78 protein-coding genes and 1 tRNA gene are annotated in these 92,053 nt (G+C 37.8%); 29 read left to right on the top strand and 50 right to left on the bottom strand.

Annotated features, from left to right (window positions below):
- Nucleotides 1-851: 851 nt before the first annotated feature.
- Entirely contained in the window at nucleotides 852-1,487 is a 636-nt protein-coding gene (locus Q1K34_RS08690; protein ID WP_300437302.1) for an AraC family transcriptional regulator, read from the top strand.
- Complete coding sequence (locus Q1K34_RS08685) at nucleotides 1,468-2,502, top strand: AraC family transcriptional regulator (protein ID WP_300437299.1); 1,035 nt, start codon at nucleotides 1,468-1,470, stop codon at nucleotides 2,500-2,502. The genes Q1K34_RS08690 and Q1K34_RS08685 overlap by 20 nt, the downstream gene beginning before the upstream one ends.
- A 422-nt stretch (nucleotides 2,503-2,924) precedes the next feature.
- Here the strand turns inward: Q1K34_RS08685 and Q1K34_RS08680 are convergent, their stop codons facing one another.
- The gene (locus tag Q1K34_RS08680) at nucleotides 2,925-3,779 is read right to left on the bottom strand and encodes a universal stress protein (protein ID WP_300437297.1); all 855 of its coding nucleotides are present in this window, start codon (nucleotides 3,777-3,779) and stop codon (nucleotides 2,925-2,927) included.
- A gap of 624 nt (nucleotides 3,780-4,403) precedes the next feature.
- On the opposite strand from Q1K34_RS08680, the gene serA reads away from it, so the two are divergent.
- The gene (gene serA, locus Q1K34_RS08675) at nucleotides 4,404-6,296 is read left to right on the top strand and encodes a phosphoglycerate dehydrogenase (RefSeq protein ID WP_300437294.1); all 1,893 of its coding nucleotides are present in this window, start codon (nucleotides 4,404-4,406) and stop codon (nucleotides 6,294-6,296) included.
- A 775-nt stretch (nucleotides 6,297-7,071) separates the two neighbouring features.
- Here serA and Q1K34_RS08670 read toward each other — a convergent pair.
- Nucleotides 7,072-8,442, bottom strand: a complete 1,371-nt coding sequence (locus Q1K34_RS08670; protein WP_300437292.1) for a TIGR00366 family protein — start codon at nucleotides 8,440-8,442, stop codon at nucleotides 7,072-7,074.
- Nucleotides 8,443-8,791: 349 nt separating this feature from the next.
- On the opposite strand from Q1K34_RS08670, the gene Q1K34_RS08665 reads away from it, so the two are divergent.
- The 3 genes from Q1K34_RS08665 to Q1K34_RS08655 all read left to right on the top strand — a co-directional run bounded on the left by Q1K34_RS08665 (nucleotide 8,792) and on the right by Q1K34_RS08655 (nucleotide 11,577).
- Nucleotides 8,792-9,349, top strand: coding sequence for a hypothetical protein (locus tag Q1K34_RS08665; protein WP_300437290.1), 558 nt, complete (start codon nucleotides 8,792-8,794; stop codon nucleotides 9,347-9,349).
- A gap of 349 nt (nucleotides 9,350-9,698) precedes the next feature.
- Entirely contained in the window at nucleotides 9,699-10,463 is a 765-nt protein-coding gene (locus tag Q1K34_RS08660) for a LytTR family DNA-binding domain-containing protein (RefSeq protein ID WP_300437287.1), read from the top strand.
- Between the two features lies 1 nt (nucleotide 10,464).
- On the top strand, nucleotides 10,465-11,577 hold the full coding sequence (locus Q1K34_RS08655; RefSeq protein WP_300437285.1) for a sensor histidine kinase: 1,113 nt from the start codon (nucleotides 10,465-10,467) through the stop codon (nucleotides 11,575-11,577).
- 41 nt (nucleotides 11,578-11,618) lie between these two features.
- Here Q1K34_RS08655 and cphA read toward each other — a convergent pair whose 3' ends face one another.
- The gene (gene cphA / locus Q1K34_RS08650; RefSeq protein WP_300437283.1) at nucleotides 11,619-14,279 is read right to left on the bottom strand and encodes a cyanophycin synthetase; all 2,661 of its coding nucleotides are present in this window, start codon (nucleotides 14,277-14,279) and stop codon (nucleotides 11,619-11,621) included.
- A gap of 89 nt (nucleotides 14,280-14,368) precedes the next feature.
- On the opposite strand from cphA, the gene Q1K34_RS08645 reads away from it, so the two are divergent.
- Nucleotides 14,369-15,229, top strand: coding sequence for a cyanophycinase (locus tag Q1K34_RS08645; protein WP_300437282.1), 861 nt, complete (start codon nucleotides 14,369-14,371; stop codon nucleotides 15,227-15,229).
- Here the strand turns inward: Q1K34_RS08645 and Q1K34_RS08640 are convergent.
- Nucleotides 15,226-16,161, bottom strand: a complete 936-nt coding sequence (locus Q1K34_RS08640) for an isoaspartyl peptidase/L-asparaginase (RefSeq protein ID WP_300437279.1) — start codon at nucleotides 16,159-16,161, stop codon at nucleotides 15,226-15,228. The two genes, Q1K34_RS08645 and Q1K34_RS08640, sit on opposite strands and share 4 nt — an antisense overlap.
- Nucleotides 16,162-16,620: 459 nt before the next feature.
- Between Q1K34_RS08640 and Q1K34_RS08635 the strand changes: the two genes are divergently transcribed.
- Nucleotides 16,621-17,271 (top strand): hemolysin III family protein, encoded by a 651-nt coding sequence (locus tag Q1K34_RS08635; protein WP_300437276.1) that lies wholly within the window; start codon nucleotides 16,621-16,623, stop codon nucleotides 17,269-17,271.
- A 150-nt stretch (nucleotides 17,272-17,421) separates the two neighbouring features.
- Here the strand turns inward: Q1K34_RS08635 and Q1K34_RS08630 are convergent, their stop codons facing one another.
- Both Q1K34_RS08630 and Q1K34_RS08625 read right to left on the bottom strand, forming a co-directional pair.
- Entirely contained in the window at nucleotides 17,422-17,979 is a 558-nt protein-coding gene (locus tag Q1K34_RS08630) for a 2'-5' RNA ligase family protein (protein WP_300437273.1), read from the bottom strand.
- A gap of 290 nt (nucleotides 17,980-18,269) precedes the next feature.
- Entirely contained in the window at nucleotides 18,270-19,166 is an 897-nt protein-coding gene (locus tag Q1K34_RS08625) for a CHAD domain-containing protein (protein WP_300437270.1), read from the bottom strand.
- A gap of 573 nt (nucleotides 19,167-19,739) precedes the next feature.
- On the opposite strand from Q1K34_RS08625, the gene Q1K34_RS08620 reads away from it, so the two are divergent.
- Entirely contained in the window at nucleotides 19,740-22,286 is a 2,547-nt protein-coding gene (locus Q1K34_RS08620) for a M14 family zinc carboxypeptidase (RefSeq protein WP_300437267.1), read from the top strand.
- Nucleotides 22,287-22,315: 29 nt separating this feature from the next.
- Here Q1K34_RS08620 and lysA read toward each other — a convergent pair whose 3' ends face one another.
- Entirely contained in the window at nucleotides 22,316-23,548 is a 1,233-nt protein-coding gene (lysA, locus tag Q1K34_RS08615) for a diaminopimelate decarboxylase (protein WP_300437265.1), read from the bottom strand.
- A 110-nt stretch (nucleotides 23,549-23,658) separates the two neighbouring features.
- Complete coding sequence (locus Q1K34_RS08610; RefSeq protein ID WP_300437263.1) at nucleotides 23,659-24,834, bottom strand: MFS transporter; 1,176 nt, start codon at nucleotides 24,832-24,834, stop codon at nucleotides 23,659-23,661.
- Between the two features lie 225 nt (nucleotides 24,835-25,059).
- On the opposite strand from Q1K34_RS08610, the gene sucC reads away from it, so the two are divergent.
- Both sucC and Q1K34_RS08600 read left to right on the top strand, forming a co-directional pair.
- Nucleotides 25,060-26,253: an ADP-forming succinate--CoA ligase subunit beta gene (gene sucC, locus Q1K34_RS08605; protein ID WP_300437260.1), complete on the top strand. Its 1,194-nt coding sequence runs from the start codon at nucleotides 25,060-25,062 to the stop codon at nucleotides 26,251-26,253.
- Nucleotides 26,254-26,433: 180 nt separating this feature from the next.
- Nucleotides 26,434-26,658, top strand: coding sequence for a hypothetical protein (locus tag Q1K34_RS08600; protein ID WP_300437257.1), 225 nt, complete (start codon nucleotides 26,434-26,436; stop codon nucleotides 26,656-26,658).
- Nucleotides 26,659-26,966: 308 nt separating this feature from the next.
- On the opposite strand, the gene Q1K34_RS08595 is transcribed toward Q1K34_RS08600, so the two are convergent.
- Nucleotides 26,967-27,776, bottom strand: a complete 810-nt coding sequence (locus Q1K34_RS08595; RefSeq protein WP_300437254.1) for an MBL fold metallo-hydrolase — start codon at nucleotides 27,774-27,776, stop codon at nucleotides 26,967-26,969.
- Between the two features lie 63 nt (nucleotides 27,777-27,839).
- A complete protein-coding gene (locus tag Q1K34_RS08590; RefSeq protein WP_300437251.1) occupies nucleotides 27,840-28,298 on the bottom strand; it encodes a GNAT family N-acetyltransferase in 459 nt (152 codons plus the stop codon).
- Between the two features lie 100 nt (nucleotides 28,299-28,398).
- Here Q1K34_RS08590 and treF point away from each other — a divergent pair, with 100 nt between their 5' ends.
- Nucleotides 28,399-30,024, top strand: a complete 1,626-nt coding sequence (gene treF, locus Q1K34_RS08585) for an alpha,alpha-trehalase TreF (protein WP_300437248.1) — start codon at nucleotides 28,399-28,401, stop codon at nucleotides 30,022-30,024.
- A gap of 3 nt (nucleotides 30,025-30,027) precedes the next feature.
- Nucleotides 30,028-30,396, top strand: coding sequence for a DUF1622 domain-containing protein (locus Q1K34_RS08580; protein WP_300437246.1), 369 nt, complete (start codon nucleotides 30,028-30,030; stop codon nucleotides 30,394-30,396).
- 3 nt (nucleotides 30,397-30,399) lie between these two features.
- Here the strand turns inward: Q1K34_RS08580 and Q1K34_RS08575 are convergent, their stop codons facing one another.
- The 4 genes from Q1K34_RS08575 to Q1K34_RS08560 all read right to left on the bottom strand — a co-directional run bounded on the left by Q1K34_RS08575 (nucleotide 30,400) and on the right by Q1K34_RS08560 (nucleotide 34,222).
- On the bottom strand, nucleotides 30,400-31,392 hold the full coding sequence (locus Q1K34_RS08575) for a formimidoylglutamase (RefSeq protein WP_300437244.1): 993 nt from the start codon (nucleotides 31,390-31,392) through the stop codon (nucleotides 30,400-30,402).
- A gap of 1 nt (nucleotide 31,393) precedes the next feature.
- Entirely contained in the window at nucleotides 31,394-32,629 is a 1,236-nt protein-coding gene (hutI, locus tag Q1K34_RS08570; protein WP_300437242.1) for an imidazolonepropionase, read from the bottom strand.
- Between the two features lie 167 nt (nucleotides 32,630-32,796).
- A complete protein-coding gene (locus tag Q1K34_RS08565; RefSeq protein ID WP_300437240.1) occupies nucleotides 32,797-33,174 on the bottom strand; it encodes a PH domain-containing protein in 378 nt (125 codons plus the stop codon).
- A gap of 1 nt (nucleotide 33,175) precedes the next feature.
- A complete protein-coding gene (locus Q1K34_RS08560; RefSeq protein WP_300437237.1) occupies nucleotides 33,176-34,222 on the bottom strand; it encodes an NAD(P)-dependent alcohol dehydrogenase in 1,047 nt (348 codons plus the stop codon).
- A 178-nt stretch (nucleotides 34,223-34,400) separates the two neighbouring features.
- On the opposite strand from Q1K34_RS08560, the gene Q1K34_RS08555 reads away from it, so the two are divergent.
- The 4 genes from Q1K34_RS08555 to mazG all read left to right on the top strand — a co-directional run bounded on the left by Q1K34_RS08555 (nucleotide 34,401) and on the right by mazG (nucleotide 37,286).
- Complete coding sequence (locus tag Q1K34_RS08555) at nucleotides 34,401-35,552, top strand: PLP-dependent aspartate aminotransferase family protein (protein ID WP_300437236.1); 1,152 nt, start codon at nucleotides 34,401-34,403, stop codon at nucleotides 35,550-35,552.
- Nucleotides 35,553-35,564: 12 nt separating this feature from the next.
- Nucleotides 35,565-36,281: a bacillithiol biosynthesis deacetylase BshB1 gene (gene bshB1 / locus Q1K34_RS08550; RefSeq protein WP_300437233.1), complete on the top strand. Its 717-nt coding sequence runs from the start codon at nucleotides 35,565-35,567 to the stop codon at nucleotides 36,279-36,281.
- A gap of 60 nt (nucleotides 36,282-36,341) precedes the next feature.
- Nucleotides 36,342-36,417, top strand: a tRNA-His gene (locus Q1K34_RS08545).
- Nucleotides 36,418-36,512: 95 nt separating this feature from the next.
- Entirely contained in the window at nucleotides 36,513-37,286 is a 774-nt protein-coding gene (mazG, locus tag Q1K34_RS08540; RefSeq protein WP_300437229.1) for a nucleoside triphosphate pyrophosphohydrolase, read from the top strand.
- On the opposite strand, the gene Q1K34_RS08535 is transcribed toward mazG, so the two are convergent.
- From Q1K34_RS08535 to Q1K34_RS08500, 8 genes are all read right to left on the bottom strand, one after another.
- Nucleotides 37,287-37,913: a class I SAM-dependent methyltransferase gene (locus Q1K34_RS08535; RefSeq protein ID WP_300437226.1), complete on the bottom strand. Its 627-nt coding sequence runs from the start codon at nucleotides 37,911-37,913 to the stop codon at nucleotides 37,287-37,289.
- Between the two features lie 10 nt (nucleotides 37,914-37,923).
- Nucleotides 37,924-40,239 (bottom strand): DUF349 domain-containing protein, encoded by a 2,316-nt coding sequence (locus Q1K34_RS08530; RefSeq protein ID WP_300437223.1) that lies wholly within the window; start codon nucleotides 40,237-40,239, stop codon nucleotides 37,924-37,926.
- A gap of 119 nt (nucleotides 40,240-40,358) precedes the next feature.
- The gene (gene aroE / locus Q1K34_RS08525) at nucleotides 40,359-41,087 is read right to left on the bottom strand and encodes a shikimate dehydrogenase (protein WP_300437220.1); all 729 of its coding nucleotides are present in this window, start codon (nucleotides 41,085-41,087) and stop codon (nucleotides 40,359-40,361) included.
- A complete protein-coding gene (locus tag Q1K34_RS08520) occupies nucleotides 41,084-42,100 on the bottom strand; it encodes a DUF368 domain-containing protein (protein WP_300437218.1) in 1,017 nt (338 codons plus the stop codon). Before Q1K34_RS08520 ends, aroE begins: the two co-directional genes overlap by 4 nt.
- Nucleotides 42,087-43,025, bottom strand: a complete 939-nt coding sequence (locus tag Q1K34_RS08515; RefSeq protein WP_300437215.1) for a DUF368 domain-containing protein — start codon at nucleotides 43,023-43,025, stop codon at nucleotides 42,087-42,089. Before Q1K34_RS08515 ends, Q1K34_RS08520 begins: the two co-directional genes overlap by 14 nt.
- Nucleotides 43,026-43,064: 39 nt before the next feature.
- Nucleotides 43,065-44,462: a tetratricopeptide repeat protein gene (locus Q1K34_RS08510; RefSeq protein WP_300437212.1), complete on the bottom strand. Its 1,398-nt coding sequence runs from the start codon at nucleotides 44,460-44,462 to the stop codon at nucleotides 43,065-43,067.
- Nucleotides 44,463-44,570: 108 nt separating this feature from the next.
- On the bottom strand, nucleotides 44,571-45,752 hold the full coding sequence (locus tag Q1K34_RS08505; RefSeq protein ID WP_300437210.1) for an aspartate aminotransferase family protein: 1,182 nt from the start codon (nucleotides 45,750-45,752) through the stop codon (nucleotides 44,571-44,573).
- 1 nt (nucleotide 45,753) lies between these two features.
- Entirely contained in the window at nucleotides 45,754-47,550 is a 1,797-nt protein-coding gene (locus tag Q1K34_RS08500) for an OstA-like protein (protein WP_300437209.1), read from the bottom strand.
- A 223-nt stretch (nucleotides 47,551-47,773) separates the two neighbouring features.
- Here Q1K34_RS08500 and Q1K34_RS08495 point away from each other — a divergent pair, with 223 nt between their 5' ends.
- Nucleotides 47,774-48,592 (top strand): ferritin-like domain-containing protein, encoded by an 819-nt coding sequence (locus Q1K34_RS08495; RefSeq protein ID WP_300437207.1) that lies wholly within the window; start codon nucleotides 47,774-47,776, stop codon nucleotides 48,590-48,592.
- Nucleotides 48,593-48,619: 27 nt separating this feature from the next.
- The gene (locus tag Q1K34_RS08490) at nucleotides 48,620-49,474 is read left to right on the top strand and encodes a ferritin-like domain-containing protein (RefSeq protein ID WP_300437205.1); all 855 of its coding nucleotides are present in this window, start codon (nucleotides 48,620-48,622) and stop codon (nucleotides 49,472-49,474) included.
- A gap of 79 nt (nucleotides 49,475-49,553) precedes the next feature.
- Here the strand turns inward: Q1K34_RS08490 and Q1K34_RS08485 are convergent, their stop codons facing one another.
- The 8 genes from Q1K34_RS08485 to Q1K34_RS08450 all read right to left on the bottom strand — a co-directional run bounded on the left by Q1K34_RS08485 (nucleotide 49,554) and on the right by Q1K34_RS08450 (nucleotide 61,203).
- Complete coding sequence (locus Q1K34_RS08485) at nucleotides 49,554-50,828, bottom strand: adenylosuccinate synthase (protein WP_300437202.1); 1,275 nt, start codon at nucleotides 50,826-50,828, stop codon at nucleotides 49,554-49,556.
- A gap of 12 nt (nucleotides 50,829-50,840) precedes the next feature.
- Complete coding sequence (locus Q1K34_RS08480) at nucleotides 50,841-51,296, bottom strand: transcriptional repressor (RefSeq protein WP_300437198.1); 456 nt, start codon at nucleotides 51,294-51,296, stop codon at nucleotides 50,841-50,843.
- Nucleotides 51,297-51,320: 24 nt separating this feature from the next.
- Nucleotides 51,321-53,531: a bifunctional (p)ppGpp synthetase/guanosine-3',5'-bis(diphosphate) 3'-pyrophosphohydrolase gene (locus Q1K34_RS08475; RefSeq protein WP_300437196.1), complete on the bottom strand. Its 2,211-nt coding sequence runs from the start codon at nucleotides 53,529-53,531 to the stop codon at nucleotides 51,321-51,323.
- 35 nt (nucleotides 53,532-53,566) lie between these two features.
- Entirely contained in the window at nucleotides 53,567-54,805 is a 1,239-nt protein-coding gene (locus Q1K34_RS08470; RefSeq protein ID WP_300437194.1) for a M48 family metallopeptidase, read from the bottom strand.
- A 50-nt stretch (nucleotides 54,806-54,855) separates the two neighbouring features.
- Complete coding sequence (locus Q1K34_RS08465) at nucleotides 54,856-55,674, bottom strand: RNA methyltransferase (RefSeq protein ID WP_300437192.1); 819 nt, start codon at nucleotides 55,672-55,674, stop codon at nucleotides 54,856-54,858.
- A 75-nt stretch (nucleotides 55,675-55,749) separates the two neighbouring features.
- On the bottom strand, nucleotides 55,750-57,063 hold the full coding sequence (locus Q1K34_RS08460; protein WP_300437190.1) for an amidohydrolase family protein: 1,314 nt from the start codon (nucleotides 57,061-57,063) through the stop codon (nucleotides 55,750-55,752).
- 12 nt (nucleotides 57,064-57,075) lie between these two features.
- Complete coding sequence (locus tag Q1K34_RS08455; RefSeq protein WP_300437187.1) at nucleotides 57,076-60,045, bottom strand: amidohydrolase family protein; 2,970 nt, start codon at nucleotides 60,043-60,045, stop codon at nucleotides 57,076-57,078.
- Nucleotides 60,046-60,129: 84 nt separating this feature from the next.
- Nucleotides 60,130-61,203: a DUF3810 domain-containing protein gene (locus tag Q1K34_RS08450; RefSeq protein ID WP_300437184.1), complete on the bottom strand. Its 1,074-nt coding sequence runs from the start codon at nucleotides 61,201-61,203 to the stop codon at nucleotides 60,130-60,132.
- 88 nt (nucleotides 61,204-61,291) lie between these two features.
- Here Q1K34_RS08450 and Q1K34_RS08445 point away from each other — a divergent pair, with 88 nt between their 5' ends.
- On the top strand, nucleotides 61,292-62,752 hold the full coding sequence (locus Q1K34_RS08445) for an aminoacyl-histidine dipeptidase (protein ID WP_300437181.1): 1,461 nt from the start codon (nucleotides 61,292-61,294) through the stop codon (nucleotides 62,750-62,752).
- Nucleotides 62,753-62,820: 68 nt separating this feature from the next.
- Here Q1K34_RS08445 and Q1K34_RS08440 read toward each other — a convergent pair whose 3' ends face one another.
- The 3 genes from Q1K34_RS08440 to Q1K34_RS08430 all read right to left on the bottom strand — a co-directional run bounded on the left by Q1K34_RS08440 (nucleotide 62,821) and on the right by Q1K34_RS08430 (nucleotide 65,619).
- Nucleotides 62,821-63,957 carry a peptidylprolyl isomerase gene (locus Q1K34_RS08440; protein ID WP_300437178.1) on the bottom strand — a complete coding sequence of 379 codons (1,137 nt, stop codon included), beginning with the start codon at nucleotides 63,955-63,957 and terminating at the stop codon, nucleotides 62,821-62,823.
- A gap of 88 nt (nucleotides 63,958-64,045) precedes the next feature.
- Nucleotides 64,046-64,606, bottom strand: a complete 561-nt coding sequence (gldI, locus tag Q1K34_RS08435; RefSeq protein ID WP_300437176.1) for a gliding motility-associated peptidyl-prolyl isomerase GldI — start codon at nucleotides 64,604-64,606, stop codon at nucleotides 64,046-64,048.
- A complete protein-coding gene (locus Q1K34_RS08430) occupies nucleotides 64,603-65,619 on the bottom strand; it encodes a bifunctional oligoribonuclease/PAP phosphatase NrnA (protein WP_300437174.1) in 1,017 nt (338 codons plus the stop codon). The genes gldI and Q1K34_RS08430 overlap by 4 nt, the downstream gene beginning before the upstream one ends.
- 77 nt (nucleotides 65,620-65,696) lie before the next feature.
- On the opposite strand from Q1K34_RS08430, the gene Q1K34_RS08425 reads away from it, so the two are divergent.
- Both Q1K34_RS08425 and Q1K34_RS08420 read left to right on the top strand, forming a co-directional pair.
- Nucleotides 65,697-66,710, top strand: coding sequence for an alkaline phosphatase D family protein (locus tag Q1K34_RS08425; RefSeq protein WP_300437171.1), 1,014 nt, complete (start codon nucleotides 65,697-65,699; stop codon nucleotides 66,708-66,710).
- Between the two features lie 78 nt (nucleotides 66,711-66,788).
- A complete protein-coding gene (locus Q1K34_RS08420) occupies nucleotides 66,789-67,208 on the top strand; it encodes a nucleoside-diphosphate kinase (protein WP_300437168.1) in 420 nt (139 codons plus the stop codon).
- A gap of 600 nt (nucleotides 67,209-67,808) precedes the next feature.
- On the opposite strand, the gene Q1K34_RS08415 is transcribed toward Q1K34_RS08420, so the two are convergent.
- From Q1K34_RS08415 to Q1K34_RS08405, 3 genes are read right to left on the bottom strand one after another with little or no spacing between them, the layout of a single operon-like run.
- Nucleotides 67,809-68,111, bottom strand: a complete 303-nt coding sequence (locus Q1K34_RS08415) for a DUF721 domain-containing protein (protein WP_300437165.1) — start codon at nucleotides 68,109-68,111, stop codon at nucleotides 67,809-67,811.
- Nucleotides 68,089-68,529 carry a lipocalin family protein gene (locus tag Q1K34_RS08410; RefSeq protein WP_300437163.1) on the bottom strand — a complete coding sequence of 147 codons (441 nt, stop codon included), beginning with the start codon at nucleotides 68,527-68,529 and terminating at the stop codon, nucleotides 68,089-68,091. The genes Q1K34_RS08415 and Q1K34_RS08410 overlap by 23 nt, the downstream gene beginning before the upstream one ends.
- Nucleotides 68,526-69,605, bottom strand: coding sequence for a DNA replication/repair protein RecF (locus Q1K34_RS08405; protein WP_300437162.1), 1,080 nt, complete (start codon nucleotides 69,603-69,605; stop codon nucleotides 68,526-68,528). The genes Q1K34_RS08410 and Q1K34_RS08405 overlap by 4 nt, the downstream gene beginning before the upstream one ends.
- A gap of 147 nt (nucleotides 69,606-69,752) precedes the next feature.
- On the opposite strand from Q1K34_RS08405, the gene Q1K34_RS08400 reads away from it, so the two are divergent.
- The 7 genes from Q1K34_RS08400 to Q1K34_RS08370 all read left to right on the top strand — a co-directional run bounded on the left by Q1K34_RS08400 (nucleotide 69,753) and on the right by Q1K34_RS08370 (nucleotide 75,990).
- Nucleotides 69,753-70,526, top strand: a complete 774-nt coding sequence (locus Q1K34_RS08400) for a tetratricopeptide repeat protein (protein WP_300437159.1) — start codon at nucleotides 69,753-69,755, stop codon at nucleotides 70,524-70,526.
- Nucleotides 70,527-70,529: 3 nt separating this feature from the next.
- Nucleotides 70,530-71,036: a 6,7-dimethyl-8-ribityllumazine synthase gene (ribH, locus tag Q1K34_RS08395; RefSeq protein ID WP_300437156.1), complete on the top strand. Its 507-nt coding sequence runs from the start codon at nucleotides 70,530-70,532 to the stop codon at nucleotides 71,034-71,036.
- A gap of 117 nt (nucleotides 71,037-71,153) precedes the next feature.
- Nucleotides 71,154-71,447: a hypothetical protein gene (locus Q1K34_RS08390; RefSeq protein ID WP_300437153.1), complete on the top strand. Its 294-nt coding sequence runs from the start codon at nucleotides 71,154-71,156 to the stop codon at nucleotides 71,445-71,447.
- The gene (mutL, locus tag Q1K34_RS08385; protein ID WP_300437150.1) at nucleotides 71,448-73,301 is read left to right on the top strand and encodes a DNA mismatch repair endonuclease MutL; all 1,854 of its coding nucleotides are present in this window, start codon (nucleotides 71,448-71,450) and stop codon (nucleotides 73,299-73,301) included.
- Nucleotides 73,301-74,050 (top strand): rhomboid family intramembrane serine protease, encoded by a 750-nt coding sequence (locus Q1K34_RS08380; protein WP_300437148.1) that lies wholly within the window; start codon nucleotides 73,301-73,303, stop codon nucleotides 74,048-74,050. The genes mutL and Q1K34_RS08380 overlap by 1 nt, the downstream gene beginning before the upstream one ends.
- Nucleotides 74,050-74,955 (top strand): rhomboid family intramembrane serine protease, encoded by a 906-nt coding sequence (locus Q1K34_RS08375; protein ID WP_300437146.1) that lies wholly within the window; start codon nucleotides 74,050-74,052, stop codon nucleotides 74,953-74,955. The genes Q1K34_RS08380 and Q1K34_RS08375 overlap by 1 nt, the downstream gene beginning before the upstream one ends.
- Nucleotides 74,956-75,990 carry an endonuclease/exonuclease/phosphatase family protein gene (locus Q1K34_RS08370; RefSeq protein ID WP_300437144.1) on the top strand — a complete coding sequence of 345 codons (1,035 nt, stop codon included), beginning with the start codon at nucleotides 74,956-74,958 and terminating at the stop codon, nucleotides 75,988-75,990.
- Here Q1K34_RS08370 and Q1K34_RS08365 read toward each other — a convergent pair.
- The 14 genes from Q1K34_RS08365 to Q1K34_RS08300 form a co-directional block, all read right to left on the bottom strand.
- A complete protein-coding gene (locus Q1K34_RS08365) occupies nucleotides 75,970-76,620 on the bottom strand; it encodes a WbqC family protein (RefSeq protein ID WP_300437141.1) in 651 nt (216 codons plus the stop codon). The two genes, Q1K34_RS08370 and Q1K34_RS08365, sit on opposite strands and share 21 nt — an antisense overlap.
- A gap of 5 nt (nucleotides 76,621-76,625) precedes the next feature.
- Nucleotides 76,626-78,191 carry a signal peptidase I gene (lepB, locus tag Q1K34_RS08360; RefSeq protein WP_300437138.1) on the bottom strand — a complete coding sequence of 522 codons (1,566 nt, stop codon included), beginning with the start codon at nucleotides 78,189-78,191 and terminating at the stop codon, nucleotides 76,626-76,628.
- Nucleotides 78,192-78,242: 51 nt separating this feature from the next.
- The gene (gene dapB / locus Q1K34_RS08355; RefSeq protein ID WP_300437135.1) at nucleotides 78,243-78,962 is read right to left on the bottom strand and encodes a 4-hydroxy-tetrahydrodipicolinate reductase; all 720 of its coding nucleotides are present in this window, start codon (nucleotides 78,960-78,962) and stop codon (nucleotides 78,243-78,245) included.
- Between the two features lies 1 nt (nucleotide 78,963).
- Nucleotides 78,964-79,542 carry a DUF5683 domain-containing protein gene (locus Q1K34_RS08350; RefSeq protein WP_300437133.1) on the bottom strand — a complete coding sequence of 193 codons (579 nt, stop codon included), beginning with the start codon at nucleotides 79,540-79,542 and terminating at the stop codon, nucleotides 78,964-78,966.
- Complete coding sequence (locus Q1K34_RS08345; protein ID WP_300437130.1) at nucleotides 79,532-80,434, bottom strand: ParB/RepB/Spo0J family partition protein; 903 nt, start codon at nucleotides 80,432-80,434, stop codon at nucleotides 79,532-79,534. The genes Q1K34_RS08350 and Q1K34_RS08345 overlap by 11 nt, the downstream gene beginning before the upstream one ends.
- A 5-nt stretch (nucleotides 80,435-80,439) precedes the next feature.
- Entirely contained in the window at nucleotides 80,440-81,201 is a 762-nt protein-coding gene (locus Q1K34_RS08340; protein ID WP_300437127.1) for an AAA family ATPase, read from the bottom strand.
- Nucleotides 81,202-81,354: 153 nt separating this feature from the next.
- Nucleotides 81,355-84,180, bottom strand: a complete 2,826-nt coding sequence (locus Q1K34_RS08335) for an insulinase family protein (RefSeq protein ID WP_300437123.1) — start codon at nucleotides 84,178-84,180, stop codon at nucleotides 81,355-81,357.
- Nucleotides 84,181-84,355: 175 nt separating this feature from the next.
- A complete protein-coding gene (locus Q1K34_RS08330) occupies nucleotides 84,356-85,237 on the bottom strand; it encodes an SDR family oxidoreductase (RefSeq protein WP_300437120.1) in 882 nt (293 codons plus the stop codon).
- 173 nt (nucleotides 85,238-85,410) lie between these two features.
- Nucleotides 85,411-87,546: a methylmalonyl-CoA mutase gene (gene scpA / locus Q1K34_RS08325; protein ID WP_300437117.1), complete on the bottom strand. Its 2,136-nt coding sequence runs from the start codon at nucleotides 87,544-87,546 to the stop codon at nucleotides 85,411-85,413.
- 11 nt (nucleotides 87,547-87,557) lie between these two features.
- Entirely contained in the window at nucleotides 87,558-88,961 is a 1,404-nt protein-coding gene (locus Q1K34_RS08320) for a methylmalonyl-CoA mutase subunit beta (protein WP_300437115.1), read from the bottom strand.
- A gap of 37 nt (nucleotides 88,962-88,998) precedes the next feature.
- Complete coding sequence (locus tag Q1K34_RS08315) at nucleotides 88,999-89,313, bottom strand: septum formation initiator family protein (protein WP_300437112.1); 315 nt, start codon at nucleotides 89,311-89,313, stop codon at nucleotides 88,999-89,001.
- 19 nt (nucleotides 89,314-89,332) lie between these two features.
- Nucleotides 89,333-89,941: a uridine kinase gene (gene udk / locus Q1K34_RS08310; protein WP_300437109.1), complete on the bottom strand. Its 609-nt coding sequence runs from the start codon at nucleotides 89,939-89,941 to the stop codon at nucleotides 89,333-89,335.
- A 193-nt stretch (nucleotides 89,942-90,134) separates the two neighbouring features.
- Nucleotides 90,135-90,602 carry a cytochrome c gene (locus Q1K34_RS08305; RefSeq protein WP_300437107.1) on the bottom strand — a complete coding sequence of 156 codons (468 nt, stop codon included), beginning with the start codon at nucleotides 90,600-90,602 and terminating at the stop codon, nucleotides 90,135-90,137.
- A 2-nt stretch (nucleotides 90,603-90,604) separates the two neighbouring features.
- A complete protein-coding gene (locus tag Q1K34_RS08300) occupies nucleotides 90,605-91,798 on the bottom strand; it encodes a PQQ-dependent sugar dehydrogenase (RefSeq protein ID WP_300437104.1) in 1,194 nt (397 codons plus the stop codon).
- Between the last annotated feature and the right edge of the window lie 255 nt (nucleotides 91,799-92,053).

The following is a 92,053-nucleotide window of genomic DNA, read 5'->3' as shown; positions in this document are numbered from 1 at the left end:
TTTAGCTCAAACAGCCTAAAATTTCACGGTGCTGACACTTCAAATTTTACGATAAATTTCCGATAGGCCGGGAAAATGGAGGCTCTTAAAATTATGTATTTAAATTTATGATTACTAATTTCAGGAATATGTCATTGGTAACTTGTTCCAGCATCTGATGAGGTATACTAAAAAACTGCAATTTCCTATGTCAGGTAATTTTTTTATCACTGTTATGAGGCTGGGGAAAGGATTTTCAGAATAGAAAACAAAAAAAGATATAGATTAAAAATAATGTCGTTTTATAACTATTAATAATAGACAAAATAGAAACTTCCCCTTTATTTTGGTTAAATTAATTAAAAACAATATTTATTTTAAAATTAATATAATCGCCACTTATGCTGGCATAGTAAGGACCAAAAAAAAAAATTATATGGGGGGGGAGAAATGACGATTCAATTGTTAAAGAAAACGTTAGGAGTGCCAGGGAAATCAATATCCAGGTTACAAATTTAGATGAATTAAACCAGGAATTAGCTAAAATATTTGGCAGTTCCAACCTTAAAAAAACCTTTTATATTATTCATATAGATTCAGGAATAGTAAAGGGTGAACTTCAAATAGCAGTTTTACAGGATGAGATAAATTTTTTAAAATTCAACTGGTTTGCCTTTAAAAAATTTAATTTTTCACCTAATATTTTTCCATTTGGCTTATTTCATTTTTTCTTTAGTTGCAAGGGTGATTTAAAAATCAGGGATGTAAAATCTAATCTTTTAATACCTCAATTACGATTGGGGGTATTACGGTCTTTTCAATCAGGTAAAACAGACCTGGAATTTAAATCTGGGAGAAAATATGAGTTCACGATGATCAATTTTCTCAGGAGGGCGAATAAGAAATCTCCTGGAAATTTTTCAGATACTTATTACCAGCTCTATGAGGAACTTACAGATGGAGGAGGTTTTTTCACCCATTTAAGTAATTACAATTTAAAATTAAATGATCTGCATAAAGAACTTGGAAATGTACCTAACCAGCCAGGTTTACGTATGCTTTATTTAAAGGCAAAATGCAATGAACTGGTGGTGGCCTATATTTCGCAACTGGAAAAAGACAGGGAGAAACCCTATAGCTCTGGCTTAACCAAAAACCAAATGGATGCTGTTTGGCAGGCAATAGACGTTATTAAGGACAATTTAACCGAAAATTATACAGTTCCTGAAATTGCCAAAATGGTATTTATGAGTCCATCCCAATTGCAATATTGTTTTAAAGCAATGTTTAACCAAACGGTTAATGAATATATCCTGAATACCCGCCTGGAACTTTCTAAGCAATTATTAGAAGACCCGGCATATTATATTTCTGATGTGGTGTATAAGATAGGCCTGACCAGCAAAAGTTATTTTTCAAAAATATTCAAGAACAAATATCATATTTCGCCATCCCATTACAGGCGCCAACATTTAAAACCTATCCAACATGAAAGTATTGAATATTAAATCGATTCCCATAGATAAAGTAATGCTGGAATTGGCAGATTTGTTAGAAGCGGAAATAATAGAGGATTGTAAGGAGTTTACCTTAAGTATCCCCAAACGTCTCGGTTCCGGTTACATAAGGGGTGTTGCTTTTGGAAACGGACTGGGATTTATAAATTATGCCTGTACCTTTAACGAGGATGTGGAAATTAATTTTATTAGGAATAGGGTGCATCCCCTGAAATTTATTTACACCCTGGACGGGATCTTAGTCCATCAGTTTGAAGAAACGGAAAAAGAACAGGATTTGGAGAAATTTCAGTATTGTGTACTTGCCAGCCAATCCAGTTTTGGTCATGTGATAAAATTCTCGAAGGACGAAACCTTGATGTTCAATAGTTTAGAGATAGACCGCCGAATATATTATTCACTGATGTCCTGTTCCATAGAAAAAATGGATGAGCAATTAAAGGATCTTTTTAAGGATGTTTTGGCTAAGGAGGCTTTTTATCATAAAGGCTATTATAGCCTCGAGATTGCAGATATATTTCAACAAATTGAAGATTTTGAAGGTAAGGAAGCATTCAGAAAAATCTTTTTGGAAAGTATAGTTCAACAAATGCTACTGCAGGAAGTCACTCAATTTGATATTGAGGTAAGCGGGGAAAATGCAAAGGTTCTGCTTAAAAAACACGAGATAAAGGCGATAGAAGAGGCTAACTTAATTATTATGAATGAGATTGCTAATTTGCCTACCATCAAAGAAATTTCTTATCGTGTGGGCTTAAATTCAAATAAGCTTCAGGACGGTTTTAGAAGAATGTATCAAACTACGGTAAACGGGCATGTAAAAGATAAAAGACTGGAAATGTCCAAAAAGCTTTTGAGCACGAGTAATCTTACTATAGCTGAAATTAGTGATCAGATTGGGATTACCAGTAAAAGCTATTTTTCCAAAATATTCAAGGAGACTTACAAGATGTCGCCAAATGAATTTAGGAAGAAGAATTCACATACAACCGATTGCAATAGATAACTAATATTCTCTGTATAAACAAGTATTATAAAACCGACTATACACAAGGCAAGCCTTTATTTTTTAAAGAACGAAGCTGAGATCCAGTATTTTACTAGTTCAAAATTTTTATTACCATCTATACCCTGGATTTATCAATTTTTGAATTGTGGTTCAAAAAACACAGTTTCAAACTTAGGTTGTTTATAGGAGTAACTTCTTAAATCTAAAAGCGAAGCGGTCTGGTTTTTTAACCGGACCTAAGCGTTTTAAAGAATATCTGTTTTATGTCCTAAGAATTTTTTATTACCCTGAATTTATGGGTCTTCGGAGAATCTTTCCGGGTCTCTATATGGCTTTATTTACTATTATAGGAGCTTCTGAAAGAAATTGCCAGAATGAGGTTATTTTTCAGTTTAGTATACTTTATAAATAAACCAATTTTATTTATTTGGAGTTTCTTTTAATATTAATACAGGCAGTTTAGGATCAAAAGCAATTTCACTTATCACCGATTTGGAGAATAACCGGGTGAAAAAGCCTTGCTTTCTCTGGTATAAAGCCAGAAAGTTGCTATCCCTGCTTTCTATAAATAAATGTACTCCTGTAGCAGGTGTGGTTTGGGTTAAGGTATGGAAACTGTGGTTTACATTTTTAAAAATTTGTTCCAGTTCTTCCTTATTTTTTAATTGCTCCTCGTTGAGTTTTCTGTTTTCGCTATTGATATATAAGACGCGAATAGAAGCCTCCATACTTTTCGAAAAATCAATAAGGGCGAGAAGTTCTTTTTCTTTAAAAGGAGTTCTAAGATTGGTAGGAAATACGATTTCTGCATTTATCTGCTCTTTCCAGGTATATAACTCTGGCACCACCAGGATAGGGCGTTGTTCAATATCTTCGGCGATTTTTGCAATATCTTCAGAGCTATTTATGTGAACCGAATCACCCTGAGCACCTAACATAATAAGATCTACTCTAAACTTATCTGCATTTTCCTGAATACCGTCTACTAAACTTCCCTGGAAAGAAATAGTTTCAAAGGAATGATTGGAATTTTCTTTTCTAAAACTAAGCCCCTGCATGATTCTTTCCAAGCCTTTTTCTGAAGCTTCTTTTGCGCTGGGCTGATTGTCCTCATTTTTAGACAAAGGAATAGCCTCGCTTAAAAATCTTTGGGAATGATAGACATTTATCAAATAGAAAGTACAGGAATATTTTTTATAAAGGTTCATCGCAAAGATGAGCGCATTCCAGGAATGCTTGGAGAAGTTGGTAGGGATCAGGATCTTTTTTTCCATAGGAAGATAATTGATGTTATAAATATACTAAGTCTGGCCGGTAACCAACTGCTTCTGCTAAAAACAATTTTGGGTTTCAATAAAAGTTTAAAGATTTAATAAATACATGAATCAAGTTAATGATTTAACCTATAGTGCTCTTTTTCACAAAACTCCGGATTATATTTTGACGTATATTTTAATGAATTTAAAAAAAAGGAGGTATGGATGAAGAAGTAAATGTTTTTAAAAAGATTTGTTCAATTATTAATTTTTAATCATTGAATTAGCCACAACAAGAGGCTGTCTAAAAAGTTGAGAAAACGTCATCCTGTCCCGAAAGCTTTCGTGACAGCTTGACGAAATAAATACTTTATAGACAGCCTCTTATTTATATCCATTTTTTTGCCACCAAAAGCAAGCTGAACTTCCTAAGAAAGATTCAGTAGAAAATTGAATTTATTTTACTTTCTGAGTTTTATTCAAAAAAAGGCCCTGGAATTCTCTATAATTCCCGAATTAAAAGTTTTAAAGGCTTTTATTGATGAATGCATAATTCTAATATTTTAGCCTCCATATAATCTTTTATTATGAAACAAAAAGCTTTAGTTTTACTTCTTTATTTTTAGAATATTCCAAAGCGATATGAGCAACCAAAAACATTTTGTGATTGATTTCGATAGTACCTTTACCCAGGTAGAGGCGCTGGATGTGCTTGGGGAAATCTCTCTGGCAAGTAATGCAAAGAAGGAAGAAAAACTCCAGGAATTAAAAGACCTTACAGATTTGGCTATGGGTGGCAAACTGGCTTTCCGGGAATCATTGGAAAAAAGGCTGGAGATTCTGGAAGCGAATAAAAGTGCGATCCCGGAACTGGTGGAAAATCTAAAGAAAAAAGTGTCTGTTTCCTTTGTGAGGAACGAAGAATTCTTCAAGGAACACCAGGATAGTATTTATATTATTTCAAACGGATTTAAAGAGATCATTGTTCCCATTGTAAAAGAACTGGGTGTTAAGGAAGAAAATGTCTATGCCAATACTTTTGTCTATGATGAAAGCGGAAATATTACCGGGTTTGATCAGGATAATGTTCTTTCTTCGAACAATGGAAAAGTAGAACTTCTGAAAAAAATGGGCCTTAAGGGTGATGTGTATGTTATTGGGGATGGTTATAATGATTATGAAATAAAAGCCGCTGGCCTGGCCAATAAATTTTATGCTTTTACTGAAAATATAGAACGTGATGATATTTTAGATAAAGCAGACCATATTACTCCCAGTCTTGATGAATTCCTATACCTTCATAAAATGAACAAAGCAATTTCTTACCCTAAGAACAGGATAAAAGTTTTATTACTGGAAAATGTACATGCAGATGCCGTGGCCATCATGAAAAATGAAGGTTATAATGTTTCCACAATTTCAGGAGCTTTAGATGAAGATGAATTAGCAGAAAAAATTAAGGATGTTTCTGTACTGGGAATCAGGTCTAAAACGAACCTTACTGCGAAAGTGCTGGAGAATGCCAACAGGCTCATCGCTGTGGGCGCTTTTTGTATTGGCACCAATCAAATAGATCTGGAAGCCTGCCTTAAAAAGGGAGTGGCTGTTTTTAATGCACCCTTCAGTAATACCAGAAGTGTGGTAGAACTTGCTATTGGTGAAATCATCTTATTAATGCGGAACCTCCCAGACCGAATCGCCGAAATGCACAAGGGGGAATGGAATAAATCTGCCAAAGGAAGCTATGAAATAAGAGGTAAAAAACTTGGAATTGTTGGTTACGGTAATATAGGCGCACAACTTTCGGTAGTTGCTGAAGCTATTGGCTTTGATGTATATTATTACGATCTGGTAGAAAAACTAGCTCTTGGAAATGCTACAAAATGTCACAGCCTTCAGGAATTATTTGAAAAGGCAGACATCGTAACCTTACATGTAGACGGAAGGAAGGAGAATAAAAATATGATTGGCGATAAGGAATTCAGTTGGATGAAGGAAGGATCTATTTTTCTGAATCTCGCCAGGGGGCAGGTGGTAGATGTCGATGCATTAAGAAAGCATATGGAAGCCGGAAGGATTAGAGGCGCTGGTGTAGACGTTTTTCCGAAGGAGCCAAAAACAAATAATGATGAGTTTCAATCTACTTTAAGGGGTTTGCCAAACCTAATCCTTACTCCGCATATTGGAGGAAGTACAGAAGAAGCCCAGGAGAATATTGGGAATTTTGTTCCCGGAAAGATCATCAACTATATCAATACCGGCGGAACCACAAATTCTGTGAATTTCCCAAACCTGCAATTGCCAATTTTAGAAAATGCACACAGGCTTATACATATTCACCATAATAAACCGGGGATCATTGCTCATATCAATAAGATCTTAGCCGCACATGATATTAACATTGTGGGGCAGTACCTTAAAACAAATGAAACGGTGGGATATGTGATTACAGATATAGATAAGGCCTATGATGCTGAGGTGATCAAAGAATTAAAGGGAATTCAGGGAACCATTAGATTCAGGGTATTGTATTAGGATCAATTTTAACCTTAAATTCCCGACGGCTCTGCTTCGGGGTTTCTGCCTCACCTTTTCCCTGGGAGAGATCGGTTCTGCTTTTTCGCAGTTCGCGGTGAGTTTTTGGTCGGGTGGCTGAAATAAAACCTGAGAAATACCAGGAAATTTGTTGTCCTACCCTAAATATGCATGTTTAGCAGTTGAAATGCATTTTGGAGCTCAATTAGATTAATAGCCAGAAAAGAATTAAAGGCTTCATTCTGAAATGAAATCACAGCCTCTATTTTTTTTATCAGCAATTTTCACTTTTTATTAACTATAAAAATGGATTTCTATGCTTAAATTTATAGAGTAATTATTGGTTAAACAATAGTTGCGAGGGCTAACTGGAAAATGGTTTAAATATTCTAGTTAGCCTTTTTTTATGCTTCCCTTTGAATAAACAAAGTATTCACAAATAATCTAATCGACCTTACCTAAAATAATTTCAGATGTCTCAAAAAGTCAATAGATTGATTTTCAATTCATTATAGGTACTGAAACAAGTGAGGAGATCCTAATTTCAGTTATAGATCAAGTTTGGAGATCCATTTAAATTCAGTGGCAGATAAAAAATTTAAAGAACGAACCTGAACCCATTATTTTCAATAGTTCGAAGCATTTTACTATTATCTATACCCAGCTTTTAAAAATTTTTGAATTATAGTATTATGTGAAAAACAGAATTTCCAACTTCTTTTGTTTATCAGTTCGTTAAATTCAAGTCTAACTTCTTTAACCGCACATGAATAATTTAAATTATTAAAAGCCCCGTAATATAGACCAACATCCCTACAAGCATTAGAATTAAAGTATATGGGAGGATTTCCCGTGCTTTTAATTTTGTAATCGCCAGTAAGGGCAACGCCCAAAATGGTTGTAGCATGTTTGTGATCTGATCTCCGTACGCAAAAGCCATAATAGCTTTATTGAGAGGTACCCCCAATTTTAAAGCGCTTTCTAATACAATGGGCCCCTGTACAGCCCACTGGCCACCTCCGCTAGGCACGAAAATATTTACCAGGCCGGCACTAAAGAACGTATAGATGGGTAAACTAACCTCGGTTGCTATAGAAGAAAAGAAACCGGCTATATCGCCCACTATTCCTGTTTCCCGCATAATCCCCATAATTCCAAAGTATAATGGGAACTGTATTAAGATGGCCGCGGCGCCAGGAATTGCTTCATCCAGGGCATTTAAGAAAGACACAAAGGAGCCATGGAGCAGGATACAAAGTGCCAGCATACCAAAATTTAGCATATTGGGAGTTAGGTTAGCATTTAATAGATTAGCACCATAACTTGCTAAAAAAGCAGCCATCAGTAAGATCCCAAATACCAGGCTGAGGTATTTTGAATGGTCGAGTTTCTCAGCTCCTTCAGGAAGTAAGCTTTTTTTCCTGGTTTTTGTAGGTGGAAGTTCAACATTGGAAACACTGGTTTTTTTGCTAATAACCCAGAGCACCAGGGGAACGAGAAGAAGTAAAATTCCGAAGAGGATAAGATTCCAGTCTGCAAAAATAGTAGTTGCGGTAGGGATATTATCGGGTAAACTGCTTAGGATATTTTGACTGGCTTTTCCCGCAAAAAGATCAGCTATATGTCCATTTTCAGCAGCTTTTAAGGGGGCGCTGCCGCTAATTCCTCCATGCCATACCATAAGGCCCACATAACCAGAAGCCCCTACTAAAGGATAATTGATTTTAAAATCTCTGTCCCTGGCTGCTTCTCCAACTTTTCTGGCCATAATTGCACCGAAAATCAATCCCAGGCCCCAGTTAAAAAAGGCTACGAGCATGGTGGAAACCGAAACCATGATCACCGCACTGGCATTATCTTTAACCAGGCCGGTTAATTTTTGCGTCAGCCAGGATACCGGTTTACTTAGCACAAGTACATGCCCCAGTACCAGGATCAACATCATTTGAACCGCAAAAACAAGCAAAGCCGGATCCCACATTCCTTCCTGCCAGTACCTTAGTATCTGAACCATGGATTTAGCATCTGAACTGCCAGTAAATAAAAAAGCGATCGCGATGGTAAATAAACTTAAAAGCACCGCTAATGTGAAGGGGGCAGGGATCAATCTTTTAAAAGCTGATTCTATAAATTGTGTGGTACTCATCCAGGTTTCGGGAAAATGTGTTAAGAATTCAAAATTCTATGGGAAGATAAAAAAACCTTTCAAAATGCTTGCGGTAAATTAGAATTGCAAGCTGATTGCTATAGATCGTTGATTTTAAGCGGTGAAGTACTATTAGAAGTTGGCGAATGTCCAGCGCCGGCAAAAACATGCTTTTTAGCCCCCTGATCTTTATTTAACGCTCTTATTATATACCTCGATACTATTGTTGAGCCATCTGGATCATTTTACAATAATGAAGGGAGATCTCCTGTAATTTAGTGCTATAATTATTTCATTAATCAATTGATTGACAGGTAAAAAATCATTATTCATTTAAAACACATTCATCATGAAAACATTAATTTTTTCTTTATTGCTAATTGCAGTAGGTATTGTAGGACAGGCACAGGAACAAAAAATTACCCTGGAAGAAGCTAAAGTAGGCTTTGCGCCGCTCGATGTTAAAATCACACAAATTGGAGACAGTTTCTCCTACACCGTAGAGGAGGAATACACTGGAGAATTTTCCAGCAATCCTATCGCGTTTATGAAGGCTAATTTCAATATACATAATTTCATTGCCGAAATTGGGGAGGGAGCACACAATTCTTATCTCTTAACTTTTACAAGTGGTAAAGGATATTTATCAGCCGACTTTAATCATAAAGGTGAACTGGTTGGAACATATCAAAAGTTTAAAGACATTGTTTTACCCCTTGATGTGAGAAGGGAATTGTATATGGCTAATAAAGGCTGGACAATGACTTCAAATAAATATATCGCTTCGGGAAGGGGAGATTTGATTGAAAAAGAAGTTTATAAAATAAAACTTGACAACGGCAATCAAAAACGTTCAGTTAAGATCGATCCAAGATCGGTTGCAGGAAGTTCGGTAGCAGTAAATTAGTTAGTTTGAATTATCAATTTAGTTGTTGAGTTTTATACAGGGCTATCAAAATATCAATTTTGATAGCCTTTTATTGGTAAGAAAAAACTATCGAGTTGGTGAAATTTTTAATTATATACGTTCTGTATGCTGAAAAATATTTGATTACCCTGAATTTAGCTGACTCCGCCGAATCATGATCTTAATAGGAATTTGATTTATATTAAAATGAGTTTCTGAAACAAGATTAGAATAACGATTTTTTCAGTTTAGGATATTCTATAGATAAACAGAAGATGATGAAAAATATAAAATTTTAAGAATAATGTTCAAATAGTTTTAAATTAGGTGTTAAATACATGTCATAAATATGAAGGCGCTTATAATTGACGATGAGGAACTGGCCCGGAAGAGGGTTTTAAATCTGCTGGAAGAAGTAGAGGCAATTGAAGTGATAGGGGAGTGTTCCAACGGGCGTACCGCAATTGAAAGAATAAATACCGATAAGCCAGATCTCATCTTCCTCGATATCAATATGAAAGATATGAATGGTTTTGAAGTGCTGAAGCATATCGAAATTTCACCCAAACCTATTGTGATTTTTGTGACTGCCTATGATAATTATGCCTTAAAGGCCTTTGATGTGGAGGCGGTAGATTTTTTATTAAAACCTTTTAAAGATCAGCGATTTTTTAAAACCATTGGCAAAGTGTTAGAAACTACAAAAACAGAAGCTAATATTAATTTTGAGAAACGTCTGATTGAATTTTTTCATGAATATTCCAGGGGTGCGCTTCGGCTTAACTCTGTAGCCAAAATACCGGTAAAGCAGGGCAATAAGACGGCCCTGGTAGATCCTAAACATATTTTATATATACAGGCTTCCGGATATTATGCCGAGATTTATGTAGACTCGAAAAAATACGTACTCAGGGAGTCTTTAAACAATCTTGCTGAAATTCTGGACAGTAATATTTTTGTAAGAATACACAGGTCAACCATTGCGAACCTCAATTATGTAAAAGAGATTATACATTCAGATTATTCTGAAATTGATGCTAAAATGACTGATGGGAAATTATTACATATCAGTAAAACCCACAAAAAGGAATTTCTGGAAAAAATAGGTATTTAAGATGAGCCTTTCAAGCCTTAAAAAAAAATATATAGATTTTAAGCTGGTATTATTACTGGCTGGTTTTTATTTGTTATTTGACCTTGTACTGATTGTAAAGGTGGCTTATATGCGAACCTATATGCAGGTAAATGAACGAGTTGAAAATTTTAGCTGGTCGGAGTTTTTAGTACACAATCTTCTTTTTGATTACGTGATTGTGGTAAGTTATATGACGCTTATAGCTATTAGCACCAAGCGATTTCTAAATAAAAACTATCCCTGGGTTAAGATCATTTCTATTCATACACTTTTTTCAATCTTAATCGGGCTTATTATCCGTTTAATTTTTGATTTCTATTCTATTGTAGCAGGGAGAATTGATATAGCAGATTTCAATCTTCGAAAGAGTATCAACGCTTTTATATATGTTATAGATCTTAATTTCCTCATCTATTTTGCGATGATCTTTATTATTTATACCTATTATTATCTCAAACAGATAAAAGAGGCCGAGAAGCGACACTCAAAGCTGGAATCACAATTAGTGAATACAAGGATGAAAATGCTTTCTTCCCAATTACAACCGCATTTTCTCTTTAATACGCTTAATTCTATTGCGGTTTTAACCGATATGGATGCTAATAAGGCTAAGGACACCATTGCAGATCTAAGCGATTTTTTAAGGGAGATCTTATACAATAGTGATCGTAACAGGATTAGCCTTGATGAAGAACTGAGAATACTGGAATATTATCTAAATATAGTAAATGTCCGTTTCTCAGATCATCTTAGAATTAATAAACATATAGATGAATCTTTACTGCTGAAAAAAGTACCTGCAATGCTCCTCCAGCCTATTATAGAGAATTCTATAAAACATGGGTATTCATACGATCATACAAATCTCAAAATTGATGTTTCTGTTTATCAGGAAGATAATATGCTGGCGATAAAGGTTGAAAATAATGGAACGGCAGTATCGCAGACCCATACGCAATTGATGCAAAAAGGAGTGGGCCTAAAAAATATCAATGACCGCTTACATAATCTTTATAAAAATAAATATTTCTTTGAGATACGAAATAAAAAAGATGGCAAGGGCGTTGAGACTATTATTAAAATTCCTGAATAAAATTTTAGAATCTTTTTGCCCTTGTCATTTTACATGCTACTTTAATTGATGCCTAATTTTATGAAGTTGTTATAATGCAACTCTCCTTTTTCTTCTTTCCGTTTAAGCTCTTTCAAAATTTTTACTGAATCTGTCACAGAATCACTACACAACACCACTAGTGAATTTTCTTTCGCATTTTGCACGGCATATCTTATTGCCTGGGTTTCTGAAGGGACAAGGGTGATCAGCTTTTTGGGATCTTTCTTGTTGATTCCATTTCGAAGCAGATTTGTGAGATCTTCAGAAGATTTCCCTCTTAGATCCCGATCATTGCGAATAATAATTTCATCAAACATTTCAGCGGCGATCATTCCAATATCTTCTGTATCTTTTTCCAGACGATCTCCTATCCCGGCAATAATTCCTACTTTGTAACTGAAATCCAGCGAATCTGTAAAATTTTGCAGTGCTCTCATTCCGGCAGGATTATGGGCATAATCCAGTAAAAAACTGAACTTTTTAAAATCAAAGAAATTTAATCTACCTGGAGTTTGTATATCTGAAGGAACAAAACTTTCCAGGGCAGCTTTTATATTCTCTTTACTAAATCCACTAATGTGTGCACTAAGAACTGCCGGCAGGACGTTTTGAATCATGAATCGCGCCTTCCCTCCAAAAGTAAGAGGAATATTTTCCACTGTTGCCACTCTCATCTTCCAGATTCCGGAAGTAATTGTCACATAAGCATTTTCTAAAATGGCAGTAAGACCGCCTTCTTCCTGAAAACGCTTGATTCGCGGATTATTTTCATCGAGGGAAAACAGGGCGATTTTACAATCTAAGTTGGATCGCATATCGTAAACCAGATCGTCATCAGCATTTAATATCGCATAGCCATCGTTTTTTACCGTTTCCGGAATCACCGATTTTACCCGCGCCAGCTGGTCAAGGTTATTAATTCCGTTTAACCCCAGGTGATCACCTTTAACATTGGTAACAATCCCAATATCGCAGGTCTGGAAAGCAAGCCCCGCTCGAAGCAGTCCGCCCCGGGCACATTCAAGTACTGCAAAATTTACGGTGGGATCCCTTAAAACCAATTCTGTACTTACCGGGCCCGTACAATCCCCTTTCTGAATCATATTATTCTGAATATACACCCCATCAGAAGTGGTATATCCTACCATTTTCCCGCTTAACTTTGCGATATGGGCAATGAGCCTGGTAGTGGTAGTTTTCCCATTGGTGCCGGTCACGGCTATTATTGGGATTTTTCCTGTATTTTTTTTATCCGGAAAAAGGGAATCCAACACGGGCGCTGCTACATTTCTAGGCAGTCCCTCGGTAGGCGAGAGGTGCATTCTAAAACCAGGCCCTGCATTTACTTCAATAACGCAACCGCCGGTTTCTTCTATAGGTTTACTTATGTCGTGGGCGATAATATCAATTCCGCAGATATCAAGATCTATGAGCCTAGCGATCCTTTCCGCCATAAATATATTAGAGGGATGTACAATATCGGTAACATCTGTTGCAGTTCCACCGGTACTGAGATTTGCGGTGTCTTTTAGGATCAGCTTTTCATTTTCAGGAAGAATGGTTTGTAAATTGTAACCTCTCTTTTCCATAAGCTGAAGGCTTATCTTATCTACTTCAATTTTTGTAAGTACATTTTCATGGCCATAACCCCGTCTTGGATCCTGGTTTTCTTTTTGGATCAATTCTTCAATGTTAGATTTTCCATCCCCGGTAATCTTTGCAGGGGAACGTTTTGCAGCCGCGATAAATTTGTAATTCACTACGAGCATACGGTAATCGGCTCCCGAAATATGGTTTTCCACAATTACTTTATGGGAAATTTCTTTAGCATGGTTAAATGCTTCCCGGGCCTGTTCGATATTTTTTATTGCAGAAGTAATTCCCCGCCCGTGGTTTCCGTCGATGGGTTTAATCGCCACAGGATATCCAATAAAATCGCAGGCTTGTTCTAATTCAGCAACATCGGTAATTATTTCACCATCCGGAACCTTTACGGCAGCCTTGCGGAGAAGGAATTTTGTTTCTGCTTTGTCACAGGCAATATCAACACCAATCATGCTTGTATTGCTGGTCACCGTCGCCTGAATTCTGCGTTGGTTTGCTCCATGACCTAATTGGCATAACGAGCTATCGTTGAGACGCATCCAGGGTATTCCCCGTGCTTCTGCTTCAGTAATAATAGATTCTGTACTGGGGCCTAATCGGTTGTCATTTCTTAATTTTCGGAGAATATTGATGTCATTTTCAATATCATAGTTATCATTTCCGGCAATAAGAGTTTCACATATTTTCACTGCTGCTTTTGCGGCATATCGTCCCGCAGTTTCCTCTACATAAGAGAAAACAACATGGTAAACTCCTTTCTCACCGTACCCACGGGTTCGGCCGAAGCCAACATCCATGCCCGCTAAAGTTTGAATTTCAAGTGCAATGTGTTCAATGACGTGTCCCATCCAGGTGCCTTCATCAAGGCGCATTAAAAAACCCCCAGGCCTGCCTTTAGAACAATAATGTTCTTCCAGACCGGGAAGCAGATTCTTTAAACGCTGATTAAAACCGGTAATTTTATTGGAGGGGAAATACTCCATTTTTTCCAGGTCCAGGACCATAACGATAAGCTTATGTCGTTTTATAGACCAGTAATTTGGTCCACGCATGGTGGTGATTTCTTTGATTTTCATCCGTAATGGTTAATTGATTTAGAATGGTTTAAATAAAATTAGCCTTTTTGAATGAACAACTGTATTTTAGTATTCTAAAAATTGCGTTAATGAATTCTAAAGGAATTTTAATTCCCATCGGCGGAAATGAAAAAAAAGGTTTAAGAACCGGTGAAAAATTTAATACAGAAGATATTGATGCCAGTATTCTTTCCCGTGTAGTGGTGGAAAGTGGTGGAGTAGAGGCGAGGATTGTGGTAATCCCAACTGCTTCCAGTATTCCCGATACCGTAAGTGAAAATTATATTCAGGCTTTTTCTAAGCTGGGGTGTGAAAATATAGAAGTTGCAGATATAAGGAAAAGAGAAGATTGCGAGAATCCCCAATATATAAAGCTTATAAAGGAGGCAGATTGTGTTATGTTTTCAGGAGGAAATCAGTCTGAGATTATTAATAAGATTAAAGACTCCATTATTCATAAAATATTAATAGATCGTTATCAGAACAGTTCACTGGTGATTGCAGGGACCAGTGCGGGTGCCATGTGCATGTCTGAAGAAATGATTACCGGGGGGCGGCATAAAGAAAATTTTGTGAAGGGTGCGGTAGGTATGAGTAAAGGTATGGGCTTTCTTCCAAACGTCGTGATAGATTCTCATTTTATAAGACGTGGACGTTTTGGTAGATTGGCCGAAGCTGTCGCCCGCTTTCCCCATTTAATTGGGATTGGATTGGCAGAGGATACAGGCCTGGTGATCAAGGAATGTAACAGGGTTGAAATTGTTGGTTCTGCGATGGTAATTATTTTTGATCCCGGGGAACTCGAATTCAATACCGAGGCTAATGTGAAAAACGGGGAGCGCATGTCCCTTACCAATTTAAAAACCCATATCCTGGCGGAAGGCGATTCCTTTAATATTGAAAAGCACCAGGTAAGGATACTTCGGGTAGCTCCTCTTGAAAAGAACTAATCTTCATAAATAGCCACTCTGTTTTCTCCTTCTGAGTTCCGAATGCCGCGATACATGCCTTCGGTATTAAATGGCATGCTTATATTGCCTTTAGCATCCACGGCAATCAGGCCGCCGTCACCATTTATTTTAGGTAACCTGGAATGGATTACCTCATTCGCTGCTTCTTCAAGACTGAAATTTTTATATTCCATCAGGCAGGAAACATCATAGGCAACCACGCCACGAATAAAATATTCCCCACTGCCGGTGCAACTAACCGCACAGGTTTTATTATTGGCATAGATCCCGGCACCAATTAAAGGGGTATCACCAATTCTTCCCCAGTTTTTATTGGTCATTCCCCCGGTTGAGGTCGCTGCGGCAACATTCCCCTCCTGGTCACAGGCTACTGCTCCCACGGTGCCGAATTTAGACTTTTTATATTCACTGTGATCCAGTTGAAAAAGATCGGTATCTTTTATTTCCTGCCACTGCTGGTAACGAAATTCATCATAGAAATATTCCTCTTTTTTGAGCTTAAAATCCTGGGTTTTTGCAAATTCCATGGCACCGGACCCGGCAAGAAAAACATGCGGACTTTTTTCCATCACGGTTCTTGAAAGTGAGATAGGATTTTTGATTCCGCTAACAAGACTAACGGCACCGGCATCCATTTGTTTTCCACACATGATAGCGGCGTCCATCTCGTGATCACCTTTGGCCGTAAAAACACTACCTTTCCCAGCGTTGAATAAGGGAGAATTCTCCAGTACAATTACTGCCTGCTCCACCGCATCCAGAGCGCTACCTTTCTTTTCGAGTATTAAATAAGCTTTATCCATTGCTTCCTTTAAGGTAGCCCGATATGCTTTTTCCTTTTCTTCGGTCATCTGTCCTTTTATCAAGGTACCGGCGCCGCCGTGAATTGCTATGGAAAACCTGGAAGACATGTTCAGATAAATTTTAAAATTTCAGATTTGTTCTGGAAAACTATTGAAAAGATACTAAGAAATTGAATGCGTTAACTTTTTGCTTTTCATAAGAGCAGGTTAATTTTTTCATTCCGAAAACTAAATCATAATGAATATCCCTGGTTTTATTATGATACTTCAGAAATATTATAAACTTTAGCCATAGGGAAATATTTATAATCCTTACTTGCAAAATCTTCCAGGCCAGTTGGAAATTGCTGCGTTTAAATCCCCAATAGCATTTTTAACGAAATAACACTTTTATTAATTTTCGAATTGATCCAGTTCATTTTGAAACATTTCTGCTCTCGCTCTTTTCCGATTAAAATTCCGAAGATTTTTAAATCGTATTCATCTTCCTAATTAGCTTGAAATTATATATTGTTCTATTGTATTTAATATTATTTTCAATTAGATTAAATTTTCTTTTAATTGGTTATGGGTAAGTTCAGGAAACCTAAATATTATTCGTCCCGGGAGGAGAAACTTAATATACTATCACATGGAATAGGATTCGTTTTAAGCCTGGTGGCGCTGTTACTGTTAATCCTTAAAGCCAATGAATTAGGGGAAGCCAAACATCTGGTGAGCTTTGTAATTTTTGGAGCCAGTATGGTGTTGGTGTATGCCGCTTCCACATTTTACCACAGTGCCAAAACGCACAGGTTAAGAATAAGATTGAACATTCTGGATCATGCGGCCATTTATATTCTTATTGCCGGTACTTATACACCTTTTGCCCTGGTTACCCTGGAAGGAATAACAGGATGGACGATTTTATGGATCGTTTGGAGTATGGCCCTTGTAGGGGTGATTCTCAAACTGTTCTATGCAGGCCGGTACCAGTTAATCTCCACCATTATGTATGTAGCTATGGGATGGCTTATTATTTTTGCTATAAATCCGCTTATTGAAAATTTATCAACCGGAGGGCTATGGTGGTTATTTGCGGGTGGTATTTCTTATACACTCGGCGCCATACTTTTTATGCAGAATAAAATACCTTATAATCATGCTATTTTTCACATTTTCGTCTTACTTGGTACTGTCTCTCACTTTGTGAGTATTTATTTCTATATACTTTCTTGAGCTCGTATTTGCTACGGCTAATTTTTCCAAAAAGATTAGAATGATTAGGGTCGGAATTTATATGTTCTGGTAGTTTTTATATATAATTGGATGGGTAGTTTTTTGAAAATTGCCTATTTAAGAAGTATAATTTCAAATGTGAAGAAGTCATTATTGTTGTATGCTGAATTTATTTATAGAATCCCAGGTTTTGCCATTATGTTTAAACAATACCAACTGATCAAAAATAAAAGAATTTTTATATTCCCTTATCTCAAAATCTTCCCATACCGGTTGGAAATTGCTGCGCTTTAAGTCCCGAACAGCAATAGTAACATGCGGATGTATCTTAGAAGAAATTTCGTGACTTTTTAGCGGAATAAACGATCGTATCATTTCTGTTAATTTCGAATGAAGCTTTATCACCGGATCGTGATTTTTTATTTTGATGAAAATGACACTTTTATCGAATTTCCCAAATCCATCCAGGTTGATTGGAAAGGGATGTGTAACATTCGAAAAAATATGAAGTTTGCTTATTAATTCCTGCTCTTGTTCTTTAGAAATTCTAAAAGGAATTTGAATGGTAATATGGGCAGGCAGTTTTAAAGCATGTTTTATATCATGATCTTCCCTTATCTTTTCTTTAAAACCTTCTATTTCTTTTCTAATGCCCAGGGGAGGTAAAATGGCAATAAAATATAAAGGATGTTGTTTGCTTAAATTCAAAATGCTTATTTCTATAATAGAATCAGTGGTATCGGATAAAAAATTTTAATGAAAGAACCTGAACCCAGTATTTTCAATAGCTACAAACTTTTTACTATTATCCAGACCCTGATTTTACAAATTTTTGAATTGTGCCATTCTTTGAAAAAACAATTTTAAACTTACTTTGTTTATGAGTTAGTTATGTCCAGGTCTAACTTCTAATATCTAAAAGCGAAGCGGTCCAGGTTCTTAGCCGGACATGAGTGTAATAGAATATCAAAATTTTAGGATTGATAGAAATTTAGATTTCAATTCCAGTTAATCTCGGTGTATTTTCCTATCCTTTTCTTAAAATCTTTGGGGGACTCAGCATATATCAATTGTCCTTTAGTTTTGGCATTTTCCCTTAAATACTCGCTATATTCATGTATCATTGCCAGCATAAGCTCTTCCTTATTTTTATCTTTTACGCTGAAATCGTCCATGGCTATTTTATCCTTTAAAACCATCAGGTCATGATCGTCTCCCAGATAATCTGCCAGTTGATGAATTTCTGCTTCAAGTGTATCAAAAAAATCCGGCCAGATTTCCTGAAGTAACAAAGTTTGATACCAAAGATATTTCACCCTTTTCCGCCACTCGTGAAAATTTTCTGGGGTTGGATTTTTATAAGCCTCCTTAAGTGCTTTTACACCTCGCTTATATACTCTTTTTATGCTGGGGAGAATAATATCTATTTTATTCGATTCCACCGGCCAATGGATTAATTCTTCCTGCGCCTTTTTAAGTTTTTCCACCAGATGATCTGAAAAGAAGTTCCGGGATTTTAATGTTTCTTCCATCTCGTTTCTTTCAGCTTCTATTTGCTTTTCGAAAGTTTTGAAAAAGTTTACATATATGTATTTTCCATAACGCTGATTTAATAATTCTATGGTTTCAAGATGTGCCGTAAGGTCTCTAAATTCTGAAATTTCCCTGCCAAGATCACGGAAGTAAATATTGATCGATTTGTAATTTTCTTCACCAAGCTCATCCCGTACAAGCCTGGAGAGCGCCCTAAGCTTTTTTAGCCGCTTACGGATATCATGTATTGCTTCGTGGATATTTAAAGTTTCTAAGGAAGTGAGACAGGCTACTACTTCTTCATTGGCAATCCGGGAAATATTACTCACTATATTTTTATCCTTATCGAGTTTATATACCATACTTTTATTTTCCAATTAAGATACCTAATTGGAAGAACAGAAAAGGTTAGAGTTTTATTAAAAAATCCCTGTTCAATTTAGCACAGGGATCTGGAATTTATTTGATCTCCTTTTAAGCTGAATTTTCTTTATAAAAGTAATATTTAATGAATTTTAGAAGACATATTCAGGATTAAAATACTCTGACTTTTGGCTTATTCACCTACAAGATCTTTAACCTGCTAATTTTAACTATTATTCTGTAATAATTTTATGGCTATAAATTTTTAAATCAGTGGTGTCCGATAAAAATTTTAAAGAACAAACCTGAACCCAGTATTTTCAATGGCTCAAAACTTTTTACTATTATCCAGACCCTGCTTTTACAAATTTTTGAATTGGGGCATTCTTTGAAAAAAACAATTTTAAACTTACTTTGTTTATCAGTTAGTTAAGTCCAAGTCTAATATCTAAAAGCGAAGCGGTCTAGGTTCTTTAACCAGACATGGGTGATTTTATATCTTATTAGTAGGTTGCTTTAGGACTATGCCTTCCAAATAATTTTTATCTTTAACATCTACCAAATAAAATTACATGAGAATAAGATTTTTACTTTTCAGTATATTTTTCATTGCTTTAACCAATAACATCTTTTCCCAAACTGATTATTATTTTCCAGACGATCTTGAATTTGATGAAAATATTCCCAGTCCCTCTGAATTTATGGGTTACGAGATTGGAGAATGGCATACCCGCCACGCACGCCTGGTAAATTATATGGAAAAATTGGCGGAATTATCACCTAAGGCTCAAATACAAACTATTGGGTATACTCATGAAAAAAGACCCCAGATAATATTAACAATTACGTCTGAAGAGAATCTGGATAACCTCGAAAATATTCGCAAAAAACATCTCAAAAATGCAGATCCTCAGAATGAGCGGGGAAATATAAATGAGATGCCGGTCATTGTGCATCTGGGCTATAACGTTCACGGGAATGAGCCTTCCAGCAGTGAGGTTTCCATGTTGGTGGCTTATTATTTGGTAGCCGCTAAAAACCCTGAAGTAAATGAATATCTTAAAAATGGAATTTTTCATATAGAACCCACACTGAATCCAGATGGTCGCGACCGCCATACTACCTGGGTAAATAGTAACAAGGGAAACCCTCCCGTAGCCGATCCATGGGATAGGGAGCATAACGAATCCTGGCCGTCTGGAAGGACCAACCATTACTGGTTTGATCTAAACCGTGACTGGTTACCTCTCACCCAGATAGAAAGCAGGAACAGGGTGAATTTTTATCACAAGTGGTTACCAAATATGGTTACAGATTACCACGAAATGGGATCTGCCAGCACCTATTTTTTTGAACCTACTAAACAATTCGGATCTGAAAATCCAATCGTTCCAAGGTTTAATTATGATACCTTGAATGCGATTTTTGCCAAATATCATCAGGAATCACTGGATGAGATAGGCTCATTATATTTTACGGGGGAGCGATTCGATAATTCCTATCCTGGTTATGGTTCTACCTATCCAGACCTTCATGGCGGGCTGGGTATTGTGTTTGAGCAGGCCAGTTCTAGAGGACATGTACAATCAACTGGAAGTGAAAACATCACCTTCCCTTTTTCTATAAGAAACCATCTTAGAACCAGTCTGGCAACTATTAAAGCTAGCGTGGAAAATAAGGAGTTGCTTTTGAACTGGCAACGCAAATTCTTTAAAGATGTTAGTGCTGAAGGTAGCCGGCAACAAAAAGTGCATGTATATGGTGATAAGGATAAACCTGGTCTAACCCGAAAGTTCACCAAATTATTACTCGATCACCAAATTAAGATATACGAATTGAATAATGAAGTAACTGCAGATGGGAATAAGTTTGAACCTGGATCTTCATATCTGGTACCTGAAGCTCAGGCTCAGAACTTAATGGTGAAATCTATATTTGATAAGGTTAGCAAATTCGCCGATAGTGTTTTTTACGATACTTCGGCCTGGTCTATGGCGCTGGCATATGGAATGCCACATGGGACAGTTTCCTCTAGAAAAATTAATCTGAATAAGGAGGTCTCCGAGGAAAATTTGGAAAATTCCATCAAAGCACCTGAAAGATCTAAATATGCTTACCTGATCGACTGGGCACAACTTAAAGCTCCGGCAATGCTCTATAAACTTTTGAAAAATGATGTAAATGTGAAGGTAGCCTTTAGTCCTTTTTCAATTCAGACTGCAGAGGGGTCTCAGGAGTTTGGATATGGAAGTTTAATGGTGTCAGCTGTAGATCAGCCATTGAAACAGGAACGATTATATGAATTGCTGAGCAGGTTTTCTGAAAAAACAGGTGTAAAGGTAAACTCAGTGGTTTCAGGAAGGAGCGCCCGGGGAATTGATTTGGGAAGTCCCAATTTTAAGAATGTCGAGCTGCCAAATGTAATGATGCTTACAGGAGATGGAATTAGTGGATACGAAGCTGGGGAGATCTGGTTTACACTGGATACTTATGTAGATATGCCAGTCACCAAAGTAGATAAGCGCTATTTTGATAGGATTGATCTGAATGATTATGATGTATTAATAATGGTTTCCGGTAATTATTCTGAAATTGATAAGGAAAGTATTGCCAATTGGGTGAAGAATGGAGGTGTTTTGATCACTCAACGAACCGCAAGTGAATGGATTATTAAGAATGATCTGGTAAAATCTGAATTGAAAGCTGGCGAAAAGAAAGAAGATAGTACCGCAAGGATGAACTATGCCCGTTCAGATGACTATTATGGCTCCCGGGCGGTTGGAGGATCTTTCTATGAAGCTGATTTGGATATTACCCATCCTTTAGGATTTGGCTATTCCAGTAGAACCCTGCCAGTTTATAAAAATAGTGCCGTTTTTCTTAAGCCGGGTACAAACCCCTTCAATAAGGTTATGGTTTTTAAGAACGAACCATACCTGAGCGGTTATATACATCCTGAAAATCTTGAACTCATAAAAAATTCAGCTGCTTTATTAGCTGAAAAGAAAGGTAAGGGTGCCGTAATTATGTTTAGTGATGATCCAAATTTTAGAGCAATGATGTTTGGTACTCATAAACTCTTTATGAATGCATTATTTTTCGGTTCAATGATTTTTTAAAGGATTCCAGGTATATAACCAGGATTTCATTATTCACCTACAAGCTCTTTAGGGGAAGTGTGAAAAGTCAATTCTACCTGGTGGCGGGTAAGATCTTCAAAAGTTTCCCGTTCCCTTATTAAATGAGCTTTACCATTGTACCACAGCACTTCTGCCGGCCTATATCTGGAATTAAAGTTACTGGCCATAGAGAAACAGTAAGCCCCTGCATTACTGAAACATAAAATATCACCTTCCCTGATTTCAGAAATTCTACGATTATTTCCGAAGGTGTCGGTTTCACAGATATAACCTACTACGCTATAAAACCTGGGTTTGGCATTAGGATTAGAAATATTGGAAATTTCATGATGTGAACCATAGAACATAGGCCTTATTAAATGATTAAAACCGGTATCTATTCCTGCGAAAACGGTAGAAGTGGTTTGCTTTATCACATTCACTTTAGCCAAAAATTTTCCTGCTTCACTCACAAGATATTTCCCCGGTTCAAAAACGAGGGCTAACTCCCTTCCGTACTCTTTACAGAATTTTTCGAATTTTTTGGTCAGTTGGGCACCAAGGTCTTCAATATCTGTTTCTATATCTCCTTCGCGATAAGGCACCTTGAATCCGCTTCCGAAGTCTATAAATTCTAATTCCTTAAAATTTCTGGCAGCTTCAAAAAGTATTTCAGAAGCATGGAGAAAAACACCAATGTCAAGAATATCACTTCCGGTATGCATGTGGATGCCGTTAATATGCATGCCGGTATTTTCAACAATTCTTAATAAATGTGGCATTTGATGAATGCTTATTCCGAATTTAGAATCTATATGACCAACAGAGATCTTAGAATTCCCTCCCGCCATCACATGCGGATTAATTCTAATACAAACAGGGATTTCCGGATGCTTACTACCAAATTGTTCCAGCACCGAAAGGTTATCGATGTTGATCTGGGCACCCAATTTTACAACTTCTTCAATCTCTTCTAAAGAAACTCCATTTGGTGTATAAATTATTTTGGAGGGATCTACCCCTGCTTTTAATCCTAATTTAACTTCCTGAATAGATACGGTATCCAGTCCACATCCCAGGGAATTCAGAAGTTTCAGAATAGAAATATTAGATAATGCTTTTACGGCATAATGAATTCGAAGTTCATTTACTTTAAAGGCATCGGTCAATCTTTGATATTGCGAAATTATCTTATCGGCATCATAAACATACACCGGACTATCGAATTCTTCAGTAATGGAAAGCAGATCTTTCTGGGTCATTTTTTCTAAAATATTTTGAGCAAAAATAAATTACTTCCCTAAGTATGAAGAAGCATTATATCAAATATAACGGATTTATAAATTTTGTTATTTCCTTTAGATGAATATCTCTAGGAACTGCTAACTTCAAATTGTGCAGCCTGCTGCCTTCTAACCATTATAACTCCTAATCCAATGAAAATACCTATTGCGGCCATCGCTGCCCCAACATATTGCGCAGAAACAATACCGTAGCCATAAGCAATAGGAAGTCCGGCGAGATATGCCCCGCTGGCATTTCCCATATTAAAAGCACTCTGATTTAATGAGGAACCAAGCATTTCTGAACCTTTCGCTGAATTGATCACCGCCATTTGTATGGGTGTGGCGATGCAAAAGGCTATTAGCGGGAGAATGAAGCTCATTACCAGCACCCCAATTTGATCATAGGCCAGAAAAGTATTAGAAAGGAGTGCGATTACCATGAGCACCAGCGCAATGATCACTGCATTAATTGGGCTAAACATTTCCGCAAGTTTCGCTCCTATAAAATTTCCGGCAACCATTCCAAGTCCGGCAAGGATCATGGCGTAACTAACAATTTCTTCATTATGCCCTGCCACATCTGTAATTAATGGAGCTATATAACTATACCAGGCGAAAAAACCTCCGGTTCCTATGGTTGTTAACAGTATTACCATCCATAATTCTGGTTTTTTGAGTGCTTGCAAGTCTTTTTTCAGTCCATTTGAGGCTTCAGCCGGTAACTCCGGCATCCAGAACTTTACACTTAGCACGGCGAATACTCCTACGACTCCAACAGCAAGAAAGGCAACTCCCCATTCAAAGTTTTGACCTAGCCATGTTCCCAGGGGAACTCCTATTACATTTGCTACGGTGAGACCGGTGAACATCATGGCAATAGCCTGCGCATCTTTTCCTGGCTTTGCAAGTTTTCCTGCAACCACGGCTCCAATTCCAAAGAAAGCGCCGTGTGGCAATCCTGAAAGAAATCTGGAGATCAATAATAGCGTATAGGAGCTGGAAAATGCAGATAAGGTATTGAAAACGGTGAACCATACCATTAAACCCAGTAAAACTTTTTGTGGTGGTAATTTATTTCCGAAGATAGTCAGCAAAGGGGCTCCAACAACCACACCGAGGGCATAAGCTGAAATAAAATGACCAGCCTCCGGAATAGTGATATTTAAAGCTTCTGCTACCTCCGGCAGGATACCCATGATCACGAATTCTGTCATTCCAATGCCAAAGCCTCCAATTGCCAATGCTAATAATGCCTTTCTCATTATTCGAAATTAAGCGTACAATTTACGAGAGCTGATTCTATTAGGACAGTATTTAAGTAATTTTAACCGATAACCTTTTCGTAACAGGGACTCAATTTTAAAAACCCGGCTGGTTGCTGTGATTCCCAATTTCAGCAAGCGTTAAGAAGCTCAAAAAAGATTGGTACAATAGTATGTATTTGTTACTTTTGCCTTCCATAATTAATACAGAAGAAATAGCTGATTATGAATATACACGAATATCAAGGTAAAGAAATTTTAAACAGCTTCGGAGTCCGCATTCAACGTGGCACTGTGGCAAGAAACGCCAAAGAAGCAGTTGAAGCTGCGAAAGAGCTAACTGAGAAAACCGGGACTGGCTGGCACGTGATCAAAGCTCAGGTACATGCCGGAGGCCGTGGTAAAGGTGGCGGTGTGAAACTTGCCAAAAACCTTAAAGAGGTTGAAGAAATTGCTGGGAATATCATCGGTATGAACCTGGTAACTCCTCAAACTTCTGCTGAAGGGAAAAAAGTTCATCAGGTACTTGTAGCCGAAGATGTTTATTATCCGGGAGATAATGAGCCGGAAGAATATTACATGTCTGTTTTGCTTAACCGTGCTACAGGTCGTAATATGATCATGTATTCTACTGAAGGTGGAATGGATATTGAAACTGTGGCCGAAGAAACTCCAGACCTTATATTCACTGAAGAAATAGATCCTGCAACTGGCTTACTGGGATTCCAGGCTCGTCGTATCGCTTTTAACCTTGGACTTAGCGGAAAAGGTTTTAAGGAAATGACAAAATTCGTAATGTCCCTTTATGAGGCTTTTGAAAAGTCTGATTCTTCTCTTTTCGAGATCAATCCAGTGTTGAAAACCAGTGATGATCTTATCATGGCGGTAGATGCGAAGGTTACTTTAGATGATAATGCCCTTTTCCGTCATAAGGATTATGCTGAAATGCGTGATGTTCGTGAAGAAAACCCAACTGAGGTTGAAGCCAGGGAAGTAGGCCTTAACTATGTAGACCTTGATGGAAACGTTGGATGTATGGTAAATGGTGCCGGACTTGCGATGGCTACTATGGACCTTATTAAACAAGCCGGAGGAGAACCTGCAAACTTTCTTGATGTTGGAGGTACTGCAGATGCAAAGAGAGTAGAGGAAGCATTCAGGCTAATTCTTAAAGATGATAAAGTAGAAGCTATTTTAGTAAACATCTTTGGAGGAATTGTTCGTTGTGACCGTGTAGCTCAGGGAATTGTAGATGCATCGAAGAATATGGGTGACGCTATGAATGTGCCAATTATTGTTCGTTTACAGGGAACTAATGCAGATATCGCTAAAGAACTTATAGATAATAGCGGATTGAAGGTGTACAGTGCGGTACAATTTCAGGAAGCTGCAGATAAAGTACAGGAAGTACTTTCCTAGTATTTTACATTATATAATTAGAGAAGCCTGGCAGAAATGTCAGGTTTTTTTATACAATTAAACCAGATGTTTTTCGTTTTATTTGGCACTGTTCACAAGATCAAAATGTTAAACAGTTAAGATTAGTGTAACGATTTAATTTTAAAGTCGTCTTTTATATAGAACCACTAACGAATAATTATGAAAAGAATTCATTTTTTCCTTTTTGCCATCATATTAATTAGCATTGCAGCTAAAGTTAGTTTTATTCCGGTAAGGGAGGTAAAATATGCAGCGCTATCTACAGAAATTAAAGCAGATCACGTGAATGAATTTTTTAAATATAAGGTGAACTCATTGCGATTCAATAAAAATGAAATTTTAAAGGATTGTTCAATAAAAGCCAAAGTTTGCTGTCACGCATAGGATTTAATATTAAAAACCAAACCGATCATAAGAGCAATAAAAGCTTTAGAGAATAATTTGCATTACAGTTATTTAATCTGCAAAGTGATTAAAATAAATCAGTGGTTTCCAAAAAAATTCTATACCCAGCTTTTACAAATATTTGGATTTTGTATTCTTTAAAAACCAAAATTTCAGACTACTTTTTTATGTTCAGATCTGACTTCTTATACCCTAAATGCGAAAAGGTCTAGTTTTTTCTACCAGGAATAAGAAAAATTAAAATCTTCAATTATATTGCTATTAACTGAGCTGGTATTTCCTAAAGTTTAGGATTTGTCATTCTCAGGATACCAGTCCATTAATTCAACCTGAATATTCTTATTACCCTCATTTACCAAAGACTTAAATTTTTCCACATCAGCAAAGCCATCTTTACCCCGGTAATGGTATGGAATCACTTTTTTAGGACTAAAAGCTAGAACACCTTCGGCCGCCTGATCTACAGGCATGGTGTATGGAAGGTTCATAGAAACCAAAGCCACATCAATATTTTTTAGGTTTCGCATTTCTGGAATATCTTCAGTGTCTCCGGAAATATATAGGCGTTCATCATCTTTTTCAATTACATATCCATTTCCGCGTCCTTTTACGTGCATGGCATCTTTGGATTGTGGAAGGTTGTACATAGGTATTGCCATAATATTAAAACCCATAAAGTTTTTAGAATCCCCGTTATTCATTACCACCAGATTGGTTTGTAAATCTTCAGGTAGTTTTTCTTTAACAGCAGAAGGAACTATTATCTTTGTGTCCCCAATTTCTAAAGCTTTTAATGTCTCTGCGTTCATATGGTCACCATGAATATCGGTGATCAAAAGAAAGTCTGGTTTGGCCATGCCTTTAAAAGCTTCTGCCCCGCCAACCGGATCTGTATAAAATACATTATCTCCCCATTTAAAGACTGCGGTCGCATGCGAAACGGGAGTGATATCAATTTCTATAGAATCAGTCTCCATTTTAGTTGAAGAATTATTGGAGGCTACTTTTGTTTCGGCCTTATCTTCATTAGATTCCTTTTCGTTTTTACAACCTATCAGCAAGAGGCAAATAGCCATAAGTGTGATAATATTCTTCATAGGGATATAATTTATCTAAATGTATAAAAGGCCTGGGGGAGTAGTTGTCTTATTAGTAAACATTTAAGACAGGTTTAATTTCATTTTAATATCGCCGCGGGAATAAGGGTTGTTTTCTTCGATGGGAATTTCTACAAATCCATATTTCCTGTAGAGATGAATGGCATTTTCCAATTTGCGGTTACTATATATAATAAGTTGGTCCCAATCCTTTTTTCTGGCAAATTCAAGGGTATAATTCATTAATTGCTGACCTATTTTTTTGCCACGATATTCAGGTTTAACCGCCATTTTTGTGAGTTCAAAAATGTCATCCTTTATTTTCATCAGGGCAACACAGCCGATGATTTCTTCACTTTCCTTAACGAAAAAAATCTTCCCGCCAGGTTCTATGATATATTTTTCAGGATTTCCAAGTACATTCTCATCATGTGGTTCTACCCAGAAAAATTCTTTCAACCAATAAAGATTCATATCTTTAAAATCTTCGGAATATTTCGGTTCCCAGGAAACTATTTGCATTTCATTTTATTTTGAGATCAAAATTATTAAATACTTTCCAGAATTAACCACACAAGAGAAATCCTATATTCTCTTATATTTATCATATCAAATTGAATTTATGAAACATCGTATTCCTTTCTTTCTGAATTATCTATTAATAATCTCTTTATTTTTTTCCTGTAAAATTGGTCCCGATCCAGAACAGGAATTGGAAATAATTGAAGATGAAGTCGAAATACTTCCGCCGGGAGAACTATATGGCGAGCTTTTCTACGATGTACAAACAAAAGAGATTTTTAAAGACAGTAAAACTTTTGTAGATGTGGTTCCAGAATATAATGTGGGCCTGATAAGGCAACGCTATAATATGCTAAAGGATACCACCACAGAGGGTATCACAGATTTTGTGGAACAGCATTTTAGTATTCCCGGAAATGATTTTGAATTTGAAACCGATTCTTCTTCCATTAATTCTCATATAAAAAATCTTTGGCAGGTGCTTAAGCGTCCGGCAGATGAGAGAATTTCCGGAACTTTACTTCCTTTGCCAAATCCATATATCGTTCCGGGAGGCAGATTTCGGGAAATTTATTATTGGGATAGTTACTTTACGATGCTGGGATTACAGGAAGATGGAGAAATAGAAACTATTCAGAATATGGTAGATAATTTTGCTTACCTGATCAACGAATACGGCTTTATTCCAAATGGAAACAGGACTTATTATCTAGGAAGATCACAGCCGCCCTTTTTTGCTATGATGGTGCAGGTTCTTGCAACATCTAAAGGAGAACAGGTTTATGCAAAATATCTACCGGAGTTGGAGAGGGAATATAATTTCTGGATGGACGGAGCTTCACAGCTCAATCAGGAAAAAACGCATAGACGAGTGGTTAAAATGCAGGATGGCGAAATTTTAAACAGATATTGGGATGATAAGGCTACCCCAAGACCGGAGAGTTACCGGGAAGATGTAGCAACCGCAGAAAGTGCAATAGCAGATAATCCTGAACTAACCAAAGAAGAAGTATATAGAAATCTTAGAGCCGGAGCAGAATCTGGCTGGGATTTTTCCAGTAGATGGTTAAATAAGAATGAAGCAGGTGAATTTGATCTTTCAAGTATTCATACGACCCATATTGTACCTGTAGATCTCAATTCTCTAATGTACAATCTGGAAAATATTATTGCAAAAGCTGCCGAAATTAGCGGAGATTCTGAAAAATCAGAAAAGTTTAATCAGAAAGCCCAAAGCAGAAAAAATGCAATCTTAAAATATCATTGGAATAATGAAAAAGGATATTTTATGGACTATAACTTTAAAAAGGGCGAGCAAACCGAGCGTTTATCCCTGGCAGGCGTCTATCCCCTTTTCTTCGAGATCGCCAGTGCGCAACAGGCCGATTTAGTTTCAGAAAAAATTGAAGAAGTTTTCCTAAAACCTGGCGGAGTTGTAACCACACCTTATAATACGGGACAGCAATGGGATGCTCCCAATGGCTGGGCACCTTTACAGTGGCTTACTATCAAGGGACTTCAAAGCTATAATAAGAATAAACTAGCTGAAAAAATAAGTTCAGGTTGGCTGAAACTAAATAAGGATGTTTACGGTAGAACATATAAGATGCTGGAAAAATATAATGTAGAAGATCTTACCAAAGAAAGTGGAGGAGGAGAGTACCCCACTCAGGATGGCTTTGGATGGACCAATGGGGTCTATCAAAAATTGTCTTCGGAAGAATAGAATATGGAAAATATAAAATTATATATCGAGTACATTGCCCGGCTAATTGAAGTTGGGGGCGTGCTTATTATTTTAGTGGGAACTATCTTAGCGCTGGGTAAATTCCTTTTATCTGTGCAAAAAGGAAAACAGCGTTCGTATAAATTACTGCGTCAGGAATTGGGAAAAGGCATTCTTTTAGGCCTGGAAATTCTTGTGGCTGCAGATATTATTGCAACAGTAGTAACAGAACCAACCATGGATAAAGTGCTAACGCTGGGAGTTATCGTATTGATAAGAACATTCTTAAGTTTGTCTATAGAGCTAGAAATAGAAGGGAAGTTTCCGTGGCAGCGCCAGGCTTCAGAAAATAAGCTGGATAAAAATCCTTAGAAGTTACCTGATAAAATCTGAGATAAAATAAGCGAGGGCTTTGCCTACCTGTGTTTCGTTCCCGTCTTTAGGCGCAGCTTCACAAATATGGAAATAACAGCAGTTTTTTCTCTTTCCGGCCTGGCTAACAAGTTTCCTTACCTGATCCACAGAAAAACCTGAAGGAGATTGGGCACTGCTTGGAAAATTTGCCATTGCATCGCAATCCAGTTCAAACCCGAATTTCGAACTTTCAAATTCTTCCAGACATTTTTGAAAACCGCTTGTAAGCTCATCTGAGTAAGGCAATTGATCTTCAGTTAAATGATATTTTACATTTTCCGTAGAATCCATTTGGGTGAAAATATATTCCGGAGTATAATTGCTATGAAGTCCAAAAACACAGTATTTTCTTAAAAACTGTCCTTCTATGGCATAACTGAAACCATTCCCACTATGCCTGTGCTCTAACTGCCGTAGATCTGTATGTGCATCTATGTTTATAACATTTATGGGATCTTTCAGGGCTTTGGCTGCGCCTTTAATATTTCCATAGGCGTTGTTGTGGCCTCCTCCAATAATAATAGGGACTTTTCCCTTTGAAATAAGGAACTGGATAAGATCTGAAACAAGTTGATCAATCTCTTTTACAAAATCTCCCAGTTTGGAGTGATAGTTAGGGTCAGATTCATCAATAAGCGAAGCCTTGTTCATGAACTCTCCACAATCCAATTCTCCCAGTAAAATTACATTTTCAGGATTATTAAACCTGTTTACCTGAATATTGACCAGGGATTTTAAAGCCGCTTTCCAGGCTTTTGAAGTTCCCGCTTTCCCAAAGTTTGCCCTCACGCCTATATCTTCTGGGATACCCAGTAAGACATATTCGGCAGGATGAATCTCAAGTTCTTCAAACTTGGAAATAAATTGAAGGTTTTCGCCGAATTTTACTTCTCCTTTTCTGGTTGAAATCAATCTTTCAACATCTGACTTCCTGTAGAGCTTTAAACCTTTCATTTTAGATTATTTTTCCGTTAATGTATACAGATTCTATGGAATTTGTTCCGAAGGCATAAGGTAGAAAAGTATAAGAAGGAATCTCTTTGGTAATAATAAAATTTGCCATTTTTCCTCTAGTAATGCTACCGTGAGTATCACTCAACTCCATAGCATAGGCCCCGTTAATGGTAGCAGCATTTATAGCTTCCTCTGGAGTCATTTTCATTTTTATACAGGCAAGTGAAACTACCAGGTTCATGTTCCCGCTTGGAGTACTTCCAGGATTAAAATCGGTGGCTAGTGCCAGAGGCAATTCCGCATCTAAAATTTTTCTCGCTGGAGTGTAGGGAATACTTAAGAATAAAGAGCAGGAGGGAAGTGCCACCGGCATTGTTTTACTGCCTTTTAGAACCTCAATATCCTCATCTGTAATCACTTCTAAATGATCTACACTAAGCGCGTCATGTTCCACTGCGGCTTTTACGCCTCCAATAGCATTGAACTGATTTACATGAATTTTTGGTTTAAGGCCATACTTTTTTGCAGCAGTTAGGAGCATATCAGCGTCTTCTACGCTGAAATATCCTTTTTCACAAAATATATCTATATATTCGGCCAGTTTTTGTTCAGCAACTTTTGGTAAGATCTCGTTTATTACCAGCTTCATATATACTTCAGGCTTGCTTTTGTATTCTTTAGGAATGGCATGAGCGCCTAAAAAAGTTGATTTAATAGGCAAACTGTAATTTTCCCGTAGTTTTTTGATCACCCGAAGCATTTTTAGTTCGGCCTCTTCAGTTAAACCATATCCTGATTTAATCTCGACGGCACCAGTCCCGAGCTTCATTATTTCTTCCAGTCTTTCGGCCGACTGCAAGTAAACTTCATCTTCCGGAGTCTCCTGCAGCGTTTTTGCACTATTTAAAATGCCACCGCCACGGTTGGCAATTTCCTCATAGCTTAGCCCATTAATCCTGTCGGCAAATTCCTGTTCACGATTTCCGGCATACACGATATGAGTATGCGAATCACACCAGGTGGGCATTACAATTTTCCCGCTAGTATCTATCGTTTCATCAGCATTGATATCAGGTAATTCGTCCATCGATCCATAATCTGCAATTTTCTCATTTTTAATAAGTAGCCAGGCGTTTTTAATGGTAGGAAGCTTTTTCATTTCACTTCCGGAAACTTTCAGAAAATTAGGTTCTCTAACTTGTAGTAGTTCCTTTATATTGGTTAAAAGTATGCTCATATATTTTTTCCTTGGTTGTTCAACAAATGCTAAAAACAAAGATAGGAACTCAGCTAAGAAAACTTGTGATCCTAATATCTTTAAAGAAAAAGCCACTTATCCTTTGATTGGGAAGTGGCTTAGATGATCATTGTACATCACAATGATTCTAAAATTATTGCAAATATTTACAAGGTAAATTCTGCCAATAACTTCTGAACTTCATAAATATCTACTTTCTTATTGAAACGCTTGGAAATAGAAGGAGTTTGCTCTCCTGAGATCCATATTTTTAGCTCAGCATCCAGGTCAAAACTTCCGGCAGTCTCCACACTAAACCTGGTAATACTTTTATATAAAACTGAAAAATATTCAATCTTACTGCCCGTTAATCCCTGAACATCCACGAGAATTAGCCTCTTATTAGTAAATATAAAGGTGTCCCTTATGATCTTAAAACCAGCTTCGATTTCTTCAGAAGGGATTAATAATTTGCCATATTTCTCCTGAAGCTTTTCTTTTTCGATAGCACCGGCGTTGCCTAATAATGAAGAAAGGATACTCATATTAATTTTTTAAAGATTTCATGTCTATTACAAATCTATATTTCACATCAGAGTTTACAACACGATCGTAAGCTTCATTGATATTTTGAATATCGATCATTTCGATATCTGAAACGATATCATGCTCTCCACAAAAATCCAGCATCTCCTGGGTTTCTTTAATTCCCCCAATTAAGGAACCGGCAAGTCTTTTTCTGCCCATGATAAGTCCGCCACCGTGTATATCTATTTCATCAATAGCGCCCACCAATGCCATGGTTGCGTCCCTTTTTAATAATCCGATATAAGGGTTGGTATCATGACCAACAGGAACCGTATTCAGTATAAAATCAAAAGTGCCCTGGTGCTTTTTCATTTCGTCTTCGTCCTTGGAAATAAGAACTTCATCTGCTCCCAGTTTTTTAGCATCTTCAGCTTTTCCGGGAGAAGTAGTGATCATTACCGTATGAGCACCCAGGGCGCTGGCAAATTTCACACCCATATGTCCCAGACCACCAAGACCTACAACACCAACCTTATTACCTTTCTTTACATTCCACTGGCGCAAGGGTGACCAGGTGGTGATACCTGCGCAAAGTAAGGGTGCCACAGCTTTTGTATCCAGATTTTCAGGAACTTTAAGTACAAATTTTTCTTTAACCACGATCATTTCAGAATAGCCACCAAAGGTATGGCCTCCAAGATGTTTATCTTTTCCGTTGTAAGTAGCGGTCATTCCATTTTCACAATACTGCTCCAGGTCATCTTTACAGGACTGGCATTCCTGGCAGGAATCTACCATACAACCAACACCTACCAAATCTCCTTTTTTATAATTCTTTACATCTTTTCCCACTTCTGTAACCCGACCGATTATCTCATGTCCTGGCACAACAGGATATTTGCTATTTCCCCAGTCATTTCTTACCTGGTGAATATCGCTATGGCAAACTCCGCAATAATCGATTTCAATTTTTACATCATCTGCTAAAATTTCTCTTCTTTCAATATCAAATGGTTCTAGCTCTGCGTCATTCGATTTCGCTGCGTAAGCGTTTATATTTTTCATTAAGTCAATTTTTTATTCAATTGTCAAGATACCAAAAAAGAAAGGCATCAGCAGAGGCAGGGCTCAAGGTTTAACTTTAATTAACGTCTGTTTTTATGCATTGTCCAGAACTACAGAGAAGAACTGATTTTAATAGAATTCTTAGTACATTAGGGCTCAATTTTCTAAAAAAAACTTTATGAGTAATTCTAAAGGTATCAATACCATTTGCACCCACGTTGGGGAATTAGAAGATAAAGAATTTAAGGGCGCAGTTTCTCCTTTATATATGTCTACTTCTTATGCATTCGAAGATGTTGAAACCAAACGTTATCCACGATATTTTAACACGCCAAATCAGGTGGCGCTTGCAAAAAAGATGGCAGCGCTGGAACATGGTGAAGCATCCCTGATCTTTGGGAGTGGAATGGCCGCAGTGAGTACTTCCCTTATGGCATTTCTGAGCTCTGGAGATCATGTGGTATTCCAGGATTCTTTATATGGTGGTACCAGTAATCTGGCAGTAGAGGAGTTTAATAAATTCGGAATTGAATACAGCTTTGCAAATGATGCCAGTGCCGAATCTTTAAAAGCTGAAATTAAAGATAATACCAGGGTGATCTATATTGAAACTCCTTCCAATCCTTTACTGAAACTTACAGATATGGAAGCGGTGGCTAAATTGGCCAGGGAACATGGCCTGGTGAGTATGATAGATAATACGTTTGCCTCACCGGTAAATCAAAATCCAATAGATTTTGGCATTGATATCGTGCTGCATTCGGCAACAAAATATATGGGTGGTCACAGTGATATTCTTGCTGGAACGGTCATTTCTTCGGAAGAAAATATTGAAAGGATCTTTCAGATGGCTAAAAATTTTGGAGGAAGTCTTAGTGATTATACGGTATGGCTGTTGGAACGTAGTATCAAGACCATGGGAATTAGAGTAAAAGCCCAGAATGAAAACGCGATGAAATTGGCAGAATTTTTAGATGAACATTCAGATGTTTCCAGTGTTTATTATCCCGGCCTGAAGTCTCATCCAGATCATGCATTGGCAAAAAAACAAATGCACGGTTTTGGCGGAATGTTATCTTTTGAACTGAATGAAAAGATCAATGCTTCCGCATTTATGAAGGCTTTAAAACTTATTAAACCTTCCATGAGCCTTGCAGGAGTAGAAAGTACCATTTTACTTCCTTCTCAAACCTCTCATGGTTTGTTAACCGAAGAGGAAAGAAACAATCAGGGGATAAAGGATAATTTACTCCGGTTTTCTGTGGGAATTGAAGAAAATGAAGATCTTATAGAGGATCTTAAGCAGGCGATTAAAAAAGCTAAGAATTAGAATGAATTTTATATGAAATTAGATATACTGGCAGTAGGTGCACACCCCGATGATGTGGAGTTAAGCTGCTCAGGAACTATAGCAAAAGAGGTAGATCGCGGTAAGAAAGTTGGAATCCTGGATCTTACCAGGGGAGAACTTGGAACACGGGGATCTGCGGAGATAAGGGATAAAGAAGCCCAGGCCGCAGCTGCAATTCTCGGTGTTAAAATGCGGCATAATCTTGAATTCAGTGATGCCTTTTTTGAAAATAATACGGCTCATAAACTGGAAGTGATCAAGATCATAAGAAAATATAAACCTGAGATCGTTCTTTGCAATGCTGTTGAAGACCGGCATATAGATCACGGTAAAGCTGCGCAATTAGTAGGTGACGCCTGTTTTTTAAGCGGACTCAGGAAAATAGAAACGATCATGGATGGCAATAAACAAGCTGCCTGGAGACCAAAACATGTGTTTCATTATATACAGTGGAAGAATCTTCAACCTGACTTTGTAGTGGATATTACGGGATATTTAGATAAAAAACTAGAGTCGGTTTTAGCATACAAATCCCAGTTTTACGATGAAAAAAATAGCGAGCCGGCAACACCTATTTCTAGCAGTAACTTTCTGGATAGCATTACCTACCGTGCCCAGGACATGGGAAGATTAATCAATACAGAGCATGCTGAAGGATTTAACGTTGAAAGAAATGTAGCGGTAGATTCGATCTTTGACCTTATTTAATTGAATTTTTTTCTTTGCGAAATTGTTGAAATAACTTACATTTGCAACCGCTAATCACATGGTGGTTGTAGCTCAGCTGGTTAGAGCGCCGGATTGTGGTTCCGGAGGTCGCCGGTTCGAAACCGGTCTTCCACCCAAAAGCAGAGTCCTTCAGAAATGAAGGACTTTTTTTGTGTTTTAAATTCAAGTTTCAGGACTCTAAATCTTATTTTTACCAAAATCAATTTCCGCATGAATTCCAGAGAAGATCAGCTTAAAGCATTCGATAGATTATTAACTATTATGGATGAGCTCCGGGAGCAGTGTCCCTGGGATAGAAAGCAAACCATGGAATCCCTTAGACATCTTACCATAGAGGAAACTTACGAACTTGGAGACGCGATCCTGGATAAGGATATGGAGGAAATTAAAAAAGAACTTGGCGATGTGTTACTGCATCTGGTTTTTTATTCCAAAATTGGAAGCGAAACCAATGATTTTGATATTGCCGATGTAGCTAATAGTATTTGTGATAAGTTAATCGATAGGCATCCCCATATCTATGGTGATGTGAAAGTTGAAGATGAAGAGGACGTAAAGAGGAACTGGGAAAATCTTAAATTAAAGGAAGGTAAGCAAAGTGTTTTGGAGGGTGTGCCCCGATCTTTACCCGCGATCGTTAAGGCAAACAGGATACAGGATAAGGTTGCCGGAGTTGGTTTCGACTGGGAAGAACCGCAACAGGTGTTTGAAAAGCTTAAGGAAGAACTGGAAGAACTTCAGCACGAAGTCAATGAAAATAACCTGGATGAAATAGAAGCTGAATTTGGGGATGTGCTTTTTTCTATGGTCAATTATGCCCGATTTCTTAATGTAAACCCGGAAAATGCGCTGGAACGGACCAATAAAAAATTCATAAAAAGATTTCAGTATCTAGAAAGAAAAGCAAAGGAGAATAATAAAGCCCTGAAAGATATGACGCTGACCGAAATGGATGTTTTCTGGAATGAAGCCAAAAAACAGTGATCAGGCGCTAAAAACAATAAGATCATCACATATATTCAAGGCTGAGAAATTCAAACTTGTCTTAAGCCATTCCAAGGTCTCTTTACTATAAAAAATCACATGGGTTAGATCATTTTTATAGTGCCAGCCCTGAAAATCTATCTTCTTATTCCAGACCCCGGTTTTACAATATAGTTTCCCCCTATCTTTCAGCAAAGAGCGAAGAAGCTTAAATTCCTGCAATGGATTTTGAAAATGTTCCATGACTTCACAGCAGATAATAAAATCGTAGGTATTTTTCAGAACTTTATTATTCGGTTGAAAATAGGGATCATAAAGTGTTAAATTAAATCCTGATTTTTCCAATTCTGAAGTGATCACGGGACCCGTACCACATCCAAAATCCAGACCTTTTGAATCATTGTCAAAATCAGATTTGATCTGGTTAATAATCGGACTCGCAAAATGAATATATCCGGGGTCATCTACATCATTATTGTGCAGAATGTACCTGTATTTTTCTGCCTGCGGACTTAAATAATATTCAGGGGAGAGAAAAATTGCCCTGCAACCTGTACACTGCACATATTCCCGTTCCTGAACACTCTCAAAAAACCGGGTGGTGCAATTGCATAAGCTGCAAGGCATGGAATTTTAATTAATAAAGCGATTTGATCTTTTCCAGTTTTTCTTTCCAAACTTCAAGATCGGCTTTATGGTTAGCAATATTCTTATGTACTTCCTTTACCAAAGGATTATCATCATCAACGTTAGAGAAGAATTGAAGATTATTCTCTAACTGTCTTATTTCAGCTTTGGTTTCTTCAATCTTTTTAGTCAGAAAATAATGTTCATTCCTTATTCTTTTATCATCATCAGCATTATCCAGCGCCTGTACCTTATTTTCATACTTCATCATTTCAGCCTTGGTATTATCAATATCCATTTTCTTGAATAGTTGATCCAAAGCTTTATTGAACTTCCCTTCTATAAAACGTTTGTTATAAGGTACTTTTCCAATCTCTTTCCAGGCATTGATCTGTTCTTTGATCTTGGCAAGGTCTTCTTTTTTGGTTCCGGAAAGTTCAATGGCCTTCACTTTGTCAAGGATATTTTTCTTCTTTTCAAAAGCTTCTACCTCTTCCTTGTTGTCTTCGTTCTTTTGAGCATGCAGCCTGTCAAAGTAATGGTTACAGGCTTTTTTAAACTGTTTCCAAACTTTATCACTGTCTTTTCTGGGAACATGCCCCACTTTTTTCCAGTCAGTCTGAATTTTTTTCATCAAAGGGGTAACGGTCTTAAAATCGTCACTATCCTTATTATCTTCAGCTATCTTAATAAGTTCTTTCTTTTTTTCAAGGTTCTCATATTGTTGCTTTTTCAGGTTCTTGTAAAAAGCATTTTTCTTCCGGTTAAACCGACGAACATTTTCTTTAAATGCATTCCAGGTTTCCTGGTTTTTGTTGCGTGGAACTTTGCCGGCATTAAAGAATTCTTCACGCAAAGACTCGATTTCCTTTATCTTTTGCTGCCATTTATTGTGGCTGTCAAAATCCTGATCGGCGATTTCTTTAATTTTTTCTATAATCTCCTGCTTACGCTCCCAGTTTTTTTCATACTGTTCATCCAGGCTGTTAAAATATTCCTGTCTTTTATCATGAATTCTTTTGGTGGCAGTGCTAAATCTTTCCCATATATCTTCGCGATACTCCCGCGCAACCGGACCAAGTTCTTCCTTCCACATTTTATGCAGCATCTGAAGTTCCCGAAAGGCACGGTTTACATCTTTTTCCTGAAGAAGCTCTTCAGCACGATCTATCACCTTTAGTTTTTGTTCCAGGTTATGTTTAAAATCCATATCCCTGAATTCCCTGTTGAGGTGAAGGAAATCATAGAAATTTTCTACATGGTGATGGTAGGTGTTCCATACATTATTGTAGCGATCTCTGGGAATAGGACCGGCCGTACGCCACTTTTCCTGAATTTCTTTAAAATGGTTATACGTGGTATTGATATTTTCTTCAACATCAATAAGGCCTTTTAGTTCTTCAATAAGTTCCAGTCGCCTTTGAAGATTTTCATTAAGATCCTTTTTCAGGCGTTTATAATAATTATTTCTTTGCTCCTTGTAATCAAAATAAATTGAGTTGAACCTTTTCTTCAGCGGAGTAGAATAATGGAAGTCAATAATATTTCCGCCATCGGCAAGAAAATCTTCTTTTTTCTCTTCCATCTCTTCATCGAACTTTGCATTGAATTCTGCCCGAATTTCAGCTACATGTTCTTTAATCGCCTGGATTTTCTCGTTCTTCAGAAGTTTCTCTAGCTCATCTGCCAGGGCTTCCTTGCTCATAGAATGATAGTCCTTTTTCTCAATATTATGGCGCTCGGTGGCACTTTCATCCTCACTATCTTCAGCTACGGCACTGTTAATATCTTCCTCGTGGTTTCCTGAAGATTTCTTACTTTCACCTACCACGGCATCACCGATATCGCTCTCTGTTTCTTCTTCTGAATCTTCACTTTTTTGAATTTTAGATTCAGATTCTGAAATAATGGCATCCTCATGATCTGTAGAATCTGATAATTTTTCTTTAGGCTTTTCCTTTTTTTCAGTCTGATCCCCTTTAAATTCAGGCTCTTTAAAAAATGGGTTCTCTACATCCTCCGTTTCTTCCATATGTGTATAGGGATCTTCATCCGGATTTTTCTTTTCTCTGAAAATTTTATCTGAAGTGGCTTTCCCGGTAGCCGATTCATGAAGCATCGCATCTTCATGATCTGTTGATTCCTCAGCCTTTTCTTCGGAAGAAACTTCCTTTGAGTCTTCCTTTTTTACTTCATCCACAGGCTTATCCGTCATTTCCGCTGTGCTTTCCTCTGAAGTCTTTTCCTCTGAAGTCTTCTTATTTTCTTTCTTCTCTAAATCTTCGGGGGAAAGGTTCTTCTTGTTCTCATTTTCTTGCTGTGACATATCTTTCAATGTTAAGGTTCCTCATATTCTATTAATTCTGAAAGATAACAACTCCCCTAAAATTGGACAAGGGATTGGTTTTATTTATGAAGCAGCAATACGCAATTTATATTGCAGAATCAGGAATTCCAGATGTTCCAGGATTTTTCTGCCTGAAGCTTTAACATCTCAGAACCATTCACAGTTTTGGCGCCCTGTTCCGCTGCAAGTTGCATGAACTGTGTTTCCGCAGGATTATAAATAAGGTCGTAGATGAGGTGTTTTTCTGAAATAAATTCAAAAGGAATTTCCGGATGTTTTTCAGTATCGGGGAAGGTGCCCAAAGGAGAGCAATTAATAATAAGAGTATGGGAATCGATGATTTTTTCATCCAGATTTGCATAGGAGAATTGCCCTTTTTCCGGGTTTCGCGATATAAATTTAAAATCTATTTCCAGTAATTTAAGTGCATAGGCAATAGCTTTGGAAGCTCCGCCTGTTCCCAGGATAATTGCTTTGGAATGAGGAGATTCAAGGTGTGGTTTTAGGGATTCCAGAAATCCCCAGTAATCTGTATTGTAACCGCAGATGCTACCATCTTTTTCAAATTTTATGGTGTTAACGGCCTGAATTTTTTCAGCATGTGAATCGAGATGATCCAGGTAAGGGATAATAACTTCTTTGTACGGGATCGTCACATTAAAACCAGACACCACATTTTCTTTCAGGATTTCAGGAAACATTTCTATATGAGAGAGATCAAAATTGCGATATTCAGCGTTGATGTTTTCGCTTTGGAATTTCTCTGCAAAATATTTTCTGGAAAAAGAGTAATCAATATTTCTTCCAATTAATCCGAAAGTCCTCATAGATTAGATTTTCTGTTTTCATACCAGGCCAATCCTAAAACGATAAATATTCCAACTATTATGAATACAATAGCCAGCCAGGTTTCTAATGTTTCAAAAGAGGGCCAGTACCTGTCATAGTTATCAATAATTTTATTTCCTTCCCTGTCTATTAAAGTATCTCCCGCAGCGTTGATCTTGAATATCTTTTCTTTCCATGGCCATACCACACCAAGGGAGCCTGTGATAAAACCAATAATGACGGCAAAGGTTTCTTTTTTTCTTTTTTTGAGCACATAACCTAAAAGGTGTGATAAAGAAACAAGGCCTGCGAGGGAACCTACTGCAAATACTATTAACACCTGAAGCATTCGCAGTCTTTCAGGCTCTCCGGTAAAACTGAAATCCAGCATGATAATTTCAGCAATGGTATCATATAAAGCGTTTACAGAATCTACCAGTAGAAGTACATAATTACCGAGCAGGATAAGGATAAAACTACCGGAAAGGCCGGGCAAGGTCATTCCCGAAACACTTATCATTCCGCAAACAAATACAAACCATAAATTATCATTCTCTCTGGCTGGTTCCAGGAAACTTATGGCGATTCCTGCAACAATACCGAAAATTGCAAAAAGAATGGAGTTTTTATCCCATTCATCAAAATCCTTACTTATATAATAAATAGAACCTATGATCATTCCGAAGAAAGCAGACCAAACATATAATTCGTAATGCACGATGAGATAGTCCAGTGCTTTGGAAACACTGAAATAACTAATGAGCATTCCCAGGATCAAAAGACTTAAAAACTTCCCGTTAATGTATTGATAGAAACTTTTAAATCTTCCTGAAATAAGAAGTTTAAAAGCTTTGATATTCACCTTTTGCAGGGAATAAATAAATTCTTCATAAAAACCGGCAACGAACGCAACCACACCACCAGAAACCCCCGGAACTTTGTTTGCGGCGCCCATGGCCAGCCCTTTAAGAACAAGGAGGACCTTATCTGTAAGCGTTCTAGTTTGCTGCATCGGCAGGATCAGGTTTTTTAGTGGCCACCAATTCTAAAATAATAATAAGGAAAAATCCGGCAAATATTAATAAGATAGCCCATAAGGTTTGTGGATCACCACTGAAATTCCAGGGCAGGACAGAAGCTTCCTTTAAAACTACTTCTTTATCTCCGTAAATAGCGGTTTCCAGCGTTTCTTTCCACGGCCATATTTTATTTAAGGAGCCAGCAATAAAACCGGTTAATACAGCCAAAGTGATACTACTATAATGCACAAAGAGCCATTTTAAGATCCTTGAAAAAGTTAATAATCCGAATATTGCTCCACCTCCAACAATGGCAAGAGTTTTAAGATCGAAATCATGGGCGGCCTCAGTTATCGATTTATAAGCACCTAATAATACTAATATAAAAGCCCCCGAAATTCCTGGTAAGATCATGGCGCAAACTGCTATGGCCCCGGCAAAAAATAGAAAAAGAGAACTTGAACTAGCTGAAAGAGGCGGCAGGCTCACAATATAAGAAGCTACCGCAGCGCCAATAATAAGCGCAAGAATTATCTTATAATTCCATTTGGGGATTTGTTTAGCTACAAACCAGATACTGGCGAGTACCAGGCCGAAGAAAAAAGACCAGATTAAAACGGGGTGGGTTTCCAATAGATAATTGGCCAAACGCATTAAGCTGAAAAGACTGATTAAAATTCCGCAGAAGAGGGCAAGGATAAAATTGCCGTTCATCTCTTTCCACATGGCTTTAAAACCATCCTGTTTCCAGGTAGATAATAGGGAGGGTTTAATTCCGCTAATGGTAGAAATCAATTCTTCGTAAATGCCGGAAATAAATGCGATGGTACCGCCAGAAACCCCGGGAACTACGTCTGCGGCGCCCATCGCCATTCCTTTTAAGGTCACCTTAAGGTAATCCGAAAAACTTCGCTGCATCTTCTTTTTTTATGAATTCGCCCAAAGGTAGCAAAATTACTAAGAGAGCTTAACGAAGGAATTTATAATTTGTTTGACGCTCTTTCGATCAAAGATATTAGGGAAAAGCTCCTCGATGATGATATAATATTCTGAATCTATTTTAAGGGCATTATTAAGATGAAAATAACCTTTTTCTCCTTTATTCGTGCAGAAAAATAAACCGGCGAGTCGATATTCAATTTCTGCTGAACCAGCATAGAATTCCATTGCCTGTAACATGCTGGTGATCGCTGTTTCGTATTCACCAAGCCCTATAAGAATATCACAACGTCTAATCCAGGTTTCCAATTCATAATTGCCCAATTCCAGACTTTTTTTATAGCCCTGTTCGGCTTCTTCGAAGAAATTGAGTCGGCTATTTATTTTGGCATATCGCTTCCAGTAAAGAACATTTTCTTCATCGATATTTATCGCCTTGTTTATGTAATAAAGAGCTTTCTGAAAATTCAGTTTTTTGATGTAAAAATCAGTAATGGCTATCCAACCTTTATCCAATAAAGGATCTTCATGTACTGTTTGCTTATAGTTTTTAAGAGCCAGATCTTCACAACCTATTTTTTCAAAACATTTTCCGATACGCAGATATGCGAAAGAAGTAGGATCTTCCAGTTCAAGGGTGATATTATAATTTTCAATGGCTTCATTATAGCGCTTCAGTTTTTCCAGTACTTTACCTTTTTCAAGATATGCACCCACGAACCTGTCATCACTAATAATGGCAAAATCGAATGCTGCTAAAGCTTTATTATATTCCTTTAGATCAAAATACTGTTTCCCAACCTGGTGCCAGGCCACTTCACAATAAGGATGCTTATTAAGGTATAGGTTTAAATAATCTATCGCTTCGGTTTTCTGATCAAGAAAATCAAAACAATACATAATATTATATAATGCCGAATAGTCTTCCTCATCTGCTTCGAGGCATTTCATAAAGCTATATTTCGCATTTTCAAAATCTTCCAGGAATAGGTATTCCATTCCCATCAGCGAAAATATTTCAGCATCTTCGAGGGTGATTTCAAGAGCAGCCTGAAGCATTTTTATAGCTTCTGTGTGCATATCCCTTTTAGAATAAATCTGTGCTTTTTGAATATAAATTTCCTCATTAGAAGATTCCAACTCCTTCAATTCGTTTAAAATTCCATCTGCCAGATCCAGTTTATCTTCAAAAACCAGGATCTCAACCTTAAAAAGTTTTAGGTTTACTGAAGTAGGATGTTGCGCCAGACTCATCTTAACTGCCTTTTTGGCAAGGGAAATCTTACCATTTTCAAGATAATGATGAATAATATTTTCAAACTCGTTAGAATCGAAGAACAAAACATCGTTTGTTTTCAGCATAGATTCGAAACGAGCAAGTGAGAAATTATCTTCTTCGTTATGGCTTAGCTGCATAAGAGAGTGATTAAGGGATTTCTTCTGTACTAAAGTTATAAATGATTAAAGGCGATTTTGGGTAATTCGTTACATTGTTGTTAACAAATTAATTAACACCCGGTAGCCTCAATGTTCAATTTCATTGAGTATGTCAACAATAATGCCACATCCTTTCATGATTTCTTCATTGGAAATTGTTAGGGGCGGAGTAAGCCGTACCGCGCGTTTCTCAAATAATAACCAGAAAAGTATCAATTCTTTTTCTTTTGCTTTCAGGATAAGTGCATCGGCAATTTCGGCAGATTCCATAATAAGCCCAAGCATTAATCCTTTCCCTCTAATTTCATTTATTAGTGGATGCTGTAGGTGTTTTCTGAATAAAATTTCCTTTTCCAGGCTTTTCTGAATAAGGTCGGTCTCCGTTATTTCCTTTAAAGTTGCCAACGCAGCGGCTGCAATGAGCGGATTTCCACCAAAAGTGGTAATATGTCCCAGCTTAGGATTGTCCATTAAAAGGTTCATTAATCTATCTGAAGATGAAAAGGCGCCAATGGGAAGACCGCCTCCCATTCCTTTTCCCAGTGCAACAATGTCTGGTACCATTCCAAAATTTTCAAATCCGAAGAGTTTCCCTGTTCGGCCAAAGCCAGGCTGAATTTCATCTAATATCAGAAGTGCTCCTACTTCTTCACAACGAGCCTTTACTTTTTTTAGATAGTCATTTTCGGGCAGAATAAAGCCTGCGCCACCCTGAATGGTTTCCAACACCACACCTGCCGTTCTGGAGGTGATTTTTGAGAGTTGGGATTCATTATTAAATTCAATAAAAGAAATGTCAGCCAAGAGAGGTCTAAAAGGTTTTACCCTTTCTTCAAAATCCATTAGACTCAACGAGCCCATGGTATTTCCATGATAGGCATTCCTGGCCGCAATAATTTCGGTTCTTCCAGTGGCTCTTCGGGCGAGTTTCATCGCTCCTTCAATAGCTTCGGTGCCTGAATTTACCAGGTAGGTTTTATTAATTGGATCAGGCAAATGACTGGCTAGTAATCTGGAAAGCTCTACTGCCGGTTTTTGGGCATATTCCCCATAAACCATCACGTGTAAATATTTTTCTGCCTGCTCCCGGATAGCTGCTACAATCTTAGGGTGTGAATGTCCAAGGCTACAGGCTGAAACTCCGGCAACGAAATCCAGATGTTTTTTTCCGTCTGTAGTGATTATATAGCTTCCCTTCGCATGAGAAACCTCCAGGGCTAAGGGGTGCGGAGTTGTTTGTGCCTGATATTTTAGGAAATCTTCTTTCAATTTAATTCTCCTTTTCGTTCTGCGGGGTTTTTAATGAATCTGCTTTCACAGGAGTTTCAAGCCTCAAAGAATCGATAAGTTTTTCAGATTTGAACTTTAGGGAATCTTTTTTTCTGTTCTTCAAAACTTCAGGATTCAGCCTTGAATTTTTATCTAGCAATAAATCGTCTTCTTCTCTTTCATCAAAAAACTCTTCGGGTTCATCGGGCAAGGGAATTCCTTTAATTTTGGTTAATTCAGGTTCTTCCTGACCTTCAAACAAACCTTCTTTTGAAAGTATCCTTTCTTCGCCTCGCCAGTTAAAACCCTGTAATTTTCTGGCATTCGGTGGAAAATCAGCTTCAGGAGTTAATTTTCCGTCTACCTGATTCAGGTAATCTATATAATTGATTTGCTGATCTTCAAAATATATTTTAATGGAGCTTGCCAGGGTTTTATTGATGCCTATCAATTCATTTTCATCATTGCGCATATAATTTAAGGTCTCGGTATTTTTATCTATAACAACTTCATAAAGTTCATTTTGACGGAAATAACCTGTAAGAATTTTTCCTTTTAACTGGTTGTATCCTTCAATACTATCTTTTTGAATAAGAAATGCATTGTTAAAAACGAGTAGTGAGTCTAATTGTTCTGTTTCGGGATTGCTGTGGAGGTGGATGCTATCACCGGTCATTTGATTGGCCCCGGACCATAAAACCGGATTTCCATTATTTTTACTACTTAGATTTATAAGTTTGGTGAGACCCGATTGCTGATCTGAATAAATGGAATCGCTACGGCCGCTCATAGCGTTTTCCCCAGTTTGGTCTTCTTTCAACATCCTAACATCATAGAATCCCCTTAAAATTCGTCTTTCAGGTTTTCCCGTGATCATGATTGTATCGCTATGTATAAAAAGCGTATCCCGCTCCTGAAGACTTGCCGCAAGGGCTTTTTTAGTAATGAAGACCGAATCCTTATCCCTGTAGACTTCCGCATAATGACCACTAACCCTACTATTATTAATGGTATCAATGACCATAATATTATTGGTGGCAGAAGCAAAACTGTTTTTTCTATTGAAATATAAGCTGTCTCCTTTAAGTATCCTATTATCATAATTTATCTGGGAGTTTTTTACAAAATACCCATTATCTGCCCGTGTATCATAGAATCCGCGTTCGCAATAAACGGTACTTGTTTCACTAACAATGGTAGAAGGACCATATAGATAGGCATGTCCATTTTCAGAATAGAAATCTAATTGTTCAGAGTTGATCTTATATTCAGGATTGGTAACCACCACTTCATTTACGAAGCTATATTTATCTTCCTCCATAAAATACCTGCCAATGGTACTGGTAAGTACACTGGCTGTATCGGTTACTTTTCCGCCGCTTCTATAATATGCCTGTTGTTTTACCCGGTCAAAAAAAAGACTGTCGGTTTCAAGCGTTGTTTGCGGTCTTTTCATTTTCACTTTACCACTGGCAAAAGCAAACTCGGTATCTCCATTATATTCAGCGTAATTGCTGGTCATACTCACACTGTCCCCTTGTTGCATACGAATATTTCCATAAGCCTTGAAGAAATTGGCTTCTTTGTAGAAAACAGCATTATCGCACCATACTTCAATCCCATCATGGTCAAAATATACCTGATTATCTACTTTACTTAAAATAAGAGCTCCTGGATATCTTTGCTCATTTTTTAAAGTCCTATCGGAATCATAATTTATTTCCTGATTATTCTGTGCATGGCTAAATGCTGAAATAAACAGGATAATAAAACTTAAAATTGATAACAAATTTTTCAATCTGAATTTTTTTCAAAAGTAATTAAAATACATGGAAAAGGTTTTGTTCTAAGCGGCTTTGAAATATTCCAGTCCTAAAAATAAACTTAAAGAGAACTCATTTATTCTCTGCAAATCCTAAACCTTTCTAAAAATTTGACGTTTTAAGATAAACTTAACTCTCCAATCCAAACCTGAAGAGGTTTTCCTTCGTAAGTTTCGGTAGAAAACTAAAATTTTAATTATGAAAAAACCCGTAGTCAAGGTAGATGTAGTAAATGCATCTTCCAAAGATTCAAAAAATTCGCGTAGGAAATTCATTAAATTGAGTGGTCTTGGAATAGCAGGATCAAGTTTCCTATTGTACGGATGTAGCGAAGACGATATGTTTGATCCGAATGCACCTGTCGCTGGTCCAGACCCACAGCCGGAACCAGAGCCAGAACCAGAACCAGAACCAGAAGCGTTTGACTTAGGATCTGGAAATTTAGGTATCCTTAATTATGCTTATGCTTTAGAACAATTAGAAGCTGAGTTTTATACCAGAATGACTGAAGGTGCTTATTATACAGGCTTAGCAGATGATTCTGAAGAAAAGCAAATTCTTGAAGATACCTGGTATCATGAAGTAATTCACAGGGAATTTTTTAAAACTGCAATTAGTGCAGTAGCTCCTGATGATATCTTACCTGATCTTGAATTTGATTTTAGCTCAGTAAATTTTGATGACAGGCAATCTGTTCTTGATACAGCACTTCTTCTTGAAGACACAGGGGTTTCTGCTTATAATGGAGCAGGAAAGTTAATTGACGTGGACGCAGAAATGGGCGGTACGTATTTATTACTCGCAGGAAAAATCGTTTCTGTTGAGGCCAGACATGCCTCTGCATTTGCAGATCTTGCGCTAGGTACACCAACAGCATTTGCAAGGGATGAAGTATTAGTATCTATTAGTGGTGTTGGTCCTGCTTTTGATAAAGCAACGCCTCCTGCAGATGTTCTTGCAGCAGCCGGTGGATTTATCACTACTGAGTTTACAGCAAACCAATTGCCCACTGAGTAATTAACTAACTTTAAAAAAACGAAGAAAATGAGTTTTATAAAAATATTAGATAAAATGTCTGATAATGCTTCTTTCGATGCAAAAGCATCGCGAAGGGACGTTTTTAAACAATTTAAATCTTTTGGTAAAGGAGCTGCTATGGCTTCCATCCCATTTGGATTAGCAGGAATGAGTAAATCTACAAAAGCTGCGAATGCTGCTTTTACTACAAATGCAATGCAGGCTTCACCAACAGATGTGTTGAACTTTGCCTTAACACTGGAATATCTTGAAAAAGAATTTTACCAGATTGGTTTAGATACTGATGGTTTGATCCCTGAAGAAGATAGAGATGTTTTTGGATTAATTTCCAAGCATGAGGACGATCATGTTGCTTTCTTATTGGCTGCACTGGGAGATGATGCAGTTGAGAAACCAACCTTCGATTTCACAGGAGGTCCGGGAGGTCTTAACTTAGACACTTTTGAAAACTATGCGACTTTTATGGCATTATCACAGGGATTTGAAGATACTGGTGTACGTGCTTATAAAGGACAGGCAGGAGCATTAGCTAATGATAATACCTTATTAGAATACGCTTTACAGATCCATTCCGTAGAAGCCAGACATGCTTCTAAAGTAAGAAGAATGAGAGGTCAAAAAGGATGGGTTACCGGTGGTGATGCAGCGAGCAATGGTCTTCCAGGAGTGTTCGATCCAATTTATGCTGGAGAAACACCAGAATCTAATCTTGTTCAGGGAGGCGTAGATCTTTCCGGAATGTTTGATGATTTTGGAGGAAATCAAGCCATTCAGGAAGCATTTGATGAGCCATTAACTATGGAGGAAGTGCTTGCTATTGGAGGATTCTTTATCGTTTCTGACGATGGTAGCGATGGATAGGTTCCAATGCAAACCATTATAAATATTAAAAGGCTGCCATTTGGCAGCCTTTTTTTATTCAATAGAAATAATTTTACTATTATTTTCTATGAATCGTTTGTTTTCTATCCGGGCCTACAGAAACAATTGAAATAGGTGTTTCCAATTCCTTTTCTAGAAAATTTACATAATCATTAAATTCTTTTGGTAGTGAAGAAGCGTCGGTCATTTTGGTAAGATCTTCTTTCCATCCCTCAACTTCTGTATAAACAGGTTCAAGGTTTTCAGCTTCAATATTATAAGGGAGGTGCTTAATTTCTTCCCCTTTATATTTATAAGAAGTGCAAACTTTTAAAGTCTCAAATCCGCTAAGCACATCGCCTTTCATCATAATAAGTTGCGTAATCCCATTTACCTGAACAGCATATTTTAACGCGACAAGATCCAGCCACCCACAACGTCTTTTTCTTCCGGTGGTAGCTCCAAATTCATTTCCAACTTTTCCCATTCTTTCTCCAATTTCATCAAAAAGCTCGGTAGGAAAGGGGCCGCTACCAACCCTTGTGGTATAAGCTTTAAATATTCCAAAAGCTTCCCCAATTTCTCTCGGAGCAACACCTAAACCGGTACAGGCTCCGGCAGCAGTAGTGTTGGAAGAAGTTACGAATGGATATGTCCCAAAATCTATATCAAGTAAGGATCCCTGAGCTCCTTCAGCCAAAATACTCTTACCAGATTTCATGGCTTGGTGAAGATATTCTTCGCTGTCTATAAATTTTAATTCTTTTAATGTTTCTACTGCGAAGCAGAATTCTTTTTCCAGTTCTTTTAGGTCATATTGAATATCCACATCGTAGAATGCGATCATTTTCTCATGCTTATCAGCAAGAGCCCGGTATCTATCTTTCCAGTCTTCAAGTTCCAGATCACCTACACGTAAACCGTTTCTTCCGGTTTTGTCCATATAAGTAGGACCAATTCCTTTTAAGGTAGAACCAATCTTAGCCTTTCCTTTGGAAGCTTCTGAAGCTGCATCCAGTAAACGATGCGTTGGCAGGATTAAATGCGCCTTTCTTGAAATTATCAGCTTAGATTTATAATCTATATCATGTTTTGATAGGTTATCCAGTTCTTTTTTAAAGATAACGGGATCTATAACCACACCATTTCCTACGAGGTTAATGCTGTTATTATGAAATATTCCTGAAGGGATCGTATGTAAAACGTGCTTTTGGCCATCGAATTCCAAAGTATGGCCGGCATTTGGCCCCCCTTGAAAACGGGCAATAATATCGTATTTGGAGGTGAGAACGTCAACTATTTTTCCTTTCCCTTCGTCACCCCATTGAAGACCTAGTAGTAAATCTACTGCCATGAATTTCTAAACTTAATTGGTTGATTTTTTATTTCCGTAGAAATATAAAGAATGTTTGCTAATCTCAATATCAAAGACTTCTTCTATGGTTTGTTTGATACTTTGTATTCGTGGATCACAGAATTCTATTACCTCTCCGGTATCTGTAAGTATGATATGATCGTGCTGACGGTCAAAATATGATTTTTCATATTGCGCCTGGTTTTGACCAAACTGATGTTTTCTAACCAAACCACACTCTAACAATAATTCAATAGTATTGTACAAAGTAGCTCGACTTACCCGATATTTCTTGTTCTTCATTTTTATATAAAGAGACTCAATATCAAAATGATCGTCTGAATTATAGATCTCCTGAAGTATGGCAAAACGCTCCGGAGTCTTCCGGTGCCCTTTATCTTCCAGATACTTGGTGAAAACATTTTTAACGACCGCCTGATCGTTTTTATTTACAATTTTCTTACTCATAATTTGCTTAGCAAAGGTAAAAGTTTATTCACGGCTAACCTTGTCTATCCCGTTAATTTTTTTCAACCTCTGGATGATGGTGTTCAGGATATTATTATTCTTTACAACGAGAGTGATACGACCACTGAAAACACCATCTGAACTGTCAAAATTCAGGTTTTTCATATTCACATGCATATTGCTGGAAATCTCCTTGGTAATTTCACTTACCAATCCAAGATTGTCTATTCCCTGAAGCCTGATTACGGCCTTAAAGTCCTGTTGGGAACTGTCTATCCATTTTGCCTGAATAATTCTATAGGCATAATTACTTTGAAGCTGTAAGGCATTAGGGCAATCTTTTTTATGAACTTTTATACCGTCGTTCACAGAGATAAAACCGAAGACATTATCACCGGGAATGGGATTACAGCAATTAGATAATTTATATTCCAGTTTTTCTTCTTCCTTCCCAAAAACCAATTGATCATATTTTGCGGTGATCTCATCCTTATTGAGATCTGATGCTACCTGTGGTTTTTTGATCTTACTTTTAAAATAACTTACCAGGGAATTACTTCGCGAGGAGGCAAAATCCTTCAGCATTTGATTGTCTATCTTGCCAACGCCAACACGATAAAAAAGGTCCAGACTGGTTTTAAGATTGAAAAATACAACCAGCTCATTTATAGACTTTTCATTGAACTGAATTTTTTGAGCCTTTAGCTTCCTCGCCAGAACTGCTTTTCCTTCTTCGGCAATTTCCTTTTTCTCATCTTTTAGCGAAGATTTTATCTTGGCTCTGGCTCTTGCCGTATTTGCATAATCCAGCCAGTTAATATTGGGTTTAGCATTATCTGAAGTAATAATTTCAACCTGATCGCCACTTTTCAACTCATGACTTAGAGGCACCAGCTTGTTGTTAACTCTGGACCCCCTGGTGTGCAGGCCAATCTCTGTATGAATACTAAAGGCAAAATCCAGCGGAGTAGAACCTTTTGGTAAAGATTTTAGATCACCCTGTGGAGTAAAAACAAAGATTTCTTTCGAATAAAGGTTTAATTTAAATTGCTCTACAAAATCTACCGCGCTTACATCTGAACTTTCTAAAGCTTCCTGCAAACGGGTTACCCATTCTTCAAAGCCTCTTTCTTCTTTATTGTCATTCCCCTGCTTATACTTATAATGAGCAGCATAACCTTTTTCAGCAATTTCGTTCATTCGCTCACTCCGTATCTGTACCTCCACCCATCGTCCTTTAGGGCCCATTACCGTAATATGCAAGGCTTCATATCCTGTAGATTTTGGAGAAGATATCCAGTCTCTTAATCTTGTAGGATTGGGCCTGAAGTGATCTGTCACTATAGAATAAATTTTCCACGCAAGGAATTTTTCCTGGGATGGCTCACTTTCGTAAATGATACGAATTGCGAATTTATCATAGATCTCATCAAAACTAATATTTTGAGTCTTGATCTTTTTATTAATGGAATAAATGGATTTAGGCCTTCCTTTTATCTCATATTCCAGGTTCTCCTTATCCAGCGAATCCTGAATTATTTTGCTGAACTCTTTTATATACAGATCCTGCTCTTCCTTACTTTCCTTGATTTTGGTGAGAATCTCCTGGTAAACATCCGGTTCGGTATATTTTAAGCCCAGGTCTTCTAATTCTGTTTTTATATTATAGAGGCCTATTCTATGGGCAAGAGGCGCATAAATATAGAGGGTTTCAGAAGCGATCTTTACCTGTTTATCCGGTCGCATCGCATCCATCGTTTGCATATTGTGCAACCTGTCTGCGATCTTGATAATGATAACTCTAACGTCATCATTTAAGGTGAGGAGCATTTTTCTGAAATTCTCAGCCTGAAGTGATACGTCCTTATCCTTTTTAAGGCTTGAGATCTTTGTGAGACCGTCTACAATCTTAGCTACCGTATCTCCAAACGTCTCCTCGACATATTTTAGGCTGTAGCTGGTATCTTCTACCACATCATGAAGTAAGGCAGCAGCGATGGAAGTAGCATCCAAACCTATTTCTGAAGCTACGATCTTGGCTACGGCAATGGGATGAAAAATATAAGCTTCCCCGGATTTTCTACGCTGATCTTTATGCGCGTCTACAGCAGTATCAAAAGCTTTTCGAATCAGTTTTTTATCATCTTCGGTAAGGGTTTGATAACTTATACGAAGCAGTTCTTTATACTGCCTGGCAATCTGCTTGTTTTCTTTTTCTATAGCCGCCTCTGTCATAGGTTAAAAATACAATTAAGATTAAAAGCAAACAACTAAATTCCAGTCTTCAAATTCCGATATCGCTGTAGCAGACTGGGATGAGAGTAATGTACAAAAATATAGGCTTTGTGCGGAGTTAAATTACTCAAGGTATTTTTTGATAATTTTTTCAGACTGGATATAAGAAATTTACCAGCGTATGTTGTCCTGGCGAAATTATCTGCCTGATATTCGAATTTTCTGGAAATATAATTCATAATAAGACCAGTAATTTCTGAAATAGGACTATATAGAATTCCAAAGGCTACAAGGCCAATATGAAAACTTGGGTTCTCCACTCCAAGTGCCTCAGATAATACCGGATTTCCTACGAAAAGGGACAGCAGCCATAGGGTAAAACCCGTGGTTAAAACAGAAGCAGCCATATTCACAATAGTATGATTCTTTTTATAATGACCTACTTCATGGGCCAAAACCGCCACAATCTCTTCTTCCTCCAGGTCATTGATCAGCGTGTCATATAAGGTGATCCTTTTTTCGCTTCCAAAGCCTGAAAAATAGGCATTGGCCTTGGTGCTTCTTTTGGAACCATCAATAACAAAGATATTGTCCAGTTTAAAACCTACACTTTTTGCATATTCCTCTATTTTAGTTCTTAAAGAGCCTTCTTTCAGCGGAGTTTGCTTATTGAACAGCGGGACAATGAGCTTAGCATAGAACATATTCATGAATACTGAAAATATGGAAATGAGGATCCACGCATACCACCAAAAATCATCTCCGGCAAATTGGTAGAACCATACGATAAGCGCCAGGATTCCACCACCAATGATGGCACCCATCGCCAGACCTTTAAGTTTGTCCAGAAAGAAAGTGCCTTTTGTGGTTTTGTTAAAACCATATTTTTCCTCGATCACAAAGGTGCTGTACCATGAAAATGGAGTCATCAGTATATCACTTCCCAACATGATTATTCCGAAGAAAATTAATGCAATAATGATTGAATTATCACTGATACTTCTGGCGATCTCATCTACAAATTCAAATCCGTCAAATATGATAAACCCCAGCGTTAAGAGAACCGAAAAAGTGGAAGTGATCATTCCGAATTTAAACCGTTCTTTTTTATAGGCCTGAGATTTTTCGTATTCCTCCGCATCATAAACATCATCGAGTTCCGTAGGAATAGGATCATCAAAATGCCCGGCATTAAGTGCATCTAGGATCTTATCTATTACAAAATCTATTATGATAATTCCAATGATGATATAAAATAGGTTTTCTGAATTCAAGATTGTTTATTGTTTGGTGTTTATAATTTTAACTCTTCACTTTTCACGCTTCACGCTTCACTCTTTATGCTGCGCTGACGTTTAGCCTCAAAAATAAGAATTCCTGCGGCTACAGAAACATTCATGGAATCTATTTCGCCATGCATGGGAATGATGATATTTTGAGTAGAATTTTCCAGCCATTCATCACTAAGTCCCGTTGCCTCAGTTCCCATAATAATTGCTGAACTTTCTCTAAAGTTTATGTCATAATAAGGTTTTGAAGCCTGAAGAGCCGCAGAATAGATTTGAATATGTTCTCTTTTCAAAAATTCAATAATTTCTGAAGTGCTTCCGATGGCGATTTGATTGGTAAAAATACCGCCAACGCTACTTCTTATAATATTAGGATTGTACAGATCTGTTTGAGGATTGGCAATGATCACGGCATCTACCGCCGCAGCATCGGCTGTTCTTAAAATAGCACCAATGTTTCCTGGTTTTTCAGGAGATTCTGCTACAAGGATCAATGGATTAGTATTTTTAAAATTAAGATTTTCCAGCTTATGTTCTTTAGAGCGAAAAACAACTATGATCCCTTCAGTGCTGCCGCGATAAGCGATTTTATTATAAACCTCCTGACTAATCTCTGTTATTTCAGCTGCTTTTTCGTTGTTGGTTTTAGCAATTTCAACAACATCCTGAAAACTGATCAATTCAGGAACAAAATAGAGGTGAAGTGGGATATATCCGCCTTTGATGGCCAGGCCTACTTCCCGTTTGCCTTCCACAATAAAAGCATTCTCTTTTCTGCGGTTACGGGATTTTTCCTGCAACTGAAGCAGCCATTTTATTTCCTTGTTTTGAGGGCTGGTGATCTGTTTAAACATGCGCGTAAAAGTACGGAGATATTGGCCATAAAAAAAGCCCCTGAAATTTCAGGGGCTTTTAAATTTTAAGCGATATTATTCGCTCTCCTGATTTTTATATTTATTGGAATATCTTTTCCAAAGTTCTGTTTGATGAGTTTCCAGGCTCACTTCCCTTCCGTCTATAAAGGCGTGGGAAAGTATGTTGGTTCTCATATCCAGTGCATCACCTTCAGAAATAAATAAGGTAGCCGATTTTCCTTTTTCAAGGCTTCCGTAGGTATTATCAATCCCCAGGATTTTTGCCGTGTTGGAGGTAATTAGTTTGAGGGCATCTTCTTTATCCATACCAAAACCGGCAACCGTACCAGCGTAGAAAGGTAAATTTCTTGAATTCATCCTTTCCATCTGTCCGCTACCTTCGATTGCGACTAAAACACCTTCGTCCTGCAATAATTTTGCTAATTTATAAGGATAATCATAATCTTCATAAGACTTGTTTGGAGTACTATGCGGACGGTTTACCAGCACAGGGATTTCTTCAGACTTTAACTCTTTTGCAACTCCAAGCGCATTATAACCACCTACAATTACCAGATTTTTGAGCCCCTGATCTTTCTTGAATTCGATCACGTCCAGTATTTCTTTTTCGCCATTTACGTGAACAAATACTTTCTTATCACCTTTGAATACGGTTTCCATTGCCAGGTAAGGAAGATTCTTATAATCCCTGTTTCCGGCAAGATATGCTTTGGAGGAAGCAAAGAAATCTGCCAATTTTTGAACATCTTCCTGATATTCTTTATTTGATTTCAAGCCGGGATCTTCATCTCTCCACCAACGACCTCTTCTAAATGCGTCTGGCCAGTTAATGTGTAAACCATCATTTTCTTTTACCACAGCATCTTCCCAGTTCCAGGCATCAAATTGCACAATAGAGGAAGTACCTGAGATGAGTCCGCCTCTTGGGACGATTTGCCCTATCAGAACTCCATTGGGTCTCATAGATTCCACGATCTTACTTTCAGCATTATATGCGATTAAACTTCGTACATTTGGAAGCATTTCTCCCATTTCATCTTCATCTTCCGTAGCTTTTACAGCAGCGATCTCAACAAGTCCAAGTGTTGAATTTGGCGCGATAAATCCGGGATAAACATGCTTGCCTTCCGCATTTATGATTTTTCCGGGATATTGCTGTTTGGTAAGATTTGCCGCAATCACCTCGGTTATAGTTCCATTTTCAAAAATGATTAGGCTGTTTTCTATAACCCCCCCATTTCCTAAATGTGCCGTTGCACCCACAATGCTAACTGGTTCCGACTGTTTTTCGGCAGGGGTTTGCTGTGCAAAACTGCTTGCGGAAACTATTATTAAAACTATTAAACTGTATATATTGATTTTTTTCATATTCCTTTAAATTTATTGAACCTCTTCTAAAAGATCACAATGTACACGTTGCTCTTCCTTTTTCGTTACAGGCTGGGTTTTGACCCCGCTGTTTTTTTCTTTCAACATTTGACCGATAAGCTCATTCCTTTCTTTTTTAATTTCGTTTCTCATTTTTTCATCACGATCTATATCAAAATAGATCACGCCTTCAATCATTGTTTTCTCTGGCTTAGCATAAATAGAAAGAGGATGATTATTCCATAGCACAAGATCTGCCTGCTTACCTGTTTTTATACTTCCTACAAGATCATCTACGTGTAAAAGCTTGGCAGGGTTAATAGTGACCATTTTCCAGGCGTCTTCTTCGCTCATTCCACCATACTTCACACTTTTCGCAGCTTCCTGGTTTAGTCTTCGGCTCATTTCACCGTCATCACTATTAATGGCCACGGTAATTCCTACATCATTCATAATAGAGGCATTATAAGGAATGGCATCATTCACTTCGTATTTGTAGGCCCACCAGTCAGAAAATGTGGAAGCTCCAACTCCGTGTTCTTTCATTTTATCGGCTACTTTATAGCCTTCAAGGATATGGGTAAAGGTATTAATGTTAAAATCAAATTGCTCTGCGACTTTCATCAACATATTTATTTCACTCTGTATGTACGAGTGAGAGCTAACAAAGCGTTCGCCATTTAAAATTTCAACAATGGTTTCCATTTCAAGATCTTTTCTGAAATCTCCACCTTGTTTCTTTTCAGATTCGTAAGCTTTTGCCTGGCTGAAATAATCTATAAAAACCTGCTCTACGCCCATACGGGTCTGCGGAAAACGATTTCCGCTCCAGTTTGCCTGTTTTACATTTTCACCAAGCGCAAATTTTATGAAGGGCGGCGCCTGTTCAAATATTAAATCTTCAGCAGATTCTCCCCATTTCAATTTCAGGATTGCAGAACGCCCTCCAATAGGATTTGCTGAACCATGTAAAAGCTGAATGGTGGTAACCCCACCGGCAAGATCTCTATAAATCCCAATATCTGTTGGGTCTATCACATCTTCCATGCTTACCTCGGCAGAAGAGTTATGTCCGGCTTCATTAATATCTGAAGCGGCAAGGTGGGAATGTTCATCAATAATACCGGCCGTTAAATGTTTGCCAGTAGCATCAATAACCTTTGCTCCTCCGGCATTTATACCTTCACCAATACGAACGATCTCACCATTTTTTACAAGTACATCTGTGTTCTCCAATACACCCTCCTCCTCGCTCGTCCAAACTGTAGCATTCTTAAAAAGTACATTTTCCTGTTTTGGTTTTTCTTTAAAACCGTAGGCGATATTTGGATAGGTAACCGGCATTATATTAGGTAATTTATCCTCTTTTTTATCCTTCTCTTTTTTATCTTTTTCTGAACCGGTCTTTTTAGTGGCCTGAAAAGAGGTTTCATTTCCATTTGGAAGAATAGCTTTTCCTGAAATGGTCTTATTTGGCTCAGGTACATTAGCTACGAGCCTGATGAATTCAGTTTTAGTGGTATCTGGAGAAGATAGGAGGAGGTTCATCCAGTTCTCCTGAAAATTCAGTTTAGAACCAATCTTTGTTTCTCCCATTTTCACTTCAACTTTAGGCTTGGAAGCTTCTCCGGTGATATCAAGTTCATACTGTTTGCCATCAATATTCAAATCATATTTACCAGTGATATCTGTTACGTCCATGCTTTCAAGCACTTTTTTCTCTCCCTGGATCCAGTTTTCATACAAGGTAGTTTCCTTATCAAAATAATCACCTGAGGTAATGATAAAGTTTGCCCAGGCACCTTCTTTAAGTACACCCAATTTTTCAGACAGACCTATAGTTTTTGCAGGCACTGTTGTTAGCGCCGCCAGGGCAGCTTCTTTAGGTAAACCATATTCTACGGCTTTCAATAAATTTGATTTGAAATCTTTTTCGGCATCTATAGAGTGAGTGGTAATAGTAAACGGAACATTTTTCTCCGCAAGCATTTTTAGGTTAGCAGGAGCCTGGTTCCATTCCCTCATTTCTTCCAGGCTCAAATAACCTGTTAGATAAGGATCTTCTACATCGTAAGCTTCAGGGAAATTTAGCGGTACAATATAAGTCGCATTGGAAGCTTTTATTTTATCGAGACGTTGATATTCATTTCCGCTACCAACAATTACATATTGGATCCCGAATTCATCACCTACCTTATCAGCCCTTAACTCATTAAGAAGATTATCTGTGGTAAAGATTTGTACCAGATCCTTATTCTTGTTTAAGGCTTCAAGTGCCAGATCTTTATTATCTGCATTTCCTTTGGAATACCAGTCGGCATCTAAATAGGCCTGGCGAATAAGTGCCATGGTTCCCATGATAGAAGTAGGGTAGGATTGCCTGGATTGCACACTTTTATCGAAAGACAAATATTGCGAAGACCTGTCGCTAAGAATACGATCGCCTTCGCTCACTTCAGGGGTAAGGGCTACGAGCATTCCGGTTCCTCGAATTATACCGTCTGGAACATGGGTGTTTACTACACCAAAGCCAGCTTTGTGATATTTTTCCGCTTCTTTAGCATCAAAACTAAAATGGGCCACAGCATCGGTTTCTGGCCTAATATGGTCATTCCAGTAAAAACCTTCACGGGCAGCATCATATTGGGGCCCATTACCGCCTTCAGCTCTTTTAGGCTTCTGGATTCCGAATTCACTGTAAAGATCGATAAAAGAAGGATAGACTTCCTTTCCTTTTAAATCTATTACAATACTGTTCTTCGGGATATTAATGGATTTACCCACCGCAGTAATTTTTCCCTCTTTAATGGCAAACATCCCGTTATTGATCAGCGTTTGTGGATCCACATGGATTTTTGCATTTTTAAAGACAGTGTAATTGGTGTTTCGCATTTGAACACCATCATTCTTGGGAAAATATTCCTGGGATTGCATCGAAAAGACACCGAGGAATACTCCCAAAATCAATAATTTTAATTTCATAAAAAACGGATTGTTTTAAGTAAATAAGATTGCTCAAAATTTTAAGAGGCTTAAAGTACTAAATTTTGATTAATTCAATGGTAATTATAGGACGTTTCGGGTATCGTCAAAATAATTCACCAGTAATGCCACCACATAACTGTAGCTTTTCATCCCTTCAGATTGATTGTTAACTATTAAATATCGGTTATAAGTAGCTTTAAACAGGGGCTCGAAAGGATTGGTATGCTGCCTCCAGAATTCATCAACTTCCCTGTAATTTGCCAGGATTCCAGGCTTTATTGTTTTTATCAATTCTTCGGCTTTGGCTTGATCACGCCTGTAGAGTTCACTCAAACAATAACTTAACGCGAAAGTATATCCTGAATATCTGAATTTTTTATTTGGATGGTTCATGGTGACAAGACATGCTATAAAATTGGCTTCGTTCTCCTTGGCAAATCCCAGCTGATGGCCTACTTCATGGCTTGCTGTTGTCGGTATTTTGTAGGGAACAATAAGAGTGTTAACCTGCGCTTCGTTCGTCAGCGGATTCAGATAACCGTTGAATCCCATATAAGTGAGCGGTAAGCTATAGAGGGATCTTTTTAAAGCGTTACCATTAAACGCAAGTTCAGGAAAATCTTTTTCAATATGGTCATAACCCTCCAGAGTGATTTCAAATAGCTCATTTTTAGTGTATTCGTATTCAATCTTAGTAGAGTCGTTTGATGCCAGTTCTGAATGAATCTTATTGGACCTCTCGATTAAGGTTTCACTTAATTTAATAAGTTTCTCCGTGGTATAGTCGCTTTCAATCTCCAGGCTTTTATGCAGTGGAAGCCGGTAATAATTAAAGCCCCAGAAAAGATGAAAACAAAAATAAATAACGGAAAGGCTCGCCAGTGCATCTGGAATCCAAAGCTTCGGATTTCTAAATCGCTGCTTAATTCTTCTAACAAGCCACCAGATTAAAAGAATAACCAGGGCAGCATATAGAAAATCTCCAAGGGAAAAAGGAATCCAGCCGAGGCTATAGCGCATTATTTTAGAAATAACCGGATATAAGCCAAGGGAATAATATTTTTCAACAAAATTAGAGTGGCCGGCAAGTATATTAATACCCAGGATTTGTACCGGTAAAAGAATGGTCAGCAGTAGTACAGATTTTCTCTTCACGGTTTAAAAATACAAATATTCGGCCGACCTCAAATTTTAGAGTTCGGTAAAATCGAATACCTTTGTGAAGACACCAAAAAATAAACCAATGAATGAAGAAATAAGGGGTTTGGAACCCAAAGTTTTATGGAATAAATTCGCCGATTTGAATGCGGTGCCGAGACCATCTAAAAAGGAAGAACGGGTTATAAAATTCATTAAAGATTTCGGAAATAATCTTCATCTTAAGACTACGGTGGATCAGGTTGGAAATGTAGTGATCTACAAACCTGCGACTAAAGGAATGGAAAACCGAAAAAAGATCGTTTTGCAGGCTCACCTGGATATGGTGCATCAAAAAAACAATGATACAGATTTTGATTTTGATTCACAGGCAATAGATATGTATGTAGATGGCGATTGGGTTAGAGCTAAAGGAACTACACTTGGTGCTGATAATGGTCTTGGCGTGGCCACGATGATGGCGATTTTGGAAAGTAATGATATAGAGCACCCTGCGATCGAAGCTTTATTTACTATAGATGAGGAAACCGGAATGACCGGAGCCAAAGGTTTAAGCCCGGATTTACTGCAAGGCGATATTTTACTTAATCTAGATACTGAAGAAGATGATGAGATAGGAATTGGTTGTGCCGGGGGAGTAGATATTACTGCTACTAAAAATTATGCAGAAGAAAAAATGCCTGAGGCCTATAGAACCTATAATTTAAAAGTAAAAGGTTTGATGGGGGGACATTCAGGAATGGATATCATTAAAGGGCTTGGAAATGCTAATAAATTAATGAACCGTTTGCTCATTAATACTTCGGAAGAATTAAAATTAAGAGTATCTGAAATAAACGGTGGTGGTCTTAGAAATGCCATTCCAAGAGAAAGTGAAGCGATTATTGCACTACCAGAAACTGAAGAAGAAAGTTTTAAAAAGGAATTGGAAGCGCGTATAAAAGATATTAAAACTGAATACGCATCTTTGGAGCCAAATCTTTCTATAGAGCTTCAAAGGTCTGTTTCACAGAAATCTTTAATGGACCTTAAATCTCAGCGGGAGGTACTTCTGGCACTTGCTGCGGCACATAATGGAGTTTACAGGATGAGCCCGGAGATTGAGGGTCTTGTGGAAACTTCAAATAATGTGGCAAATGTAAGGCTCAAAGAAGGGGAGGTGCATATTAAATGCCTTACCAGAAGTTCAGTTGAATCGTCAAAAAATGATCTTGCTAATTCCCTGACAGCTGCTTTTGAACTGGCAGGTTTCGAGGTGAAATTTTCAGGTGAATATCCAGGATGGGCGCCAAATAGTGATTCGGCTATTCTAAAAACTTTAGATGAGATCTACCAGAAGATGCATGGGGAAAAAGCCGATATTGCAGCCTGTCATGCCGGACTTGAATGCGGGATCATCGGAAGCCATTATCCCGATATGGATATGATCTCTTTTGGGCCTACTATTAGAGGGGCGCATTCTCCAGATGAAAGGGCTAGCATAAAATCTGCTCAAAAATACTGGAAATTTCTACTGGAAGTTCTAAAAAATATTCCTGAGAATTAATTTCTGAACTGTTAAAAATAAAAAAGCCCCGCGTTTTTCACGGGGCTTTTTTTATATATGCTTCAGAATTACTGCTGAGATGGAGTATCTGCCATTCCTACCAATTCAATTCTGAAGATTAGATCGGTATTTGGCGGGATTGCTCTTCCATAACCTCTTTCTCCATAACCTAGATGGCTGGGGATAAAGACTACTACTTCATCACCGATTTTCATTTGTTGCACAGCTTCTTTAAAGCCTGGAATCATTGGTGCTTCCGGTCCATAAACCACATCCATAGGTTCGTATCCATTCATGGATTCCCTGCGGTGATCGTAAACGCCACTCTCTTTCGCCAGTTCCATTTTATTGGTGTCAAAGATAGATCCATCGGTAAAATAACCTTCATAATTCACTTTTACAGTCTGTCCAATTTTAGGTTTCTCACCTTCACCTTCTGTTTCGTAGTAAATTTTCAGACCACTTTCCAGGGAATCAGCTTTCTCTTTTATAGATTCAAATTCTTCCACACGCTGATCTCTGATTTCCTGGATTTTCTTTGCTTCGGCTTCTTTTTCAGCATCGATTTCGGCTAAAGTATTTTCGAAGACTTTTGGAGCGTCAAAATTCTTTGCGGCACTTCCTTTTCGAATAATATTTACTTCATTCATTACAACATCCTTGGTTGGACGATCACGAGGGCCTGTTTCTACTTTACCAATAGAGTCTACCACGTCCTGACCTTTAACCACTTTTCCAAAGACGGTATGTTTTCCATCCAGTTGTTGAACCGGACCTAAAGTGATAAAAAATTGACTACCATTTGTTCCCGGGCCAGCGTTGGCCATAGAAAGGATTCCTTTTGAATCGTGGCTTAAAGAATCTACAAATTCATCTGGATATTTATAACCCGGGCCGCCACTTCCCGTGCCGGTAGGATCACCACCCTGGATCACAAAACCATCAATTACTCTATGAAAAATAAGGCCGTCATAATATTTTTTATCCTTATAAGTACTATCTGCCATTTTACTGGTTCCTTCTGCAAGGGAAACAAAGCTTGCCACAGTCATGGGTGTTTCTTCAAAATATAGTTCGGCAACAACCGGACCCAAAGAAGTATTGAACTCGGCATACATGCCATCTTCTAATTCAGGGTATTCCTCATTGCATGAGAACAGGCCTATGGCCATTGTAAGTAATAAAAAAAAGCTTTTTGTTTTCATCTGTAATTGTTGATTATTTGTTTGTCAGACGCAATTTGCCAAAGCTCATTTCAGTATATACCGAAACTGCTCCTGGCTCATTTCATTCTTAATTGTTGGGTTCGTTATTAGATTCTTCTTTTATATTATGCAAAGTGACCTTTGCTTTAATTGGAACATTACTTCCAATTTTTTCTTTATCGCCGTAATATCCGAAAGCTTTATGAGAAGGAAATAGAAAAGTGACTGTTTCTCCTTCTTTCATTAATTTTAGGCCCTGTCTTAATCCGGTGAATAATTTTTCTTTATCGATGGCATATTCGCGGGTGGGTTTTTCACCTTCGGCATATATGGATTCTCCTTCTATACTGGAAATGGAATAATCAAAAACCACCACATCGCCAAATTCAGGCATCTCAGTGTTCAAACTGTCTGTTGATTTCTCATTATAATAGTACCAGAACCCATCAGCTGAAGCAAGAAATTCGGTTTCTGGCTCCTGACCCATCACCTGTTTGATATAATCTTCTTCTTTAGAGATCATTTCCTTATTTCTTTCCACAGATTCGTCTATATAAGAACCGGAATTCTGAGAAACAGGACGTCGTGCTTCCGGGGATTTACAGGAAGTAACAAATAAAATCAACATTAACAGGCCTAAAATTCTCATCTTTTTAGTTGTTCAGAATATTGTGGTAGAATTTCATTGAACTTTACAATCGTATCATTCAGGGAAATATTACTTTTTCCTCCGGCAGCGTTAATATGACCGCCACCCTCAAAATGAGCGCGGGCAAATTTATTAACATCAAAATCTCCTTTAGATCTGAAAGAAATTTTAACCAGATCTTCATTCTCTTTTTCAATGAAAATTACCGCGAAAATTATACCATCCAGGGAAAGACCATAATTCACAAAACCTTCTGTATCTCCTTTTTTGAAATTATGACGGTCCAGTTCTTCCTGGGATAAACTTATATATGCGGTTCTTAATTCTTTATTGACCTTTAAATTCTGAAGAGCGGTACCTAATAGTTGAAGTTTATTTTCAGAATTAGTATCAAAAATACTGTTATGGATCAGTGCGTTTTCTGCTCCTTTATCAATAAGGTTTGCAATCACCCTATGGGTTTCACTGGATGTGGAGCTAAACCGAAAAGAACCGGTGTCGGTCATAATTCCTGTATAAAGACAGGTAGCAATTTCCGGAGTGATCTTTTTACTTGCCCTTAGTTTATCAATGAACTTATACACCATTTCACAGGTAGAACTCATCGTTGCGTCGCTATAGGTATAGTGAGCATAGTCTGATGGTTCCTGGTGATGGTCTATCATTACAAATACCGCATCTGAAGCCAGGAGCGAATCCTGCATGGAACCACACCTGGAAAGGTTGTTAAAGTCCAGCGTAAAAACGATCTGTGCTTCCGAGATTAATTGATCTGCCTTTTCCTTATCATTTTCATAAATGATCACTTCTTCGCTCCCCGGTAACCACTTTAAAAAATGCGGATAATCATTTGGGGCGATTACCTGGGCATGGTGCCCTTTGTCCGTGAGAAAATGTAGAAGTCCCAGGCTGGAACCCATGGCATCCCCATCTGGACCTTTATGTGGAACAATGACGATATTGTCAGCTTTGGCAAGTTCAGCCGTTATTTCAAGTATTCTTGTATCTATCATAATCAGGGCTAAATATACAATTTAATAATACTTAAGAAATACAGGATGCTTTAAATTTGTTTTTCAAAAATTAAGGAATGAAAATATTATTTAAGTTCTTGCCAATATTTTTTCTGGTGCTTTCCTGCGGAAGTTCTGTTAAGAAAGAGGATAAAAAGAAAGCTGACTTTACTATTGCCTTCGGAAGTTGTAACCGGCAAAACGAGGAACAGCCTTTATGGAATTCTATTTTGAAGAATCAACCCGATGTTTTTCTATGGGGAGGTGACAATATTTATGCAGATACAGATAATGCTGCAAAAATGAAGAATGCTTATGAAGATCAATCCCGGAATAAAGATTATCAAAAAGTGGTAAAAAAAATGAAGGTTTTAGGTACCTGGGACGATCATGATTACGGGTTAAATGATGGTGGTAAAGAATGGCATTTTAAAGAAGAAAGTCAGCAATTGCTTTTAGATTTTCTTGAAGTTCCGGAAAATAGCGAAAGACGAGAGCGGGATGGCGTTTATCATTCGGAAGTTTTTGAAACGGAGAAAGGAATTGTAAAAGTGATCCTTTTGGATACCCGATATTTTAGAGATAAACTAATTAAGAGTGGAGATCCAAACAGACGTTATAGGCCTTCTTCAGGAACAATTCTTGGTGAAGCGCAATGGAATTGGCTCAAACAGGAACTATTTAACAGCGAGGCAGATTTTAACGTGATCCTGTCCAGTATCCAAATCCTTTCAGCAGAACACGGTTTTGAGACCTGGGGAAATTTCCCTTCTGAAGTAGAAAAATTAAAAGAGCTCATCATTTCTTCAGAAGCCAGCAATGTGATGCTGCTAAGCGGCGACCGCCATATTTCTGAATTTTCAGCAGCAGAAGTAGGAGGCCTAAATTATCCCTTAGTCGATTTCACATCCAGCGGACTCACTCACACTTATGAGGAATTTAGCGGAGAGCCCAATAAGCATAGAGTAGGAGCCGTGGTTAAGGAAAGGAGTTTTGGAATTTTAAAATTTGATTTCAGTAAAAATAAGGTGCAAATGGAAATGAGAGGGAAGAAGAACAAATTACAGCAGGAATATATAGTTGAATTTTAGTGACGGAACATAAAAGCTTAAAGGACTTGTATATGGAAAGGAATTAATTATTTTTGCACCAAATTTAAAAACCATACAATGGCAAATAATAGAACATTCACCATGATTAAGCCAGATGCAGTTGAGAACGGGCATATTGGTGGAATATTAGACCAGATCACCGCTTCAGGATTTAGAATTGTAGCGATGAAGCTTACTCAAATGACTCAGAGAGATGCTGAAACTTTTTATGCAATCCATAAAGAGCGTCCGTTTTTTGGAGAATTAGTGGAGTTTATGACTCGTGGTCCTATCGTTGCGGCTATTCTTGAAAAAGATAATGCAGTAGAAGATTTCAGAACGCTTATAGGGGCTACCAATCCGGAAGAGGCTGCTGAAGGTACTATCAGAAAAAAATATGCTACCAGCATTGGAGAAAATGCCGTTCACGGAAGTGATAGCGATGAAAATGCACAAATTGAAGGTGCTTTTCATTTTGCAGGAAGAGAGATGTTCTAAGAATAGAATATATAATGATAAAAATGCCGGACTGAGCCTAGCGAAGTCCGGTTTTTTTATGCTTTTTTCTTAGATTGAGATATGAAGACTTTCAGGGGGAACCTGTCGGATCAAGCCTGTCAGAGGTCTGCCAGACCACCTAGCCTGCCGGACTGAGCCTGTCGAAGTCCGATTAGTTTTTGGATAAGAGTGAATACAAGCGGAGTGGAACGGAGCGAAGTAATCGCAAACACTGGAACTTGAAACAAAAGACTGCTTCAGTCACTATGTTCCTTCGCAGTGACGTTTTAAATTATACTTCACCCTGAACTTGTTTCAGGGTCTCTTGCTTAGAAGGTTATTTTAGAAGAGGTTCTTTTCGTAAAAGTCATTTTAATTGCAACCTGGTTCCATCTTTTGTCTCCACTTTGTTAAGTCTTGGACATAGAATTATGGTGAAAATACCTGAAATAATCAGTTTATAAAGGTGGTCCAATTCAGGAAATATTAAGTCTACAATATATTGACTGCCGGCAAAAAGTGTAAAAAAAGCAATGAAGTAGATGATAAACAATTTTAAAGTATGATTCATGATTCTAATGTGCTTTAAATTGACTTATTCTATCTCAACACAAGTTTCGAAATAAGTTCCTGTCCCATCTCTTCGTTAAGATTCCTGATAATTTTTTCTTTTCCGTAGCTTAATTCTTCCCTAAGTACTGAAGAGCTTAATTGTACAAAAAGCGTATCATTTTTCAGTTTTAACCCCGTGGTGTATTTTTGAATTGCCGGTCCCATCTGGCTATTCCAAACCTCTCTAACCTTGACCTGATTGAGACCTTTTTTGTCCAGTTTGTTTTCATCTACGAAACTTTTAAGCAGGTCGCCCAGTTTCATTTCCTCATTCTTTCGTCTCTTCTTCATCCTGGCTTATTAATGGTTTATATCTTTGATAATAATACTTTTTATTGTCTTTGTTCAAAATTACCAACTCTTCTTCGTTAGCTTCTAAAATTTCCTCCTGCCATTCATCAAATGGAGTGGAATAGTAAAGAATTAATTTGTTATCCTCGATTTTTGCGGTGATTTTTTCTGAATCATTCGATGCTTTTATAAATCCACCATCAATCTTTGGTTTTAATTTTTTTCTGAATCCCGTGGAATCCTGAATTTCAATATAATCTATAAATTGGCTAAGGCTGTATTCTACCACAGAATCATTTTCAATTTCCACTTTTTCAATCTGCCAGTATCCGTTGAGGTTCTTTAATTGCTCCTGTGGATCATTCTGAGAGCAGGAAACCAGGGCGAAAATTGAAAATATGAAGATCAGTCTTTTCAAAGCTTAAAAATTTTGTACGATTGATTGCTACTTTTGACTACTTTTTCAGTCCTGTCTGCATGCGTGTCACTAAGGAAAATTTGTCCCAACTCATTTGTTGCTACCAAAGCTACTATATGGGCGACCCGGTTTTCATCGAGTTTATCAAAAATATCATCCAGTAATAAAATTGGGTTCACTTTGCTTATTTGTTTGATAAAATCAAACTGAGCAAGTTTTAAGGCGATTAAAAATGATTTCTGCTGACCCTGAGATCCAAATTTCTTAATGGGATGGCCTTCAATTTCAAAACTCAGGTCGTCTTTATGCGTTCCAACTGAAGTATATTGTAAAGCCATATCCTTCTGAAGATTTTCTTCCAGTAAACCGGAAAGTGAATTATCAAAAAGCTGGCTTTTATAATTGATGTCAACAATTTCCTTATTATTGGTAATATCTGAATAGCGGTTGTTGAAAATAGGAATAAATTCCTCTAAAAACTTTTTTCGTTTTTCGAATAGATCCTGCCCCAGTGCACTCATTTGAAGATTATACACTTCTAGCGTATCGCGTTCAAAAGTATTATTTGCGGCGAAATATTTTAACAGTGAATTTCGCTGGGAAACCAGTTTGGTGTATTGTAGGAGCATATTAAGATAAACCTGGTCACTCTGAGAGATCACGCCGTCCATGAATTTTCTCCTGGTTTCAGATCCTTCAATAATCAGATCTCTATCTGCCGGGGAAATAATGACTGTGGGAATAAAACCAATATGATCACTTAGTTTATCATACGTTTTATTATTTCTCTTTATGATCTTTTTCTGACCCTTTTTGGCGCTGGCAAGGATCTTTTCCGATTTATCGTTTTTTTCAAATTCACCTTCGATCACAAAAAAGTCGGAATTGTGATTGATGTTTTGAGAAGTGATGGGGTTAAAATAACTTTTCCCAAAAGAGAGGTGATAAATACTGTCCAGTACATTCGTTTTTCCTACCCCGTTGTTCCCTACCAGGCAGTTAATCTTTTCATCGAAATCAAATTCAGCCGACTCAAGATTTTTATAATTAAGGAGGCTAAGATTCTTTAAATGCATAAGTCGCTGTGTTTCAGCTTGAACTTGATTAGTGGATTGAAGTAAATTTGAGCCCTAAAAGGACTTTAAATTATTCAAAAAATACAAATATTTTCTCTTTTAATTTTCACAAAAAATTATATTTTTGCCACGCATTAAAAATTTTTTATGGCAACGTATAAGAAAAGAGGATACAAGCCTTCCAACAAGGAGGAAAGAGAGCAAACCACAGAGCAGGAGTCTACTACTGCAGAAGTTTTTAACACCCTGGATGAAGGTGCAAGTAAGACGGAAACCTGGGTCGCTGATAATCAGAAGTACATCTATATCATTGTTGGGGTTGCCATTGTTGCCGTTTTAGGATATTTGGGGTATAATCGTTTTATAAATGAGCCAAACCAAAATGAAGCTGCGAATGAAATGGCACAGGCAGAAAACTATATGGCTTCTGCATTAAGAGCCAATGGGGCACAAAGTGATTCATTATATAATCTTGCACTGAATGGTGGTGAGGGTAAGTATGGTTTTTTAGATATTATTGAAAACTACGGCGGAACCAATGCTGCCAACCTCGCGCATTACAACGCTGGATTTGCTTACCTTAGAACAGGTAAATATCAGGAAGCTATAGAGCAGCTGGAAGAATTTGAAAGTGATGATGAGATCTTTTCAGCTTTGGCAACCGGAGGAATTGGAGATGCTTTTCTACAGTTAGAGCAGCCAGAAGAAGCTTTAGGCTACTATGAAGAAGCTGCGAAAATGAGATCTAACTCTTTTACCACACCAAGATTTTTACTGAAAGCGGCTATCACTGCGATTAAGGTAGGTGATGCGGCTGCAGCAGAAGAATATCTTCTACAAATAGAGGATGAATATCCTGATGCTCCTGAAGCAGATAAAGTGCCGGTTTATCTTGGACAGGCGCGCGCAATGAAAAATTAAAATATGGCTACAGAAGGTAAGAACCTTTCACAGTACGATAAGAATACAATCCCAAACGCGAAAGACTTTCGGTTTGGGATTGTTGTTTCTGAGTGGAATGATGAGATAACCGAAGGACTTTTTCAGGGTGCATTTGATGCCTGGATTGAAAATGGGGTGCAAAAGGAAAATATCGTCCGCTGGAATGTTCCCGGAAGTTTTGAGCTTATCTATGGTTGCAAGAAAATGCAGGAAAGCTTCGAGATGCTTGATGCGATCATTGCAGTGGGAAATGTTATTCAGGGCGAGACCAAGCATTTTGATTTTGTGTGTGATGGCGTAACCCAGGGGATAAAGGATCTGAATGTTCAAGCCGATATTCCTGTTATATTTTGTGTGCTCACAGATAATAATATTGAGCAATCCCGTGCTCGTAGTGGTGGGAAACATGGTAATAAAGGAACCGAGGCTGCCATTGCTGCCATTAAAATGGCGCAGCTACGTAAGGATGCTAAATTTTATAAGGGATAATTCACTTCTCTAAAACCTTTCAGAACGGCATTGTTATTGCTTTCATTATTAATACATTCTAGCTTCGGATTTTTGAAGCATTTTGAGTAAATTTGAATCAGCAAACAATCTACAGTTTTGAAAATCAATCTTAACAGAGTCAGGAAAAATACCAGGTATAACTACACCCCGCGCTACTATAAGGGGAAAGATACCGGTAATATCTATGATTTTGATAATAAGTTCAATAAATATAAAGAGGCTACCAACGCGATAGATTTTGGTTCTCATTGGGCAGAGGCGAGACAATCCAGCCGTACCAGAGGAAACCGAAGCATTAACAGGCGCGTGGTATATATTATCATTATTTTGCTTTTTATATGTCTGTGGATATTAGATTTTGATTTATCCATTTTCTCGAATCCCCGTTAAATGAGTAACATAATTCAACTGTTGCCCGATCATGTTGCCAACCAGATCGCTGCGGGTGAAGTGGTACAACGGCCGGCTTCAGTAATAAAAGAACTTCTCGAAAATTCAATAGACGCCAGGGCCAGCCGTATTCAGGTGGTGATCAAGGATGCCGGTAAAACCTTAATTCAGGTGGTTGATGATGGTATGGGCATGAGCCTTACCGACGCCAGAATGAGTTTTGAAAGACATGCTACTTCTAAAATAAAATTAGCCGATGATCTATTTTCTCTGAAAACCAAAGGTTTTAGGGGCGAAGCATTGGCTTCTATTGCTGCTATTGCCCATGTGGAATTAAGAACGCGTACAGAGAATGATGAAGTGGGCACCTGTTTAAAAGTAGAAGGAAGCCAGGTAACTTCACAGGATGCCTGCGTAACTCCCAAAGGCACGAGTATTAGTGTAAAGAATCTTTTTTATAATATCCCTGCCCGGCGTAATTTTTTGAAATCAGATAACGTGGAAACTCGTCATATCATTGATGAATTTCAGCGGGTAGCCCTGGCACATCCAGATATTAGCTTTTCAATGATCCACAACGGAAATGAGCTTTTTCAACTGCCTGTTACCAATTTCAGACAGCGCATTACCAATATTCTTGGAGGAAAAACCAATGAAAAGCTGGTTCCGGTAGAGGAGGATACTGAAATTGTTAAGATTTCTGGCTTTGTAGGCAAACCGGAATTTGCCAAGAAGAGTCGGGGAGAACAATTCTTTTTTGTGAATAACCGGTTTATTAAAAGTCCGTACCTCAATCATGCCGTAACAGCTTCTTTTGAAGGTTTGCTGAAGGAAAAAAGTTATCCGGGTTATTTTCTATATCTGGAAGTAGATCCAAAATCTATTGATATCAATATCCATCCTACTAAAACCGAAATCAAGTTCGATGATGAACATGCTTTGTATGCGATTTTAAAAAGCACTATCAAACACAGCCTGGGACAGTTTAATGTAGCTCCGGTATTAGATTTTGAAAGGGATTCTGAATTGGACACTCCCTATGATTACAAAAACAAACAAGCCGATGTTCCTCAGGTGGAAGTAGATAGAAATTTTAATCCTTTTCAGAATGAAAGCAGTAGGGCTTCGCAATTTTCAGGAGGGACTAATTTCAGAAAAGAAAAACCTGCTGAATGGGAAAGCCTTTATTCAGGAATGCAATCTGAAACTGATACTGATGTTGATCTACGGCAGATCGAATTTGAAAGTGAAGAGGTAACGGGGAATCTATTCGGTGCTAAAGAAGAGCAGGCTGAAAAATCAACTTTCCAGGTTCAGAAAAAATATATAGTTTCCACTTTAAAAAGTGGAATTCTGGTTATTGATCAGCACCGGGCCCATACAAGGGTGCTTTACGAAGAATTACTAAAAAACATTACAGTTTCCTCTGCAGTGAGTCAGCAACTACTATTTCCTTTGCGACTTCAGTTTAATGCTCATGAAGTGGAGATGCTAAAAGAGATAAAGGATTCCCTGGAACAAACAGGGTTTATATTTTCAGCCATTAATAAAGATGAAGTTGAAATTAGTGGAATTCCTACTTTAATTTCTGAAAGTGAAGTGGAGATTCTACTGGAACAGCTTTTAGCCGATTTTGAAAAAGACGTGCCAGATAACGGATTTTCTCAAACCGATCTTCTCGCAAAATCCTTGGCGAATTCCATGGCCGTACGTTCTGGTACCTTATTAAATTCGGCAGAGCAACAACATATACTTAACCGATTATTTGCCTGCAAAGAGCCGGCACTTAGTCCTTTTAATAAAACCGTGTTCACTACCTTAACGGTAGATGAGCTGGATAAAAAATTCGCCTGATGGGAAGAATGACAGAAACCGTTAAGGTTCTACTGATTATTAATGTAATATTTTTTATTGGTAGCCAGTTGATTGGTGATGTGGCCTATGAGTATTTCGCTCTTTGGTTCATTAAAAATCCAAATTTTCAATACTGGCAAATTATAACTCATATGTTCATGCATGGCGGTTTTATGCATATACTTTTCAATATGTATGCCTTGTGGGCTTTTGGTAGTCCTATTGAGCAAATGCTAGGCCAAAAAAGGTTTATATTTTTTTATTTCTCTGCCGGAATCGGGGCAGCGCTTCTTCATACATTGGTTAATTTCTTTGCTTATCAGAAAGGATTTAATGGGTTGCTTGAATTAGGCTGGACTCCACCTGAAATTATGAATTTTGTAGAACAGGCTTATACTTCTAACAGGTTTAGGATCCCCGAAGGTATAGAAGAGGGAACTTTGCGTTCTATGTTGGAAGCTTTTTCTAATCCTGCTGTGGGGGCTTCCGGAGCTATTTATGGCGTTTTGGTGGCCTTTGGGATGATGTTTCCAAACGTGCAATTATTTTTACTTTTTGTTCCTGTACCAATTAAAGCCAAGTATTTTATTCCCGGATTAATTGCCTTAGATTTGTTTTCCGGTTTTACGGGCTATTCATTATTTGGTGGTTCTATTGCGCATTTTGCCCATATTGGCGGCGCCTTATTTGGCTTTTTAATGATGTATTACTGGAAAAAGAATCAGTTTAATGATAATCGCTGGTATTGATGAGGTCATCAGATAGAATTAGATACAAGATCCAGACCGCTACGGTCACAGAAAAGCTCATTGCGATCAATGTGCTGGTCTTTGTATTATTCTTTCTACTAAGAACGATTTCTTTTCTTTTTCAGCTCCCATCTAATTTCTTACTGGAATGGTTTGTCTTCCCTAAAGAACCTATGGAGTTCTTGATGAAACCATGGTCTATCATTACCTATTCCTTTTTACATAGTGGGATATGGCATATTTTATCGAATATGCTAATCCTGTATTTTTCCGGAATTTATTTTCTGAATTATTTTTCACCTAAAAGATTGCTTAACTATTATTTTCTGGGTGTAATCATTGGAGCGCTGGTTTATATGCTGAGTTATAACTTATTTCCTGCCTTTCAGGGAACAGGACGATCTTACCTTATGGGGGCGTCTGCCGGTGTGATGGCTGTTTTAATTGGGATAGCGACTCATGTACCCAATATGAGGGTAAGATTAATGCTTATTGGAAGCGTAAAATTCTGGTGGATAGCAGCATTTCTGCTGGTATTGGATATCATTCAAATCCCTATGGGTAATGCCGGGGGGCATCTGGCCCATCTTGGTGGGGCTGCACTTGGTTATTTTTATACCACTCAACTTCAGAAAGGCAATGATATAGGTAAATGGTTTGAAAATATTATGGATTCTGTAGCATCTCTTTTTAAGCCAAAAGAGCGTAAAGCAAAGATGAAAACCGTGTATCGCACTGGTAAAACTTCTAAAAATACTTCTCGTTCCGGCAGAACACAGCGTATAAATAAAGACGAAAAACAGAAAAGAGTAGATGCAATCCTGGATAAGATCAGTAAAAGTGGTTATGAAAGTTTAAGCAAAGCTGAGAAGGATTTTTTATTTCAGGCAGGTAAAGAAGATTAAATGAAGAAGTTAGGAATCTTAGATAAATTCATTTTTATTTTGAATTCCCTGGCAGCGACAGCGCTGCTTTTTTCTTATTTATTGCCCCATATCCCCCCAAAATCATTTCCGTTACTTTCTGTACTAAGTCTTGGAGTTCCAGTACTTATTATTCTGAACTTAGTTTTTCTGGTTTATTGGGTGTTACGTTTAAGAAGACAGTTTTTACTTTCTTTGATCATCCTTTTATTAGGTTATAATTATGTCCTTGGCTTTGTAAAATTTTCTCCAGCTGAAACGGATGAAAAGAATGTTTCAGATTTTACCCTGATGAGTTACAACGTAAGGATGTTCAATGCTTATGAATGGTCTGAAAGAAAAGATATTCCTGAAAAGATTACCGGTTTTATAGCCAAAGAAGATCCTGATATTTTATGTGTTCAGGAACATTATATAGGCGCGGCGGAACTCGCTGAAGTTTATCCTTATGAATATGTGAAACTAAAGGCTAAGAGTGCCGAATTTGGCTCTGCCATATTTTCCAAATATCCTATAATTAATCAGGCTTCCCTGGATTTTCCTCATGATGGAAATAACAACGCGATTTATACCGATATCGTTATAAATGAAACAGATACTATACGCGTATTCAATGTGCATTTTCAGTCATTAAATATTAAACCAGGCATAGATGAACTTCAAAAAGAAGATTCCAAGAAATTGCTGGGGCGTATTGGCTATGGCTTTTCCCTTCAGCAGGAACAGGCAGAGATGTTGGTGGAAGAATTGAATAGCTCTCCCTATAAGACGATTATTGCCGGTGATTTCAACAATACCAGTTTTTCTTATATCTATAATCTGGTAAAGCAGGATGGGAAGTTTAATGATGCTTTTCTTAAAGCGGGTTCTGGTTTTGGTAAAAGCTTTAAACTGAATTATTTTCCGCTGCGCATAGATTTTCTTCTTATCGATGAGAATATGAAGATCAACGCCTTTAAAAAGTATGAAGTCGATTATTCAGACCACTATCCTGTCTTAACTAAAATAGGACTTTAATTCCTGTTCCTGTAAATAACTTAAAGCGGCATTTCCTTCATTAAAGAGGAGATCCAGAATACACAGATTTGGCAGGAACCCGGCTTTATCCTCGAAAACCTGCGTGTAAGGTATATTCTTAAAACCTTCATTAGATTTGGCATTTATCAGATTTCGATAATTCAATTTGTTTTCCGGCTTCAGAATGAACTCATCACTTTTTGTATAATCAAATTCAATTTGAAGGCAATCTGCAACAAACTCCATACACTGGTAATTCAAATCTATGAGGAACTTAAATTCCTTGTGGTAAAGAGGAAATAATTCATCTTCATAGAATTCGAAAAAAGGAGAAGTTTGATAGGAAGCTTTGAAAGCCCGCCAATGCTGCTTTTGCCAATCGAAGGCATTTTCAATTTGAATATCCCTGTACTTTTGATGGCCTTTAGTACTGAGGCCTAGTGCTGCTCTATGTTTTATAGGAATATTAAGTGTAAGTTTTCCATTAGCGTCATAAATATACATCCGGTTGCGATAGGTTTGTTTCTGATAATTATCTTCATTCTCAAACACAACTTTTTCAGCATTTATATAGGCTACCCATTGGCTGATAGGCCCAAAATAGGAGGGATGTAGTAAAACAGGTTTCATTTGGTCTAGGCTTCTCTACGTTTTTTGAAATATTTCCACCCAAAGAAGATTACCAGGACAATTAGAAAATAGGGTAGGAAAGAAGTGGGTTCTCCATCTCCTTTTACAGTAGTAAAGACTCTCTCCCATCTAATTTTGTCAAAACCGCTGGCATTTGCGTCCCAACTTAGCCATATAAATACAGGCTTTCCTACGATGTGATTGGCAGGAACATAGCCCCAGGTTCTACTATCTTCAGAGTTGTTGCGGTTGTCACCCATCATCCAGTAATAATCCTGCTTAAAGGTATAGCTATCTATAGGTTGGCCATTCAAAAGAACCTGTGTTCCATTAACTTTTAGCTCATTATTCAGCCCAAATTCTGAACCTTCGTAAGTTTCAATAATTTCCTTATAGAAAGCCATGCTTTCAGGATTAATGTCTACGGTGGTTCCTTTCTTCGGAATATATATAGGCCCTAAATTATCGTTGTTCCAATTCCGCTTGCGATCGTTGGGAAAGAGACTTGGATTTTTAACTCCGGCAGAATCTACATATTTCCTAATGGAAGCTACATTTGGATGATTTTTGAAACGCTCGTAAGCTTCGTCTGATAACGACTGAATAAAGAAAGCATTGTTATTGGGGTTATATCTGTAGCCGTCAGTAATATCATATAACTTATAAAGGTTCTGTGGATTAAACGGCTGACCTTTAGTTTGCCCAACGTATGAGAATTGTGGTTTCGCCCTGTCTGGAAGCTCCAGTTGTTCTCCATTAATATGAACGTATCCATTCACTACAGAGAGCGAATCTCCCGGAATTCCTACAGCCCTTTTTACATAATTTGATTTTTTATCTATAGGTTTTTTGTAGTGTTTACCAGATCTATCAAAGAATTTTCTAACGGTATCTACAGGCCAGTTAAAAACGACAATATCATTTCGTTCCACCTTTTCAAATCCCGGAAATCTTAAATAAGGAATTTGGGGTTTATTTAAATAGGACTTTACCCCGAGAACCGGAATTGTATCATGCACCATAGGAAATGCGACGGCTGTACCTGGTACCCTTGCTCCGTAATGGAATTTACTTACAAAAAGGAAGTCACCTACCAGAAGCGTCTTTTCCAGTGAAGAAGTCGGAATGGTGAAAGGTTGCATAAAATATGTATGCACAATGGTAGCTGCAATTACCGCGAATAAAATCGAGCTTATCCATTCGCCGGCTTCTGTTCTTGGTTTTAGATCGCGATCCACGATATAAGCATTATCTGTAGCGTAATTCACATAATAAATATAGAAGCCAAGCGTAAGGATGACCGCAAAGGTTTCCGTAGTAGAATTTCTGCCGAAACTTCGAATGATTTCTACCCAGATCACAGGAATTATAATAAGGTTTACAATGGGTATAAACATTAAGATCACCCACCATTTCGGGCGGTTAATGATCTTCATTAGAATTATTGCATTGTAAACTGGTATAGCGGCCTCCCAGGCTTTTCTACCTGCTCTTTGATACAGTTTCCAGGTTCCCAGAAAATGGACTACCTGGATAAGCAGGAAAAAAATAAACCATTCGGTAAATGTCATATTTAAAAGTCTTTACACTATAAGGCAGGATATGCCCAAAGTTGTTACATTTTAGTTATTAAAAAGATCTGATAATACGTCTTTCATCGTAAAAATTCCGGTCTTATCTTTAAGATATTCTGCGGCAACTACTGCTCCAAGGGCAAATCCGTGGCGAGATTTTGCCGTGTGGACAATCTCAATTTTGTCTATGTTAGATTCGTAGCTAACGGTATGTGTTCCGGGAACATTTTCTTCCCTTTTGGCATGAATGGGAATTTCATCTTCATCAGCATCGTCAAGTTGCCAGCCTTTTAATTTAGAGTTTTCTTCGAGAATTTGCTGCGCCAGCGTTATAGCTGTCCCGCTTGGAGAGTCCAGCTTTTGAACATGGTGTATCTCTTCTATGTTTACAGAATAATCTTCGAGGCCCTGCATCATGCCGGCAAGTTTTTTATTGAGTTCAAAGAATACGTTCACTCCTAAACTGAAGTTGGAAGCATAGATAAATGCTGAATCTTCTTTTTGGCATATTTCTCGGGCTTTCTCATATTCTTCCAGCCACCCGGTAGTCCCTGAAACTACTGGGATTTTATGTTTAAAGCAGGTAGTGATATTTTTAAAAGCGGCTTTAGGAACACAAAAATCTATAGCTACGTCAATTTCTGAAGCACCTAAATCATGGTTTTCAATATCATCGTCAACTTTTAAAACAATTTTATGGCCACGATCTCCCGCAATATCTTCAATGGTCTTTCCCATTTTTCCGTAACCTAATAGCGCTATGTTCATTTTAAAATCTGTAATTAAGAGTGAGTCCGTAATTTGTTTTACCTGATAATGCGTCGAAATCCAGGTTTGGTTGCACAGAAAGATCTTCGTCAACATTAAATTGTCTAAGATGAGCTTCCACGTTCGCATCCACTATATTCAGGATATAAATTCCTACCGTTACAAGAATTGAAATCTCCTTGTTTTTCTGAAAAAGCTCCTGGGCTCTTATCAATCCGGAAGTAGTTATCCTCCCTTCAAATTGATCTGGTCTTCCAGCAAGGCGATTTTTATAGGCTTCCCGGTATTTGTCATATTCCTTGTCGTTTTTCAGATAGAAATACACACCAGTACCCAGACCTCCGTAGGCAATAGGTATTTTCCAGTAGCTACCATTATATGCCTGACCAAGCCCCGGCAGAATAGCGGAATAAAATGCTGCTTTTGCAGGTGCCAAAGCATTATAAGGTTCGTAATCTTTTTCTTTTGTTTCCTCTTTTGGCAATTGTTCTGAAGTTACCGCAAGGGAATCCTGTTGTCCCGTAGCAATTGAAAAAAATCCTAGAAAACAAATTAAGAAAAAGTTGAATTTAAGCTTCACCCCGAATTAATTTTTTGATCCTTTCGAAATCTTCTTCGGAAGAAAATGGTATGGTTAATTTTCCGCTTCCTTTTTTGGTAAGCTTTACATCAACTTTAGTTCCGAGGTATTCGGTAAATTCCTTGATGCCTTTCTTATAGGTAGTTGGAACTGTAGATTTTTTACTTGCTGTAGTCGGTTTTCCGTCTGAATTTAATTCCCGAACCAATTTTTCTGTTTCTCTTACAGAAAGTGATTTTTGAATGATCTTTTCATAGATCTCCAATTGCTTTTGAGTGTCGTCTACATTGATAAGAGCTCTGCCGTGTCCCATACTTAGAAACCCATCCCGCATTCCGGTTTGGATAATGGGATCCAGTTTCAATAATCTAAGATAATTTGCTATGGTGGAACGGTTTTTACCAATTCGTTCGCTTAATTGTTCCTGTGTGAGCTGGATTTCATCAATTAAACGTTGGTATGATAATGAAATTTCTATTGGGTCAAGATCCTGCCGCTGTATATTTTCAACCAGCGCCATTTCAAGAGACTCCTGGTCATTCGCAATCCTGATATAAGCAGGAATCGTTTTTAATCCCACAAGCCTGGAAGCTCTAAACCTTCTTTCTCCTGAAACTAACTGGTATTTGTCAAAATCCAGTTTTCTAACCGTTATAGGTTGAATCACCCCTAATTCCCGAATTGAGGAAGCAAGTTCCTTTAAAGATTCTTCATTAAAGCTGGTTCTCGGCTGAAATGGGTTGACTTCAATAGAAGATAATTCTAATTCCACGATATGGCCAACAAGCTTGTCGGCGTTTTTATCTTCAGCAGATTTTATATCATTCTCGGGATCTTTCAGTAGGGCTGAAAGTCCTCTTCCTAATGCTTGTTTCCTGGTCGCCTTGGCCATTGTTACTAATTTTTCTTTATAATTTCATGCGCCAGGCTCAAATAATTGCTGGCTCCTTTGCTCGAAGCATCATAATTGATGATGCTTTCTCCATAACTGGGTGCTTCACTTAAACGTACATTCCGCTGAATGATTGTTTCAAATACCATTTCATCAAAATGTTTTTTAACCTCTTCCACCACCTGATTAGAAAGTCTCAACCTGGAATCATACATGGTTAATAATAAGCCTTCAATATCCAGTTTTTTGTTATGAATCTTTTGAACACTTTTAATGGTATTCAATAATTTGCCCAGACCTTCCAGTGCAAAATACTCACATTGTATTGGAATTATTACCGAATCTGAAGCGGTTAGCGCATTCAAAGTTAATAATCCCAGGGATGGGGCGCAGTCTATCAGGATAAAATCATATTTTTCTTTTAATGGTTCTATCGCTTTTTTAAGCATAGACTCTCTGTTTTCCTGATCTACCAGTTCAATTTCAATCGCCACCAGGTCTATATGTGCCGGAATGATATCCAGGTTAGGAGAGCTGGTTTCCATAATGGCCTTTTCCGCCTTAATGGAATGTTCCAATAACTGATAAGTGCCATATTCCACCGTTTCAACATCTATTCCCAGGCCAGAAGTAGCGTTTGCCTGTGGATCTGCATCAATCAATAATATCTTTTTTTCCAGAACGCCCAGCGAAGCTGCAAGGTTCACAGATGTTGTGGTTTTCCCCACACCTCCCTTTTGGTTGGCAATAGCAATGATTTTACCCATTAAAAACGTATGATTTTTGAAAGGTAAAAATACAATTTATTATAGGTTTAGAAAATGAAATTGTTAACAGCCGGAAAAGAAAAACCGGTACTTCCATACTAGCACGGAAATACCGGTTTTAAAGACTGTTCATAAAAAAATAAATCCTCTTTCTTAGTTTGCCGCTTCTTCAGTTTCAGGCATTAAAACTCCTAAAAGATAATTTTCTGTGAGATATTTTTTGGCTATTTTTTGAATCTCGTCTGCTTCCAGCTCGTCAACCATCTCATTATAGTCATTCATCTTAGAAAGATCATTATTTTCTCTTTCTGCTTTTTCGAGCTGATCTATCCAGAATTTATTCTCTTTAAGTTTCTCTTTGCGTTGTAACTTAAAAGTTTCCCTGACCTTGGCAAGGTCTTCTTCTGTAGGACCATTCTCCTTGATCTTTTGAACTTCAGCAATAGCAGCATCAGTTAATTTTTCCACGTTTTCAGGCCCGCATGGGAAAGATATGGAGAAGTTATAGCTTTCGTAAGGGATCTTAGACATGTTTCCACGTGCTCCAACACCATAAACCCCACTCTCTTCTTCACGTAATTCCTCTACAAGTTTAATGGTTAAAACTTCTCCCAGGGCAGTGATGGCAAGATCGTCTTCTTCTTCATATTCAGTTTCTCCTGTCCAGATAATACTTACACGGCTTTTAGGATCTGTTCCTTTGTAAACCGTTTTCTCTCTGTAAGAATCAGTTTTTTCCCGGAATTCAGGTTCCTTATATTCTTCATCTGAATTGTTTGCAGGTAGACTGCCGATATATTTAGCCGAAAAATCTTTGAGTTTAGCTTCATCTATGTTGCCAACGAAATAAAAGGTAAAATCTGAAGCATCTTTAAATCTTTCCTGGTATTTCTGATAGGCCAGGGCATAATCCATTTCATCAAATTTTTCAGGTGTAGGGAAACCTACATATCTTGGATTTCCTTCATATCTATATTTTCCCAATTCATTCTGAAAATAGAAATTTGGATTAGACATTAAGTTGCCAAGAAAGTTTTTCTGTTTAGTGGCAAAAGAATTATAAGCTTCTTCATTCTTGTTAAGACCGGTAAAATACAGATGTATCATTTGCATCATTGTCTCAAGGTCTTTAGGTGTAGAGCTTCCATCTAAACCTTCACTATAAGAGCTTATTCCAGGTCTTACGTTCACGATCTTACCACTCATCATTTTGTTAAGCTCATTTTTGTCCAGACCACCAATTCCGGCTTCGGTTAGACCGCCATTGGCAAAAACCGTAGCCTGATATTCTTCATCAGAATATAAAGAAGTACCTCCTTCGCTATAAGCTGAAAACAGAATCTCATCATTTTTGAAATCTGTTTTCTTGTAAACTACTTTAGCCCCATTGCTTAAAATTAATGTGGTAACAGCCAGTTCTTCATTCTTACTGGTTTCTTCAATAGAACCTGCTTCGGGTAATTCTGTAATAAGGTTTTCGCGAACATCTTCATAAGAATACTCCTGTATTTCAGAATTTTCAACTTCTTTAAGAATAGCCAGGACTTCTTCCTCGGTTATTTTCATTATAGATTCCTTAGAAGGCCCGGTTAATACTATTACCCGGTTTTCATCATGAATAAAGTCATTAATAAGTGCATTGATGTTCTCAAGACTAATATCATCCAGGTTTTCTGTGGCGAAATTATAAGTCCATTCTGTACCCGGGATAGGAGAATTTTCGAGAAAATTATAGACATACTGGTTTACGATCCTGTTACTTTCCTGCTTATCCCTGTCTTTATATTCTTTTTCAAGTCTCGCCAGGTATTCCTGCTTGGCCCGTTTGAATTCATTTTCATTGAATCCATACCTTTTTACTCTTTCATTTTCCGTAACCAGTGCTTTTAAAGCCGAAAGCTGATCGTTTTCCCCTGTCATTGCGAAAGACTGATAGGCGTCCTTCAGCGGGGAATAAGTTCCGCCGTAATAAGAGAATCCATAGGTAAACGGAGGCGCAGGGCTATTGGCAAGTTCTTCAAGACGATTGTTGATCATGGAAGAGAACATATTTTTTTCCAATTGCTTTTTGTAGTCTTCAATAGTTACAACATCTACAGATTCCTCCAGATCTTTATAATAAATCTGAACCCTGCTGAAATTTGCTTCAGGATCTGTTGCGATGGCCACAAAGGTTTCATCATGATTTGGTACGCCATATTCCTTTCTTTCAACAGGCTCTTTTCTCGCCTCCAGATTTGAGAAATGCGTTTTGATCTTTTTTTCAATGGTTTCCACATCAAGATCTCCCACGGCAATAACTGCCATAAGTCCTGGTCTATACCAGTCCTTATAATAGCGACGGATAGTTTCGTAATCTGCATTTTCAATCACCTCTTTTTTACCAATGGGCAATCTTTCAGCATATCTGGAATTATACATCACCTTTGGAAGGTATTCCTGCATCATACGTTTATCAGGTCCCAGTCCAAGACGGTATTCTTCCAGTACCACACCGCGTTCACCATCAATAGCTTCTTCAGTTAGCAAAGCATTATGAGCCCAGTCTTCGAGAATGGTAAAGCCGCTTTCAAGTTTTTCAGGATCGTCGCTGGGAATAGGAAGAATATAGACGGTTTCGTCGAAACTGGTGTATGCATTTAGGTCTGCGCCAAATTTCACGCCGATACTTTGCAGGTAATCTACCAATTCATTTTTTTCGAAGTTTTTCGTTCCATTAAAGTTCATGTGCTCAATGAAATGAGCTAATCCCTGTTGTTCATCGGTTTCGAGAATTGAGCCGGCTTTAATGGCAAGTCTTAATTCTAACTTGTCCTCCGGTTTTCCATTGTTCCGAATGTAATAAGTAAGGCCATTTTCTAGTTTGCCAATCTTTACGTTGGGATCGGTCGGGATTTTTGGTGTTTGCTTTTGAGCTACGGCATAGCCGGTAACCACAAGAAACAGCACCCAAAGGTGGCTGGTCAGGTAATTTTTCATAAAATTTTATATAGGTGTTAATTAATAAGCTCCTAAGATAAATTTTATTTAAAAGAACAGCCTGAAAATCAGATATTTTTAATGAATAAACTTAACGGTGCAACATAAAAAATTAGCCGGATAGAATTTCTATAATTTTATCCGGCTAATTTTTTGAAATAAAAACACGTTTATTCTATTTTCCTTTCTTCGATTTAATCATTTGCTCCAGCATGTCCCACATTTCTTCAGGAACTGCTTCCAGTAAATTGAACTGGCCGGCACCTTTTAACCATTCTCCCCCGTCTATGGTAATCACTTCACCATTCATATATGCTGAAAAATCTGAAACCAGATACGCGGCAAGATTGGCCAGTTCCTGATGATCACCTACTCTTTTTAGGGGAACTTTTTTTGCAAGATCAAATTTTTCTTTGAGATCACCTGGCAACAATCTGTCCCAGGCGCCTTTGGTAGGGAAGGGCCCCGGAGCGATCGCATTGGATCTTATTCCGTATTTGGCCCATTCTACAGCCAGTGATCGTGTCATTGCCAATACACCTGCTTTTGCTGTCGCACTTGGAACCACGTATGCCGAACCTGTCCAGGCATAAGTTGTAACTATATTCAGGATTGTTTTGTTTTCTTCCTTTTTATCGATCCAGTGCTTTCCTAAAGCCAGCGTACAATTCTTACTTCCTTTTAGCACAATATCGATAATGGTATCAAAAGCATTAGCACTCAATCTTTCCGTTGGAGAGATGAAGTTTCCTGCGGCATTGTTCAGTAGAATATCCACAGATCCAAATTCAGAAACCACAGCATCACGCATGGTTTCTACCTGGTCATAATGTCTTACATCACATTGAACAGCAAAACATTTTCCGCCGGTTTCAGCTTCAAGTTCTTTTACAGTATTCTCCAGCTTCTCCAGATTTCTGGAGGTGATGGCAACATTAGCTCCCAATTCCAGAAAGTATTTGGTCATTGATTTCCCCAGTCCGCTACCTCCGCCGGTTACGATGATATTTTTCCCTTCAAGAGCATCATCCCGAAGCATTTTTTTCTTTAGATCCATAGTTTCAGTATTCAGTAGCAGTGATCAGTTTTTCTTTTTTGATGCATGCTTTTAGTTGTTAGTTATAGTTTATGTTTTAATCAATTTTAAACCCAAGAAAAACTGCAATTGTAAATTCAAATTATCAAATGTATTTTCTCACTTCTTACTTCTCACTTCTCACTTCTCACTTCTCACTCTTCATCTATTAATATTTCCAGTAACTGTATGGCCGCATCACTAATTTTAGTTCCAGGACCAAAGACCGCTACGGCACCTGCATCAAACAGGAACTGATAATCCTGTGAAGGGATAACACCTCCTACGATCACCATGATATCTTCCCTTCCAAGTTTTTTTAATTCTTCAATTACCTGCGGAACCAGGGTTTTATGACCGGCAGCTAAAGAGGAAACCCCTAAAATATGCACATCATTTTCCGCTGCCTGTTGGGCCGCTTCTGCCGGAGTCTGGAAAAGCGGACCAATATCCACATCAAACCCAAGATCGGCATAACCGGTTGCCACTACTTTTGCTCCACGATCATGCCCATCCTGTCCCATTTTGGCTACCATGATCCTTGGTCGCCTACCTTCCATTTCAGCAAATTTATCGGCCATTTCACGGGCTTTATTAAATGAACTATTATCTTTCATTTCTTTTGAATATACTCCACTGAATGATTGGATTTTCGCCTTATATCTTCCGTAGACATCTTCCAGGGCAGTGCTTATTTCCCCAAGACTGGCTCTTTCCCTGGCAGCCTCTACAGCAAGGGCTAGTAAATTACCATTTTCTTCTTTAGCAGCTTTTCTCAGATCCTCAAGTGCCTTCTGAACTTTTTCTTCGTTTCTTTCGGTTCTTATATTTTCAAGTCTGGCTACCTGCTGTTTCCTTACGGTTTGGTTATCTACCTCAAGCGTAACCAGTTCATCCTCTTTCTCCAGTCGGTATTTATTTACCCCAACAATCACATCGGTCTCACTATCAATTCTTGCCTGTTTTTTAGCTGCAGCTTCCTCAATCCTCATTTTTGGAATTCCCGCCTCAATAGCTTTGGTCATCCCACCGAGTTCTTCCACTTCTTCAATAAGCTTCCAGGCTTTCTGAGCAATTTCTTCCGTAAGTTTTTCTACATAAAAACTCCCAGCCCATGGATCTACAGTTTTGGTAATATTTGTTTCCTGCTGAAGGTATAACTGTGTATTTCTGGCAATTCTGGCGGAAAAATCTGTGGGTAAAGCAATAGCTTCATCAAGAGCATTGGTATGTAAACTCTGGGTTCCACCAAACGCTGCTGCGGCAGCTTCAATACAGGTTCTCGCAACATTATTGAAAGGATCCTGTTCGGTTAAACTCCAGCCGCTGGTTTGTGAATGGGTTCTAAGAGATAAAGATTTCGGATTTTTAGGATTGAACTGTTTTACCAGTTTTGCCCAAAGCATCCTTCCGGCACGCATTTTAGCGATCTCCATAAAATGGTTCATTCCAATGGCCCAGAAAAAAGATAATCTTGGTGCGAAACTGTCAATATCCATTCCTGCATCCAGACCTTTTCTGATGTATTCCAGTCCGTCGGCGAGCGTGTAAGCCAGTTCGATATCACAGGTAGCGCCTGCTTCCTGCATATGATAACCGGAAATACTAATGCTGTTGAATTTCGGCATATTTTGAGAGGTGTACTCAAATATGTCTGAAATGATCTTCATCGAAGGAGTAGGAGGGTAGATATACGTATTTCTAACCATAAACTCTTTCAGAATATCATTTTGAATAGTTCCTGAAAGTAATTCAGGTTTTACTCCCTGTTCTTCTGCAGCTACTATATAAAATGCCATGATCGGTAAAACTGCACCATTCATGGTCATGGAAACTGACATTTTATCTAATGGGATTTGATCGAATAAAATCTTCATGTCTTCAACAGAATCTATGGCGACTCCGGCTTTGCCAACATCTCCAACCACGCGATCATGATCTGAATCATAACCTCGATGCGTTGGTAAATCGAAAGCTACGGAAAGTCCTTTCTGGCCTGCAGCCAGGTTTCTCCTATAAAAAGCATTACTTTCTTCAGCAGTAGAAAAACCGGCGTACTGCCGTATGGTCCACGGCCTGCTCACATACATAGTGCTGTAAGGTCCCCGTAGATATGGTGGGATTCCCGCAGCAAAATGTAAATGTTCAGCTTCTGATATATCTTCTTTTGAATAAGAAGTTTTTATCTCAATTTCTTCCGGTGTCTTAAATCTTTCTTTTTCCGCATCAGGTTTTCTTTTGGAAAATCCTTTATCGGCTAATTTTATATTTTGAAGATCTTTGCGCTGCATAAATCTTGATTTTATTGGGTTGGCTGGTTTTGTTTCTCTTCTTTTAATCTCTGCTGCTCACTTTCTTCACTCAGCCGTTTTTCGAGAATTGGTTCAATTAATGTCTTTCGCGGATTCTTCTTAAGAAATGGATACAACTCAATATCATCCTGCATCCTGTCCTGCTCATTTTCATATTTATTTGTTCCTATAAGTACAAGTTCTCCATTGTTGAATTTCTCCTGTTCTTCCTTTGCACTTTCTTTAATCTTCTTCTGAATAACACCCGCTTTCAATTCTTTCAGAAATCCGCCACCTTTTTCGATATCCTTAAAAATATCCAGGGCTTTTTCTGCGAGTTGTCTGGTTAGCGTTTCAATATAATAGGTGCCTTCAGTTACATTACCTACCTTATCCAGGTAGCTTTCATTTCTCATGATAAGCAGCTGGTTACGCGCAATTCGATCTCCAAAATCATTGTCTTTATGATAAATAGCATCGTAAGGCATATTACAAACAGCATCGGCCCCACCAAGGATAGCACTCATGCTTTCAGTGGTAGTACGGAGTAAATTCACATTAAAATCATATAATGTCTTAGTCCTTTTCGTAGGTTCAGCAATTATATGGCAGGTAGGAGTGGAGGCAAATTCTTTAGCTACCGTCGCGAATAACCAACGTAATGCTCTTATTTTAGAAATTTCAAAAAAATAATCTGATCCCACCGAGATTTTAAATTGAAATTTGAGATTTTTTCGTTGCTCTTCTGAAAGTTCTAATTGGTTTATATGATTAAGATATTCGGTAGCATGAGCTATAGTATAAGCCAACTGCTGCGGAATGTTTGCCCCGGCATTTTGATAAAGGCTAAGATCAATACTGATAATCGATTCAAAATTTGATGAATACTTCAAAATATCATCAAATTCAGAATGATCTGCCTGTAAATTTTTAAACCAGTTTCCAGATCTAGCCAGGTTTCCCATAATATCTGTCTGAAGAAAAACTCTGTACTCTTTATCTGAAAGAAATTCATTCAATTTCAGAACAAATTCAGCATCCAAAAATTCAGGTTGTAAATAAATACAAATTTCCTTCGGAAGTTCTTTAAACAGAATTGCGAAATCGTTTTCTTTCGAAGGCAAAATAAACCAGATCGCTTCAGTTCCTTTCTGAAGTTTTTCCAAAGCCTTCTTGTTGGCAGTTTCAGCAGAAGTAACATATATCTTTTCACAAATATTCCAGTGTGCCGGATTTGAAACTTTTAAGGTTTCCTCTACATCCTCTGAAGAATAAAAAGGTTTGATATCTATCCCATGAAGGGTTTTTGTAACCAGTTTTTCGTTATAATCTGCGCCCTTAAGATCGGCCTGGATTTTTTGTTTCCATTGTTTTGCAGAAACTTCCTGAAATTCCTGAAATAACAATTTTTTCATTATGAGTAAGTTTTGACTTGGAAGGTTAGCGAAGATCTTAATTTACAGTATCGTATTCAATAATGTAAATATCTTCATTAGGTCTTTTCATATAGTATTTTTGCCTGGCGAACTTTTCAAGTTCTACCGAATCCTGAAGCTTTTCAATAACAGCTTTATCTTTTGCAATTTCCGTTTGATAATAATTCTTATTGTCCTGCAACTCGTTTATTTCCTGATCCAGTTCATGATGAATAAACCATGAATTTGTATCCAGAAAGAACATCCAGCCTGCAAATACAAGACTTATCAGCACATATTTGTTGCTAATGAACCTAAACCAGGGTTTTTTGCGCAGGTCTTTAAATTTCATAGGCTTTAAAGATACAAAATTAGGTTAAGCGATCTTTGATTATCGTTTGAACGATATCAACAGCTACCGTATTGTAACGATTTGTGGGGATAATAATATCTGCAAATTCTTTGGTAGGTTCAATAAACTGCTGATGCATTGGTTTAAGCGTCGTTTGGTATCGCCAAAGCACCTCTTCCAGATCACGTCCACGATCAGCGATGTCACGCTTTAGCCTTCTTATTAAGCGCTCGTCACTATCGGCATGTACGTAGATTTTAATATCGAACAATTCCCGAATTTCGGGGTGGGTGAGAATTAGGATCCCCTCTACAATGACTACTTTTCGAGGATGTATATCTATGGTTTCGCCGGTTCTATTATGTTCTTTAAAAGAGTAAACCGGCTGCTGTATGGACTTTCCAGATCTTAATTGTCTTAGGTGTTCCGCTAAAAGCTCAAAATCTATTGATTTTGGATGGTCAAAATTTATTTTTTTTCGGTCTTCAAAAGAGAGATGTGAGGTATCCTGATAATAGGAGTCCTGAGAAATTACATCTACTTCCTCGTGTCTTAATTCCTCTGTAATTTGATTAACAACGGTAGTTTTCCCACTTCCTGTGCCACCGGCAATCCCAATAATTAGCATGATCTTGAAATTTCCGCAAAGATAATATTAGTTTTTAAAATGTTTTTGAAGATTATTTATTCAATTTATATATGAAAACACTCATTTCCGTATAAAGAAACCAGACCCTTTTACTTTTAGATATGATCAATGGATTTTAAATAAAAAAACCGGACTGTTTAAGCAATCCGGTTTTTTTTATACTAAGAGCTAGTTATTCTGTTTTTTCCTGAATAGCGGCTACTTCTTCTTCGGTAACCATGTCATCTATATTGTTGCTCCAGGAATTCATGACATAATTCATGGCATCAGCGACTTCCTGATCGCTCAATCCCATAGGGGTCATGATATTATCATATTCTTCACCATTTACTTCAATTGGACCCTGCATTCCATATTTTACACCTCTAATACTTTCTTCTCTTTTTTCAGTAAGCCAATTAGAACCATCGAGCGGGGGATAGGTGCCAGGAATACCTTTTCCGGTAGGTAAATGGCAGGTAACACAAAGATCTGAATAGATATCTTTTCCTCTTTTAATACTTGCAGTTAGCGGCGATTGTTCACTTGATTTTTCTGAAGAGGGGATCACATAGGATTCGTCTTCATTATCATTTTCTTTTTTGTCTGACTTACAAGCCACCAAAGCGCCCATAGCGAAAATAAAAAGTATTTTTTTCATTATTATTGATTGTTAGTTAATTTAGCAATTCCTTTACCTTCAATGGCAACATATATATTTCCGTCCGGCCCCTGTTTTACATCTCTCATCCTTCCTGAATCTTCCAGCAATTTAGTTCTTTTCGTAATCTTTTTCCCGTCGAGTTCTAAAAGTTCAAGATATTGAAATTTGAGAGATCCAACTAAAAGATTTCCTTTAAGCTCAGGGAATTTTTCTGAAGTCACATATGCAAATCCACTTGGTGCTATAGAAGGTAACCAGTAAAAAATAGGGTCTTCCATGCCTGGTCTTGCTCTTTCCTCTGTAATGGAAGTTCCGCTGTAGTTCACTCCATAAGTGACCACAGGCCAGCCGTAATTGGCTCCTTTCTTTACAATGTTAATTTCGTCTCCTCCTTTAGGGCCATGTTCATGAACCCAAATTTCACCCGTTTCAGGATTTAAAATCATGCCCTGGGGATTCCTATGACCATACGAGTAGATCGCCTCAACGGCATTCTCTTTACCTACAAAAGGATTGGTAGAGGGGATGCTCCCGTCATCATTTAATCTGTAAACTTTACCATTATCACGGGTTATATCCTGAGGATTCTTATCACGTTCACCACGTTCGCCAGCGCTGAAATATAAATATCCTTCTTTGTCGAAAGCGATCCTTGAACCAAAGTGCTGGCCTTTAGTGGTATTTGGAGAGGCTTTATATAAAATCTCCTTATTGGTTAATCGGTTTCCCTCTAATTTGGCCCTCATCAAAGCCGTATTTCCTCCATTCCCATCTCCTTCTTTAGAAGCGTATGTGAAATAGATCCAACCATTAGATTCATAATTGGGATGTGTGACGACATCCAATAGACCACCCTGGCCACGATCATACACTTCAGGAGCTCCCTGAATTTCGGTTTTTTCACCTTCTTTATAATGAATGATATCTCCATTTTTTTCGGTTATTAACATACTTCCATCTGGAAGAAAGGTGAAACCCCAGGGGATCTTCAGGCCTTCCACTACCATCTCATAGGAGTAGTTGTCTGAACTTTCCGCGTCTATAGGATCTGGAACTTCCACGGCTTCCTGTTGCCCTTCTTCAGGTATTTGTTCTGTAGAGTCTTCAATCTGAGCTTTTTCAGAATTATTGTCATTCTCGCCACAGGAAATGAGACCGAAAACAAGTCCAGATACCAATAAGATTCTTTTCATAGCATTTGTATTAAGAATATTTATAGCAATAAGCGAACTAAGATATAAAAAAATAAAAGTTTTTATTGTGGAGTACTAATAATTCTTATATTTGCCGCCCAATTATGGTTGAAAGCCCATTTCAGAATATAATATCGAAAAGATAAGTACAGGTTCTGACTGGATTTCAAATATAAAACCTGAAATTGCGTAAGCAATTACGGGGTGTAGCGTAGCCCGGTTATCGCGCCTGCTTTGGGAGCAGGAGGCCGCAGG

The sequence above is a fragment of the Christiangramia sp. genome, from assembly GCF_029937855.1.
In the GTDB taxonomy this organism is placed as follows: Bacteria; Bacteroidota; Bacteroidia; order Flavobacteriales; family Flavobacteriaceae; genus Christiangramia.
The sequence above is the reverse complement of the archived record's forward strand: the minus strand, read 5'-3'. Positions and strand labels throughout refer to the sequence as shown.

Coding starts and splice junctions, on each gene's coding strand:
- Q1K34_RS08665 (WP_300437290.1), top strand. CDS start 8,792: ATGAAAACATTAATTTTTTCTTTATTGCTAATTGCAGTAGGTATTGTA.
- Q1K34_RS08660 (WP_300437287.1), top strand. CDS start 9,699: ATGAAGGCGCTTATAATTGACGATGAGGAACTGGCCCGGAAGAGGGTT.
- Q1K34_RS08445 (WP_300437181.1), top strand. CDS start 61,292: ATGAATGAAGAAATAAGGGGTTTGGAACCCAAAGTTTTATGGAATAAA.
- Q1K34_RS08495 (WP_300437207.1), top strand. CDS start 47,774: ATGAAAAAACCCGTAGTCAAGGTAGATGTAGTAAATGCATCTTCCAAA.
- Q1K34_RS08340 (WP_300437127.1), bottom strand. CDS start 81,201: ATGGGTAAAATCATTGCTATTGCCAACCAAAAGGGAGGTGTGGGGAAA.
- Q1K34_RS08370 (WP_300437144.1), top strand. CDS start 74,956: ATGAAGAAGTTAGGAATCTTAGATAAATTCATTTTTATTTTGAATTCC.
- Q1K34_RS08680 (WP_300437297.1), bottom strand. CDS start 3,779: ATGGAAAAAAAGATCCTGATCCCTACCAACTTCTCCAAGCATTCCTGG.
- aroE (WP_300437220.1), bottom strand. CDS start 41,087: ATGAGGACTTTCGGATTAATTGGAAGAAATATTGATTACTCTTTTTCC.
- Q1K34_RS08560 (WP_300437237.1), bottom strand. CDS start 34,222: ATGAAAAATATAAACGCTTACGCAGCGAAATCGAATGACGCAGAGCTA.
- Q1K34_RS08425 (WP_300437171.1), top strand. CDS start 65,697: ATGAAAATATTATTTAAGTTCTTGCCAATATTTTTTCTGGTGCTTTCC.
- Q1K34_RS08490 (WP_300437205.1), top strand. CDS start 48,620: ATGAGTTTTATAAAAATATTAGATAAAATGTCTGATAATGCTTCTTTC.
- Q1K34_RS08520 (WP_300437218.1), bottom strand. CDS start 42,100: ATGCAGCAAACTAGAACGCTTACAGATAAGGTCCTCCTTGTTCTTAAA.
- cphA (WP_300437283.1), bottom strand. CDS start 14,279: ATGAAAATCAAAGAAATCACCACCATGCGTGGACCAAATTACTGGTCT.
- Q1K34_RS08365 (WP_300437141.1), bottom strand. CDS start 76,620: ATGAAACCTGTTTTACTACATCCCTCCTATTTTGGGCCTATCAGCCAA.
- Q1K34_RS08480 (WP_300437198.1), bottom strand. CDS start 51,296: ATGAGTAAGAAAATTGTAAATAAAAACGATCAGGCGGTCGTTAAAAAT.
- Q1K34_RS08590 (WP_300437251.1), bottom strand. CDS start 28,298: ATGCAAATAGTTTCCTGGGAACCGAAATATTCCGAAGATTTTAAAGAT.
- udk (WP_300437109.1), bottom strand. CDS start 89,941: ATGCTAATTATTGGGATTGCCGGTGGCACAGGAAGTGGGAAAACTACC.
- mazG (WP_300437229.1), top strand. CDS start 36,513: ATGAATTCCAGAGAAGATCAGCTTAAAGCATTCGATAGATTATTAACT.
- mutL (WP_300437150.1), top strand. CDS start 71,448: ATGAGTAACATAATTCAACTGTTGCCCGATCATGTTGCCAACCAGATC.
- Q1K34_RS08515 (WP_300437215.1), bottom strand. CDS start 43,025: ATGCAGCGAAGTTTTTCGGATTACCTTAAGGTGACCTTAAAAGGAATG.
- sucC (WP_300437260.1), top strand. CDS start 25,060: ATGAATATACACGAATATCAAGGTAAAGAAATTTTAAACAGCTTCGGA.
- Q1K34_RS08455 (WP_300437187.1), bottom strand. CDS start 60,045: ATGAAATTAAAATTATTGATTTTGGGAGTATTCCTCGGTGTCTTTTCG.
- Q1K34_RS08535 (WP_300437226.1), bottom strand. CDS start 37,913: ATGCCTTGCAGCTTATGCAATTGCACCACCCGGTTTTTTGAGAGTGTT.
- dapB (WP_300437135.1), bottom strand. CDS start 78,962: ATGAACATAGCGCTATTAGGTTACGGAAAAATGGGAAAGACCATTGAA.
- gldI (WP_300437176.1), bottom strand. CDS start 64,606: ATGAGAATTTTAGGCCTGTTAATGTTGATTTTATTTGTTACTTCCTGT.
- Q1K34_RS08430 (WP_300437174.1), bottom strand. CDS start 65,619: ATGATAGATACAAGAATACTTGAAATAACGGCTGAACTTGCCAAAGCT.
- lysA (WP_300437265.1), bottom strand. CDS start 23,548: ATGACCCAGAAAGATCTGCTTTCCATTACTGAAGAATTCGATAGTCCG.
- scpA (WP_300437117.1), bottom strand. CDS start 87,546: ATGCAGCGCAAAGATCTTCAAAATATAAAATTAGCCGATAAAGGATTT.
- Q1K34_RS08415 (WP_300437165.1), bottom strand. CDS start 68,111: ATGAAGAAGAGACGAAAGAATGAGGAAATGAAACTGGGCGACCTGCTT.
- Q1K34_RS08305 (WP_300437107.1), bottom strand. CDS start 90,602: ATGAAAAAAATACTTTTTATTTTCGCTATGGGCGCTTTGGTGGCTTGT.
- Q1K34_RS08330 (WP_300437120.1), bottom strand. CDS start 85,237: ATGGATCTAAAGAAAAAAATGCTTCGGGATGATGCTCTTGAAGGGAAA.
- Q1K34_RS08530 (WP_300437223.1), bottom strand. CDS start 40,239: ATGTCACAGCAAGAAAATGAGAACAAGAAGAACCTTTCCCCCGAAGAT.
- Q1K34_RS08375 (WP_300437146.1), top strand. CDS start 74,050: ATGAGGTCATCAGATAGAATTAGATACAAGATCCAGACCGCTACGGTC.
- treF (WP_300437248.1), top strand. CDS start 28,399: ATGAAACATCGTATTCCTTTCTTTCTGAATTATCTATTAATAATCTCT.
- Q1K34_RS08510 (WP_300437212.1), bottom strand. CDS start 44,462: ATGCAGCTAAGCCATAACGAAGAAGATAATTTCTCACTTGCTCGTTTC.
- Q1K34_RS08685 (WP_300437299.1), top strand. CDS start 1,468: ATGAAAGTATTGAATATTAAATCGATTCCCATAGATAAAGTAATGCTG.
- Q1K34_RS08690 (WP_300437302.1), top strand. CDS start 852: ATGATCAATTTTCTCAGGAGGGCGAATAAGAAATCTCCTGGAAATTTT.
- Q1K34_RS08595 (WP_300437254.1), bottom strand. CDS start 27,776: ATGAAGAATATTATCACACTTATGGCTATTTGCCTCTTGCTGATAGGT.
- Q1K34_RS08645 (WP_300437282.1), top strand. CDS start 14,369: ATGAATTCTAAAGGAATTTTAATTCCCATCGGCGGAAATGAAAAAAAA.
- Q1K34_RS08580 (WP_300437246.1), top strand. CDS start 30,028: ATGGAAAATATAAAATTATATATCGAGTACATTGCCCGGCTAATTGAA.
- Q1K34_RS08315 (WP_300437112.1), bottom strand. CDS start 89,313: ATGAAATTTAAAGACCTGCGCAAAAAACCCTGGTTTAGGTTCATTAGC.
- Q1K34_RS08635 (WP_300437276.1), top strand. CDS start 16,621: ATGGGTAAGTTCAGGAAACCTAAATATTATTCGTCCCGGGAGGAGAAA.
- Q1K34_RS08380 (WP_300437148.1), top strand. CDS start 73,301: ATGGGAAGAATGACAGAAACCGTTAAGGTTCTACTGATTATTAATGTA.
- Q1K34_RS08465 (WP_300437192.1), bottom strand. CDS start 55,674: ATGTTTAAACAGATCACCAGCCCTCAAAACAAGGAAATAAAATGGCTG.
- Q1K34_RS08345 (WP_300437130.1), bottom strand. CDS start 80,434: ATGGCCAAGGCGACCAGGAAACAAGCATTAGGAAGAGGACTTTCAGCC.
- hutI (WP_300437242.1), bottom strand. CDS start 32,629: ATGAGCATACTTTTAACCAATATAAAGGAACTACTACAAGTTAGAGAA.
- Q1K34_RS08625 (WP_300437270.1), bottom strand. CDS start 19,166: ATGGTATATAAACTCGATAAGGATAAAAATATAGTGAGTAATATTTCC.
- Q1K34_RS08610 (WP_300437263.1), bottom strand. CDS start 24,834: ATGAGAAAGGCATTATTAGCATTGGCAATTGGAGGCTTTGGCATTGGA.
- Q1K34_RS08600 (WP_300437257.1), top strand. CDS start 26,434: ATGAAAAGAATTCATTTTTTCCTTTTTGCCATCATATTAATTAGCATT.
- Q1K34_RS08405 (WP_300437162.1), bottom strand. CDS start 69,605: ATGCATTTAAAGAATCTTAGCCTCCTTAATTATAAAAATCTTGAGTCG.
- Q1K34_RS08475 (WP_300437196.1), bottom strand. CDS start 53,531: ATGACAGAGGCGGCTATAGAAAAAGAAAACAAGCAGATTGCCAGGCAG.
- lepB (WP_300437138.1), bottom strand. CDS start 78,191: ATGACATTTACCGAATGGTTTATTTTTTTCCTGCTTATCCAGGTAGTC.
- Q1K34_RS08555 (WP_300437236.1), top strand. CDS start 34,401: ATGAGTAATTCTAAAGGTATCAATACCATTTGCACCCACGTTGGGGAA.
- bshB1 (WP_300437233.1), top strand. CDS start 35,565: ATGAAATTAGATATACTGGCAGTAGGTGCACACCCCGATGATGTGGAG.
- ribH (WP_300437156.1), top strand. CDS start 70,530: ATGGCTACAGAAGGTAAGAACCTTTCACAGTACGATAAGAATACAATC.
- Q1K34_RS08670 (WP_300437292.1), bottom strand. CDS start 8,442: ATGAGTACCACACAATTTATAGAATCAGCTTTTAAAAGATTGATCCCT.
- Q1K34_RS08300 (WP_300437104.1), bottom strand. CDS start 91,798: ATGAAAAGAATCTTATTGGTATCTGGACTTGTTTTCGGTCTCATTTCC.
- Q1K34_RS08460 (WP_300437190.1), bottom strand. CDS start 57,063: ATGAAAAAAATCAATATATACAGTTTAATAGTTTTAATAATAGTTTCC.
- Q1K34_RS08335 (WP_300437123.1), bottom strand. CDS start 84,180: ATGAAAAATTACCTGACCAGCCACCTTTGGGTGCTGTTTCTTGTGGTT.
- Q1K34_RS08575 (WP_300437244.1), bottom strand. CDS start 31,392: ATGAAAGGTTTAAAGCTCTACAGGAAGTCAGATGTTGAAAGATTGATT.
- Q1K34_RS08640 (WP_300437279.1), bottom strand. CDS start 16,161: ATGTCTTCCAGGTTTTCCATAGCAATTCACGGCGGCGCCGGTACCTTG.
- Q1K34_RS08440 (WP_300437178.1), bottom strand. CDS start 63,957: ATGAAAACAAAAAGCTTTTTTTTATTACTTACAATGGCCATAGGCCTG.
- serA (WP_300437294.1), top strand. CDS start 4,404: ATGAGCAACCAAAAACATTTTGTGATTGATTTCGATAGTACCTTTACC.
- Q1K34_RS08620 (WP_300437267.1), top strand. CDS start 19,740: ATGAGAATAAGATTTTTACTTTTCAGTATATTTTTCATTGCTTTAACC.
- Q1K34_RS08320 (WP_300437115.1), bottom strand. CDS start 88,961: ATGAAAAAATTGTTATTTCAGGAATTTCAGGAAGTTTCTGCAAAACAA.
- Q1K34_RS08420 (WP_300437168.1), top strand. CDS start 66,789: ATGGCAAATAATAGAACATTCACCATGATTAAGCCAGATGCAGTTGAG.
- Q1K34_RS08400 (WP_300437159.1), top strand. CDS start 69,753: ATGGCAACGTATAAGAAAAGAGGATACAAGCCTTCCAACAAGGAGGAA.
- Q1K34_RS08485 (WP_300437202.1), bottom strand. CDS start 50,828: ATGGCAGTAGATTTACTACTAGGTCTTCAATGGGGTGACGAAGGGAAA.
- Q1K34_RS08655 (WP_300437285.1), top strand. CDS start 10,465: ATGAGCCTTTCAAGCCTTAAAAAAAAATATATAGATTTTAAGCTGGTA.
- Q1K34_RS08565 (WP_300437240.1), bottom strand. CDS start 33,174: ATGAGTATCCTTTCTTCATTATTAGGCAACGCCGGTGCTATCGAAAAA.